100 protein-coding genes, 1 tRNA gene, 1 pseudogene and 1 riboswitch are annotated in these 97609 nt (G+C 58.2%); of the genes and pseudogenes, 56 read left to right on the top strand and 46 right to left on the bottom strand.

Annotated features, from left to right (window positions below):
• The 5 genes from ACYQ3S_RS10095 to ACYQ3S_RS10075 form a co-directional block, all read left to right on the top strand.
• Positions 1 to 643: hypothetical protein (locus ACYQ3S_RS10095; protein WP_459688879.1), on the top strand; the 643-nt coding region annotated here is incomplete at its 5' end.
• A gap of 16 nt (positions 644 to 659) precedes the next feature.
• Entirely contained in the window at positions 660 to 830 is a 171-nt protein-coding gene (locus ACYQ3S_RS10090) for a hypothetical protein (RefSeq protein ID WP_459688877.1), read from the top strand.
• A 264-nt stretch (positions 831 to 1094) separates the two neighbouring features.
• Positions 1095 to 3623: a hypothetical protein gene (locus ACYQ3S_RS10085; RefSeq protein WP_459688875.1), complete on the top strand. Its 2529-nt coding sequence runs from the start codon at positions 1095 to 1097 to the stop codon at positions 3621 to 3623.
• A 97-nt stretch (positions 3624 to 3720) separates the two neighbouring features.
• The gene (locus tag ACYQ3S_RS10080) at positions 3721 to 4089 is read left to right on the top strand and encodes a hypothetical protein (protein WP_459688873.1); all 369 of its coding nucleotides are present in this window, start codon (positions 3721 to 3723) and stop codon (positions 4087 to 4089) included.
• Positions 4090 to 4195: 106 nt separating this feature from the next.
• Entirely contained in the window at positions 4196 to 4987 is a 792-nt protein-coding gene (locus ACYQ3S_RS10075) for a hypothetical protein (RefSeq protein ID WP_459688872.1), read from the top strand.
• A gap of 706 nt (positions 4988 to 5693) precedes the next feature.
• On the opposite strand, the gene ACYQ3S_RS10070 is transcribed toward ACYQ3S_RS10075, so the two are convergent.
• Positions 5694 to 6992 (bottom strand): tyrosine-type recombinase/integrase, encoded by a 1299-nt coding sequence (locus ACYQ3S_RS10070; protein WP_002586625.1) that lies wholly within the window; start codon positions 6990 to 6992, stop codon positions 5694 to 5696.
• Positions 6993 to 7099: 107 nt separating this feature from the next.
• The gene (locus tag ACYQ3S_RS10065) at positions 7100 to 7774 is read right to left on the bottom strand and encodes a helix-turn-helix domain-containing protein (protein WP_225363674.1); all 675 of its coding nucleotides are present in this window, start codon (positions 7772 to 7774) and stop codon (positions 7100 to 7102) included.
• A 172-nt stretch (positions 7775 to 7946) separates the two neighbouring features.
• Here ACYQ3S_RS10065 and ACYQ3S_RS10060 point away from each other — a divergent pair, with 172 nt between their 5' ends.
• The 3 genes and pseudogenes from ACYQ3S_RS10060 (at position 7947) to ACYQ3S_RS10050 (ending at position 9833) form a co-directional block, all read left to right on the top strand.
• Positions 7947 to 8162: a helix-turn-helix domain-containing protein gene (locus tag ACYQ3S_RS10060; RefSeq protein ID WP_002586623.1), complete on the top strand. Its 216-nt coding sequence runs from the start codon at positions 7947 to 7949 to the stop codon at positions 8160 to 8162.
• A gap of 234 nt (positions 8163 to 8396) precedes the next feature.
• Positions 8397 to 8981, top strand: a pseudogene (locus ACYQ3S_RS10055) (MobA/MobL family protein); the annotation flags it as partial.
• 3 nt (positions 8982 to 8984) lie between these two features.
• On the top strand, positions 8985 to 9833 hold the full coding sequence (locus ACYQ3S_RS10050; RefSeq protein ID WP_459688880.1) for a hypothetical protein: 849 nt from the start codon (positions 8985 to 8987) through the stop codon (positions 9831 to 9833).
• 53 nt (positions 9834 to 9886) lie between these two features.
• On the opposite strand, the gene ACYQ3S_RS10045 is transcribed toward ACYQ3S_RS10050, so the two are convergent.
• The 6 genes from ACYQ3S_RS10045 to ACYQ3S_RS10020 form a co-directional block, all read right to left on the bottom strand.
• Positions 9887 to 10054, bottom strand: a complete 168-nt coding sequence (locus tag ACYQ3S_RS10045; RefSeq protein WP_074141147.1) for a cysteine-rich KTR domain-containing protein — start codon at positions 10052 to 10054, stop codon at positions 9887 to 9889.
• Between the two features lies 1 nt (position 10055).
• Positions 10056 to 10448, bottom strand: a complete 393-nt coding sequence (locus tag ACYQ3S_RS10040) for an arsenate reductase ArsC (RefSeq protein WP_002586621.1) — start codon at positions 10446 to 10448, stop codon at positions 10056 to 10058.
• Positions 10449 to 10450: 2 nt separating this feature from the next.
• Positions 10451 to 10828, bottom strand: a complete 378-nt coding sequence (locus ACYQ3S_RS10035) for a thioredoxin family protein (protein WP_002586620.1) — start codon at positions 10826 to 10828, stop codon at positions 10451 to 10453.
• Positions 10829 to 10846: 18 nt separating this feature from the next.
• Positions 10847 to 11860 carry a permease gene (locus tag ACYQ3S_RS10030; RefSeq protein WP_072851497.1) on the bottom strand — a complete coding sequence of 338 codons (1014 nt, stop codon included), beginning with the start codon at positions 11858 to 11860 and terminating at the stop codon, positions 10847 to 10849.
• An 88-nt stretch (positions 11861 to 11948) separates the two neighbouring features.
• Positions 11949 to 12257, bottom strand: coding sequence for an ArsR/SmtB family transcription factor (locus ACYQ3S_RS10025; protein ID WP_002586618.1), 309 nt, complete (start codon positions 12255 to 12257; stop codon positions 11949 to 11951).
• Positions 12258 to 12384: 127 nt separating this feature from the next.
• Positions 12385 to 12762 carry a TnpV protein gene (locus ACYQ3S_RS10020; protein ID WP_002586617.1) on the bottom strand — a complete coding sequence of 126 codons (378 nt, stop codon included), beginning with the start codon at positions 12760 to 12762 and terminating at the stop codon, positions 12385 to 12387.
• A 285-nt stretch (positions 12763 to 13047) separates the two neighbouring features.
• On the opposite strand from ACYQ3S_RS10020, the gene ACYQ3S_RS10015 reads away from it, so the two are divergent.
• The 5 genes from ACYQ3S_RS10015 to rbr all read left to right on the top strand — a co-directional run bounded on the left by ACYQ3S_RS10015 (position 13048) and on the right by rbr (position 16262).
• Positions 13048 to 13326 carry a hypothetical protein gene (locus ACYQ3S_RS10015; protein ID WP_459688868.1) on the top strand — a complete coding sequence of 93 codons (279 nt, stop codon included), beginning with the start codon at positions 13048 to 13050 and terminating at the stop codon, positions 13324 to 13326.
• A gap of 310 nt (positions 13327 to 13636) precedes the next feature.
• A complete protein-coding gene (trhA, locus tag ACYQ3S_RS10010; RefSeq protein WP_459688866.1) occupies positions 13637 to 14290 on the top strand; it encodes a PAQR family membrane homeostasis protein TrhA in 654 nt (217 codons plus the stop codon).
• A gap of 254 nt (positions 14291 to 14544) precedes the next feature.
• A complete protein-coding gene (locus ACYQ3S_RS10005; RefSeq protein WP_459688865.1) occupies positions 14545 to 15126 on the top strand; it encodes a hypothetical protein in 582 nt (193 codons plus the stop codon).
• A 135-nt stretch (positions 15127 to 15261) separates the two neighbouring features.
• Positions 15262 to 15648: a Fur family transcriptional regulator gene (locus tag ACYQ3S_RS10000; protein WP_459688863.1), complete on the top strand. Its 387-nt coding sequence runs from the start codon at positions 15262 to 15264 to the stop codon at positions 15646 to 15648.
• A gap of 74 nt (positions 15649 to 15722) precedes the next feature.
• On the top strand, positions 15723 to 16262 hold the full coding sequence (gene rbr, locus ACYQ3S_RS09995; RefSeq protein WP_459688862.1) for a rubrerythrin: 540 nt from the start codon (positions 15723 to 15725) through the stop codon (positions 16260 to 16262).
• An 83-nt stretch (positions 16263 to 16345) separates the two neighbouring features.
• Here rbr and cysK read toward each other — a convergent pair whose 3' ends face one another.
• A complete protein-coding gene (gene cysK, locus ACYQ3S_RS09990) occupies positions 16346 to 17278 on the bottom strand; it encodes a cysteine synthase A (RefSeq protein WP_459688861.1) in 933 nt (310 codons plus the stop codon).
• 135 nt (positions 17279 to 17413) lie between these two features.
• Here cysK and ACYQ3S_RS09985 point away from each other — a divergent pair, with 135 nt between their 5' ends.
• A complete protein-coding gene (locus ACYQ3S_RS09985; RefSeq protein ID WP_459688860.1) occupies positions 17414 to 18136 on the top strand; it encodes a peptidoglycan recognition protein family protein in 723 nt (240 codons plus the stop codon).
• A gap of 42 nt (positions 18137 to 18178) precedes the next feature.
• Here ACYQ3S_RS09985 and ACYQ3S_RS09980 read toward each other — a convergent pair whose 3' ends face one another.
• On the bottom strand, positions 18179 to 18433 hold the full coding sequence (locus ACYQ3S_RS09980) for a hypothetical protein (RefSeq protein WP_459688858.1): 255 nt from the start codon (positions 18431 to 18433) through the stop codon (positions 18179 to 18181).
• Positions 18434 to 18516: 83 nt separating this feature from the next.
• Between ACYQ3S_RS09980 and ACYQ3S_RS09975 the strand changes: the two genes are divergently transcribed.
• A complete protein-coding gene (locus ACYQ3S_RS09975; RefSeq protein ID WP_307718887.1) occupies positions 18517 to 18783 on the top strand; it encodes a helix-turn-helix domain-containing protein in 267 nt (88 codons plus the stop codon).
• 42 nt (positions 18784 to 18825) lie between these two features.
• Here ACYQ3S_RS09975 and ACYQ3S_RS09970 read toward each other — a convergent pair whose 3' ends face one another.
• The gene (locus ACYQ3S_RS09970; RefSeq protein ID WP_459688856.1) at positions 18826 to 19917 is read right to left on the bottom strand and encodes a dipeptide epimerase; all 1092 of its coding nucleotides are present in this window, start codon (positions 19915 to 19917) and stop codon (positions 18826 to 18828) included.
• A 40-nt stretch (positions 19918 to 19957) separates the two neighbouring features.
• Positions 19958 to 21322 (bottom strand): dipeptidase PepV, encoded by a 1365-nt coding sequence (gene pepV, locus ACYQ3S_RS09965; RefSeq protein WP_459688854.1) that lies wholly within the window; start codon positions 21320 to 21322, stop codon positions 19958 to 19960.
• Between the two features lie 218 nt (positions 21323 to 21540).
• Here pepV and ACYQ3S_RS09960 point away from each other — a divergent pair, with 218 nt between their 5' ends.
• Positions 21541 to 22704 carry a DUF819 family protein gene (locus ACYQ3S_RS09960; protein ID WP_459688853.1) on the top strand — a complete coding sequence of 388 codons (1164 nt, stop codon included), beginning with the start codon at positions 21541 to 21543 and terminating at the stop codon, positions 22702 to 22704.
• Positions 22705 to 22754: 50 nt separating this feature from the next.
• Here the strand turns inward: ACYQ3S_RS09960 and ACYQ3S_RS09955 are convergent, their stop codons facing one another.
• Entirely contained in the window at positions 22755 to 23414 is a 660-nt protein-coding gene (locus ACYQ3S_RS09955; protein WP_459688852.1) for a Crp/Fnr family transcriptional regulator, read from the bottom strand.
• Positions 23415 to 23542: 128 nt separating this feature from the next.
• On the opposite strand from ACYQ3S_RS09955, the gene ACYQ3S_RS09950 reads away from it, so the two are divergent.
• The 4 genes from ACYQ3S_RS09950 to ACYQ3S_RS09935 all read left to right on the top strand — a co-directional run bounded on the left by ACYQ3S_RS09950 (position 23543) and on the right by ACYQ3S_RS09935 (position 25707).
• Complete coding sequence (locus tag ACYQ3S_RS09950) at positions 23543 to 24250, top strand: ATP-binding protein (RefSeq protein WP_459688851.1); 708 nt, start codon at positions 23543 to 23545, stop codon at positions 24248 to 24250.
• A 75-nt stretch (positions 24251 to 24325) separates the two neighbouring features.
• Positions 24326 to 24874 carry a class I SAM-dependent methyltransferase gene (locus ACYQ3S_RS09945; RefSeq protein ID WP_459688849.1) on the top strand — a complete coding sequence of 183 codons (549 nt, stop codon included), beginning with the start codon at positions 24326 to 24328 and terminating at the stop codon, positions 24872 to 24874.
• A gap of 39 nt (positions 24875 to 24913) precedes the next feature.
• On the top strand, positions 24914 to 25447 hold the full coding sequence (locus tag ACYQ3S_RS09940) for a putative signal transducing protein (RefSeq protein WP_459688848.1): 534 nt from the start codon (positions 24914 to 24916) through the stop codon (positions 25445 to 25447).
• A 14-nt stretch (positions 25448 to 25461) separates the two neighbouring features.
• Positions 25462 to 25707: a hypothetical protein gene (locus tag ACYQ3S_RS09935; protein ID WP_459688847.1), complete on the top strand. Its 246-nt coding sequence runs from the start codon at positions 25462 to 25464 to the stop codon at positions 25705 to 25707.
• A 42-nt stretch (positions 25708 to 25749) separates the two neighbouring features.
• Here the strand turns inward: ACYQ3S_RS09935 and ACYQ3S_RS09930 are convergent, their stop codons facing one another.
• From ACYQ3S_RS09930 to proB, 8 genes are all read right to left on the bottom strand, one after another.
• Positions 25750 to 27015: a diaminopimelate decarboxylase gene (locus tag ACYQ3S_RS09930; protein ID WP_459688846.1), complete on the bottom strand. Its 1266-nt coding sequence runs from the start codon at positions 27013 to 27015 to the stop codon at positions 25750 to 25752.
• A gap of 29 nt (positions 27016 to 27044) precedes the next feature.
• Positions 27045 to 27278 (bottom strand): DUF3006 domain-containing protein, encoded by a 234-nt coding sequence (locus ACYQ3S_RS09925; protein WP_054326829.1) that lies wholly within the window; start codon positions 27276 to 27278, stop codon positions 27045 to 27047.
• Positions 27275 to 28147, bottom strand: coding sequence for a ComEC/Rec2 family competence protein (locus ACYQ3S_RS09920; RefSeq protein ID WP_459688844.1), 873 nt, complete (start codon positions 28145 to 28147; stop codon positions 27275 to 27277). The genes ACYQ3S_RS09925 and ACYQ3S_RS09920 overlap by 4 nt, the downstream gene beginning before the upstream one ends.
• A complete protein-coding gene (gene putP / locus ACYQ3S_RS09915; RefSeq protein ID WP_459688843.1) occupies positions 28147 to 29643 on the bottom strand; it encodes a sodium/proline symporter PutP in 1497 nt (498 codons plus the stop codon). The genes ACYQ3S_RS09920 and putP overlap by 1 nt, the downstream gene beginning before the upstream one ends.
• Before the next feature lie 162 nt (positions 29644 to 29805).
• The gene (locus ACYQ3S_RS09910; RefSeq protein WP_459688841.1) at positions 29806 to 30399 is read right to left on the bottom strand and encodes a CYTH domain-containing protein; all 594 of its coding nucleotides are present in this window, start codon (positions 30397 to 30399) and stop codon (positions 29806 to 29808) included.
• Entirely contained in the window at positions 30399 to 31646 is a 1248-nt protein-coding gene (locus ACYQ3S_RS09905; RefSeq protein WP_459688839.1) for a glutamate-5-semialdehyde dehydrogenase, read from the bottom strand. The genes ACYQ3S_RS09910 and ACYQ3S_RS09905 overlap by 1 nt, the downstream gene beginning before the upstream one ends.
• Positions 31647 to 31669: 23 nt before the next feature.
• Positions 31670 to 31855: a hypothetical protein gene (locus ACYQ3S_RS09900; protein ID WP_459688838.1), complete on the bottom strand. Its 186-nt coding sequence runs from the start codon at positions 31853 to 31855 to the stop codon at positions 31670 to 31672.
• A 163-nt stretch (positions 31856 to 32018) separates the two neighbouring features.
• On the bottom strand, positions 32019 to 32828 hold the full coding sequence (proB, locus tag ACYQ3S_RS09895) for a glutamate 5-kinase (RefSeq protein WP_054326834.1): 810 nt from the start codon (positions 32826 to 32828) through the stop codon (positions 32019 to 32021).
• Positions 32829 to 33098: 270 nt separating this feature from the next.
• Between proB and ACYQ3S_RS09890 the strand changes: the two genes are divergently transcribed.
• The 13 genes from ACYQ3S_RS09890 (at position 33099) to ACYQ3S_RS09830 (ending at position 47256) form a co-directional block, all read left to right on the top strand.
• Positions 33099 to 33410 (top strand): cell division protein ZapA, encoded by a 312-nt coding sequence (locus ACYQ3S_RS09890; protein WP_054326835.1) that lies wholly within the window; start codon positions 33099 to 33101, stop codon positions 33408 to 33410.
• Positions 33407 to 35437, top strand: coding sequence for a U32 family peptidase (locus ACYQ3S_RS09885; protein WP_459688837.1), 2031 nt, complete (start codon positions 33407 to 33409; stop codon positions 35435 to 35437). Before ACYQ3S_RS09890 ends, ACYQ3S_RS09885 begins: the two co-directional genes overlap by 4 nt.
• Positions 35437 to 36009, top strand: a complete 573-nt coding sequence (locus ACYQ3S_RS09880) for a Maf family protein (RefSeq protein ID WP_459688835.1) — start codon at positions 35437 to 35439, stop codon at positions 36007 to 36009. The genes ACYQ3S_RS09885 and ACYQ3S_RS09880 overlap by 1 nt, the downstream gene beginning before the upstream one ends.
• A gap of 135 nt (positions 36010 to 36144) precedes the next feature.
• On the top strand, positions 36145 to 36990 hold the full coding sequence (gene mreC, locus ACYQ3S_RS09875; RefSeq protein ID WP_459688834.1) for a rod shape-determining protein MreC: 846 nt from the start codon (positions 36145 to 36147) through the stop codon (positions 36988 to 36990).
• A 4-nt stretch (positions 36991 to 36994) separates the two neighbouring features.
• Positions 36995 to 37504 carry a rod shape-determining protein MreD gene (mreD, locus tag ACYQ3S_RS09870; protein WP_459688832.1) on the top strand — a complete coding sequence of 170 codons (510 nt, stop codon included), beginning with the start codon at positions 36995 to 36997 and terminating at the stop codon, positions 37502 to 37504.
• Positions 37505 to 37528: 24 nt separating this feature from the next.
• Complete coding sequence (locus tag ACYQ3S_RS09865; RefSeq protein ID WP_459688831.1) at positions 37529 to 39811, top strand: peptidoglycan D,D-transpeptidase FtsI family protein; 2283 nt, start codon at positions 37529 to 37531, stop codon at positions 39809 to 39811.
• 114 nt (positions 39812 to 39925) lie between these two features.
• On the top strand, positions 39926 to 40666 hold the full coding sequence (locus ACYQ3S_RS09860; RefSeq protein ID WP_459688829.1) for a nucleotide-binding protein: 741 nt from the start codon (positions 39926 to 39928) through the stop codon (positions 40664 to 40666).
• Positions 40667 to 40711: 45 nt separating this feature from the next.
• Complete coding sequence (locus ACYQ3S_RS09855) at positions 40712 to 41128, top strand: methylglyoxal synthase (RefSeq protein ID WP_459688827.1); 417 nt, start codon at positions 40712 to 40714, stop codon at positions 41126 to 41128.
• 76 nt (positions 41129 to 41204) lie between these two features.
• Positions 41205 to 42566, top strand: coding sequence for a histidine--tRNA ligase (hisS, locus tag ACYQ3S_RS09850; protein WP_459688826.1), 1362 nt, complete (start codon positions 41205 to 41207; stop codon positions 42564 to 42566).
• Between the two features lie 3 nt (positions 42567 to 42569).
• Positions 42570 to 42743, top strand: a complete 174-nt coding sequence (locus ACYQ3S_RS09845; RefSeq protein ID WP_459688825.1) for a hypothetical protein — start codon at positions 42570 to 42572, stop codon at positions 42741 to 42743.
• Positions 42744 to 42862: 119 nt separating this feature from the next.
• Positions 42863 to 44674 (top strand): aspartate--tRNA ligase, encoded by a 1812-nt coding sequence (gene aspS / locus ACYQ3S_RS09840; protein ID WP_459688823.1) that lies wholly within the window; start codon positions 42863 to 42865, stop codon positions 44672 to 44674.
• Between the two features lie 77 nt (positions 44675 to 44751).
• Positions 44752 to 46704 carry an LTA synthase family protein gene (locus ACYQ3S_RS09835; protein WP_459688822.1) on the top strand — a complete coding sequence of 651 codons (1953 nt, stop codon included), beginning with the start codon at positions 44752 to 44754 and terminating at the stop codon, positions 46702 to 46704.
• Between the two features lie 159 nt (positions 46705 to 46863).
• Positions 46864 to 47256, top strand: a complete 393-nt coding sequence (locus tag ACYQ3S_RS09830; RefSeq protein WP_459688820.1) for a VOC family protein — start codon at positions 46864 to 46866, stop codon at positions 47254 to 47256.
• A gap of 39 nt (positions 47257 to 47295) precedes the next feature.
• On the opposite strand, the gene purF is transcribed toward ACYQ3S_RS09830, so the two are convergent.
• The 8 genes from purF to ACYQ3S_RS09790 form a co-directional block, all read right to left on the bottom strand.
• A complete protein-coding gene (gene purF, locus ACYQ3S_RS09825; RefSeq protein WP_459688818.1) occupies positions 47296 to 48660 on the bottom strand; it encodes an amidophosphoribosyltransferase in 1365 nt (454 codons plus the stop codon).
• 52 nt (positions 48661 to 48712) lie between these two features.
• Entirely contained in the window at positions 48713 to 49285 is a 573-nt protein-coding gene (locus ACYQ3S_RS09820; RefSeq protein WP_459688817.1) for an ANTAR domain-containing response regulator, read from the bottom strand.
• Between the two features lie 51 nt (positions 49286 to 49336).
• The gene (locus ACYQ3S_RS09815) at positions 49337 to 50656 is read right to left on the bottom strand and encodes a glutamine synthetase family protein (RefSeq protein WP_459688816.1); all 1320 of its coding nucleotides are present in this window, start codon (positions 50654 to 50656) and stop codon (positions 49337 to 49339) included.
• 46 nt (positions 50657 to 50702) lie between these two features.
• Positions 50703 to 51431 carry a GltB/FmdC/FwdC-like GXGXG domain-containing protein gene (locus ACYQ3S_RS09810; protein WP_459688815.1) on the bottom strand — a complete coding sequence of 243 codons (729 nt, stop codon included), beginning with the start codon at positions 51429 to 51431 and terminating at the stop codon, positions 50703 to 50705.
• Positions 51428 to 52669, bottom strand: coding sequence for an NAD(P)/FAD-dependent oxidoreductase (locus ACYQ3S_RS09805; RefSeq protein WP_459688813.1), 1242 nt, complete (start codon positions 52667 to 52669; stop codon positions 51428 to 51430). Before ACYQ3S_RS09805 ends, ACYQ3S_RS09810 begins: the two co-directional genes overlap by 4 nt.
• A gap of 5 nt (positions 52670 to 52674) precedes the next feature.
• Positions 52675 to 53103, bottom strand: a complete 429-nt coding sequence (locus tag ACYQ3S_RS09800; protein ID WP_459688811.1) for a 4Fe-4S dicluster domain-containing protein — start codon at positions 53101 to 53103, stop codon at positions 52675 to 52677.
• Between the two features lie 78 nt (positions 53104 to 53181).
• Positions 53182 to 54687: a glutamate synthase-related protein gene (locus ACYQ3S_RS09795; protein ID WP_459688809.1), complete on the bottom strand. Its 1506-nt coding sequence runs from the start codon at positions 54685 to 54687 to the stop codon at positions 53182 to 53184.
• Entirely contained in the window at positions 54687 to 55784 is a 1098-nt protein-coding gene (locus ACYQ3S_RS09790; RefSeq protein WP_459688808.1) for a class II glutamine amidotransferase, read from the bottom strand. Before ACYQ3S_RS09790 ends, ACYQ3S_RS09795 begins: the two co-directional genes overlap by 1 nt.
• A gap of 393 nt (positions 55785 to 56177) precedes the next feature.
• Between ACYQ3S_RS09790 and ACYQ3S_RS09785 the strand changes: the two genes are divergently transcribed.
• The 6 genes from ACYQ3S_RS09785 (at position 56178) to ribH (ending at position 64009) form a co-directional block, all read left to right on the top strand.
• Complete coding sequence (locus ACYQ3S_RS09785) at positions 56178 to 58265, top strand: glutamine synthetase III family protein (protein ID WP_459688807.1); 2088 nt, start codon at positions 56178 to 56180, stop codon at positions 58263 to 58265.
• 138 nt (positions 58266 to 58403) lie between these two features.
• Positions 58404 to 60137, top strand: a complete 1734-nt coding sequence (locus ACYQ3S_RS09780; protein WP_459688805.1) for an ammonium transporter — start codon at positions 58404 to 58406, stop codon at positions 60135 to 60137.
• A 154-nt stretch (positions 60138 to 60291) separates the two neighbouring features.
• A riboswitch (FMN riboswitch) is annotated at positions 60292 to 60419 on the top strand.
• Between the two features lie 155 nt (positions 60420 to 60574).
• Complete coding sequence (gene ribD, locus ACYQ3S_RS09775; RefSeq protein ID WP_459688803.1) at positions 60575 to 61672, top strand: bifunctional diaminohydroxyphosphoribosylaminopyrimidine deaminase/5-amino-6-(5-phosphoribosylamino)uracil reductase RibD; 1098 nt, start codon at positions 60575 to 60577, stop codon at positions 61670 to 61672.
• Entirely contained in the window at positions 61654 to 62295 is a 642-nt protein-coding gene (locus tag ACYQ3S_RS09770; protein ID WP_459688801.1) for a riboflavin synthase, read from the top strand. The genes ribD and ACYQ3S_RS09770 overlap by 19 nt, the downstream gene beginning before the upstream one ends.
• Positions 62296 to 62316: 21 nt before the next feature.
• Positions 62317 to 63525, top strand: coding sequence for a bifunctional 3,4-dihydroxy-2-butanone-4-phosphate synthase/GTP cyclohydrolase II (locus ACYQ3S_RS09765; RefSeq protein WP_459688800.1), 1209 nt, complete (start codon positions 62317 to 62319; stop codon positions 63523 to 63525).
• A gap of 19 nt (positions 63526 to 63544) precedes the next feature.
• Entirely contained in the window at positions 63545 to 64009 is a 465-nt protein-coding gene (ribH, locus tag ACYQ3S_RS09760; protein ID WP_459688798.1) for a 6,7-dimethyl-8-ribityllumazine synthase, read from the top strand.
• Between the two features lie 44 nt (positions 64010 to 64053).
• On the opposite strand, the gene ACYQ3S_RS09755 is transcribed toward ribH, so the two are convergent.
• Positions 64054 to 64644 carry a dipicolinate synthase subunit B gene (locus ACYQ3S_RS09755; protein WP_459688797.1) on the bottom strand — a complete coding sequence of 197 codons (591 nt, stop codon included), beginning with the start codon at positions 64642 to 64644 and terminating at the stop codon, positions 64054 to 64056.
• Positions 64641 to 65093, bottom strand: a complete 453-nt coding sequence (locus ACYQ3S_RS09750; protein ID WP_459688796.1) for an NAD(P)-dependent oxidoreductase — start codon at positions 65091 to 65093, stop codon at positions 64641 to 64643. The genes ACYQ3S_RS09755 and ACYQ3S_RS09750 overlap by 4 nt, the downstream gene beginning before the upstream one ends.
• 109 nt (positions 65094 to 65202) lie before the next feature.
• On the opposite strand from ACYQ3S_RS09750, the gene ACYQ3S_RS09745 reads away from it, so the two are divergent.
• The 4 genes from ACYQ3S_RS09745 to ACYQ3S_RS09730 all read left to right on the top strand — a co-directional run bounded on the left by ACYQ3S_RS09745 (position 65203) and on the right by ACYQ3S_RS09730 (position 68950).
• Positions 65203 to 65343 (top strand): hypothetical protein, encoded by a 141-nt coding sequence (locus ACYQ3S_RS09745; protein ID WP_459688794.1) that lies wholly within the window; start codon positions 65203 to 65205, stop codon positions 65341 to 65343.
• Positions 65340 to 66950: a recombinase family protein gene (locus tag ACYQ3S_RS09740; RefSeq protein WP_459688792.1), complete on the top strand. Its 1611-nt coding sequence runs from the start codon at positions 65340 to 65342 to the stop codon at positions 66948 to 66950. The genes ACYQ3S_RS09745 and ACYQ3S_RS09740 overlap by 4 nt, the downstream gene beginning before the upstream one ends.
• A 225-nt stretch (positions 66951 to 67175) precedes the next feature.
• Positions 67176 to 67934: a sporulation initiation factor Spo0A C-terminal domain-containing protein gene (locus ACYQ3S_RS09735; protein ID WP_459688791.1), complete on the top strand. Its 759-nt coding sequence runs from the start codon at positions 67176 to 67178 to the stop codon at positions 67932 to 67934.
• A gap of 113 nt (positions 67935 to 68047) precedes the next feature.
• Positions 68048 to 68950 carry a YitT family protein gene (locus tag ACYQ3S_RS09730; protein ID WP_459688789.1) on the top strand — a complete coding sequence of 301 codons (903 nt, stop codon included), beginning with the start codon at positions 68048 to 68050 and terminating at the stop codon, positions 68948 to 68950.
• Here ACYQ3S_RS09730 and ACYQ3S_RS09725 read toward each other — a convergent pair.
• From ACYQ3S_RS09725 to ACYQ3S_RS09715, 3 genes are all read right to left on the bottom strand, one after another.
• Positions 68947 to 69432 (bottom strand): dipicolinate synthase subunit A N-terminal domain-containing protein, encoded by a 486-nt coding sequence (locus ACYQ3S_RS09725; RefSeq protein ID WP_459688788.1) that lies wholly within the window; start codon positions 69430 to 69432, stop codon positions 68947 to 68949. The two genes, ACYQ3S_RS09730 and ACYQ3S_RS09725, sit on opposite strands and share 4 nt — an antisense overlap.
• Positions 69433 to 69533: 101 nt before the next feature.
• Positions 69534 to 70403, bottom strand: coding sequence for a DegV family protein (locus ACYQ3S_RS09720; protein WP_459688787.1), 870 nt, complete (start codon positions 70401 to 70403; stop codon positions 69534 to 69536).
• A 27-nt stretch (positions 70404 to 70430) separates the two neighbouring features.
• Positions 70431 to 71630 carry a M24 family metallopeptidase gene (locus ACYQ3S_RS09715; RefSeq protein ID WP_459688786.1) on the bottom strand — a complete coding sequence of 400 codons (1200 nt, stop codon included), beginning with the start codon at positions 71628 to 71630 and terminating at the stop codon, positions 70431 to 70433.
• A 314-nt stretch (positions 71631 to 71944) separates the two neighbouring features.
• Here ACYQ3S_RS09715 and cls point away from each other — a divergent pair, with 314 nt between their 5' ends.
• From cls to ACYQ3S_RS09700, 3 genes are read left to right on the top strand one after another with little or no spacing between them, the layout of a single operon-like run.
• Positions 71945 to 73471: a cardiolipin synthase gene (gene cls, locus ACYQ3S_RS09710; protein WP_459688785.1), complete on the top strand. Its 1527-nt coding sequence runs from the start codon at positions 71945 to 71947 to the stop codon at positions 73469 to 73471.
• A gap of 29 nt (positions 73472 to 73500) precedes the next feature.
• Positions 73501 to 74262: a threonine/serine exporter family protein gene (locus ACYQ3S_RS09705; RefSeq protein WP_459688784.1), complete on the top strand. Its 762-nt coding sequence runs from the start codon at positions 73501 to 73503 to the stop codon at positions 74260 to 74262.
• A complete protein-coding gene (locus ACYQ3S_RS09700) occupies positions 74259 to 74717 on the top strand; it encodes a threonine/serine exporter family protein (RefSeq protein ID WP_459688783.1) in 459 nt (152 codons plus the stop codon). The genes ACYQ3S_RS09705 and ACYQ3S_RS09700 overlap by 4 nt, the downstream gene beginning before the upstream one ends.
• Positions 74718 to 74754: 37 nt before the next feature.
• Here the strand turns inward: ACYQ3S_RS09700 and ACYQ3S_RS09695 are convergent, their stop codons facing one another.
• Positions 74755 to 75078 (bottom strand): permease prefix domain 1-containing protein, encoded by a 324-nt coding sequence (locus tag ACYQ3S_RS09695; protein ID WP_459688782.1) that lies wholly within the window; start codon positions 75076 to 75078, stop codon positions 74755 to 74757.
• Positions 75065 to 75415, bottom strand: a complete 351-nt coding sequence (locus ACYQ3S_RS09690) for a PadR family transcriptional regulator (RefSeq protein ID WP_459688780.1) — start codon at positions 75413 to 75415, stop codon at positions 75065 to 75067. The genes ACYQ3S_RS09695 and ACYQ3S_RS09690 overlap by 14 nt, the downstream gene beginning before the upstream one ends.
• Before the next feature lie 156 nt (positions 75416 to 75571).
• On the opposite strand from ACYQ3S_RS09690, the gene ACYQ3S_RS09685 reads away from it, so the two are divergent.
• Complete coding sequence (locus tag ACYQ3S_RS09685; RefSeq protein WP_054326866.1) at positions 75572 to 76066, top strand: COG2426 family protein; 495 nt, start codon at positions 75572 to 75574, stop codon at positions 76064 to 76066.
• Positions 76067 to 76116: 50 nt separating this feature from the next.
• Here ACYQ3S_RS09685 and ACYQ3S_RS09680 read toward each other — a convergent pair whose 3' ends face one another.
• Positions 76117 to 77559, bottom strand: a complete 1443-nt coding sequence (locus tag ACYQ3S_RS09680; RefSeq protein WP_459688778.1) for a nicotinate phosphoribosyltransferase — start codon at positions 77557 to 77559, stop codon at positions 76117 to 76119.
• A gap of 251 nt (positions 77560 to 77810) precedes the next feature.
• On the opposite strand from ACYQ3S_RS09680, the gene ACYQ3S_RS09675 reads away from it, so the two are divergent.
• The 8 genes from ACYQ3S_RS09675 to argF all read left to right on the top strand — a co-directional run bounded on the left by ACYQ3S_RS09675 (position 77811) and on the right by argF (position 86229).
• Entirely contained in the window at positions 77811 to 79064 is a 1254-nt protein-coding gene (locus tag ACYQ3S_RS09675; protein ID WP_459688776.1) for an argininosuccinate synthase, read from the top strand.
• Positions 79065 to 79131: 67 nt separating this feature from the next.
• A complete protein-coding gene (gene argH, locus ACYQ3S_RS09670) occupies positions 79132 to 80523 on the top strand; it encodes an argininosuccinate lyase (RefSeq protein WP_459688775.1) in 1392 nt (463 codons plus the stop codon).
• Between the two features lie 17 nt (positions 80524 to 80540).
• Positions 80541 to 81014, top strand: coding sequence for a YbjN domain-containing protein (locus tag ACYQ3S_RS09665; protein WP_459688773.1), 474 nt, complete (start codon positions 80541 to 80543; stop codon positions 81012 to 81014).
• Positions 81015 to 81030: 16 nt separating this feature from the next.
• Positions 81031 to 81951, top strand: a complete 921-nt coding sequence (gene argC / locus ACYQ3S_RS09660; protein WP_459688771.1) for an N-acetyl-gamma-glutamyl-phosphate reductase — start codon at positions 81031 to 81033, stop codon at positions 81949 to 81951.
• Positions 81952 to 82010: 59 nt separating this feature from the next.
• Entirely contained in the window at positions 82011 to 83219 is a 1209-nt protein-coding gene (gene argJ / locus ACYQ3S_RS09655) for a bifunctional glutamate N-acetyltransferase/amino-acid acetyltransferase ArgJ (protein ID WP_459688769.1), read from the top strand.
• Between the two features lie 27 nt (positions 83220 to 83246).
• Complete coding sequence (gene argB / locus ACYQ3S_RS09650) at positions 83247 to 84119, top strand: acetylglutamate kinase (RefSeq protein ID WP_054326871.1); 873 nt, start codon at positions 83247 to 83249, stop codon at positions 84117 to 84119.
• Positions 84120 to 84135: 16 nt separating this feature from the next.
• Complete coding sequence (locus tag ACYQ3S_RS09645) at positions 84136 to 85317, top strand: aspartate aminotransferase family protein (RefSeq protein ID WP_459688767.1); 1182 nt, start codon at positions 84136 to 84138, stop codon at positions 85315 to 85317.
• Positions 85318 to 86229 carry an ornithine carbamoyltransferase gene (gene argF / locus ACYQ3S_RS09640; protein ID WP_054326873.1) on the top strand — a complete coding sequence of 304 codons (912 nt, stop codon included), beginning with the start codon at positions 85318 to 85320 and terminating at the stop codon, positions 86227 to 86229.
• Between the two features lie 45 nt (positions 86230 to 86274).
• Here the strand turns inward: argF and ACYQ3S_RS09635 are convergent, their stop codons facing one another.
• Both ACYQ3S_RS09635 and ACYQ3S_RS09630 read right to left on the bottom strand, forming a co-directional pair.
• Positions 86275 to 88029, bottom strand: coding sequence for a [FeFe] hydrogenase, group A (locus ACYQ3S_RS09635; protein ID WP_459688765.1), 1755 nt, complete (start codon positions 88027 to 88029; stop codon positions 86275 to 86277).
• Positions 88023 to 89855, bottom strand: a complete 1833-nt coding sequence (locus ACYQ3S_RS09630) for an NAD(P)-binding protein (RefSeq protein WP_459688764.1) — start codon at positions 89853 to 89855, stop codon at positions 88023 to 88025. The genes ACYQ3S_RS09635 and ACYQ3S_RS09630 overlap by 7 nt, the downstream gene beginning before the upstream one ends.
• A 273-nt stretch (positions 89856 to 90128) precedes the next feature.
• Between ACYQ3S_RS09630 and ACYQ3S_RS09625 the strand changes: the two genes are divergently transcribed.
• A tRNA-Pro gene (locus ACYQ3S_RS09625) sits at positions 90129 to 90204 on the top strand.
• 50 nt (positions 90205 to 90254) lie between these two features.
• Here the strand turns inward: ACYQ3S_RS09625 and ACYQ3S_RS09620 are convergent.
• The 7 genes from ACYQ3S_RS09620 to ACYQ3S_RS09590 form a co-directional block, all read right to left on the bottom strand.
• Positions 90255 to 90617 (bottom strand): recombinase family protein, encoded by a 363-nt coding sequence (locus ACYQ3S_RS09620; protein ID WP_459688762.1) that lies wholly within the window; start codon positions 90615 to 90617, stop codon positions 90255 to 90257.
• Positions 90618 to 90621: 4 nt separating this feature from the next.
• Complete coding sequence (locus ACYQ3S_RS09615; protein WP_459688761.1) at positions 90622 to 92331, bottom strand: recombinase family protein; 1710 nt, start codon at positions 92329 to 92331, stop codon at positions 90622 to 90624.
• A 763-nt stretch (positions 92332 to 93094) separates the two neighbouring features.
• Positions 93095 to 93571, bottom strand: coding sequence for a sigma factor-like helix-turn-helix DNA-binding protein (locus ACYQ3S_RS09610; RefSeq protein WP_459688759.1), 477 nt, complete (start codon positions 93569 to 93571; stop codon positions 93095 to 93097).
• A 201-nt stretch (positions 93572 to 93772) separates the two neighbouring features.
• On the bottom strand, positions 93773 to 94441 hold the full coding sequence (locus tag ACYQ3S_RS09605; RefSeq protein WP_459688758.1) for a hypothetical protein: 669 nt from the start codon (positions 94439 to 94441) through the stop codon (positions 93773 to 93775).
• Positions 94442 to 94570: 129 nt separating this feature from the next.
• Positions 94571 to 95758 (bottom strand): SpoIID/LytB domain-containing protein, encoded by a 1188-nt coding sequence (locus tag ACYQ3S_RS09600; RefSeq protein WP_459688757.1) that lies wholly within the window; start codon positions 95756 to 95758, stop codon positions 94571 to 94573.
• A 51-nt stretch (positions 95759 to 95809) separates the two neighbouring features.
• Complete coding sequence (locus ACYQ3S_RS09595) at positions 95810 to 96274, bottom strand: hypothetical protein (protein WP_459688756.1); 465 nt, start codon at positions 96272 to 96274, stop codon at positions 95810 to 95812.
• A 124-nt stretch (positions 96275 to 96398) separates the two neighbouring features.
• Positions 96399 to 97609 (bottom strand): amidase domain-containing protein (locus tag ACYQ3S_RS09590; protein WP_459688755.1); only part of this gene is annotated, 1211 nt, incomplete at its 5' end.

Below are 97609 nucleotides of genomic sequence, written 5' to 3'. Positions count from 1 at the left end.
AGCAAGAGGACCCATAGAAACACAACCTTTCGTGACAACCATTATAACATACCACACGATATGTCAAAATAGGGTAAGAACAATTTCTATTTGTTATCTGAAAATATACACGAAATGTCGCAAGCCCAAAATATTTCCGGTTTTATTGGCTGTGTGGCCCTACACGTTGTTTCTTGGGAAATGGATACAAGGAACAGCTGTAGAAGTTTACTTGCTGGCTACAGTTTTGGTAGTAGCAGCAAATCTGGCTCATGTTGTTTATTTAAAGCGCAAAGGGGACTCACATGAACTGGCCTTTTGGTGTAGAGCGCTTAAATTGGCCCATATTCCGTATTTTTTACTGCTTGGCCTAACACTTTTTGCGCTCCTGTTTATCATTATTGTGCCAACCTTTGTTTTTCTTGTGCCAATATTAGCAGGAATTTTGTTATCAATTTCCTATGCACTGCTGTTGGTAACTTCGGCCTATGGCTTGGCTGCGATCCATCAAGAAAGAAGACGGAACATATTATCCAAACTATATACAGTGGGCATCACGGTTTTACATTTGATATTTGTAGCTGATGTAATCGGCGCGTGTCTGATTTATGGAAAATTGAAACAAGATCAGCGGAATGAAATAGAAGAAATATCGGTAAATTGAATTAAAAAAGGAGGTAATGTTTCCAGCGAGACGGCCGGCGCATGAGTTGATGTGGGGCATGGATATGAGCGGCGGCAGAAAGAGAAGAAAACGCAGTGTTTTTCATGTTGGCATTATGGCAGGTTTGACAGGACTGTACTCTATGTTCGTTCGTGCGGGTATTCTGCTGGCGGGCGAGATGGTTTGAGGGAATGTCGGACTTGAGTAGAGTTCTTGTACTGACGTTGATGGTGGATATATTTTTAGGCAAGGTATCAGAGATCATGTTTACAATGGAGTGCTATTCTGTTCAAACGCGGAAAGGGCAAAATTTTGTTAACGGTGTGCTTCAGTGCTCCTCTGTAGCCTGCCATATGATGGAGCATATGCTGCATTTTTAATAAATATTGTATTTTTGTCTAGTGCAAAAACATGCCGACATGAGATGTACGAATGGAAAAGGAGCTTTCAAATGGTAGAGATAGAAGAATTGTACCACTATTTTCAGGAGAAGAACAACTGCTCCGTCACCTATGAGGACGGACTTTTGACGATTACCCTTTCAAGTAGGGGCGAAGCCCGCATTTGTGGGCAGCGAACCCAGCTGTTGATTCGCGGCAAAGTATACGATGAGTTCGACTGGGACGAAGAGGATGACATAGACGATCTGGTGTTGATCGTGGAGAATTTTGCGGCCCATTTAGAGCGTATGGGCCGCGATGGAAATGCAACTTACCGAGCCGCAAGTGAGTCCGCTTCCTCTCGAAGCATATGGGGATTTATATTCATGCTTTTGGGGGGGCTGATCTGCATGGTGATGATGGGAAGAACAGGAGATGCCCGATGGCTGGCAACGCTTTTTATATGGCCCCTTGTGGCGATAACGTTGCTGGTGATGATACTCCGAAGCACGTTTTCCCGATATTGGGTGTGTCCACAGTGCGCCAAGCCGCTACCGTTAATTCGGAGAAAACTGCTTCCGCGGATGGAATATACCGCCCGCTGCCCTAAGTGTGGGTATGATTTGGAGCAGATCGTTTCAGTAGAACAACTGCGGGACGAGGAGTTGTGCGCCGCATCAGCGCCCTCTGTATCTGTAAGTTTGTGGCCCGCACGGATCTGCGGCTGGGTGGGGGTGGCATTTGCGGCATTCATGGCACTACTGGTAGTGGTGGATTGGGAGGCCGGTAACGATATTGGAGTTGCCTTGGGATTAGTAGTACTGATATTATGCCTGGTGGTCAATCTGCAGCTGCTTCTCCGTCGCGCTCCCAGTTTGACAGAGTCCCTGCAACCCATGGTGGTGGTGCGGGAAAGCCGCCCAGTGGTCTGGGTCGGCATCTTCCTGTGGCTGATAGGAATTGCACTTGTTTTTGGCGGGACTGCGGTTGCGTTAGCGACACCCCAGGAAGCCGAATATGTGGTGTTTATGGGGGGCACGGGGCTGGTATCGCAGTTCACCGGCGTCTGGATGCTCCTGGCCTGCTGCAACCGGGTTTTGTACATTTGGGACGAGCCTTCCCTTGCCTGTGTGGTATATATCAGCAGTTGGGGTCGCCTGCGCCGCTTTGAAACAAGGCGAATCGCTTCTACCCTGCTGACCTTTAACAGTGCCATTCATTTGCTGGATGAAAACGGGAAAAAACTGGCCTCTGTGGAGACCAACATGTACGGCGTAGGCCGCTTGCTGGATTGGTTGGAGATGCGGGATCTGCTTCCTACAATGTCCGAAGCAATGCAGAAGCAGGCTGAACAAAAAGGGGTTGCTGAACCGAAGACCGTTGCCTGGCGGGAAGAGTACCGCACCCGCTGGCACAGCCATCTGAAAGCCATTCGAGCAGGGATGTGGGCCGCCATAATCTTGTTGGGGATTGGCGGCGTCCTGCCGGCCGTCCTGTATCTGAAGGGCGTGCTCAAATTCACCGCTATGATTCGGCTGCTGACGCTTGCGCCACTATTGTTTTTGTTGTTCTGCTTTATTTTTTCTCCGGTACTGCTGTTTGGGAGCCGTCCCAAAGGCGCTACGGAAGAGTGGAATGCGATGCATATCAAGGTACCCGTTGGATGGCTGTTTCTGTGTGCGCTGATATATTGGGAGCAGATTGATAATCTTTGGTCGCGCTGGATATTGCAGATAGCCGAAGATGGCTGGAACTGGGTTGGCCAGGCTATGCTTCTGGTGGTTGTATTGACCGTTCTGTTCGCACTGGCGACGCCCCGCCGCCTGCGGCGGGATTCCACCCTGATCATGGGATTTCTACTGCTTTCGTTCTCTTTTCCTATCGTCTATGGAGTCAATCTGATGCTTAGCGGCCCGGCTCTTCACTCCCCATTAGTGATCCTGGACAGCCATGCCGCAGACCCAGAGGTTAAGGGGGACGAGCACACCCTGACCGTACGGCTGAAGGATGGCTGCGAGACAGAGATGTATGTGTTTGACTTCGACTATGATGCGGCAATGTCCGGTGAAGAACTGGTGCTTTGCTCGAAAGAGAGTCCGCTGGGGATTACCTTTGTGGATATTCATAGGCCAGAAACGGAATACAGAGAAGAAAACGCTATGACAATCTCTGATTTTACAAAAGAAGTAGAAGAAAATGAAACAGAAATGCTGATGGGTGGAAAATTGGTGAATCTAAATTTGGAACCTGTCCTTGCTTACGGTAGAATGCGCGCCTTGTTTGGGGAACCGAACTACGAAAGTCAGAATTTTGAAATGGCTTATACCTATATCCTGTCGTGCCAGCCAGGGTCTTCTCAAAAAGTATATCTGCATGTTTATGAGGGAAGCGGCGGACCCGCCATTGGCGGACAGTATGATGAGAGAAGTCAGCAGGCTGCCGAAGCGCTGAAGAAACTGTTGGAATCTTCCGATGAGGTTGTAGATTATCAGTACGAGGGATATTACCCGGACGCCGGAGTAAAAATCTGGATGGGTATTGAAAACGGCGTCCCCTATTTTCGTGAAGAAAGGTGCGATGAAATTCCGGATATCCTTTGAGATGAGGCAACAAGAAAACATGAAGAATCCATAATTTTTTAATGGAAGAAGTTATTAGAAAAAAGATTGTAAAAACACAAAATCAAGGAGGAATTCAGTGACATTTTATGAGCAAATGGTTCCTGCGCTTTCTGCGCTTTTGAAAACGGGAGAAATTTTGGAAACACCGATTTATGGCACCCTGATTCGAAAAGGGGATCACGCCTTTGGGTACTTTGGACTGACCAATGCTGCCATTCTGGTTGCGCTTCTACAAGGAAGCTCGAAAAAATTGGGCTTAAGCGGACGAATCCCCTTAAACAGCATTCAGCGTACAAATGTAAGAAAAAGGCTGTTTCTGCCTGTGTACATTCTGCGTTTAGAGCTTGCAGAGGGAATCGTTATTAAGATCCAGGCATCCAAGAAAGTAATTGGGTTTGATGCACAGGAGAAAAATTTGGATACTTTTTTATCATGTTTCCAATAATAGTTCCCAAGTCTGCTTGTATCTACTATATAATTGCGAAGAGGCATGTACTGAATCCCAGAATTCCTATGGGATAAGAAAAAACGATAAAAAGAAGTGATATGATATGAAAGTATGGATGACTGAGCAAGTGAAGCAAAATAAAAAATATGCGTTCAGAGAACTTGCTATCCTTGTGGCAGAGTTGGGTGGCAGCATAGCCGTGTTCGCGGGAGTTTCTGCGTTTCTGAATATAAAGAAATGGGATGATGATAGCCGCATTTCAGTAATTGTAATGGCGATGGTAACCATTGCTTTATTCCTCTTTGCATGGATTAGCTCAAGGCGTAGTAATAATACGCTAATTTTTTGTAGAGATAATGAGTGGCGGTTGTTTGCCTTGGATCTGGAAAGGCTTGAAAAGCATTGCCAGACACTTGGAGGTACGGCGATTCAGAAAGTAGTGATCGGACAAAAACTGAAGCGGCTAAAAAATAGCAATACGCTGGAAAAAGTAATGGAAACGCCAAACAGCCTGAAACCCCTTGCCCCAGAGATTTTAGAGGTATTAAGGATTCGCCAGCGAGGGAATTGTTGGAAACTATTTTGCAAGGTTCGTACGTTGGAAGGAAAAATAGAAGTATATCCATATACGATCTGGCATGGATATGAAGATGAAGAGTCGTTATTGAATGAATTGGAGAGACATCAGACTTTGCGGGCAGACGGGACCGCAAAATCCTATATGGGATACTGGTTTGGTCTCATTTTGAGCTTTCTTGCTCTGATTTTAGAATGGGTGCTTTTGTTCTTGAGTATGCCTGCTGTCGCAATACTTCCAGATTGGCTATTTTTATTTTGTATTGGTACATATATCATTCCGTTGATTGCAGCCGTATATTTTTGGAGAAACTGGTAAAATGCATCAAAGAGATAGGTCTCCAAATCTAGGACTGAACGCTTGTTTTTAAGTTAAGCACCGAATCGGGCAGAGTATGAGCATATGCAAAGTACTCAACATGGGCAAAGAGTAGGTGAGGTTTTGGAGTGGTCAAAAGGACGGGTAGAGGTATGTCGCCTACAATTGAATATATCAGAGCAAACCCTTAATGCAAAAAGGAACGGTCACACATTGGTTACATTTTTTTTAATTTGTTATCCAATATCACAGAAAGAAAAATTATTGCAGGTGACGAATGTATCCTTAAAAATATTTGTGGAAAATTTATTTGATATATCAATGAACCTTTACATAATGAATGGATTGCGGCGCATGAAAAAGACGCGAAGCGATCCAAACACGCCAGACAGACCGCAGAGATTCACTACACCGATATGGAGGCTACAGGCTCCCTGAACGCTGCGAAAAGTGCATAGGAAAAGGTGGATATTGCGGCCTTAAATCTAGTCCCAATTCGACTTTGTGTTCCCAGCTTATGACGAGATGTAGATTTGTTCACAAGTTTGTGTTATTTTTTTCTCAGTGAAACAGAGCGATAAATTAGAATTTAACTATCTAATCCTCAAAAACCATTGATTTTTCAAGGCTTCACGCCTGTTTTTCATTCAAACCTTATCTGTTTGCCCTTGTTTTTGCCCTTACGAGCCGAAACAAGGGCAACTTTTTATTCCCCGCCGACCACCTTATCCAGCAGCCTTGCGGAAGTGCGCTTCGCTTCCCTTGTAGAGTGAGCGTAGATGTTCATTGTGGTACTGACATCGGAGTGTCCGAGAAGTTCCTGCACATCTTTCGGCTTTGCGCCGCCGGAAAGCAGATTGCTTGTGTAGGTGTGACGGAGCGTGTGGAAATGGAAATCTTCAAGCCCTTTCACTTTCTTCTTTGCCGCCCTGCACATAATCCCTACCGTACTCGGCGCTTCATACGCCCCGTCTGCTCTCAGGCAGACAAAGGAGATTTCCTTGTAATCCTCCGGGACTTCCTCTGTCCTTTGCAGGCTGTAAACCTCATAATAGGTGCGCCCTTTTTCCTTTACTTCTTTGTAGTAGTTCAGGTGATAAAACTCCCCGTAGCGGAAACGGTTTTTGCGCTGTTCTGTTCTCGCCGCCCGCAGGATTGCCGCCAGCGTGTCGCAGAAATCAACGGTGCGGACTTTGCTCCGTTTTGTCGTTCCCACTTCGGTTGTGTGCCTTGTTCCGTTATAGCGCATGCTTCGGCGTACCGTGAGATATTGTTCCTCAAGGTTAATATCCTGCCAAGTCAAGCCGCATACTTCCCCGATACGAAGCCCCGTGTAGTACGCTATCTGCACAGGCAGCAAGGCGGGATTATCTTTTGCCTTGAGAAATTCCTCCAGCTTTTGGAACTGTTCATGGGTGATAGTAGGAATACTGGAAGTATCTTCCTCACTGTCCGAGAAAATATCCGTTTCCTGCTTCCTGCCCCTCAGCTTCACATACTGCATAGGGTTAAAGGTAATCAGTTTTTTCGGGAAAACCGCAAAGCGGAAGGAATTTTGCAACACCGCCGAGAACAGGAGCATATATCCTTTGCTCATGGGCTTTGAAGTTGTCCCGTCCGGGTTTGTCCCACCGTAGCTCAGAAAATCAATGAACGCCTGCAAATGGTCGGCGGTCACGGTTTTCAGCTTGCGTTTGCCAATGGGATATTGCTTGATACGGTTGACCGTTCCCTGATAGGACATGACCGTCCCGTTGCTTAAGTTGCCGGGTTTCAGTTCTTCCTCTACCCACATATCCAGCATATCGCCTACCGTGATGTTTTCCGCTTTCCCGACAAACTGCTTTTCCTCATAGTCCGCTATCGCTTTGCGGAGCATGGCTTCTGTTTCCGCCTTGCTCTCTGTGCCTGCAAACTCTTTCTGCACTTTTCTGCCGCTTTCATCTTCAATATAAAAGCGTCCGTACCACTTTTTGCCTTTCTTTCTTACAGAACCTTTTGCCATAGATAAAAAACTCCTTTCTATCCGTGGCAATCGGGACTGTGACATATGGTGTGCGTAAAGTAATTGTGTCACTTCCGCCAGTGAAAGTCAACTGGCGTCTTTACTTGTCAAGGTGCCACGGAATTTTCTTTTTCGGAAAGCCTTTCTTCGGCTTCCTCCACTATCCCGAAAAGTGCGCCCATCGACATTCTTGTGCGCCCCTCATCGTGGATATGTAAAATCCCGTCTAAAAACCGTTTCATATCCTCAATCGGTACTTCCATCTTCTTGCGGTATACCTGTTCCATGATTGCCCCGGACTCTATGGCGTACCGTCCAAGAGACTCTTTCAGCCCTTTGTCCTCCGCCACACGGTCAACTTCCTCCATAGCATCAGCAAAGTAGCAGGTCATAACCGTATACAGGTCAACCATCTTGCCGAGAAATGTCGTGAGAAGCTGCTGGTGCGGCTCGCCCTTTACTGTATAGGAAACTGTGTCCAGATATTTCCTGATGTGTTCCTCAATATCCCGCTGGCAAAGAGTATAGGTGTCATATTCCTTATCATCGGAAAGACCTGTCAGCCATTCGGGAGTTGTGAGCAACGCTTCCGCAAGACCGTTGATAACCATTGTGCGCTTCGGATCAACTCCGTCCGCTTCATACCGCTGAATGGTGGATTTGTTCACGCCTACACGCCTGCCAAGTTCCGGCATGGTAATGTTTAACTCTGTGCGGCGTTCCTTAATCCTCCTACCGACCTGTTTTGCGGTGAATGTGGTTTCTTTTTTCAAGGTGTTCACCTCCTGACTGGTATCAGTATAACACGCCGATACTTATTTTGCAACCTTTATCTCAATGAAAGTTGTAAATAAACTATGAATGGTTGCAAAATAGGTTGACAAGAGATGGCAGAATAAGTATAATGATAAAACAGTAGTTGCAAAATGAGTATTCTAAAAGGAGGTTGATAGAATGAGCGCAGTCAAAATGGGACTTACCATAGAGGAAGCCGCAGAATGTACGGGTATCGGCAGGAACACCATGCGGAAGCTGGTGGAATGGGGAAAGCTGCCCGTCCTCAAAGTGGGGCGCAAGACCATTATCCGCAGGGACACGCTGGAACGGTTTCTGACGGTCAATCAGGGAAGAAATCTTCTGAAGCCCGATGATGTCCGCAGAGTGGAATGACCATCCATTCTCTTTTCGGAAAGTAACCCTAAGCCCTCGGCGTTTGAGAGCGAAATACACCCCTCGCACAAATCTTCGATTTGTACTCCGGGTATTTCGCCCTTGCAGGGGGCTTCCGTATCAACCGCCTGCGGCGTATGATACGGGGCTGTCACCGCTGCCGCAGCGACAGCCACAACCGTAAACGGTTGCAAAAAAAGGACGCACCTTGACAACAGAAAACGGAGATGATGTATGCCGAGACACAGTTTTATCCAGATGTCAAAACTGCCCAATGTCAAAGGGCGAATATCGTATATTACAAGCCATGCAAGGCAGGAAAATCTCTATGCCACCTACCGCACCGCCGACAGCACCTTTTGGAGCAACCTTGCAAGGGAAAGCCAGCAGGAGTTTCAGCGCAGCGGCACAGAGGGCAAATGTATCGAAGCAAGGGAACTGATTATCGCCTTGCCCGAAATCTATACGCAATACGAGCCGCAGCAGGTACTCACGGACTTTACAGAGGAGTTCCGCAGGCGGTACGGTGTGGAGTGCGTGTCCGCCCTCCACCACAACAAGCGCAAGACAAATTATCATATCCATCTGATTTTCAGCGAGAGGAGGTTGCTCCCCGAACCTGATGTAAAGGTTGCTTCCCGCAGCGTGTTCTTTGACGAGACTGGAAAGCGTGTCCGCACCAAAAAGGAAATCACGGGGGAGGACGGGCAGATACGGAAAGGCTGTACCGTCATCAAAAAAGGCGAGGTATACGAAAGCCATCTGTTTACTACCAAAGATACACGCTTTAAGGGAGAGCCTTTTCTCCGAGAGATAAAGGAAGTGTATACAGAACTTATTAACTGCCATATCTCCGATCCTGAGCAGCACTTAAAGGTATTTGATAAAAACAGCGTCTATCTTCCGGCCAAGAAAATCGGCAAAAATAATCCCAAAGAGGACGAAATCAAAGCCGATAATGCCGCAAGGCAGGAATGGAACAGGACAGCGGATATGGCGTTATTATCAGGTATCTCCGAAGCAAAGATTTTAGAAGTCAAGCAGACAGAGATACACGAAAAGGCGAGCCAGTCTATCAAAAGCAAGGGCTGGCTGCCGGGTCTGTTCCGCAGTATCGTAAACAAGGCTAAGGACTTCCTGCAAAACTTAATCCGTGAACACGATATGCCGCCGAAGCCTGTCCTTGAAATAGATATGGCAGAGTTCCGTACCATGCAAAAGCTGATGATAAAGGCGCAGGATAAGGCGAAAGAAATCCGGCATTTGCAGGATACGGTACTTCCGAAGCTGAAACAACAGCTTGCCGATACAAAAGGGATTTTCAAGGGTAAGGAGCGCAAGGCGCTCACAGAGCAGATACAGCGGACAGAAAAGGAAATCGCTGAAAAGCTGGATAAACTGCCCGATGTTCTGAAAGAGGACGGTTATCCCGATGTGCAGGCGTACATGGCAACCTACCGTAAGGCGGAGGCTGTTGTGGAGCAGTTCAATCGTGACCTTGCCGCATGGGAGCAACAGGTCAGGGAAAAACAGAAACCCGCCAAAAAAGAGCAGGCAAAGCCGCCTGAACGAGAGAGCGTGCTGAAACGCCTGCGTCAGCTTCAGGCGGAGGGTAAGCAGAGAAACCAGCCGAGACAGAGAAAGAAATCCTTTGACAGAGACAGCCGATAGGCACGAAAAACCGCCGCTATGGTATCACCCATGCGGCGGCATACATAAAAATCTTATTTGTGTTCTGCAAGCGTGACTTTCATATCCTGAGCATTGATGCTTGTTTCCTTTTTGCACTTCGGACAGTAGAGAGGGAAGTTTCTTAATTCTGTATCTTCCCGTATCATTGTGCGAGTTTTATTGCCGCAGATAGGGCAATATATCCATTCTGTGGCTTTCATGTTACTTTTCTAATTTCAAGTCTTTTATTTTTTGAGATATTCTCTCAATGACCTGTATAAAACATTCATCACTTTTGCCCGTCGGATCGGGAAGTCCCCAATTATCATCAAACGCTCTACCGATATAGGGACAACCGACATCACACCCCATTGAAATCGCAATATCGGGCGTAGGGATTTTATCAATCGTCTTGCTATACTGGCTTTGCTCCATATCTATCCCATAAAGCTGTTTCATAAGCCGCACAGCGTCCTGATTGATTTGTGATTTTGTTTCTGTTCCGGCAGAATAGAAATCAAACTTATCTCCCGCCAAATGTTTTCCAAGTGCTTCTGCAATCTGACTGCGGCAGGAGTTATGCACACAAATAAAGGCTACCTTTTTCTTATCCATCGTTAAAACCCCAGCTTGTGCAGCAGAGCAACCACATCAGCAGCTTTCAAAACCTTACCCATAGCAACAACCTTTTCGTTGACAACAAGGGCAGGCATACTCATAACACCGTATTCCATTACTTTCTGCATATCGGTAATGTATTCGACCTCTACGGAAAGTCCCATATCCTTTACTGCCTGCTTTGTGTATTCAAATTGTTCGTGACAGGATTTACAACCTGCCAACACTTTGATACAGCAGATTTCTCCCTCTTTCAAATCAGGACAGCAATCGTTTGTAATGCTTTCTGCTTCGCTGGCAGCACAACCGCAGCTACAAGCGCAAGCAGGTGTTTTCTTTTCTTCTTCCTTTTTCTTTCCAAAGTTAAATAATGCCATAATAATAACCTCCTAAAATTAAACAATTAAATATTGTATTGCGTTGAAAAGATAGCCTACAATAATAATACCAGCAGCACATATTCCAATGAAAATACCAAGCAGTTTCGGTTTGACCGCCTTGCGAAGCATAATCATTGAAGGGAGCGAAAGCGTAGTAACGCCCATCATAAAGGAAAGGACAACGCCGAGCAAAGCACCTTTTGCAAGCAGGGCTTCTGCAATCGGAATTGTACCGAAAATATCCGCATACATCGGAATACCGACTATCGTAGCAAGAATTACGCCAAACGGATTATTTTCGCCAAGTGCTTTGACAATAAATTCTTCAGGAATCCAGTTGTGAATGAAAGCACCAATGCCCACGCCGATCAGAACATAAGGAGCAACCTTTTTAGCGGTTTCAACAACCTGTTCCCACGCAAATTTCATACGGTCTTTGAAATGCAGTTCCTCCTGCGGAACATCAATCGAGTGACCGTTTCGGATATATTCTTCCACTTGATTATCGAGGTGCAACTTTTCAATTAGCGTTCCGCCAGCCACAGCGATTACCAAACCGAATATTACATATAAAACAGCAACTTTCCAGCCGAAAATACTCATCAGTAAGACAAGGCTTCCGAGGTCAACCATCGGCGAAGAAATCAAAAAGGAGAATGTAACGCCAAGCGGCAAACCTGCGCTTGTAAACCCGATAAACAACGGAATGGAAGAACACGAGCAAAACGGTGTTACCGTACCGAGCAGAGCGGCGATGATATTCGCCCATATTCCGTGAAATCTGCCGAGTATCTTTTTAGCTCTTTCGGGCGGGAAATAACTTTGAATATACGAGATAATCAAAATCAAAACGCCGAGCAGTACCATAATTTTTACAGTATCATAGATGAAAAACTGAACACTTCCTCCTATTTTGCCCGTGGTATCTAAACCGCAAGCGTTCAAAAATGTTTCAATGAGGCGATTCAGCCAGTTCATACCAAGGACTTCATTTTGAAAAAAGTCCCAAATTGTTTTTAGTGTCTCCATAAAAAGCCCCTTTCATATAGTTATATTGAAATATGTCGATTTATCGTCCCGAATATAAGCCGTGCGGAAAAGCAATCAATAAACTTCCTCACTTTTCACAGCACGACTTGTTTTCGCTTTCAACATCAAGTGTTGTCAACTGCCGCAAACATTCTTTTGCCTGCTCCACACCTTTTTCTGAAATAGAATAGTGTGTCCATTTTCCCTCTTTGCGCCCGACAACTATTTCAGCGTCACAAAGAATTTTCATATGGTGGGAAAGCGTAGGCTGCGTGACATTGATTTCTTCTAGCAACTTGCAAGCACATTTTTCACCTGAACGCAGCAGTTTTATAATCCTAATGCGGTTTTCATCACAAAACGCTTTGAAAATTGCCGCAATTCTTTTTTCATCCATCTCTCTCAATCACCTCCTATAGATAAATGTCTATGTGTTATTATATGCAACACATAGAAAAATGTCAATATATTTTTTTGATTTAAGTGAAACAGCGGTAGGAAAACTAAATCCTACCGCTGTCTTCTTATGCAAAGATGATTTCTTTTTCCACAATCTCCTTTGCACACGCCCGTATGTTATTCATTCTCTGTGTCCATTCCAAAGCGTTTTCCGCCTTTAACTGCTCCGTAATACCCTGCACCCGTTTCATCTGCTCTGTGAGCCTTTCCATGCGTTCCTGCGCCTGCCTGTCGATGTCAGCAAGGTAATTGTTCAGTCTGCCGCTTGTGAACAAGGTTATGTAGGTGGCTCGGCGGTATTCTTTCAGATACCGCAAGTGCCGCTGTCCCCACAAACCAATAGGCTGTTCTTTTTCGGCTGGTAAGATAAGACATGGGATATAATAATCTCCTTGCAGTTCATACCACAGACCATTTTTATCATCGTAAATGTACTTGTCCATTGAAAAATCCTCCGTTATAATATATTCGCACATACATCACAGTTCTCCGATTGCCACACTTTGTTATATCTTGTTATGAGATTTTCTTGCCCTTGTATTTGCCCTTATGAGCAATGAGGGAAAGAGTAAACTTGTGTGTAACCGTATAAAGAGATAAGGCAGACACATTGCGATAAATCCTTTATTTTCAAGGCTTTTGGAGGATTTTATTAAAACACTGTAACCTCTGTTGAGAGGTCATAATTTACTGATATTCAAATTGATATTTGTGAGGGAGGATAATATATGGAATTTCCTTTTTATGATGCACCAAACACAGCAACCATAATCTGTTGTCATGTAATGAATGGGGAAGAACCTATTTTATTTGTATCACATGATGAGGATGACGGTATGTGGCAATTCTTATGTGGAAAAACACATGAAACAGATGCCGCAAGATTAGTTTCTTTGAAGTTCGTTTTTGAGTTAGACAATTCCATTGGTACTTTAGCAGATATGCCTTGCGGTTATTATGCAACAAGAGAAAAGCAAGGGGGAATTTGGGTGATTAGAAAGTATTAAATTCCAGTTTATAAAGCAGTATTACAATAAAACTAAAAAAACCACCCACAAGGGGCAACCAAAAAAATCGGTTGTCCCTTTTCTATGCGGCAGACAGAAGAAGCGACCAGCTATATGCTCGTCCGGGGCTAACGATAGCTCCAGGAACACAAAAGGGAATTGGGAGTAAATCAATACCTCTGATCGGGTGTATTTTTTGCTTGCAGGGGAAAAATGTTTACAAAACAGTGCTTGCATTTTTTGAAAAATATAGTATCATAGAATATATAAAATAGTTTTACAGACTATATTAAATCAAGGAGGAAACAATATGCCCCGCGTATTCCAGAAAGCCAGGGAGCCGTTTTCCAGTTATTCGCATTTTGTCGGCGCGGTGCTCAGCGGGCTTGGCTTGCTGATCGTACTGGTACGGCTGCTGTTCGGCAGTGCGGTATCGGGTTCGCTGGCTGCTGCGGCCGTTATCTTCTGCCTTTCCCTGATCGCGCTGTATTCCGCAAGCAGCGTGTACCACTTTTCCGAGAAGGGAGAAGCCGTGGTGCGGCGCCTGAAAAAGCTGGATCACAGCATGATCTATGTGCTGATCGCGGGAAGCTATACCCCGATCCTTCTGCGCTATATGCCGGCGCCGCGCAGCTTTGTGTTTCTCGGTGCGGTCTGGCTGGTTGCGCTGGCCGGTATCGCGGTCAAGCTGCTCTGGATCGATGCGCCGCGATTGATCGGTACTGCGTTGTATTTAGTGCTTGGCTGGGCGATTGCCTTTGACTTTGGCGCGGTGCTGTCCATGCCCGTACCGGCGATCGTCTTGCTGGCGGCGGGCGGTCTATCCTATACCGTGGGCGGTATTATTTATATGGCGAAGAAACCAAATCTCGGACCGCTGATCGGCTTCCACGAACTGTTCCACCTGTTCGTGATCGTGGGAAGTCTGTGTCACTACGCGATGGTTTTTTGGTATGTGCTGTGATACCGCCTTTGAGCGGAATATACAAACCTGCCAGTAAAAAACGCGAAAACTGCACAGCGCAGGGGGAAGCGGGACCGCTTTTCCCTGTCATAAATGCACACAAAAAGAAAAAGATTGTAAATTTTGTATAAAAACAAAATGGCGATTTGTACAAAACCACTCAATTGCTGTTGCAGGCAAACAAAAAAGCATGGTAAAATATTTGTCAAGAAATGAGAAATTTGGTAATTTTACTTGGCAAAAGGATGAAATCAATGAAGCAGATGCAGATAAACAGGCAGGATGCCCGTCAGTCGGTATGCACCGAAATAAAGGGCGGCTGGAGCCTCCTGCGCACGACCGACTGTGCGGAGGAGCGCGAATATGCGCTGCGGGCGCACCGGAAAACCGACCGGACCCTGCGTATACTCGAGCAGACCCTGTATGCCATGCTGGAAGGCCTGTCTGTTGCGGTGCTGGTGGAAGACGATGCCGGCCGGATTGCGCATATGGCCATGCAGGCGGTAAAGGAGCAGGCGCCGGATTGCCGGCTGCTGGCGCGTGCCGGCGGGACCGCGTTTGTCGCGCTGCCGGAGCCGGACGACTGCCGGACTGTGGTGGAGAAGCTGGCAGAATTGTCGCATGGCCGTGACGACGTCCGGATCCGGATCGCCGGCTATATGGGCGCGTGCCTGCCGGAAGTCCGTTTCGCGGGCCTGCTCAAGGGCGGCGCGGACGTGGAGCTGCTTTACACAGGCGGAGCGCGTCCGGAACTGCGGTTCCGCACGCGGCGGGAGCATATGACCGCGGATGCGGTATGGATGCGCCTGTACCCCTGCTGGCAGGCTGCGGCATAAAAGGGAAACCGTTTTTCCATGCACGATATGGGAAAACGGTTTTTTTATTTTATTTTCGGGAATACTTGACAAGAGCAGAAAAGAGGAGTAAAATATTAATTAATATAAGATATTAATTAGAAAGAGGGTGACATTATGCAGACCAGAAATACTGTACAGCGTCAGATCGTCCTGCAGGCGGTATTGCGCATGCACGACCATCCAACGGCGGATACTGTATATGCGGCGGTTGCGGCGGAGCACCCGTCGATCAGCAAGGCCACAGTATACCGCAATTTGAACCAGCTGGCCAATCAGGGAGAGATTCGCCGTGTTCCTGTTCCAAACGGGGCGGACCGCTTTGATTTCAATACCGAGGAGCATTACCATGTCCGCTGCAGCGGCTGCGGCGCGGTGTTCGATGTGTATATGCCACATATCGATAACCTGATCGAGCGCATCGACGATGCCTCCGGCGTTTCGGTGCAGCGGTATGATATTCTGTTCGAGGGCCTTTGCCCGCAATGCGGCGGCAAGGCGTAAGCGGTGTTATTTTGGCGGCGGAAACGCCGTTCACAAATAAAAATCCTGTAAAAAACGAGAGGAGAAATGTTATTATGGCAAATTTAAAGGGCAGCAAGACGGAAGCAAACCTCCAGACCGCTTTTGCGGGCGAGTCCATGGCGCGCAATAAATACACCTATTTTGCATCCAAGGCGAAGAAGGACGGCTACGTCCAGATTGCGAAGATTTTTGAGGAAACCGCGAATAACGAGAAGGAGCATGCGAAGATCTGGTTCAAGCTGCTCAACGGCGGCATCGACGATACCGCGGCCAACCTGAAAGCGGCGGCCGAGGGTGAGAACTACGAGTGGACCGACATGTACGCGACCTTTGCCAAGGAAGCGCGTGAGGAAGGCTTCGACGATATCGCGTTCCTGTTTGAAAAGGTCGGTGAGATCGAGAAGGAGCATGAGGCCCGTTACCTCAAGCTGCTCTCCAACGTGGAGAACAAGGTGGTATTCTCCCGCGACGGCGACTGCATCTGGCAGTGCTCGAACTGCGGCCACATTGTTGTCGGCAAGCAGGCGCCCGAGGTATGTCCGGTTTGCGCGCATCCGCAGGCTTACTTTGAGATCAAGGCGGACAACTATTAAGATATAAGACGCTGCGCATCTGTTCCGAACGCGCAGGATGAAATAAGAAACACCGCGGAATTTTGATTCCGCGGTGTTTTTTTTCAGTTTTCGGCGAACAACGGGGTGGAGAAATACCGCTCTGCGGTATCCGGCAGGACGGTAACGACCGTTTTGCCGGTGCCGAGCTTTTTGGCAAGCTGGATGGCGGCCGCGACGTTCGTGCCGCTCGAAATGCCGCACATCAGCCCCTCGAGCCGCGCAAGGTCCTTGGCGGTGCGGAGCGCCTCCTCATCCGTAACGATGTAGAGGTGGTCGTAGATTTTGGTGTTCAGGTTTTTGGGGATGATGCCGTCGCCAATCCCCATTTGCAGGTGGGTGCCGATTGAACCGCCCGACAGGATGGCGGCGTTCTCCGGCTCGACCGCCCAGATTTCGAGCTGGGGGTTCTGCGCCTTGAGCACCTCGCCGATGCCGCTGATCGTGCCGCCTGTGCCGAAGCCGGAGCAGAACCCATCAATCGGGGCGCCGACCTGCTCCAGAATCTCGGTTGCGGTATGGTGCCGGTGGACCGCGGGATTTGCGGGGTTGTCAAATTGGCCAGGAACAAAGACCTTCGGGTCATTTTTGGCCATTTCGTCCGCGATTCGCTGGCATTCCGCGATACAGTCGCCGATATTGCCCGCGTCATGTACCAGAATGACTTCGGCGCCATAGTGCTGCACCAGCTTGCGGCGCTCCTCGGAAACCGAATCCGGCATGATGATTTTGACCGCGTAGCCCTTGACCGCGCCGCACAGCGCCAGGCCGATGCCCTGGTTGCCGCTGGTCGGCTCGATGATGACCGTATCCGGCTGGAGCAGCCCGCGGCGCTCGGCGTCCTCCACCATATTGAGCGCGGTCCGCGTTTTGATCGAGCCGCCGACATTAAGCCCCTCGAATTTGACGAGTACCTCCGCGCAGCCCGCCGGAACCATACGGTTCAGGCGAACCATGGGCGTATGGCCGACTGCCTCGAGGATGTTACTATATACCATCGAAAAATCTTCCTCTCAAACGTGTCTACCCCACATTATAGCACAACTTTTTGCATAAGCATAGAACAGATTGACCAAATTGTGTCAATCCGCACGGCTTTTTTTGGAGTTTATGCAGGGAGGAGGTGAAATGTGATGGAGATACATTTTAAGCAGGCGAACAGCGGCAACTATCTGCCCGCGTCGCGCGGCAAGGGGGATATTCAATACATAGTGATCCATTTTACAGCCAACGACGGGGATACCGCGCAAAACAACGCCGATTATTTCGCGCGGGAGGATATCTCGACCTCGGCCCACTATTTTGTGGACGAAAACGAGGTCTGGCAGAGCGTTGCCGACCATGATATCGCCTGGCACTGCGGCACGAAAGGGACCTATTACCATCCCTACTGCCGCAATGCCAACAGCATCGGCATTGAGATGTGCAGCCGGCTGCAGGATGGAAAATACTACTTCCGGCAAGGCACAATCGAAAACGCGGAGGCGCTGGCGCGCATGCTGATGGAGAAATACGGCATCGGGGCCGATCATGTGGTGCGCCATTACGATGTGACGCACAAGACCTGCCCCGCGCCGTATGTAGAGAGCGCGGCGGCATGGAACGCATTCAAAACCGGATTGACAGGGAAGGAGGAGGACGATATGACGGCGGACGAGGTAAAGCGGCTGATCGAGCAGAGCAGAACGGTTTACGGGACAGTGGACGCGGTGCCTGACTGGGGACGCGCGACGGTGGAAAAGCTGGTGCGCAACGGCTGGCTCAAGGGCGAGGGGGACGACAAGGGCCTGAACCTGTCCGAGGACCTGCTGCGCACGCTGGTTATAAATGACCGAGCGGGCATTTATGGGGAATAAAGTGGAAAAAGCGGCGGAAATGCAGGATTTCCGCCGCTTTTGTCAGGTTGAGGTATGCATGGCCTGTTGCCGCACCGCCTGCTGCTGCACGTTCCACCAGCACAGCCCGCAGAGGAACGCGGCGCGCACCGCCTCATTGACATAGTCGTTGGCGAGCGTTTCCAGCTCGAAAGCGGCCGGCTGCTGGTCGAGCAGTTTGTAGAACGCGCTGGACTCGGCTTCGATCTCGTTTTGGAGGCGTTTGTAAAGCGGAGATTCCAGCCAAAGCTCATACTGCCCATGTAGATAATTGTACATTTGTTATTCACCTCACCTTGTATTGTACTAAAGATAGTACAATATAGCAATGGTAAATATGTACTAAAAAATGAACATATATTGTGCAATTTTATGTGTGGTGCTATAATGATAAAAAAGGTGGTGAGTGTTTGCCAATTTGTTATAATAAGCTGTTCGCTACGATCAAGCAGCGGGGAAAAACAGAATATTACCTCCGAAAAAATGGTATTAGTCCGTCTATCTTGAGCAAATTGAAGAATGGGACAGGCGGTATTGATGCGCGAACAATAGAAAAGCTCTGTAAGCTGCTGGATTGTCAACCAGGAGATTTGATGGAATATAAAGAAAGCCCTCAGTCATCCGACTGAGGGCTTTTTGTCAGCGGCTTCCGGTGCCGCGGGCTTATGTAATCAGTCCAGATAGGTGATTTTTTCAATCCCCTTGATGCCCAGCCCCGGCTCGTCGGAAACCGTGATGTCCTTTTCATGGAACACCGCGCCGCCGAGGATGGGGTCCTCGGTGCAAAGCACCGGACCGTCCAGGTCGATTTTGGTGATGACCTGCTTGGCACAGGCCAGATGGATGGCCGCGTTGACGCTGACCTTGGCCTCCAGCATACAGCCGAGCATGCACTCCACGCCGTATACCTCAGCCGCGGACGCGATCTTGAGCGCGTTGTACAGGCCGCCGGCCTTCATCAGCTTGATGTTGACCAGGTCGGCCGCGCGCATCTGCATGATGGTCAGCGCGTCGGCCGGCCCCTGCACGCTTTCGTCCGCCATGACCGGAATGGAAACGTTGTCGGTCACATACTTCAGGCCGGTCAGGTCGTGCTGCGCGACCGGCTGCTCGACAAATTCAATATCCAGACCGGCGTCCTCCATCTGGCCGAGGATGCGCACGGCCTCCTTGGGCTTCCAGCCCTGGTTGGCGTCGATGCGGAGCTTGACGCCCTGGCCGACCTCGGCGCGGATGGCCTGCAGGCGGCGCAGGTCGAGCGGCGCGTCCTTGCCGACCTTGCACTTGAGGCAGTCGTACCCGCGGTCCACGGCGTTGCGCGCGTCGCGCGCCATTTCCTCCGGATCGTTGACGCTGATGGTGATATCGGTCACGATTTGGCTGCGGCTGCCGCCGAGCATCTTGTATACCGGTATGTGGTAAAGCTGGCCGTACAGGTCCCAGAGCGCCATATCGACCGCGGCCTTGGCGCTTGTGTTTTTCAGGATGCAGCCCTGCAGGGCGAACATCAGGTTTTCAAAATCGTCCACCTCGCGGCCGAGCAGGGTGGGGGCGATGTGGTCGCGGATCGCGCCGATGATCGCGCCCGCGGTATCGCCCGTGACCGCGCCGGTCGGGGGCGCCTCACCGTAACCGACCGCGCCGGTGTCCGTGTGTATCTCAACGATCACGTCCTCGACGGAGGAGACCGAGCGCACCGCGGTCTTGAACGGCACGCGCAGCGGGACAGAAATGCGCCCCAGGCGGATATTGGTGATCTTCATACTGGTTCAGCTCCTTTTGGCATAGTCGTGTGTGGACGGGTCAGCGGGCCAGCTCGTACATTGCCGCCGCGATGATCTCCGCGTTCTGGATGAGGCGCTCGACCTCCATATATTCATCCGGCTTGTGCTCGCGTATCTCGTCGCCGGGGAAGATCGGGCCGAACGCGACCAGATTGGGGATGGATTTGGCGTAGGTGCCGCCGCCGATGGATTTCAGGACCGCCTTTTCGCCGGTCTGCTCCTCGTAAACCTGGGACAGCTTGCGGATCAGCTCGCTTTCCGGCGGCATATAGATCGCGGCCTTGTGCTTCATTTTTGTCTCGTGGAAGCCGCCGAGCGCGAAGGCGCGCTCCATGCGGGGATGCGCGTCGTCATAGGTTTTGGTGACCGGATAGCGCACGGAAAGCGTGAGCGACAGCGTTTCCTCCGCAAAGGCCGCCACGCCGAGGTTGACCGTCAGGTCGCCCGAAAGGTCGTCGCGCATGGCAAGGCCGAGGGATTCGCCGTGCGTTTCCATGCCGATGCGTCCGGCGAGGAACGCCATGCAGTCGGCCAGCTCGCCCTCGAGCGGGAGCTGGGTAAGCGCCAGCGCCAGACGGCCGATGGCGTTTTCACCCTGCTCGGGCGTGGAGCCGTGTGCGGATACGCCCTGCGCCTCCACGCGGATGCCGCCCTCGATCGGCGTCACCGTGACCTTGCTGGCCTGGATGCGCGCCGCCGCGTCGGCCGGACAGGCCAGCTCGGCCATCGCATAGGCAGGGGAGACGTTGGCGGCTGTGCCGCCCTCGAACCGGAGCAGGCGGCAGGGGCCGGTCTGCTCCAGCCTGCGGGCGTAGGCGCAGTTCATGATGCCCTTTTCCCCGTTGATGATCGGGTACTCGCCGTCCGGCGTGAAGCCCATGACCGGCGTTTCGCCGCCATGCGCCAGATACCACGCCATATCGTCGCAGCCGGTCTCCTCGTTCGTGCCGAACAGAATGCGGATGCGGCGGGAGGGGACGAAGCCCGCGTCCTTGAGCGCCGCCAGTGCGTACAGCGCGGCCACGGTCGGTCCCTTGTCGTCCATCGTGCCGCGGCCGTAGATGCGCCCGTCCTTGACCTCGCCGGAGAACGGCGCGGCGGCGCTCCAGCCGTCGCCGGCCGGCACAACGTCCAAATGGCCGAGCACGGCGATCATTTCCTCGCCCTCGCCGTATTCGCACCAGCCGACGCGATCGTCCATATTCACGGTGGGGAAGCCCAGGCGCTCGCACAGCGCGAGCGTTTCGTGCAGGCAGCGCGCGACCTCGCGGCCGTAGGGCGCGCCCGCCTCGGGCGTTCCCTCAACGCTGGGGATGCGGATGAGGGCGGCCAGGCTTTGCAGCAGCTCATCCGTATGCGCGCGGATATAGGGCTTAAAGTCCATATTTATATTCCTCCTTTGGTTATTAACGGCTTATTAACGGTTCCATATCATATTGTACAGGATAAAACGAGAATTTGCAAACCCATCTGTGCAGTTTGCTTGTAATTATCTTGCAAAAAGCCGCGGGATACGGTATACTATTACTGTCATCTGTCAAGGCGTGCGGAGCCGGCGCAGGTGGGAAAAGAGAATGAAAAAGAAATGAGGGAGGAAACCTAATGATAACAAACGGTTTTACTTACTTTGCGGTGCTGGCATTTCTGGCCGCAGTGCTGGTGGGTGCGGAAAAGCTGACCAAATGGAAGTTTTTCAAGTTTATCCCGCCGGTCGTGCTGCTGTATTTGCTGACGATGCTGCTGTGTACCGCGGGGGCGTGGGATATGGAGGCGACCTCGGCGGCATACGGCGCGCTGAAAAATAATATCCTGTACGCCATGCTGGTGCTGATGCTGCTGCGCTGCGATATCCGCAAGGTGCTCAAGCTCGGCCCCCGCATGCTGGGCGGCTTTTTCGCGGCGAGCCTCTCGATCGCGATCGGCTTTGTTCTGACCTACGCGATCATGCATGGCCAGCTCGGTTCGGAAGCATGGAAGCCCCTGGGCGCGCTTTGCGGAAGCTGGATGGGCGGTTCGGGCAACATGATCGCGGTGCAGGCCGCGCTGAACATACCCGAAGCGGATATGGCGTATGCGCTCGTGATCGACTCGATCGATTACTCGGTGTGGGTCATGTTCCTGCTGTGGGCGATCTCGTTCGCGCCGCAGTTCAACAAGTGGACCAAAGCCTCCACCGCAACGCTGGACGAGGTTTGCGCCCGTCTGGAAGCAGAGCAGAAGGAGGAGGACAAGCATATCACCTTTGCCGGCCTGCTGTTCCTGATCGGCGGCGCGCTGCTGGTTTCCGCAATCGGGCAGAACGTTGGCACGGCGATCAACGGCGTCGCGCCCTGGCTGGATAAGGCGACCTGGACGGTGCTGGTGGTCACGGTGATCGCGCTGGTTGCGGCGGTCACGCCGATCGGCAAGATCGCGGGCGCGGCCGAGCTGTCCAACGTGCTGCTGTACATGGTCATCGCGCTGCTGGCGTCCCGCGCAAGCCTGCTGGAGCTGACGGAAGCGCCGGTGTGGATTATTTCCGGCTTTATGATTCTCGGAATACACGGGATTATTCTGGTTGCCCTGGCGAAAATCTTCAAGCTGGATATGTTCACCTGCGGCGTGGCTTCGCTGGCCAATATCGGCGGCACGGCCTCCGCGCCTATCTTGGCCGGCTCGTATTCCGGCGCACTGGTGCCGGTCGGCGTCCTGATGGCGCTGATGGGCTATGTCATCGGAACGGGCGGCGGTATTCTGACCGCGAATATCATGAAATTTTTTGCATAACGATCTCTTTTCCAAATGGAAAGCGGCTGTCCGGTTCGGACAGCCGCTTTTTATTTTCGGTGCAGAACAAAGTGGTTTTTACGGAAGGAGAGCAGCCCGTCCCGCCGTATTTTGCTCAGTTCGTTCGACAGGGCGCTGCGGTCCGCGCCGAGATAATCGGCAAGCTGCTGGCGGTCGAACGGGATATCGAACGTATCGCAGCCGTTCTGCACGGCCTGCGCGGACAGATAGGACAACAGCCTGCCGCGCAGGGATTTCGGCGTTGTGTGGAAGATCTTTCGCGTTAAGGTCAGGTTTTTCCGCGCGGTCACGTCGAGCAGGTTGCGGAGCAGGATGCCGCGCCCGCTGTCCTTCCGACCGGCGGGCGCGAGCAGGCGGTCCATGGGCAGGAACAAAACCTCGGACGGTTCGGCGGCGACCGCGCTGACCATCATAGGCGTGCCGGGGACGCAGGCGTAGGTTTCCGCAAACACGGCGCCCGGGCCGATATGGTCCAGAATGGTTTTGTTGCCCCAGGCGTCGTCGCGCTCAATGGTCACGCCGCCGGACAGCAGGATGCAGAGCGCGTGGGCCGTATCCCCGACCCGATAGACCGGACGGCCTTTTTCGTAGGAGCGGCGGTAGGCGTGCAGCTGTTCCAGCAGCGGCGGCAGCTTTGCTTCCGGCAGCCCCTGGAACAGACGGCAGCGCATAAAAACGGATGCTTCCATATTTCCTCCTGTTTTGTTGTTACAACAACATACGGTGTGCTACCAGTATAGTAAGATAGGAGCATAAAGTCAAGTATGCGCCGGTTTGTCCGGACGCGGAACAGGTTACCCATCAGGAGGAAACGGATATGGTACGGAAAATTATTGAAATCAATGAAGAAAAGTGCAACGGCTGCGGCTTGTGCGCCAATGCCTGCCACGAGGGCGCGATTGGCATGGTGAACGGAAAGGCGAAGCTGCTGCGGGACGATTATTGCGACGGCCTGGGCAACTGCCTGCCGGTCTGTCCGACAGGGGCGATCACGTTTGTCGAGCGCGAGGCCGCTGCCTATGACGAAGCGGCGGTGCAGGAGAACCTGCGCGCGAAAGCCGAGGCGCAGCAGCCGCTTGCCTGCGGCTGCCCGGGCAGCCATGCGCGCGCGATCGACCGTCCCGCCGCACCGCAGGCAGGCGGCGCGGTTCCGGCGGTTTCCCAGCTCCGCCAGTGGCCGGTGCAGATCAAGCTGGCGCCCGTCAACGCGCCGTATTTCCAGGGTGCGCACCTGTTGGTAGCAGCGGACTGCACCGCCTACGCATATGCAAATTTCCACCAGGACTTTATCCGGAACAGGATCACGCTGATCGGCTGCCCCAAGCTGGACGAGGGTGATTACAGTGAAAAGCTGACCGAGATCATCCGGCAGAACGATATCAAAAGCGTAACGGTGGTGCGCATGGAGGTGCCGTGCTGCGGCGGTATCGAGCATGCGGTGCGCACCGCCCTGCAAAACAGCGGCAAGTTTATGCCGTGGCAGGTGGTCGTGGTATCGACCGCGGGCGAGATACTGGACCGGTAAGGCGTTTGCAAATCTGCTCCGCTGTGGTACAATAGCTCATGAGAACGGGGCGCCGGACCGCGGAGGGATAAAAGTATGAATACATTGGACGTGGTGCATGATTTTCTGCGGCGGCAGGTGAAGCCGGGCGCGGTCTGTATCGACGCCACGGCGGGCAAGGGGCGCGACACCGCGCTCCTTTGCCGTCTTGCGGGAAAAAACGGGCGGGTGATCGCGTTTGACATCCAGGAGGCCGCGGTCGAGCAGACGCGCGCGCTGCTGGCGGAGCAGGGCTTGAGCGCAGAGGTCGTGCAGGACAGTCACGCGCATATGGCGCGCTATGCGGCGCCGGGGACGGTGGACTGCATTGTGTTCAACCTTGGCCGGCTGCCGGGCGGGGATGCCAGAATATTCACCACAGCCGCTTCCTCGCTTCCGGCGATCGACGCGGGGCTGACGCTGCTGCGGCCGGGCGGCGTGATGGCGCTTGCGCTGTATTATGGGAAAGAAAACGGATATGAGGAGAAAAATGCGATTTTATCGCATTTAAAGTCGATAAATGACCGATTGTTCACTGTTCTGGCATGCGATTGGCTCAACCGGCGGAACGACCCGCCGCTGCCGATTTTCATATGGAAAGAGTGAGCGGCCTGTGTTACAATAAAGGAAAAGGAGGGGTATGATATGCCTTGGTGTCCCAAATGCAAAGCGGAATACAGAGAGGGATTTACGGAGTGCAGCACCTGTCGGGTGCCGCTGGTGGATACGCTGCCCGAAGAAAATAAGGAGCCGGAGCGGGAGGAATTCGTCCTGCCGGACGGCATGGAGAAACCGATTGCGGTTTACACAGCCAAAAACCGGCTGGAAGCGGAAATGGTCTGCGACATGCTGCGCGAAAATGATATCGTTGTACTCCACCGGCCGGCGGCGTTCCGTCAGATACAGGCTTACAGCGGCACTGATGCGCGCTTCGGGGTAGAGATTGTGGTCGATGCGAGCCAGACCGCCCGCGCGCGTGCGCTGATCGACGAAATGAATCACAGCTTTGCGGAGGCGCCGGTTGACGAGGAAGAGCTGGCCCGCCTTGCCGAGGAGCAGGCGATGCAGACGCCGGAGCAGCCTATGGAGGATAACGCTTCGTTCAAGCTGCTGCCCGTGGTGGCGGGCGTGATCGCGGTGGCGCTGCTGCTGCTGTATCTGGTTTCCAACCGTATGTAAAGGGGAGAGCGCCTATGCCGTGGTGTCCGAAGTGTAAAGCGGAGTTCCGCGAGGGCTTCAGCGTGTGCAATACCTGCCATGTGCCGCTGATCGACCATATACCGGATGGGACGGAAACGATCGTGGAGCCGCCGCAGCCCGACGAGGCCTGGCTGCGCGAGGATGGGAAACGGACAAGGGTGCTCCGGCTGCTGCGGACGCTGATTATCCTGTTCCTGGCGCTGGCGGTCGTGCTGCTGCTCGCGGATAAGGGGATATAAAAAGGGAGTGCGTATCACGCACTCCCTTTTTATATGCTGTTGTTACCGGATATCGTCGAACAGGCCGGTGAAGTCCAGTGTTGCAAAATAATCCTTCGGCGTTTCCGCGCGGCGGATCAGCTCAACCGAGCCATCCTCGCGCAGGAGCAGCTCGGCGGAACGCAGCTTGCCGTTGTAGTTATAGCCCATCGAGAAGCCGTGAGCGCCCGTATCGTGGATATACACATAATCGCCAATATCGATACGGGGCAGGTTGCGGTCGATGGCGAACTTGTCGTTGTTCTCGCACAGGCCGCCGGTCACATCATAGGTGCGGTCGTGCAGCGCGTCCTCCTTGCCAAGGACGGTGATGTGGTGGTAGGCGCCGTACATCGCCGGACGCATCAGATTGGCCGCGCAGGCGTCAAGACCGGCGTATTCCTTGTAGGTGTGCTTGTGGTGGATGCAGCGGGCCACCAGCGCGCCGTAAGGCCCGAGAATAAAGCGGCCCATCTCGGTATAGATCGCGATGTCGTCCATGCCCGCCGGTGCGAGCACCTCTTCATAAGCGCGGCGTACGCCCTCGCCAATGGCCATGATATCGTTCGGCTCCTGCCACGGCTTGTAGGGGATGCCCACGCCGCCGGACAGGTTGATGAACGCGATATGCACGCCGGTCTCCTTGCGGACCTCGACCGCCAGCTTGAACAGGATGCGGGCCAGTGCGGGATAGTATTCGTTCGCCACCGTGTTGGAGGCCAGGAACGCATGGATGCCGAAATGCTTGACGCCCTTGGCCTTCATATACTTGAACGCCTCGATCAGCTGCTCGCGGGTCATGCCGTACTTGGCCTCCTGCGGGGTATCCATGATCTCGTTTTCAAGCACAAAATCGCCGCCCGGATTGAAACGGCAGGACATGGTTTCCTTCCACTGGCCGACCTTATCGTAATAGTCCAGGTGGGTGATATCGTCAAAGTTGATGATCGCGTCCAGGTCGCTGGCGAGCTTAAAATCCTCGTCCGGCGTCACATTGGAGGAGAACATGATATCGTGGCCGGTGATGCCGCAGGCGCGGCTCAACTGCAGCTCGGTATAGCTGGAGCAGTCGCAGCCGAAGCCCTCTTCATGGAGGAGCTGGACCAGGCGGGGGTTCGGGGTCGCCTTAACGGCAAAATATTCCTTGAAGCCGGGGTTCCATGCGAACGCGGCCTTGACCTTGCGGGCATTTTCACGGATGGCCTTTTCGTCGTAGATGTGGAACGGGGTGGGATGGGTCTTTACGATCTCCTGCACCTGCTCAAGGGTCAAAAAGGGTTTCTTTTCCATTGGTTTTCGCCTTTCCTTAGTTTCTGGGGTTATTCGTCGGTCTGTTTGCCGAGGATGCGCTCGAAGCGGCGGCGCATATCGTCCTCGATGCGCTGGGTTTCGATCTGGTCGACGCCGATGATACGGCCGTCCTGCACGATAACGACCATGCCCTCTGCGAGCATGGCGGGCGTCTCTGCGCGGGGGAAATTGACCATTTTGTCGTTGATTTCCACAACAACGAAATCGCCTTCAAAGCGGTCGACGATACCGGTCTGTTTCATGCAGCATTCTCCTTGCTTGATGGTAGTGGGTCGAGCGGGAGGACGACCGTGCCGCTTTCCGCTGTGATGCGGACGTCGTCAACACCCGCGAGGGACAGGTTTTCCAGCGTCTGCGGGCTGGGATGGCCGTAATCGTTGTTCACGCCGCACGAAATCACCGCGGTCGAGGGCCGCACCGCGCGCAGGAATTCCTCGGAGGAGGAAGTGCTTGCGCCGTGATGCCCGACCTTGAGGATCTCGCACGACAAAAGTGGATAATGGTTCAACAGGGAGCGTTCCGCCGCGGCCTCGGCGTCTCCCATCAGGAGAACGCTGCGGCCGCCTGCCTGGAACAGCGTGACCAGGGAGCGGTTGTTCAGGTCGCTGTCCGATACATCGTCGTCCGGCCCGAGGAACGTGAGCGACGCGCCGGAATCAAACGGCAGGACGTCGCCCGGCTGCGGGACGGTCGGACGGAGGCCGCGCGCCTCCAGCGCGTCGAGCATGTTGCCGTAGGTGGCGGTGTTGGCAGTCTCCCGTCCCATAAAGAAGTGTCCGATCGGGAATGCTTCGATCACCCGCGCCATGCCGCCGATATGGTCGGCGTGCGGATGGGTGGCGACCACGGCGTACAGCTCCTGTACGCCAAGCTCCTCTAAATAGCGGACGATGGTATCGCCGCTTTCCGCTGTGCCGGCGTCCACCAGCACGGCCTGGCCGCCTGACAGGAGCAGGATGGAATCGCCCTGGCCAACGTCGATAAAATGGACTTCGGTTTCGCCGGTGAGCTCCTGCGGGCCGGATAAAAACCCGGGCAGGTAAAGCCAGGCGTCAAGCGCCAGCACAAGTGCCGCGCCAATAAACAGGATACGCCGGAGGATTCGCTTCATTATTCTTCACAGGTGCGGTAGGAATCGAATTTGTCCGTGATCTCTTTGGACGGGGCGGGCGTCGCCAGGCTGACGATAATGATGGCGAGCAGGCCGCAGACAAAGCCGGGTACGATCTCGTACAGCTCGAAAATGCCGCCGGACATCTGCGCCCAGAACAGGTCGACCAGGCCGCCGACGATGATGCCCGCATACGCGCCGTATTTGTTGGCGCGCCGCCAGAACAGGGAGCAGAGCACGAGCGGGCCGAACGCCGAGCCAAAGCCGGCCCACGCGTATTCGACCAGACCGAGCACCGTGCTGTTCTGGTTGGTCGCGATCAGCACGGCAATCAACGCAACCGCCATCACGCAGCCGCGGGAAACCCACATCAGCTCCTTGGTGGAGGCGTTGGGGCGTATTTTGTTGTGGTAAAAGTCCTCGGTGATGGCAGAGGCGGTAACGAGGAGCTGGCTGTCCGCGGTGGACATGATCGCCGCAAGAATGGCGGACAGGAAGATGCCCGCGATGAACACGGGGAAGATGCGGGTGACCATGTTGATGTAGATGGTCTCCTCATTGCCCGCGGTGACGAGCAGGCCGTCGCCCAGGAACATGCGGCCGGAAACGCCGATCAGTACGGCGGCGGTCAGCGAGATCAGGACCCAGACGGTCGCGATGCGGCGGGACTTCTTGATCGCTTTCGGGGACTCGATGCCCATGAAGCGGACCAGAATATGCGGCTGGCCGAAGTAGCCCAGCCCCCACGCGATCAGCGAAATGATGCCGATGGCCGTGTAAGGCGTATTGGTCGCGCCGTCCACGAACAGGTTCAGGAAATTCGGGTTAAACGATTCGACCTGCGCAAAAAAGTCGGCCGGCCCGCCCAGCGAGCCGATAGCGATCGAGGGTACCGCGATGACGCAGAAGAACATCAGCAGGCCCTGGAAAAAGTCGGTCCAGCACACGGCGAAAAAGCCGCCGGCAAAGGTGTACGAAATAACGACGACCGCGCCGATCAGCAGCGACACCAGATAGGGCATGCCGAACACGGATGAAAACAGCTTGGCGCAGGATACAAAGCCCGAAGCGGTATAGAACAGGAAAAACACCAGGATGAATATTGCGGCGATCACCGAGATCATGCCGCTTTCATCCTTAAAGCGGTTCTTGAAAAACTGCGGCAGCGTGATCGCGTCGTCCGCCACCTTGGTGTACTGGCGCAGCGGCTTGGCGACAAGCAGCCAGTTGAGATAGGTGCCGATGGCAAGGCCGATGGCGATCCAGCCGGCCGAAATGCCGGACAGATAGGCCGCGCCCGGCAGGCCCATCAGCAGCCAGCCCGACATGTCGGAGGCCTGCGCGCTCATCGAAGTGACCCAGGAGCCAAGTTTTCGGCCGCCGAGGAAATACTCGCTGGTCGTGCGGTTTTTCCCCATAAAGTACATGCCGATGCAGATCATAAAGATCAGATACACGCCGAACGCGGCGAGTGTGATGATGCTGCCAATATTCATGTATAATTACCCTCCCAAAATTCATGTTTTATTATACATGGATTCGCTTTTTTTTGCAAGAATGAGGGTGGGAAATTGCGGTTTTCACAAAAAATAGACAATATAGATAAAAACGAGCCGCAAAACAAGAGGAAGGTTGTTGCGAATGACGGATAGGCCGGCTCACAGCTTCATGGCCCGCGCAAGCTTGCTTTCCGGCTCCGGCGTCAGGGAGAGGTAATCGGCAAGGTCAGCGGCAAGCGCGTGGAAAACCGCCTCGCTGCCCGCGATCCATTCCAGCTCGATCTCGCACAGGGGGGCGGAGCGCCCGTTATGGTGCAGCATGCCCTCGTCCAGCGCAAGCTCGCAGACTGTGTCCTCCTGCTGGAGCAGGATGGCGCAGCGCCGGAAGTCGACCGTGCAGATCGTTTCCAGGCGCGCGGCGAGCGCCTGCTCGCACAGCGCGCGCGGCGCGCCTTTGCCGGGCAGCGCGGCGAGGCCCTCCTCGACCGTCTGCGCGTCGCACTCGTATTCCTCATGCGCGCGCATGCCGGCGGGGGTGTTGCTGTTGCGCCGCTTCATGCAGCATACGCTGCGGTCGTTTTCGCGGCGCAGGCGGAGTGCGGCGTCGTTGCGGCGCAACAGACCGTCCGCCGTATCGAAATACTGCGATTTCATATGGATGGTGCGGCTTTGGCTGCCGATACGGGAGGAGGCCCAGAGCAACGCCTGCCCCAATACCCATTCGTCCGCCCGCCATTTGTATTCCTTTTCCATTACCGTATCTGTCCGTTTCCGTAAATGATAAATTTGGTGGTGGTCAGCGCGGTCAGCCCCATGGGGCCGCGCGCGTGCAGCTTTTGTGTGGAAATGCCGATCTCCGCACCGAAGCCGAACTCAAACCCGTCGGTAAAGCGGGTGGAGGCGTTGACATAGACCGCCGCCGCGTCGACCTCCTCCAGAAAACGCTGGGAAGCCTCGTAGTCGCGGGTGACGATGCACTCCGAGTGGCCGGTGTTGTAGCGGTTGATATGCGCGATCGCCTCGTCGAGCGAATCGACGACCTTGCAGGAGATCTCATATCCCAGATATTCGCGCCCGTAGTCCTCCTCTGTGGCGGGGAGGACGGCGTCGCCCAGGATCTCCCTGGTGCGGGTGCAGCCGTGGATGGAGACGCCGCTCGGCGCGAGGCCGGCCGCCGCCATGGGCAGGAACCGCACCGCCGCGTCCTTGTGGACGAGCAGGCTTTCGGCCGCGTTGCATACGCTCGGGCGCTGGCACTTGGCGTTGACCAGGATGCACTGCGCCATCTCCAGATCGGCGGAGGCGTCCACATAGACGTGGCAGTTGCCGGTGCCGGTCTCAATGACCGGAACGGTCGCGTTCCGGACGACCGACTGGATCAGGCCCGCCCCGCCGCGCGGGATCAGCACGTCGAGCCAGCCGTTCAGCTTCATCATCTGCGTGGCGCTGTCGCGCGAGGTGTCCTCGACCAGGTTGATGGCGTCCTCCGGCAGGCCCTCGCCGGCAAGCGCCGCGCGCATGAGGCGGGTCAGGCACATGGAGGAGTGGAACGCCTCCTTGCCGCCGCGCAGGATGCACGCCGAGCCGGCCTTGAAGCACAGCGCGGCCGCGTCCACCGTGACATTGGGGCGCGCCTCGTAAATAATGCCGATCACGCCCATGGGTACGCGCTTCTGCCCGATGTTCAGGCCGTTCGGCGTTTTGCGCATCCACAGCACCTCGCCGATGGGGTCGGGCAGGGCCGCGACCTGGCGGCAGCCCTCCGCGATGCCGGCGATGCGTTTTTCGTCCAGCATCAGGCGGTCGATCAGCCCTTCCGCAAGGCCGTTTGCACGGCCGTTTTCGATATCGATGCGGTTGGCGTCGATAATTTCGCGGGTATTCGCAAGCAGCGCGTCCGCTATGGCGAGCAGGCCGCGGTTTTTATCGTTTGTGCCGAGTCTGGCGACCGCGTATTTGGCGCGGCGCGCATCTGCGGCAATGTCCATCAGTTGTCGCATGGGTTACACCTCGTTTTATCGTGTTATTTCTTTTTGAAAGGGGCGGCCGCCATAACAAGCATCGCGATCAAGTATAGGCCGTACAGGATGTAGGTGACGGCGTTGCTCCATGGGAAAGCGGCTTCGGGATGACGCAGCGCATAGATGACAAAAGCGGCGGCAGCCATCAGCATAACCAGCGCGATGATGCGTGATTTTTTCTTTGTCATAACGGACTTCCTCCCTCGTTGTATCCGCTGGGGGATTCAGGGGAAAGGGGGGCGGCGGCTCCGTGTCAGCACGGCCAGCCGTGCAGATAGGCCTGCAGGCCGAAAAACGAACCGACCGCGATGCCGATCAGCGAAGCGATCAGATACCGGATGCGTGCCTTGGTCATAGTCCTGCAACCTCCCGTGCGAAAAGCGTGCCGACCGGCTTGCCGTCGACGATATCGTATAATATGCCCTGCTTATCCCCGTTGGCGACCAGCATGGGAATGCCCGCGTCCATGCACAGCTCGGCGGCGGTGATCTTGGTGGCCATGCCGCCCGTGCCGTGCGCCGAGCCGGCGCCGCCCGCCATGCGGCGTATTTTCGCGTCGATCCTGGAAACGTGGCGGATCAGCTTGGCCTGCGGGTTTTTGCGCGGGTCGGAATCATACAGCCCGTCGATATCCGAAAAAATAACGAGCAGGTCGGCCTCGCACATGCGTGCGACGACCGCGGAAAGCGTGTCGTTGTCGCCGAAGTTTTCAATGTGCTTCAGCTCGGCTGTGGCGACCGTATCGTTCTCGTTGACGATCGGCACCACGCCGGTGCGCATGAGGGCGGTAAAGGTGTTATGGATGTTTTCGCGCTGGTCGTCGTCCACAATGTTTTCGCGCGTGAGCAGGATCTGCGCCACGTTGATGCCGTATTCCAGAAACATTTTGTCGTAAATGTGCATCAGCTCGCACTGGCCGACCGCGGCGGCGGCCTGCTTCATGGCCAGCTCGGTGGGGCGCTCGCTCAGGCCGAGCTTGGCGGCGCCGACGCCGACCGCGCCGGACGACACAAGCACCATTTCAAACCCCTGGTTCTGCAGGTCGCTGATGGTGCGGACGAGCCGCTCGATGCGGCGGATGTTGAGCTTGCCGTTTTCATATGTCAGCGTCGAGGTGCCGACCTTGACGACGATGCGCCGGACCTCGTTGATATTAAGCATAAAAGACCTCCGGTTTCCGGCAGGGCGGACAGGGCCGCGCCGCCGGCTTCCTATTTAATATACATGTTTATTGTAGCACAGCGGGCGGCTTCACACAAGGCAAACAAAAATCTTTTACAAATTGCCGGAAAAACCGGTTCGTAGAAAAATATGCCCGCCGGACGGCTATCTTTGCGCATATTTTTTGTTCCAAAAGGTCAATTGTTGTGGTATACTATATTTTATCAAATTATGCCTTTTGAACGATTTTGCGAAAGGAAGGGATCAGTCATGGCAAACCGCGTGACCATCCAGATCGCAGGGCAGCATTATACCATGCTGGCCAACGAGACCGTGGAATATATGAACGAGGTCGCGGAACTGGCGCAGCAGACCATCGCGGAGTGCGGCGGCTCGGCGTCGTTCGCGTCCACACGCGCGCTTGCGCTGGCGACCGTCAACCTCGCGGATGAATATATCAAGGCCAAGACCGCGGCGGAAGCGGCCGAGGCCAAGTGCCGCGCGCTGGAAGCGGAAAACACCGCGCTGCGGCAGCAGGTGAGCCGCAACAGCGCGAACCATCCCGGAAACCGCCGCAAATGAACCGGATAGAGCTTTTGGCTCCCGCCGGCTCGCCGGAGGGGGTGCGCGCCGCGGTCCAGTCGGGCGCGGGCGCGGTATACATGGGTTTCGGCACGTTCAACGCGCGCCGGGGCGCGAAGGGCTTTTCGCAGGATGAAATGGCGCAGGCGATCGCCTATTGCCGCGCGCGGGGCGTCAAGACCAATATCACCCTGAATATCCTTGCCGGCGACCGCGAGCTGGACGCGGCGCTGCAGGACGCAAGGTTCCTCTATGAAGCGGGCGCGGACGCGCTGATTGTGCAGGACCTTGGCCTTGCGCGCCTGATTCACGCGTACGCGCCGGATTTCGCGCTGCACGCCTCCACGCAGATGACCGTTCACACGCTGGACGGCGCGCGGGAGGCGCGCGATATCGGCTTTTCGCGCGTGGTGCTCAGCCGCGAATGCACGCGGGACGAGGTGCGCCTGATCACCGAACAGGCAGGGGTGGAAACCGAGGTGTTCGTCCACGGCGCGCTGTGCATGTGCTATTCCGGCCAGTGCTACCTGTCCGCGGTGATCGGCCAGCGGTCGGGCAACCGCGGCCTGTGCGCCCAGCCCTGCCGACTGCCGTACGGCGGCGGCTATCCGCTGTCGCTCAAGGACCTGGCGCTGGCCGGCCATGTGGCCGAGCTGGCGGAGATGGGCGTGTCCTCGCTCAAGATCGAGGGGCGCATGAAGCGGCCGGAGTACACGGCGATCGTCACCGGAATCTATGCCGGCCTGCTGCGCGAGCGGCGCGGCCCCACGCCCGAGGAACGGGATATCCTACGGCGGGTGTTTTCGCGCGACGGCTTTACAGACGGGTACTATACCGGCAAAAAGGGCGACGGGATGTTCGGCACTAAGACCGACGTGCCGCTGCAGGAGGTCCAGGCCCTGTACGACGAGGCGGCGCGCCGCTTTGCAGAGGGGAAGGAGGCGCCGCTCGTTCCGGTGTCGCTTTGCTTTACCGCGCGGGCGGATACCGGCGCGGTGCTGAGCGCGGACGGGGTTTCCGCCGCGGCGCCGGCCGAGCGGGCGGTCAACCGTCCGACCACGCCGGAGATGGTGGAAAAGTCCCTGCGGAAAACCGGCGGGACGCCGTTTTATGTCAAAAACCTGCGCATCGAGCTGGAGGACGGGCTGGCCGTGCCGGCGTCCGTGATGAACGGGATGCGGCGCGACGCGCTTGCGCTGCTGCTTGCCAAGCGCGGTACGCCGCCCGCCCGCGACTGGCTGGAAGGGCCTCTGCTGCGGCGGGACGAGGAATGCGCGGCGCGCGAAGGCTTCCGCGGCTTTACCGCGTCCGTGCGCACCAGGGAGCAGGCGGAGGCGCTCCGCGGCCTCGGCCTGGAAACCGTTTACGCGCCGGTCGGCGTGGCGGCCGAGACCGGCCTGCCCGCCGTGCTGCCGCGCGTGTTTTCGGACGCAGAGCAGCCCGAGCTGGAGATGCTGCTCGGCGAGGCGATGAGCCGCGGCACCCGCACGGTGCTGGTGGGCAACATCGGGCAGGTCGCGCTTGCGCGGCGCATGGGGTTCGCGATACACGGCGATTTCGGCCTGAACGCCTATAACAGCAAAACGCTGCACGCGCTCGCGGAAATGGGCGTGACGCGGCAGACGCTTTCGTTTGAGGCGCGCCTGGCGCAGGCGCGCGATATGAAAGGGCCGCTCGAAACCGAGCTGATCGTTTATGGATATCTGCCGCTGATGATCTTCGAAAACTGCGCGATCCGCCGGCAGCACGGCGGCCGCTGCGCCTGTCGGGAGGGAACGACCTACCTGACCGACCGGAGAAAGGCGCGCTTTGCGCTGCTGCCCGAATACGGCTGCCGCAACACGCTGCTCAACAGCCGCCCGCTGTATCTGCGCGCGGCGTATGAGTGCCTGGGCGTGCAGACTGCGCGGCTGCTGTTCACAACGGAGCCGCCGGAGGAATGCGCGCGCATCGCGCGGGCGTTCCTGGACGGGACGCCGCTGGACGGGGACTTCACCAACGGCCTGTATAAAAGAGGAGTCGAATAATGCGGATTATACTGGCGTCCGCCTCGCCGCGCAGGCGGGAGCTGCTGGCGCTGATTACGGAGGAATTTACCGTCTGTCCGGTGGATGCGGACGAGACGCTGCGCCCGGGCGCGCCGCTCGACGCGGAGGTCGTGCGCCTGTCCCGCCTCAAGGCGGAGGCGGCGCAGCGCCTGCATCCGGACGCGGTGTGCATCGGGTCGGATACGATGGTGACCATTGACGGCCTGCCGCTCGGCAAGCCGGCGGACGCGCGGCAGGCGGCCGATATGCTGCGCCGCCTGCGCGGGCGCACGCACGAGGTGCTGACCGGCCTTGCAGTGCTGCCGCCGGACGGCACGGCGCGCACGCTCTGCACCCGCACGCGCGTCACTTTCCGCGATTTTGCGGAGGACGAGCTGGCTGCCTACCTCGCCACGGGCGAGCCGCTGGACAAGGCGGGCGCCTACGGTATCCAGGGCCGCGGCGCGCTGCTGGTGGCGGGGATCGAGGGCGATTATTACAGCGTTATGGGGCTGCCGGTCGCGCCGCTTTACGAGGTGCTGCGCGGCTTGGGCGCGCTCCGCGCCGGATAGGGACGCGCGTCCGGAAAAGCGGGCGCGCAAACAGGGTTTGCGCAGTTGGGGGCTTTGTCCGCGCGGTACGCGGCACGGCCCTTTCGTTTGGAACAGGGGTTCCGGACGGGAGATATCAGAAAGGAAGTTTGATTTTTGCGAAGAAGAAACAGACTGGGCTCGCGTTTTTTCATCGGCATCGCCGTGGTGATCGTGCTGTGCATCCTTTCCGCACTGTACAGCGGCGTGACCGGAAATCCGTCGCCCGTGACGACCGCGGTGGGGATCGTCGCCACACCGATCCAGAAGCTTGCGACCGGTGTGAGCGGCTTTTTCGGCAAAGGGCTGAGCTATTTTACCGAATTCGACGCGCTCAAGGCGGAGAATGAGGAGCTGCACCGCCAGATCCGTGAGATGGAGCAGACCGTGCGCGACGCGCAGCTTGCAATAGAGGAAAACAACCGCCTGCGCGCGCAGGCGGGCCAGCCCGAACGCGCGCGCGAGCTGACCACGCTCAACGCGGAGGTCATCGCCCGCAACCCGGGCGACTGGGCGACCGTGCTGACGCTTGACAAGGGCTCGTCGCACGGGGTAGAGGTCAATGACGCGGTCATCACCGAGGATGGGCTGGTCGGCTATGTCAGCGCGGTCGCGCCCAACTACAGCACGATCACGACCGTCGTCGATATCGAGATGCAGTGCGGCGCGCTGATTACCCGCACGCGCGACAGTGCGATCGCGGAAGGAAGCTATGACCTGATGGCGGAGGGCAGCCTGCGCCTGTCCTACCTGACAGAGGACGCCAGCATCGTGATCGGCGATACGGTGGAGACCTCGGGCGCGGGCGGCGTGTTCCCCAAGGGCGTGATGATCGGCACGGTCGAGAGCGTCCTGCCGGAGGAGAACGGCATCTCGTATTACGCGGTCCTCAAGCCGTTCGTCGATGTGGAAACGGTGACGAACGTGTCTGTCGTGACCGCCTTTACGGATACTACGGAGTGAGCCTATGCAGAGAGAACAGTTATCCATCCCGAAGATGATCCTGTACATTTTGTTCGCGCTGGTGTTTTATGCGCTGCAGTCCAGCCTGTTCGGAGCGTGGTCGATCCGAGGCTACCACCTCGATCTGCTGCCCGCGTTCGTCGCGGCTGCCGCGCTGTTGGACGGGCCGGTGGAGGGCGTCATCATGGGCGTTGTGGTCGGGTTGCTGTACGACCTGGGCTTTACCGGCATCGACGGGCTGTACCCCATCTTTTTCATGCTGTTCGGCATGGTTGCGGGCGCGATGAGCCGGCTGACGCTCAGCCGGAACTATGTGTCCATGCTGATGCTCAACGCGGTCGAGATGGTCGTGATCGACCTGCTGCGGTATTTCTGCTACCTTCTGCCGCAGAAGGGCGCGCCGTTCGGGCTTGTGCTGCAGCAGACAGTCGGCGGCACGCTGCTCGCCAGCCTGCTGTGCTTTGCGGTATACGCCCCGATGGCCAAGATAAGCCGGAAATTCTCCGCGCGCTGACCCCTGCCAGAAAAGAGGAATCCCATGGTGAACAAAAATCAACTGCTGCGCCGGCTGGCGGCGCTGGCCTGTCTGCTGCTGCTCTGTGCAGGGCTGGCCGGCGGGCAGCTTGTGCAGCTGCAGCTTGTAAACGGCGAGGATTACATCCGCCAGTCGGCGTACTGGCTGACGACCACCTCGACGGTTTCCGCCGCGCGCGGCGAGATACTCGACCGGTACGGCCGGCCGATGGTGACGAATAAAACCGAGTTTTCGCTGGTGCTGGTCTATTCGGCCTGGCAGCAGGAGGGGCAGGCGGCGCGCCTGCTCGATCTGGCGGCGCGGGTCAAGGCGGACGCGGCGGCCGCCGCGGCAAACACGGCGCAGAACGGGGACGGGAGCGATACAGACACGGAGGACGGCGCCGCCGCTGCGGCAGAGAGCACGGCTGAGCTGAACGATATCCTGCCCATCAGCGATACCGCCCCGTACACCTATACCACGGATGCGGCGACCAGCGATGGCGCCAAGCTTTCCAAATATATCAAGGACAGCGCGGACACGCTCGGCTTGACCGCGGTCCAGCAGGCGATCGCGGACGCAAAGGCGCGTCAGGAGCAGAGCCCGCGCACGGATGCGGAGACCGGCGAGGTGATCGACGAGGTGAACGCGCTGGATGCGACTACGCTGGTTTCCGCCGCGGACTTCCTCAGCGCGATGCGGGACTATCTGGACCGCAACTGGGGGCTTCCGGAAACGATGACGGACGCGGATACCCGCACGCTGGTCGGCCTGTATTATACCATGCGGCAGAACGGCTTTGACAACCGCACGAATTTCACATTTGCAACCGGCATATCGATCGACCTGATCGCGTATATCAAGGAGCACCATCAGGATTATGCCGGCGTTGAGGTGGAAAGCCAGGCCGTGCGGCAGTATGATACGGAATACGCCGCGCACCTGCTCGGCCGCGCGGACATCATGTATCGGGAGGAATGGAGCGGCGATGCATACGGCGGTCCGTATCAGGGCAAGGCCGGCTATAAGATGAGCGATATCACCGGAAAAACCGGCCTGGAACTGGCGTTCGAGCCGTACCTGCACGGCACGGCAGGCTCCAGCACGGTGCAGACCGATCTGGGCGGCCAGGCGGTCAACGAGCAGGCAAGCTCCTATGCCGCGCCGCAGCCGGGCGATAGCGTGATTACGACGATTGACCTTGACCTGCAGGCCACGGCCGAGGAGTCTCTTGCGGAAAACCTTGCACAGTATGGGCGGGGCGGGGCGGCGGTCGCGATCGACCCCAATTCGGGCCAGGTGCTTGCGATGGCCTCCTATCCGACCTACAGCCTGGAAAACTATGTGGAGGAGGCGGAGGAGCGAAACGAGGACGCCCGCTCGCCGGAATTCAACCGCGCGACCACGGGCGTATACGAGCCCGGCTCCACCTTTAAGGTGCTCAGCGCGATCGCGGCGCTGGAAGAGGGCATCATTGACGCGAACACCACGATCACCTGCACGGGCGAGTTCGAATACGGCGGGCAGACGTTCCACTGCAACAACCATTCCCAGCCCATGACGCTCGACGTGACGCAGGCGATCAAATATTCCTGCAACACCTTCTTCTATACCGTGGGACGGGAGCTGACCGGCAAGCGGCTCGAACAGTGGGACGCCAAGTTCGGCCTGGGCATGCTGACCGGAATCGAGGTGGACGAGGCGGCGGGCCGCGCGGCCGGACCGACCTACCGTGAGCAGATGGTCGCGGCCGACCCGACGCTGCAGGACTGGCTCGGCGGCGACGACGTGCAGGCCGCGATCGGCCAGTCGGACAACGGCTTCACGCCGCTGCAGCTTGCCAATTATATCGCGGCCGTGGTCAACGGCGGCACGCTGTACCGGCCCACCCTGGTCAAAAGCGTCAAGAGCTACGATTACTCCGAGGTGGTCGAGAGCGAAACTGCGGAAGTCAAAAATACAATCGAGATGTCCGATACAACGGTTGATTTGGTCATGACCGGCATGAGCGAGGTAACCGACGAGGGCGGCACCGCGGGCAGCGTGTTTGCGGACTACCCGATCAAGGTCGGCGGCAAGACCGGCACGGCCGAGGCCATTGAAAACGGGATAAAATTCGACAACGGCCTGTTTATCGCCTTCGCCCCGTTCGACGATCCCGAAATCGTGATCTGCGTCGTGGGTGAGGGCGCGGAGCACGGCTCCTCGGTAACGCCGATCGTGCGCGATATGCTGGATACCTACTTCCAGACGGGCGATGCGGACACGGTGAAATCCGTGCAGCAGGAAAATGTGATCGTAGCTTGATAAAATCCTGTATAAAAAAGCGGAAGCGTGACAAAAAATTTGCATAAGCGCTTGTAAATCCGACACTTGTGGTTTATAATGTCAATATAGTTTTATCATTTCGGAGGCGGTAGATTGAAGGTCATTCTGGTTGCGTCCGGCAAGGGCGGCACGGGAAAAACCTCCTTTACGGCAGGTGTGGGCGCGGCGCTGTCGCAGCGCGGCCACCGCGTGCTCCTGATCGACGGCGACTGCGGCCTCCGCAATCTGGATATCGTGCTTGGCATGTCAGACAGGGTGGTGTATTCCTTTGCCGATGTGGCGGGCGGCGCGGTGCCGCTGGAAACCGCGATGGCGCGGCATCCGGACTATGAAGCGCTATACTTACTGACCGCGCCCGTGGCGCTGCCCGCGCTCAGTGAGCGCGGCATGGAGCAGCTCGCCGTGCAGGCGGAGGAGGCGGGGATCGAGTACCTCCTCATCGACGGGCCGGCGGGACTGCCCGCCGAGCTGTCGTGGCTGGCGCACATCTCTACGCAGGCGGTCGTCGTAACCTCGACCGACCGCGCCTGCATCCGCGGCGCGGAGCGGTGCGCGCGCAAGCTGGAGGAAGAATACTGCATCGCGCGGATCCGGATGGTCCTTAACCGCATCCGTCCGCAGTTGATCTGTCGCGGCAAGGCGGGCAACATCGACGACGCGATGGACGAAGCGGGCTTACCGCTGCTGGGGGTCGTTCCGGAGGACGAGGACCTGATCGCCTGCGGCAATAGTGGAAAAAGCATTTTTGCGGTCAAGCACACCGGCGCGGCGCGCGCCTTCCAAAACATCGCGCGGCGGCTGGACGGAGAACGCGTTCCACTGATAAAAATTTGAACCGAGTGGAAGAGTGGCTTAGGAAGGAAAGGGGATGTCCTTGAAATGAATATTGCACTAATCGCGCACGACCGCAAAAAGGAATTGATGGTACAGTTCTGCATGGCGTATTGCGGCATCCTGGCAAAGCATAATATCTGCGCAACCGGCACGACGGGAAAATTCGTCGAAGAAGCGACCGGACTGAAAATAGACAAGTGCCTTGCGGGCATGCAGGGCGGCGAGGAACAGATTTCCGCGCGCGTCGCTTACAATGAGATCGACCTTGTCCTGTTCTTCCGCGATCCGATGTCCAATTCGCAGTACGAGCCGGACCTCCATGCGATCGCGCGGCTGTGCGATATGCATAATATCCCGATCGCGACCAATTCGGCAACGGCTGAAATGCTCATCCTCGGCCTGGACCGCGGCGATCTGGACTGGCGCAATATTGTAAACCCGAAAAACAGTTCGAGAAAATAACAATAGGACACAACTGCACCGGATGGGCCTGCGCCCGTTCGGTGCATCCGTCTGTCTTGAGGAGAATCAAAACGCTATGGAAAAAGTGAAACCGAGAACCCTGTCCGGCTTTATGGAGCTGCTGCCCGCGCCGCAGGTGCAGATGGAGCGCATCATGCAGGTGCTGCGCGAAACCTATGCGCTGTATGGCTTTTACCCGCTGGACACCCCGCTGATCGAGTCCTCCGAGGTGCTGCTCGCCAAGGGCGGCGGCGAAACCGAAAAGCAGATCTACCGCTTCACCAAGGGCGACAGCGACCTGTCCCTGCGCTTCGACCTGACCGTGCCGCTGGCGAAATACGTCGCCCAGCATTACGGCGAGCTGACGTTCCCGTTCCGCCGCTTCCAGATCGGCAAGGTTTACCGCGGCGAGCGCGCGCAGCGCGGCCGCTTCCGCGAGTTCTATCAGGCGGATATCGACGTGATCGGCGACGGCAAGCTGGATATCATCAACGAGGCCGAGGTGCCGAGCATCATTTACAAGACCTTTACCGCGCTGGGACTCGAGCGCTTCAAAATCCGCATCAACAACCGCAAGGTATTGAACGGCTTTTTCGCCATCCTCGGCCTGACCGACAAGGCGGGCGACGTGATGCGCACGATCGACAAGCTGGAAAAGATCGGCGCGGAAAAGGTGAAGGCCATCCTGGTGGACGACTTCGGCGTGGCCGCCGGAACCGCGGACGAGCTGCTGGCGTTCATCGCCACCCCGGGCGGCACGGCGGGCATCCTCGCGGCGCTCGAGGGCTATCAGGGCAGGAATGAAGTGTTCGACCAGGGCGCGGACGAGCTGAAAACCGTCGCGCGGTACATGCAGGCTTTCGGCGTGCCGGACGACCACTTTGAGATCGACCTGACCATTGCGCGCGGGCTGGACTACTACACCGGCACGGTGTACGAAACCGCGATGCTCGACCATCCGGAGATCGGCTCGATCTGCTCGGGCGGCCGGTACGACAACCTCGCGGAATACTACACGGATAAGCAGCTGCCCGGCGTGGGCATCTCGATCGGCCTGACGCGGCTGTTCTATGTGCTGGGCGAGCAGGGCTACCTGAACGACAGCATGAACCGCGCGCCGGCGGACGTGCTTATCCTGCCCATGACCGACGACATGGGCGCGGCGATCGCGCTGGCGACGTCCTTGCGCGGCGCGGGTATCCGCACCCAGCTTTACAGCGAACAGAAAAAGTTCAAGCACAAGATCGGCTACGCGGACAAGCTCGGCATCCCGTACGTCATCTTCCTCGGCGAGGACGAGATCAGGGAGGGCGTTGTCGCGGTCAAGGATATGGAGACCGGCGAGCAGGTCAAGGTTTCGCTGGAGGAGGCGGTCGGCCGCATTCAGGCGGGACTGGCCGCGAAAAACCAGGGCAAAGTCATTTGTGACAGGGTATAAATCATGCGGCCGGCCTATACGCTGATCGCCTGCATCACGGGGATGGCGCTTGCCTTTGTGGAAGGTCAATGGGTCGTGTTCGTGCCGCTGCTGCTGGTGGGCTTGGGACAGGCGGTGTCGCTGGTGCGGCAGGTCCGTGCGCAGGACGAGCGGGAGGAACAGGAGGACGACCGGTAAGTCCGGCCCTCCTGTGAGCGCCGTGCTTACGCAATTTAACCGGATTTTCCTGTTTTGCATGTGCGGCCAGCGCTGCGTTGTAAAAAAGAGAACAAATAACAGAGTTGAGGATGATAAACATGAATGAAACTTCGATTCACGGCATGAAGCGCACGCACATGTGCGGCGAGCTGCGTCTGTCCGACGCGGGGCGGGAAGTAACGGTTAACGGCTGGGTCGACCGCGTGCGCGACAACGGCGGCGTGCTGTTCCTGCTCGTGCGCGACCGCGCGGGCATCGTGCAGTGTACGTTCGACAAGTCGGTCAACGCCGGCCTGTTTGATATCGCTTTTACCTGCCGCACCGAGTTCGTGGTAGCCGTGCGCGGCAAGCTGGTTGCGCGCGACGAAGCGGCGATCAACAGGAAGATGCCGACCGGTGAGGTCGAGATCGTCGCGGAGGAGCTCCGCATCCTGTCCCGCGCGGAAACCACCCCGTTCGAGATCGACGACAGCAAGGAGGTCGGCGATCAGGTGCGGCTCAAGTACCGCTACCTCGATCTGCGCCGCCCCTCCATGCAGCGCAATATGATGCTGCGCCATCGCGTTACCCAGGTGGCCCGCAACTACTTTGACGAGCAGGGCTTTATCGAGATTGAGACACCCATGCTCACCAAGTCCACGCCCGAGGGCGCGCGCGACTACCTTGTGCCTTCCCGCGTGCATCCGGGCAAGTTCTACGCCCTGCCGCAGTCCCCGCAGCAGTACAAGCAGCTTTTGATGCTCGCGGGCATGGACCGCTATATCCAGATCACCCGCTGCTTCCGCGACGAGGACCTGCGCGCCGACCGCCAGCCCGAGTTCACCCAGATCGACCTCGAGATGAGCTTTGTCGAGCAGGACGACGTGATCGCGGTCAACGAGGGCTTCCTCCAGCGCGTTTTCAAGGAAGTGCTGGACGTGGACATCCAGCTCCCGCTGCCGCGCCTGACCTGGCGCGAGGCGATGGACCGCTTCGGCTCGGACAAGCCGGACACCCGCTTCGGCTTTGAGATCCGCGATATTTCGGATATCGCCGCGAATTGCGGCTTCGGCGTGTTCAAGGGCGCGGTCGAGGCCGGCGGCACGGTTCGTCTCATCAACATCAACGGCTACGCGGATAAGTTCCCGCGCAAGGAGATCGACAAGCTGGCCGACTTCGTCAAGACCTACCGCGCCAAGGGTCTGGCGTGGATGAAGGTCGCGGCGGACGGCTCGATGACCTCCTCCTTTGCCAAGTTCCTCACCGAAGAGGAGATCGCGGCCATCCGTGAGCGCGCGGACATGCACGAAAACGACGTGCTGTTCGTTGTCGCGGACGCTTCCGAGGAAACCGCGCTGGTTTCGCTCGGCGCGCTGCGCTGCGAGCTGGCGAAGCGCCTCGGCCTTGCCAAAAAGGACGATTACAAGCTGCTGTGGGTCACCGAGTTCCCGCAGTTCGAGTACAGCGAGGAGGAGGATCGCCTGGTCGCCAAGCACCACCCGTTCACCGCGCCGATGGACGAGGATATCCCGCTGCTGGACACCGATCCGGCTAAGGTGCGCGCCAAGGCGTACGATATCATCCTCAACGGCTGTGAGCTGGGCGGCGGCTCGATCCGTATCCACGATCCCGCGCTGCAGACCAAAATGTTCGAGGCGCTCGGCTTCACCGAGGAGCGCGCGAAAGAGCAGTTCGGCCATCTGATCACGGCGTTCTCCTACGGCGCGCCCCCGCACGGCGGCCTGGCCTACGGCCTGGACCGCCTGTGCATGCTGCTCGCGGGGCTGGATTCCATCCGCGATGTGATCGCCTTCCCCAAGGTGCAGAACGCGTCCGACCTGATGATGTCCTGTCCGGACGTGGTGGACGCAAAGCAGCTTGACGATCTTTCCATCGCGGTCACCCGCGAGGAAAAGGACGCGGAAGCGTAACGGGCCTTGCCCGTAAAAGCCGTTGCGGCGGACGCTGCAGCGGCTTTCCTGTATCGCGGAAAAAGGAGAAAGCAAACGTGTGTCCCGAATGTAAAAAACGAGAAAAGATTGGGAAAATAATCGGTTATATCGTGGATATCGCCCTGGCGGCGGCGGTATTTTATGCCGCAGTGTATCTGCTGCGCAAGGGCTCGATCCATTACCGGCCGGAGAGCCAGTGGCCGCTCGGCATCCTGACCGGCCTGCCGCTTGTGCTGCGGCCCCGAAAAAGAGCGACCGCGCCCGAGCTGCTGATACACGATGTACTGGTGCTGCTCTCCGCATCGTCGTTCGCCCTGCTGCTGACCGAGTATGTGGTCAAGGGCGGCATCCTGATCGGCAACGTGCAGATCTGGCAGGGCTATGTCTACCATGCGGCGATTTTCGGCATCGTCTATTGGATTGTCTGCAATATACGGCTCACGGCGTGCATCGGCATGGGCATCACGATGGTATATGCGTTGATCGACCATTATGTGACCGTGTTCCGCGGCACGCCGGTGCTGCTGAGCGATTTGTTCGCTGTCGGCACGGCCAAAAATGTAGCGGCGAGCTACTCGGTGCCGGTCGAGCTTTCGGTCCTGCAGACCGTGGCGATCGCGGTGCTGTTCTGCGCCGCGGTTTGGCGGGTGCGGCGTCCGGCGTCCGCGCCGCGGCGCTGGCAGTTCGCGGCCTGCTCCCTGCTGATGGGGTGCTGGCTCTATGGGCTGGGTCTTGCCGGAAGCAGCTTCGGCTTCTGGCAGGGCAATCTGGAATACAGCGAGTGGTATTACTTCTGCCGCACGGCGGAGAACGCGGTTGTGAAAAAGCCCGCGGGCTACTCGGGGGCGGTGCTGGAACAGGCGGCGCAGGCGTATGCCGGCCGGTCCGGAACGGTGCAGCCCAATATTATCATGATAATGAACGAATCCTTTGCCGACCTCAAAAGCATCGGCGATTTTGAGACGAATGAGGATTATATGCCCTTTATTCACTCCCTGGCGGAAGCGGAGAATACGATCAGCGGCGATCTGCTGGTATCCACGTTCGGCGGCGGCACGGCAACGACCGAGTTCGAGGTGCTGACGGGGGATACCATGGCCTTCCTGCCGTTCGGCTGCTCGCCCTATCAAATGTATGTCAAGAGTGAAACGCCGGGGCTGGTATCCGGCCTGGAGGCGCAGGGCTACCAGACGGTTTCCATCCATCCCTATCTGGCGACCTCCTGGAACCGCCAGCAGGTCTATGAGCGCCTGGGTTTTGACCGCCAGTTGTACGAAACGGATTTTTCGGACGATGCCGCACGGCTGCGCGGTTATATCAGCGACAGCGCAGATTACCGGAAGATCATTGAGCTGTACGAGGCAAAGCCGGCGGGCGAGCCGCTGTTTGTGTTCAACGTCACGATGCAGAACCACGGGGGCTATGAGCCGTCTGACGATCCGGCGTTTGAGGAACGTATCCGTCTCACCGGCGCATATGAGGGGAAATACCCGCAGGTGGACCAATACCTGTCGCTGGTGCGGTACAGCGATGAAGCGGTCGAGCAGCTGGTCGCGTATTTTTCCCAGGTGGACGAGCCGACGGCCATCGTCTTTTTTGGGGACCACCAGCCGAATGTGACCAGCACCTTTTACGACGACCTGTTCGGTAATACGGAGGCAGCGCGCACCCGAGAGGAAAAGCAGGCCAAGCTGACCACGCCGTTCTTCATCTGGGCGAACTATGATATCGAGGAACAGGCAGGGGTGCAGATCAGCGCGAACTATCTGTCCGCCTATGCGCTGGACGCGCTGGGCTGCGCGGTGTCGGGCTATGACCAGCTGCGTCTCGCGGCGCGGGAGCAGGTGCCGTGCATCAACAGCTACGGCTATTACCTGGCGGGCGGCGCGTGGCGCGATTCCTCGGGCGCGGCGGCGGAGCCGGCCCTGTCGCTTTACCAAAACGCGCAATACGCGCAGCTATTTGACCCGAAAAGACGGATCGACGCCTGGTACGAGCCGCTGGCGTAGTTTTTTGGGTGACAAGCCGCTGAGGGGCTTCCCGCCCACACAGCTTTATGGTATAATAGCCGCAAAGCGACTATTATATATTTATTTCACATGATTATGCCACAGCGGCCCTTAGAGGCCGCTGTGGCATAATGGGATCACGACAGGAGGGGATTGACCATGAAAGAACTCTATAAAGGACTTGCCCATGTGGCGGTCAATACGGCGGACATGGAGGAAAGCATCGCGTTTTACGAAAAGATCGGCGGCACGGTCACCGCGCGTTCGAGCGTGGGTGAAAAGCTGTTGGCGCTGGTCGAATTCGGCGGTCTGGTGCTGGAGCTGATCCAGCCGCCGGCGGGCGAGCTGGTACCGTCGGGTGTCGGCAGCATCCCGCATTTCGCCGTGTATGTGGACGATCTGGACAAGGTGGCGGCGGCGGTCAAGGCCGCGGGCGTGTTTTCGTTCACCACGCCGGAAAAGCGTGTGCTGCCCGATACCTTCGGCGGCCTGCAGAACTGGTTTTTCACCGGACCGTCCGGCGAACAGATAGAATTGCTGCAAATGCTGTAAAGAGAAAAAAGTCATGGCGATTTTTCGCCATGACTTTTTTTACACGCTGATGGGGTATTTGCCGGTGAAGCAGCCGTCGCAGAAGCCGCAGGCGGCTTCCGGCGCGATCTGGTGCAGCGCGTCCAGGCTGAGAAAGCCCAGGCTGTCCGCGCCGATCAGCGCGCGGATTTCCTCCACCGAGTACCGGCAGGCGATCAGGTTGTCCTTGTCCGGAATGTCCGTGCCGAAATAGCAGGGGGAGACAAACGGCGGAGCCGAGGAGCGCATATGCACTTCAGCCGCGCCCGCCTCTCGCAGCAGGGATACAATCTGCCGCGAGGTCGTGCCGCGTACGATCGAGTCGTCGATCATGACCACGCGCCTGCCCTGCACGCAGCTCCGCAGCGCGCCGAGCTTGATGCGCACCGCCTGCTCGCGGCTTTGCTGGCCGGGGGTGATAAACGTGCGGCCCACATAGCGGTTTTTGACCAGGCCCGTGCCGTAAGGGATGCCGGATTCCTCGGCGTAGCCCATCGCGGCGTCCAGACCGGAATCCGGCACGCCGATCACAACGTCGGCCGCGACCGGATATTCCCGCGCGAGGAACCTGCCGGCGTTGCGGCGCGCCTCGTGGACGGACTGCCCGCAGATCACCGAGTCCGGACGGGCAAAATAGATATATTCGAAAATGCACATGTGGCTGGATGCGTTTTCACAGTTTTCGCGGATGGAGCGCACCCCGCCGTTTTCCACAACCACGATCTCGCCCGGGTCGAGCTCTCGCTCAAACGCCGCGCCCACCGCGCTCAGCGCGCAGGTTTCCGAGGCGAAAACCACAGCGTCCCCGCGCCGCCCCATGCAGAGCGGGCGGAAGCCCCAGGGATCGCGCGCGGCGATCAGCTTCTGCGGCGACATGACGATCAGGGAATACGCGCCGCGCAGGTCGCGGAGCGCCTGGCAGACCGCTTCCTCGACCGAGCGGCAGCGCAGCCGCTCCTGCGCGATGGCGTAGGCGATCAGCTCGGAATCCGTGGTGGTCTGGAAGATGGCGCCGCGGTATTCAAAGGCAGTGCGCAGCTCGGCCGTACCCGCGAGGTTGCCGTTATGCGCCACCGCAAGCGTTCCTTTCACATATTTGATGGTCAGCGGCTGCGCGTTTTCGCGGCGCGTGCCGCCAGTGGTGGAATAGCGGACATGGCCGACCGCCATGGTGCCGCCGAGCCGGTCGAGCGCATCCGCGCTGAATACCTCGCCGACCAGGCCGACGTCCTTATGGAAGGAAAGCTCGCGGTCGTTCATCGTCGCGATGCCGCAGGCCTCCTGGCCGCGGTGCTGCAGGGCGTACAGGCCATAGTACGTCGTGCGGGCGCAGTCGCCGTGCGGGTCGTAGACGCCGAACACGCCGCATTCTTCATGGATTGACACGAAAAAACTCCTCCGATTCGCTTGAGATAGCCAGCGCGGGCGCAAAAACCGCTTAAAACTGGTCCAGACCGAGGATCTCCTCCGCGACCTGCCGCTTGCTTTTGCGGCCGTTCATGGCCTGTTGCTCGATATAGGCATGCGCCTCCGGCTCGGTCATGCCGCGCAGCTCGATCAGAATACATTTTGCGCGGTCTACCAGGCGGATATCCTGGATGCGGCTTTGCAGGCGCTGGTTTTCTTTCTGCAGCCCGTCCAGACGCGCATGCACGGCGCGGACCATGCGCAGCGCCTGAAAAAACAGAGGCCGGCTGAGCGGCTTGGGCAGGACGAACACGCCGTCCGTCTCCACCAGCTCGGAAACGGCGTCCGACTGCTCGGCTTTGACAAGCAGAAGCACGCCGGCGGCTGTTTCGTGCGCGGCAGCCTGCGCCAGCTCGTGGCCGAACTCGTCGGGCAGGGGCGTATTGATAAGAACGATGTCGAATATCCCGTCCAGCAGGGCGCGCCTTGCCTCCGCGCCGGAGGCGGCGGGAACGGTCTGCGCCTGCATGCCGCAGAAGGACAGGAACTGCGCGAGCGTGGCCTGGGACTTCTGCGTGGAGGATATGAGCAGGATGCGCTCCAAGGCGGGCCTCCCCCTTTCCGTCAAATTGCGCGGGCGGCAAGCGCCCTGCGGTCAATAGCGCGCAAAATACAGCTCATGCTCGGCGGCGGGGCGGTTGCGGGCGGCGGCGATGCGGTCGTGCTCAGCCTGCTTCGCGCTGAAAAAGCCCTCCAGCGTGCGCGCCGCCAGATGCGCGCCGATAAAGCGGCTCTGCTGTGCCAGCCGGATCGCCTCGCACAGCGAAGCGGGTACCGCGTCGTAGCGGGACACGACCTCGGCTGGTGCGGTGAACAGGTTGACGTCGCAGGCGGGACCCAGCGGCAGCTTTTGCTCGATCCCGTCCAGACCGGCGTGGATGAGCAGGGCAAACACGATATACGGGTTGATGCAGCCGTCGAGCGCGCGGATCTTCATCCGGTTGGGGGTGTCGCCGTGCGCCAGCGGGATGCTGATGAGCGGGCAGCGGTTCTGGTGCGACCAGGTGATATACTTGGGCGCTTCAAACTCGCCCAGACGGGCGTAGGAATTGGTCAGCGGGTTGCCGAAAACGGTCAACTCCGCGCTGCGGCGCAGGATGCCCGCCACAAAGCTGCGCCCCTCGTCCGCCTGATCGAACCGCGGGTGGAACAGGTTGCGGCCATCCTTGCAGACCGTTATGCTCAGGTGCAGGCCGTTGCCCGGCGCGTCGGGCAGCGGCTTGGGCAGGAAGGAGGCGAACAGGCCGCTGGACGCGGCCATGGATTTGACCACCCATTTGAAGGTGACGAAATTGTCCGCCGCTTCGAGCGCGTCCGCGTAGCGGAAGTCGATTTCGTGCTGGCCCGGCCCCTGCTCATGGTGCGAGGACTCGGGCTGGATGCCCATTTCCTCGAGCGTCAGGCAGATCTGGCGGCGCACGTTTTCGCCCTTGTCGAGCGGCGCGACGTCAAAATATTCCCCGTGGTCATGCGGGAGCGAGGTCGGGGCGCCGGTCTCGTCCAGCTCGAACAGGTAAAACTCGCTCGCGGTACCCATGGTGATCGAGTAGCCCGCGCGCCGCGCGCGCTGGCAGGCGGCGCGCAGGATATTCCGCCCGTCCCCCTCGAACGGCCGCCCGTCCGGATACTTGATATCGCAGTAGAAACGCACGACGCGGCCCTGCGACGGGCGCCACGGCAGGATGGACAGGGTGGACGGGTCGGGGAAGAGCAGCAGGTCGCTGTCCTCCACGTTGAGGAAGCCGCGCAGCGCGGAGGCGTTGAAGTGGATGCCGTGCGCAAAGGCGCGCGGCAGCTCGGACGGCATGATAGCGATATTTTTCTGGTTGCCGAAAATATCGCAAAAGGCGAGCCGGATGAATTTGACATCATTTTCTGCTATAAATTGTACGACTTCGCTGACGGTGGTATCCATAAAGCCGCGCTCCTCTCTGAAAATCACAATATCCCGCGTCGGTCGTTCAGCTTTCATATGTGTAAAGCTGATGGTAGCCCGCTTCCGGATTGGGCGAAAGCACATAATATTTCTGAGCCTTGAGCGCGGCGGCGTCGCCGCCGAACAGCCGGCAGAAATCATCGATATAAGGGGCGAAGGACGCAGCCTCCTGCGGAGAAGCCTCGCTGACCAGCACCTGCCGGGGCAGGCCTGCGGGCGCCTGATCACATCTTAGCACAATTTTGCCGCCGTGCATACCGGTGCCGCAGAAATTTCCCGCCGGATACGCGCCGTCCTGCCCGATGCCGAGCACCAGGATGAGGCCGCCCGCCTGGTATTCGCCCAAAAACGAGCCGGCCCGACCGCCGATGACGACCACCGGAAAGTGGTCCTGGTAGGCCTTCATATGAATGCCGCCGCGGTAGCCGCAGTCGCCCTGAATGAAGATGCGCCCGCCGCGCATGCCGTAACCGCAGGCGTCGCCCGCGCTGCCATGGATGATGATGTCGCCGTCGTTCATGGTGTCGCCAACCGCCTCCTGCGCGTTGCCGAACACCTCGATGGTCGAGCCGTTGAGGTACTGGCCCAGGCCGTTGCCCGGCGTGCCGTGAATGGTCAGGGCCTTGCCGGACGAGCCGCAGCCCAGGTAGCGCTGCCCGACCGCGTTTTCGATGGTGATTTCGGTATCGTCAATCTGACGGAGCTGCTCGTTGAGCTGCTTATAATAGGTGAGGTTTGCCTGTACTGTGGTCATCCGTGTGCGCCTCCTAACTTTTTCGCGCGCTCGGCGCGGGAGAATGCCATCAGCTGCGGCTTCTCGCGGATTAAATCAAAGTCAATGGTGTCCAGCGGGGTCTGCTCGCGGATGAGCGAGGTGTAGATGCCCGCGCGGTCCACATCCCCGATGAGGATGAACCCGACCAGGCGGTTGTCGCGTGTGACGAGCAGCTTGTAGTGCTCCTCATCCTGCTCCAGGTAGGTCTCGCCGTCGTACGAGCCTGCGGTTATCATATGCAGCCCGAGGAAACCCGATGCATTCATCGGGATGGCCTTGTCAAAGCAGGCGCTGCCGCCCGCCATGGTCTTGCCCGCGGTCTCGCCCTGCATATAGGCGTTGGGCAGGATGGCGAGGATGCGGTCGGTTTCGGCCGCGATATCGTGCGAGACCGTGCAGTCGCCCGCGGCGTAGATGTCGGGCACGGTCGTGGCCGAATGCTCGTCAATTAAGATGCCGCGCTCGACCGCGCAGCCCGCTTCGGCGGCCAGCTCGGTGTTCGGCCGCACGCCGACCGCGACCACCAGCACGTCAAAGTCAACCGTCCCGCCGCTCTTGAGGTGGGCCGACTGCGGCTCAAACCGCGCGACCGAGTCGCCCAGCAGGAAGCGCACGCCCTTGCCCTCCAGGTGCTTCTGGATGATGGCGGCCGGCGCTTCGGTGAGCACGTTGGGCAGGATGCGCGGGGCCAGGTCGATGACGGTCAGCTCGGATACGCGCTGCTGGATGCCCTCGGCGCATTTCAGGCCGATGAGACCCGCGCCGACGATGAGCACGCGCTTGTCGTTCCCTGCGCCCAGCATGGCGTCCAGCCGCTTGGCATCGTCCAGCGTCATAAAGCTGGTCTTGTTTTCCACCGTGTCCAGCCCCTCCATGGGCGGCACAAACGGCCGCGAGCCGGTACAGATGCACAGCTTGTCATAGGGGACGGCCGCGCCGTCCTCGAGCACGACCGTTTTCGCGGCCGCGTCCACCTTGGCCGCGCGGCGGCCGAGCAGGGTGGTCACGCCGTTTTTCTCGTAAAAGTCCGCGGGACGGTACCGCAGCATTTTCTCCTCCGTGGTCTTGCCGAGCAGCAGGTAGGAGATAAGCGGCCGGCCGTATACCGGATACGGCTCGTCCGAAATGACCGTGATGGGGCCGGTTTGGTCGACCGCGCGGATGCCCTCGATCGTGCCGACCGCGGCGGTGCCGTTACCGATGATGACATAATTCATAGCGTTCACCTCTCCTCGTATACGATGGCCTTGTTCGGGCAGCCCTGCACGCACATCGGCTGGCCGAACGCATTCTTGGCGCACAGCTCGCATTTTTGGATCGCGCCCTCATTCGAGGTGGACAGCGCGCCATAGGGGCAGGACAGGATGCAGGTGTAGCAGCCGACGCACTTGTCCGAATCGATCTGCACGGCCCCGTCCACGATAGTCAGCGCGCCCGAGATGCAGCCCTTGACGCACAAAGGGTCGGTGCAGTGGCGGCAGCTCACCGCAAAGGAGATGTTGTCGCGCTCCTCGATGCGGATGCGGGGCGCGATTTTGTGGTCCTTGAGCGCCTTGACCATCGAGGACTTGCCCGAGTTGGCGAACGCGCAGTAATATTCGCATAAATGGCACCCCAGGCACCATTTTTCATTGACATAGACTCGTTTCATCTGATGAATCCAAACCTTTCTTATCCGGAAGTGGGCTGACGCAGCCCTTTCGCGCGTCAGCGCGCATCAAATCAAAGATCATTCGCCCGCGTGCTTGATGCCGAGGATAGCGAGCTCGCGGTCGCTCAGGCCGATGCCGCGCAGCATCAGGCGGTTGCCGCGCAGGGCCTCGATCGAGTTGATGCCCATGCCGCCCATCATTTCCTTGAGCTCATGGTCCCAGGCGGTGACCAGGTTGACCAGCCGCTGCGAGCCGATGTCCGGATTCAGGCGCTTGACCAGCTCGGGCCGCTGGGTCGCGATGCCCCAGTTGCACTTGCCGGTCTGGCAGGTGCGGCACAGATGGCAGCCGAGCGCGAGCAGCGCGCTGGTCGCGATGTAGCACGCGTCCGCGCCGAGCGCAATGGCCTTCAAAAGGTCGGCCGCGTTGCGGATGGAGCCGCCGACCACGACCGAAACCTGGTCGCGGATGCCCTCGTCGCGCAGACGCTGGTCAACCGCCGCGAGCGCCAGCTCAATGGGGATGCCGACGTTGTCGCGGATGCGGGTCGGGGCCGCGCCCGTGCCGCCGCGGTAGCCGTCGATGCAGATGATGTCCGCGCCCGAGCGCGCCACGCCCGAGGCGATGGCCGCCACGTTATGTACGGCCGCAATCTTGACCAGCACCGGCTTTTTGTACTCGGTTGCTTCCTTGAGCGAAAAGACCAGCTGGCGCAGGTCCTCGATGGAGTAGATGTCGTGGTGCGGAGCCGGGGAAATGGCGTCCGTGCCCTCGGGGATCATGCGGGTGCGGGAGATGTCCGGACCGACCTTGTGGCCGGGCAGATGGCCGCCGATGCCGGGCTTTGCGCCCTGCCCCATCTTGATTTCGATGGCCGCGCCCGCCTCCAGATAGTCCTTATGTACGCCGAAGCGGCCGGACGCGACCTGCACGATGGTGTGCGGGCCGTACTGGTAGAAGTCCTGGTGCAGGCCGCCCTCGCCGGTGTTGTAGTAGGTGCCGAGCTCGCAGGCCGCGCGGGCGAGCGACTCGTGCGCGTTGTAGGAGATCGAGCCGTAGCTCATGGCCGAGAACATGACCGGCACGCGCAGCTCGAGCTGGGGCGACAGGTTGGGTATCAGGTTGCCGTCCGCGTCGCGCTCGATTTTGCCCGGCTTTTTGCCGAGGAAGGTCCGCGTCTCCATGGGCTCGCGCAGCGGGTCGATGGAGGGGTTGGTGACCTGGGAGGCGTTGATGAGGATTTTATCCCAGTAGATGGGGTACGGCTCCGGATTGCCCATGGAGGAGAGCAGCACGCCGCCCGTGCCGGCCTGACGGTAGACCTCGGAGATGGCCTTGCCCGTCCAGTTGGCGTTTTCCTTAAAGGTATGGTCGGTCTTGACAATCTTCAGCGCGCGCGTCGGGCAGAGGGAGACGCAGCGGTGGCAGGCGACGCACTTGGACTCGTCGACCATCATCTTCTGGAATTCAGGGTCGTAGAAATGCACCTCGTTGGCGCACTGCCGCTCGCACGCGCGGCAGGCGATGCAGCGGTCGTAATTGCGCACGACCTCATACTGCGGATACAAAAAGTCGATAGCCATTATTGCTTTCCTCCATCATGCAGATTGACGATCACGGGCTCGCCGCCGCGCGGCGCCCAGATGCGGTCGAGCGTGGGCTCGATGGCGCGGATAGCGCATTCCTCGGACGCGATGTACACCGTGTCGCCCTTTTCGCCCACGACCATCGAGCGCAGCTTCAGCCGGTCGTTGAGGGCCATCAGGCCGCCCGTGTAGCCGACCAGGATGGAAAACGGTCCGGTCACCAGCAGGGAGGCAAAGGCGTTGCGCAGGTAGGTCAGGCGCTCGCGCTCGGCCGGCTCCTGCTTCTCAATGGTGGACCAGAAGGGCGCGGCGATGACGTTTGCAATCTCGCGGTAGGTCAGGCCGAGCTTGCGGCCCAGGTAGTCGACAATATAAGTAATGACCTCGGTGTCGGTCAGCAGGTCGCACGAGTAGCCGAACATCTCAATAAAACGGCGGTTGGCGTCGTACGAAGAGATTTCGCCGTTGTGGACCACGGTCGTGTCCAGCAGGGCGAAGGGGTGCGCGCCGCCCCACCAGCCGGGGGTGTTGGTCGGATAGCGGCCGTGGCAGGTCCAGGAGTAAGCCTCGTAATTCTCCAGCATATAGTATTCGCCCACGTCCTCCGGAAAGCCGCTGGCCTTGAACACGCCCATGTTTTTGCCCGAGGAGAAAATATACGCGCCCTCCAGCGTGTGATTGATGCGGATGACAAAACGGGAGGTGAATTCGCGTTCGTCCAGCTGGCTGGAGGTGAGCTTGGTGTGCAGCGGGGTGACAAAGTAGCGCCAGATCATGGGTTCGTCCGTGATGCGCGGGTGGCGGCGCGTGGGGATTTTGGACAGGTCGACGATGTCGAAATGGTGTTCGATTTCCTTTTCGCAGGCGGCCTTGGCCTCCGGTGTGTCATAAAATACATGGAACGCATAGTAGTCCGCGTACTCGGGGTAAATGCCGTAGCCCGCGAAGCCGCCGCCCAGTCCGTTCGAGCGGTCGTGCATGGGGCGGATGGAGGCGATGATGCGCTCCCCGTTTTCCCGCGTCCCGTCCTTGTGGAAGATACCGGAGATCGCGCACCCGGCCGGGATGCGGACCTGACCTTCTTTTTGCAGCATTGGTGTTTCCTCCTTATGTTGCCCGGCGCGCCGGGTTCGCTTTCCAGAAAGGGATAAAAAGAAAAGCGCCCGCCGCAAACGAGCAGAATTGCTCCTTTGCAGCGGACGCCGTTGTCCGTTCTTTTATTGTAGAACAGGCGCGCGCAAACGTCAAGCGGGTTTGAAGGAAAATGCGGATTTTTTGCACTTTGCCCAGAATGGGAGGGGATGGACGGGACTAAACCGGCAGATTGCAACAAAAACAGGCGGACGAGCAAAAAATCCGGCCGAAGGGGGTTGACAAACCGCGGCGGGGCGCGTATACTGCGCTTGTAAGCAGCAAAGGCGCTGTGGGAATGACACCCACGGCGCTTTTTTTGTTGCCATTTGACAGACGGTAAGGAGCGAATCGATATGAATACGGCGAAAAATGTGCCGGAGCTGTTCGGCAGCATGGTCTTTAACGAGACTGTGATGCGGGAGCGTCTTCCCAAGGACGTATACAAAAAGCTGAAGCAGACCATGCGCGAGGGTACGGCGATCGATGCGGAGGTCGCGCCGGTCGTGGCGACCGCGATGAAGGACTGGGCGCTCTCCAAGGGCGCAACGCATTATACGCACTGGTTCCAGCCGCTGACCGGTATCACGGCTGAAAAGCACGACTCGTTCATTTCCCCGACGGACGACGGCGGGGTCGTGATGGAGTTTTCCGGCAAGGAGCTCATCCGCGGCGAACCGGACGCGTCCTCGTTCCCCTCCGGCGGCCTGCGCGCGACCTTCGAGGCGCGTGGCTACACGGCCTGGGACCCGACCAGCTACGCCTTCGTCAAGGACGGCACCCTGTACATCCCCACCGCGTTCTGCTCCTATACGGGCGAAATCCTGGACAAAAAGACCCCGCTGCTGCGCTCGATGGACGCGCTCAGCACGCAGGCCTGCCGCGTGCTCAAACTGTTCGGCAAGGACGTCAAGCGCGTGACCACCACGGTCGGGCCGGAGCAGGAATACTTCCTGATCGACAAGGCGGACTATGCCAAGCGCAAGGACCTGATCTTCACCGGCCGCACGCTGTTCGGCGCCATGCCGCCCAAGGGACAGGAGATGGAGGATCACTACTTCGGCTCCATCCGTCCGCGCGTGGCGGCGTTCATGCAGGAACTGGACGAGGAGCTGTGGAAGCTTGGTATTTTTGCCAAGACCAAGCACAACGAGGTCGCACCCTGCCAGCATGAGATGGCGCCGGTGTTCACCACGACCAACATCGCCACCGACCACAACCAGCTCACCATGGAGGTCATGCGGCGCGTAGCGGAAAGGCACGGCTTCGTCTGCCTGCTCAACGAAAAGCCGTTCGAGGGCGTCAACGGCTCGGGCAAGCACAACAACTGGTCGATCTCGACCGACACGGGTGAGAACCTGCTCGAACCCGGCAAGGCGCCAAGCGGCAATCTGCAGTTTTTGCTTTTCCTGACCGCGGTTATCAAGGCCGTGGACGAATATCAGGACCTGCTGCGCATCTCGGTCGCCTCCGCGGGCAACGACCACCGTCTGGGCGCGAACGAGGCCCCGCCGGCGATCATCTCCATGTTTATCGGCGACGAGCTGCAGGCGATTCTGGACGCGGTCGAGGCCGGACGGGATTACACGGATATGGCCAAGACCAAGATGGATCTGGGCGTGTCCGCGCTGCCGGACATCCAGAAGGACACGACCGACCGCAACCGCACCTCGCCCTTTGCTTTCACAGGCAACAAGTTCGAGTTCCGCATGCTGGGCTCCTCGCTCAACATCGCCTGCCCGAACATCATGCTCAACACCGCGGTCGCGGAGGAGCTGCGCCAGTTCGCGGATGAGCTGGACGGCGCGGCGGACTTCCAGGCGGCGCTCACCGCGCTGCTGCGGCGCGAGATCAAGGCGCACAAGCGCATCATCTTCAACGGCAACGGCTACGACGAAAGCTGGGTCGCGGAAGCGGAAAAGCGCGGTCTGCTCAACCTCAAGTCCACGGATGCGGCGCTGCCGCACTACACGGATGAAAAGAACATCCGTCTGTTTGAGACGCACGGCGTGTACACCAAGCTGGAAATGGAGTCCCGCGAGGAGGCCGTGATCGAGGAGTATTACAAGACCCTGCACATCGAGGCGCTCACCATGCGCGACATGGCGCGCCGCGAGATCCTGCCCGCCTGCCTGTCGTTCGAACGCACGGTGGCGGACGGCGCACTGGCCAAGAAGCAGCTCGGCCTTGCGGGCGGCGCGGAAACCCGCCTGCTGACGCAGGTATCCGCCCTGAACGACGCGCTCGAGCGCGCGGTATCCACGCTGGAGGAGGCTGTGGAGGCCGCGCCGAAGGCGGACGCGGAAACGCTCGCGCATTACTACCACGATGAGGTGATCCCGTGCATGGACGCCGTGCGCAAGCCGGCCGACGCGCTGGAACGGATGGTGGGAAAGGAGTACTGGCCGTTCCCGACCTACGCGGATATCCTGTTTTATACCTGAATGACGCGGCCCGACAGCCTTGGGGCAAAGGGCGCGGCAAAGCAATTTTCGTGTGTAAAAAATTATCATACACAACGGCGTGTATTTCCGGCCTTGCGGCCGGAGATACACGCCAAATTTTTTAGGAGGGATTTTCTCATGCAAGACCTTGTAAACCTTGCCGCCTCGATGGATACTGGATGGACGCTGGTCGGCGCCGCGCTGGTGTTCTTCATGCAGGCGGGCTTCGCGATGGTGGAGACCGGCTTTACCCGGGCCAAGAACGCGGGCAACATCATCATGAAAAACCTGATGGACTTTTCACTCGGCACGCCGATCTTCTGGCTGGTCGGCTTCGGCATCATGTTCGGTTCGATGAACGGTGTGTTCGGCGGCTTTGACTTCTTGGCGGACGGCGTGGTCGGCGAGGGCTACGACTGGACGACGCTGATCTTCCAGACCGTGTTCTGTGCCACCGCCGCGACCATCGTGTCCGGCTCCATGGCCGAGCGCACCAAGTTCTCAGCCTACTGCATCTATTCCATGGTCATCTCGGCGGTGATCTACCCGATCTCCGGCCACTGGATCTGGGGCGGCGGCTGGCTCGCCGAGCTTGGCTTCCATGACTTCGCCGGCTCGACCGCGGTACACATGGTCGGCGGCGTAGCGGCGTTTGTTGGCGCGGCCATCCTCGGCCCGCGTATCGGCAAGTACACCAAGGACGGCAAGGCGCGCGCGATCCCCGGCCACTCGCTGACCCTGGGCGCGCTGGGCGTGTTCATCCTGTGGTTCTGCTGGTTCGGCTTCAACGGCGGCTCGACCGTCGCGCTGTCGAACGGCGCGGCCGAAACCGCGGCGCGCGTGTTCGTCACCACCAACATGGCGGCGGCGGTTGCGACGGTCACGGTTATGTGCGTGACCTGGGTGCGCTACAAGAAGCCGGACGTATCCATGACGCTCAACGGCTCGCTGGCCGGCCTGGTGGCCATTACGGCGGGCTGCGACACGGTAACGCCCTTCGGCGCAGCCATCATCGGCATCATCGCGGGCTTTGTGGTGGTGTTCGGCATTGAATTCATCGACCAGAAGCTCAAGGTGGACGATCCGGTCGGCGCGGTCGGCGTACATGGCCTGTGCGGCGCGACCGGCACGCTGATGGTCGGCCTGTTCGGCTACTACGCCTACGGCACGAACGACGTGGCGCCGGTTGGCCTGTTCTACGGCGGCGGCTGGCACGCGCTGGGTATCCAGGCACTCGGCATGGTCGTGGTGATCGCGTGGGTCGCGGTCACGATGACCGTGGTGTTCCAGATCATCAAGCACACGGTCGGCCTGCGCGTTTCCGAGGCCGAGGAGATCATGGGCCTTGACAAGCCCGAGCACGGCCTGCCCTCCGCCTATGCGGACTTTATGCCGGTGATCCCGTCTGTGCTGGGTACCAAGGCGGCGCAGGCCGCCGCAGGGGAAGCGGCCGCGGCCGCGCCCGCCCAGGCGGTGCCGGTCACTAAGATCACGTCCGAAGCGTCCAGCGGCGGACACAAGCTGAGCAAGGTGGTCATCCTTGCCAAGCAGTCCAAATTCGAGGTGCTGAAAAACGCGATGAACGAGATCGGTATTGCGGGCATGACCGTGACCAACGTGGTCGGCTGCGGCACGCAGAAGGGCGCGCCCGAGTACTACCGCGGCGCGGAGGTAGACGTGACGCTGCTGCCCAAGATCAAGATGGAGATTGTAGTGTCCAAGGTGCCGGTCGAGACCGTGATCGAAACGGCCAAGAAGGTGCTGTACACCGGCCACATCGGCGACGGCAAAATCTTTGTGTACGATGTGGAAAACGCGGTCAAGGTGCGCACGGGCGCAGAGGGTTACGACGCGCTGCAGTACGACGACTGACCGAGGAAAACAAGCCGGAACAGCGGGACAGGGCGGCAGCCCTGTCCCGCTTTCTGCAGAAAGCGGAGGCCGGACGAAAATTTATGCTTGCATTTTGCGGGGAAGGGTGTATACTGAAAGAGCAGAAAGCTTTCTGCAGGAAAACCGAATAAACAGATTTCTTCAGGGCAGGGTGCAATTCCCTACCGGCGGTACAGCCCGCGAGCGGACGCCTTTCCGGCGGAAGCATGACTCGGTGGAACTCCGAGGCCGACAGTATAGTCTGGATGAAAGAAGAAAAGTGTGAAAGCAAAAGGGGACGCCCCCTTTGTTTGATTCGCTTGTTTGCTGTCCTGAAACGCCGCGCGGCGTTTCAGGATTTTTTGTTTGGCGGCGCGCTATATATGTCCCGGAAGTCTGCGGCTTTCGGGACATTTTTTATTGGGAGATGATGCCGTTTGCAAGAGGAACTGCTGATGCGCAGGGCGCTCGAGCTGGCGCGGCGCGGCGCGGGACGGGTCAGCCCGAATCCGATGGTGGGCTGTGTGATCGCCCGCGGCGGGCGCGTGATCGGCGAGGGCTGGCATGAGGCGTGCGGCGGGCCGCATGCGGAACGCAACGCGCTGGCCGCCTGCACGGAGGACCCCGCGGGCGCGACGCTGTACGTTACGCTGGAGCCTTGCTGCCACTGGGGCCGCACGCCGCCCTGCACGGACGCGATTTTGGAGCGGGGCATCGCCCGCGTGGTGGTCGGATGCACGGACCCCAATCCGCTCGTCGGCGGGAAAGGGGTGCGCCTGCTGCGCGAGGCGGGCGTGGAGGTCGAGACCGGCGTGCTGGAACAGGAGTGCCGGCGGCTGAATGAGGTGTTTTTCCACTTTATCCAGCACCGGACGCCGTTTGTCGTGTATAAATACGCGATGACGCTGGACGGCAAGATCGCGTCCGCTTCGGGCGACAGCCGTTGGGTGAGCGGGGAGGCCGCGCGGCGCAGGGTGCATGAGGCGCGCGGGCAGCTTTCCGCAATCATGGTGGGCGTGGACACGGTGCTGGCGGACGATCCGCTGCTCACCTGCCGCATACCCGGCGGGCGTGATCCGCTGCGCATTGTGTGCGACAGTCGGGCGCGCACACCGCTGGACAGCCGCCTGATCCAAAGCGCGGGCGAGGTGCCGACCATAATCGCGGCAGCCGGCTGGAATGAGCGGGCCGCGGCGCTCGAAAAGGCGGGCGCGCAGATCCTGCTCTGCGGGGAGCGGGATGGACGGGTCGATCTGCGTGAGCTGATGCGGAAGCTCGGCGCGCGCGGCGTGGACAGCATCCTGCTGGAGGGCGGCCCGACGCTGGCGTTCGCCGCGTTGGAAGCTGGCATCGTCCGCAAGGTGCAGGCGTATATTGCGCCCAAGCTGCTCGGCGGCAGCGCGGCCAGGACGCCGGCCGGCGGGCAGGGGCTTGCGCGGATGGCCGATGCGTGGCGTCTGACCGATCTGACCGCCGAGCCGGTCGGAGAGGACTTTTTGTTGGAGGGATATCTGCCATGTTCACAGGACTTGTAGAGGAGGTCGGGCGCGTCGAACGCATCGCGCACGGCGCGCAGGGCGCGCGGCTGACGATTGCGGCCGACGCCGTGCTCGCGGGGACGCGGTGCGGCGACAGCATCGCGGTAAACGGCGTGTGCCTGACGGCCGCGGAGCTGGATGGGCGGACGTTTACCGCGGACGTAATGGCCGAAACCCTGCGCCGCTCCGGCCTGGGGGAGCTGCGCGCGGGCGCGCCGGTCAATCTGGAGCGCGCGATGCCCGCGGACGGGCGGTTCGGCGGACACATCGTGTCCGGACATATCGACGGCACGGGTACGGTCGCGTCGCTCCGGCGCGAGGATAACGCGGTCTGGCTGTCGGTCAAAACGCCCGCGGCCCTGCTGCGGTACATTGTGGAAAAAGGCTCGATTGCGATCGACGGCGTCAGCCTGACGGTCGCGCAGGTGGATGGACAGGGCTTTGCCGTGTCCATCATACCGCATACCGGCGCACAGACCATCCTGCTCGGCAAGCGGCCGGGCGAACGGGTGAATCTGGAATGCGATGTGATCGGCAAGTATGTGGAAAAGCTGCTTGCCCCGCATACCGCCCGGCAGACGGGCGTCACCATGGAATTTCTTAGTCAACACGGCTTTTAACAGAAAGAGGGAACCAGAATCATGCAGCAAAACTTTGCAACCATCGAACAGGCGCTTGACGAGCTGCGCGCCGGCCGGCTGATCATGGCGATCGACGATCCGGACCGCGAGAACGAGGGCGACCTGATCTGCGCGGCGGAATTTGCGACCACGGAGAACGTCAACTTTATGGCGACCCATGCCAAAGGGCTGATCTGCACGCCGATGAGCGCGGAAATCGCGGCGCGGCTCGGCTTTGAGCAGATGGTCAAGGTCAATACAGACAACCACCATACCGCGTTTACCGTTTCGGTCGATCATGTGGATACGTCGACCGGCATCTCCGCCGAGGAGCGCGGCCTGACCTGCCGCGCGTGTGCGGATACGGCCGCAGGGCCGGCGGATTTCCGGCGGCCGGGCCATGTATTCCCGCTGACCGCGCGCCGGGGCGGCGTGCTGACCCGCAACGGACACACCGAGGCAACGGTCGACCTGTGCCGCCTGGCGGGGCTGCAGGAGTGCGGCCTGTGCTGTGAAATCATGCGCGACGACGGCACCATGATGCGCACGACCGAGCTGCTCGAAAAGGCGCGCGAGTGGGGCGTTGCGGTCATTGCCATCCGCGACCTGCAGGATTACTGCCGCCGGCATGACAAGCATGTGGTGCGCGAGGCCAGTGCCAAGCTGCCGACACGCTTTGGGGAATTCCAGATCTACGGCTATGTCAACGACCTGACCGGCGAGCACCATGTTGCGCTCGTCAAAGGGGAGATCGGGGACGGGAAGAACCTGCTCTGCCGCGTCCATTCGGAATGCCTGACCGGCGACGTGTTCGGCTCGCGGCGGTGCGACTGCGGGCAGCAGCTTGCGGCCGCCATGCAGCAGATCGAAAAGGAGGGCCGCGGCGTGCTGCTTTATATGCGGCAGGAGGGCCGCGGCATCGGCCTGATTAACAAGCTCAAGGCCTATGAGCTGCAGGAGGCGGGCTGGGATACGGTGGAGGCCAACGTTAAGCTCGGCTTTGCGCCCGACCTGCGCGAATACTGGATCGGCGCGCAGATCCTGCAGGATCTCGGCGCGCGGGAGCTGCGCCTGCTGACCAACAATCCGGAAAAAATCTACGGGCTGGACGGGTTCGGCGTGGAGATCGTCGAGCGCGTGCCGATCGAGATTGCGCCGCAGGAGGACGACGCGTTTTACCTGCACACCAAAAAGATCAAGATGGGACATCTGTTCCAGAAAACCATATAAAAACAGGAGGAAAACCGAAATGAATGTACTGGAAGGCAAGCTTGTCGCGGGGAAAGGGAAATTTGCAATCGTCGCGGCGCGGTTCAATGAATTTATCGTCTCCAAGCTGATCGCGGGCGCGGAGGATACGCTGGTGCGGCATGGCGTGGATACGGACAATATCACGCTCGCCTGGGTGCCGGGCGCGTTTGAGATACCGCTCGCGGCGCAAAAGCTCGCGCAGAGCGGACAGTACTGCGCGGTCATCTGCCTGGGCGCGGTTATACGCGGCTCGACCACGCACTATGATTATGTGTGCAACGAGGTTTCCAAGGGCATCGCGCAGGTGGGCCTGCAGACCGGCGTACCCGTGCTGTTCGGCGTGGTTACGACCGAGAACATCGAGCAGGCCATCGAGCGTGCGGGGACCAAAGCGGGCAACAAGGGCGCGGACGCGGCGCTGGCGGCGCTGGAGCTTGCGGACCTGCTTCCGCAGCTGCGCTGACCCGCAGACAAGGAAAAGACCATCCGTTTCGGATGGTCTTTTCTTTACGCGTTTGCCGGACTGAGCAGCAGGGGCTGGAGCTGGCGTCCCTGCAGCGCGGCCTGGACGGTATCCGGAATACGCTCCATATCCGCCACAAGCGAGCGGGGTTTGGCGTCGGGCGCATCCTGACGGAAGGGGACAAAGTAATAATGGCGGCGGTTGAGCAGCGCGCCGATATTGGCGGCGCTGCCGGAAAGACCGTCGTTGGTGGATACCGCGAGCACAACCGGTTTGTCGCCGCGCAGATGGCTTTTCACCGCCATGACGACCGGCGTGTCGGTCACGCTGTGTGCAAGTTTGGCAAGCGTGTTGCCCGTGCAGGGCGCCACGACCAGTACGTCGAACAGGCCTTTGGGGCCGATCGGCTCCGCGCCCTGGATGGTATCGATCGGCTGGCGGCCGGTCAGGGCAAAGAGCCTGCCGCGCCACATGGCGGCGTCGCCGAAGCGGGTGTCGAGCTGGGCGGCGTGGAAGGACAGGATCGGCGTGACCTCGCAGCCCTGCCGCACAAGCGTCTGGATGACATCCATCACGCGCGCAAAGGTGCAGAACGAGCCGGTCAGGGCAAAGCCGATGCGGATCGGAGCGGTCATAATATGGATTCCTCCTGCAAAATGGTGAGTACCGTATCGTGGATGGCGCGCGCCGCGGACAGCGGCGCGACCCGTCCCGGGAGGGAAAGCGCGTGCAGCAGCCGGCAGCCGGCCGGCAGCTTCGCGTCCGCGGAGATGCCGCCGGGCAGGGAAGCCAGATCGATGACCAGGCAGCCGGCGGAAAGGCTGGACAGCTCCGCCGCGCCGAGCACCGGCGCGGGGACGGTGTTGAAAATAAGCTGGAACGCACCGAGCCGTCCGGCAAGGCTGCGGGTGTCGAGCGCGCGCATGCCATCGGCCTCGATCCTGGCGAAATCCCGCGGGGAACGGGCGGAAACCGTGACGGCGGCGTCCAGCGCGTGCAGCTTATGGGCGAGCAGCGCGCCGATACGCCCATACCCGATGACCAGGCAGGACGCGCCCTGCAGGGTATGCTCGGTCTGTTCCATAGCCAGCTGCAGGGCGCCTTCGCAGGTAGGTACATCGTTAGCGGTATAGGCTTTCGCAGGAATGACGGGGGATGCGGCGGCATATGCTGGCAGGGAGGAGGGAAACGGTATGCGGATGGAGGAAAAGGAGCGGGAGAACCTGTGCAGGGCGGTCAAGACGGGCCTGCTGAAAAAGCTGCGTGAAGCGGGACAGATCAGCGAGGCGCAGCTGGACCGCGCGCTGGATAAGCTGCGCGCAGGCGGACGGTGACCGGCGCAAAGCTTCGGGTCGCCGCGTACTGCCGCGTATCGACATCACAGGACGACCAGCGGAACTCCCTGGAAAACCAGCGCCGCTATTTCGCGGAGTATATCGGCAGCCAGCCGGACTGGGTGCTGGCGCGGGTGTATGCGGACGAAGGTCTGTCCGGCACCGCCGCGCGCAACCGGCCGGCCTTTCAGCAGATGCTGTCCGCCGCGGAGGCGGGGGAGATCGACCTGATCCTGACCAAGGAGGTGTCCCGCTTCGCCCGCAACACGGTGGATGCGCTGGCCTGCACGCGGCGGCTCCGGCGGTACGGGGTGGGCGTGGTGTTCATCAATGACGGGATCGATACCCGTCAGAACGACGGCGAGTTCCGTCTGACGATCATGGCGAGCGTGGCGCAGGAGGAAAGCCGCAAGACCTCGGAGCGGGTCAAATGGGGGCAAAGGCGCTCCATGGAGAAAGGCGTGGTGTTCGGGTGCAACAATATCTACGGCTTTTCCCTGCTCCACGGCAGGCTGGCGGTGAAAGAGGACGAGGCGGAGGTGATCCGGCTGGTGTACCGCAAATTTCTGAACGAGGGGAAAGGAACCTTTGTGATCGCGCGGGAGCTGTCCGAGTCGGGCGTCGAGCCGCCCCGCGCCAAAGGGAAGCCGTGGTCCTCCACGATGGTGCTGCGTCTGCTGCGGAATGAAAAATACTGCGGCGACCTGCTGCAGAAAAAGTCGTATACGCCGGATTTTCTGGATCACAAAAAGCAGGTCAATCGGGGGGAGGAGGAGCAGGTATACCTGCGCGACCACCACGCGCCGATCGTTCCGCGTGCGGTTTTCGAGCAGACGCAGCAGGAGCTTGCGCGCCGCGCACCGGCCGGCGCGCAGGGGCGGCGCTGCGCCCGCCGGTACTGGTGCTCGGGAAAGCTCATTTGCGCGGCCTGCGGCCGCCGCTTCGTTCCGCGCCGGCGGCGGCGCGCGGGGGGTGAGATATACCGGTATTGGGTGTGCGCCGCACGGGGAAGGCACGGCCCGCGGCATACCGATGGGCGGGAGAATCCTGCCGGCTGCGATATGCGGATGATGCCCCACCAGGCGCTTTGTACCTGCATGGACGTGGTGGTGGAGCGGCTGGAGCTGGACGCCGGACGGCTGATCCGCGAGACGGCCGAACTGGTGGAACAGGCGGAGGACAGCGGCGTGCCTGCGGCGCTGGAACGCCTGCGGGAGCGCAGGCAGCGCGTGCTGCAGCGGCGGGGGGACGCGCTGGACGCATGGCTGGGACACAGCATCACAAAAGAGGAGCTGGACAGCCTGCGTGCGCGTTATGACGCCGCGCTCGCGCGTCTGGACGGGCAGGAGCGGACGTTGGAGGCACAGCGGCAGGCGGCGCGCACAGGGGACGGCCGGACGGCGCTTCGGGCGTTCCTGGAAACCGAGTCGCTCCGGTGTGAAGCGGTGTACGGCGAACTTTTGGAGCAGATGCGCATTGGAGAGGGGGAAATTCTGGTGCGACTGCGGGGGCTGGCGGCGACGTTCCGGCTGCAATGTGCGCCGCCCAGGCGCGGAGCCGGCCTGCGGCCGGAGGACATACGCTGCACGCTGCTACCGGATACCTAATGCAAAAAAATAAGAGCGGGTTTCCGCCTTGCGGAGACCCGCTCTTTCTGTCCGCGCCGCCCTGCCGCGGACGGAAGTCAGGGAATAGTTTTGTCGATTTGTGTCGATATTTTGAGAAAAATAAATCTTTTTGGCACTTGAACCAATGGAAGAGATATGTAAAAATATAGAACAGAGAAATATAAGGCCGAAAAACAGGGAAGCGGCCATAGGAGAAGATCAAAGATGGCGGATGAAAAACAAAAGCTCCGCGTTTTGCTGGCCTGTGCGGACAGCGAGCTTTCCCGATATGTCGCGCGCCGTTTGCAGGAGAACGGGAAGCTCGAACTGGCCGGATGGACCGAGGATGGGTCGCGGGCGCTGGAGCTGTATCGCGATACGCGGCCCGGGCTGGTTGTGCTGGATACCGACCTGTTCCATGTGGATGGGCTGACAGTGGCTTCCCGCATTCGGGAGCAGGGCGGGAAAGAGACGATTCTTCTGCTCAGCGCGTTCCAAGGGGCGCAGGTGCTTGCCGAATGCAGCGTGCTGTCCATCGATTATATGATGCGCAAGCCGCTGAAGGAGGACGCGCTGTACGACCATATCCGGCTGTGGGCGGCAGGCATGGAGGAGCGGGAAAAGGAGTTATCCGAGGAAACCCGCTTCCGGAAGCGGGTGGACCAGGTGTTTGAGGCCTTTGACCTGCGCACCGAATCCAAGGGCTACGCCTATACGGTCGACGCGGTCTGCGCCTGCCGGCGGAAGAACAGCGGCCTGACCAAGGAGATCTATCCGGCGATCGCGCGCAAACGCGACACAACGCCGGCAAATGTGGAGCGGGACATCCGGTATACGGTCAAAAAGATCTGGAAAGACTGCGAGGCGTCCGTGCTGGAACGGTATTTTGGCGAGATGGCAGTCAGGATGCGGGGCAGGATCAGCAACGGACGCTTTATTAAGGCAATCCTGGACTATCTGAGCCGGCAGGACGAAGAGGGGTAACGCAAAAACAGACCGGTCCGGACGCACCTTTGCTTAACTTCCAGCGGCCGTTGTGGTATACTATACCTGCAGCGGGCCTGCTGCGCATTTTTTCAGTTAAGGTGGGGGCGCAAATGTCTGGAACGGAACAACAGGGAAAGCAGGGATTTTCGGAACGGGAGCAGTCCTGGGGGGAGCAGCTCAGGCGGCTGCTGCTGATTGTGGCGGCGTCCGTGGTGATGGCGGCCAACATAAAAAGCTTTGTGGACGCGGGCGGCCTGTTCCCCGGCGGCTTCAACGGGCTGACGCTGCTCATCCAGCGCAGCGCGCAGCAGTTTGCCGGTGTTTCTCTGCCGTTTACCGCGATCAACCTGTTGCTCAACGCGGTTCCGGCGGTGGTCAGCTTCCGGCTGATCGGGAAGCGCTTTACGCTGTATTCCTGCCTGATGATCGCGTTGACAAGCGTGCTGACCGACCTGATCCCTTCCATGCCGCTGACCAACGATGTGCTGCTGGTCTGCATTTTCGGCGGCATCGTCAACGGCCTGGCGATCAGCCTGTGCCTGTTGGGGCGCGCGACCAGCGGTGGGACGGACTTCATCTCCGTGGCGCTGAGCGAGCGGCTCGGTGTGGACGCGTGGAATTACATCTTTTTTGCCAACTGCGGGATGCTGGCCGTGGCCGGCCTGCTGTTCGGCTGGGATAAGGCGCTGTATTCGATCATTTTCCAGTTTGCCTCCACGCAGGTTGTGCATATGCTCGACCCGCGCTTTAAGCGGACCACGCTGTTCATCATTTCCGACAGGGCGCAGGAGGTATACGAACAGATCAAGGATACGACGCACCACGGGGCGACGCTGTTTCGCGGGACCGGCCTGTATAACGGCGAGGAGCGGGACATGCTGTATTCGGTCATCGCGGGCGACCAGGTCAAGCAGATCACCCGCGCTGTGCGCGATATCGATCCCCATGCGTTTATCAATATCCTGAAGACCGACCAGGTGGCGGGCAATTTTTACCGCAGGCCGCACGATTAAAACGGAAAAGCAGCCCCGGGCGCATCGCTGCGCCTGGGGCTGCTTTGCTGTTCACGGCGGCGAACCGGCCTATACCCAAAGGAAACAGGTACCGCGTTGCGTATCGCAAGCTCGTCGCGGGATAAGTAGTCCAGCAGACGCAGGTCGTTCTGCACGGCGCGGGCGTGTACCCAGAACGGGACCGAGCCGGCAAGGGCAAGCGTACCCGCCGGAATCGCGTCCAGGATATCCGTGAGCGGGTGCGGGGCGTTGGAGAGCGGAGCGTTGAGCTGGGCGTCGCCATGCTGGATGGGAAGCGGCAGGATCACCGCCTGTACGTCCGCAAAGCCGGCGCGGGGGTCGCTGACAGCGGCGCAGCCCTCGACGGGGCGCCGTTCAAGCGCATAGGTGCGCACCGTGTGGCCGTCGGCGCGCAGCAGGGAGGCCAGATAAGCCTGCCGTACGTCGCCGCCGACGACCGCAAGGGTCGCCGATTGATTCATAAGAAAAACCTCCTTCAGGGCAGTCTATGCCGGCGGGGGAGGCGTTGTTATCCCGCGCGGGGCAGGAAAAACGGCCTGTCCCGTGGGACAGGCCGCAGCGCTTATTCCGGTTTTCTGTCGCCGCCAAAGAAAAATACGGTCAGCACGCCCGGGCCGGTATGCGAGCCGATGACCGTGCCGATGTAGCGGATGTCCGAGCGGACGCCGTGCGCGTCGAGCAGCGCGGCAAGCTGGCGGGCGTCTTCCAGACAGTCGCCGTGGCAGATGCGCACAACCTGGTTCCGGTCGGTCATTTCGCGCAGCGTCCGTTCCGCAAGGTAGGCAATGGATTTCTGCCGGCCGCGGACCTTGCAGCCGACACCGAGCTTACCCGCATTGTCAACCCAGATGACCGGCTTGATGCCGAGCAGCCCGCCGACCACGGCCGAGGTCTTGCTCAGCCGCCCGCCGCGGTGCAGGTGGCCCAGGTCGTTGACCGTGATCAGATGGATCACATGCAGCCGCATCTGCTCCACCGCGGCGGCGGTCACCTCGATGGTGCATCCGCTGTCGCGCATTTCACGGGCTTTATCAACCAGCAGGTATTCGCCGCCGGTCGCGGAGAGGGAGTCGATGCAGATGATTTTGCGCGCGGGGAAAAGCGGGGCAAGCTCGTCGCGCGCCATGCAGCCCGCGTGGAACGTACCCGAAAGGCCGGAGGAAAAGCCGATATACAGCACGTCCTGCCCGGCTTCCAGCGCGGTGCGGAAAAGGGTCAGAAACGTTTCCAGCTTTGCCTGCGAGGTGACGGGCAGCTTCCCCTCCCGCAGCAGGTCGTAAAACTGGTGGAATGAAACGGTCTGCCCGCAGTCCTCCTCGATGGTGCGCCCGTCGATCGTAAAAGCGAGCGGCGCGCAGCCGATGTCGTTCTGTGAAAAGTAGGCGGCGGTCTCATCGATGGTCGAATCGGTGACAAGAGCGAATGGATACATAGCAGAACTCCTTGTTTTGCGGCCGGATCAGCCGTTGATTTCAAAGGGGGTGTCGCACGCGCCGGTCAGCGAGCGGGCGGGACCGTCGGAGACGACCTCGTAGGTGTTTTCGCAGCCGACCAGACCGATTCCCTCCAGGGCAATTTTGGGTTCGACCGCGAACGTCATGCCGGCGCGGATCGGCTCCTCGAAGCCCCTGGCGAGGACGGGCGACTCGTCCATGGTCAGGCCGATCGAGTGGCCCAGGAACTTGCAGCCGTTCATAAAGCCCGCGCGGAACGCGGGATCGACACAGGCGCACAGCTTACCATATACCTCGGCCGGCACCGCGCCCGGGCGCAGCATGGCGGCAGCCTCATGCTCAAGGAACACGCACTGTTCGCGCGCGGCGCGGATCCGGCCGCCCTGCGGATGCCTGGCGAGCGAGCCATAGAAAAACGAGATGCTTTTATCCGTATGGTAGCCGCGGAAACCGCTGGGAATGTCGAGCAGCACGACGTCGCCCTCGCGCAGACGCCGCTCGGAGGAGCCGATGGATTTCATGGCGATGCAGGTGCCGGCCGTGCCGGTGGGGCTGTCCAGGCCGCAGCCGGTCAGGCTGTTTTCGCTGAAGCTCGCCACGCCGAGCACATCGTCTGCAGCCGCCTGGTTGAAGCGGGAAATACCCATAGCGCCCCGTTCGAGCAGGACGGTGCCGACCTCGCTGCACAGCCGCGCTTCGCTGATGCCATCCCGCAGCAGGACGGGGGCGATCTCCTCCAGCGCGAAGCGGTGCAGGACGCCGGACTGGCGCATGCAGTCCAGCTCGTAGGCGCTTTTGACGGCCCGCAGGCCCGCAAGGACGCCGTCCACCGGCTGCGGCTGCGTAAAGGGCAGGTACTTCTGCAGCAGGGAGAGCTTCTGCAGCGTCATGGTGCGCGCGGCGACATAGACCCGATCGGGGATGGTGGGGAACGCCTCCGCAACCGCGCGGAAGCTGCCCAGCGGACGGATATCCGCAAAAGCGGATTCGCGTTTGGCACATTCGAACGAACGGCGGACGAACAGCACCGCCTGGTCGGGCGTGACGATGAGCGCGCCATCCTGCATGGTGCCGGTGAAGTAATAAAGATCGATCTTGTTGTCCAGAATGGTCATGGACCACGCGGGATCGTGCTGCGCCAATGCGGCGCGCAGTCGGGAAAGGCGGGCGTTCAGCTCGCCGGCAGGCACGGGAGTATGTGGCATTTGCGTTCCTTCCTTTGCTTATGTCGGTTCTGGGGGCGGGCCAGTGGCATGCCCTGCGGCGGCGCAGATACACGCATGGAAAAAGGCGGCTCGGCCGCTTTGCGGCGCTATTATGCCACAGCGGCCGGCGCTTTTTCGCCTGAAGCAGCCGCAAAGCGCCGCTGGTGGTATAATAATTAAAATCAATGTATAATAGCCGCTTTGCGGCTATTATACCATAGTTTTTCCGGCTGGGCAATGCGTGTGCATTGACTTTTGCGGAATGGTGCGATATGATGCTATACAGGAAAGTTTGTGGAGAAAGGAGTCGGGTTATGCGCAGAATTTTGGGACGGATCCTGGCGGACCGGCGCGTGGTCGGCGGACTGCTGCTGGTTGCGCAGCTGGTGATCGTCATGTACAGCGTGGGCTGGATGAGCGGGCGCTGGCTGTGGGCGCCGCGGATATTGACCGTGCTGAGCGTCATCATCGTGATCTGGCTTGTCCGTAAATATGATAACCCGACCTATAAGATCAGCTGGATCATCGTTATCCTGCTGCTGCCGCTGTTCGGCGGGCTGTTTTACCTGCTGTGGGGCAACACGCCGTTCAACCGCGCGCGCACCCAGCATAAGTACGAGCCGCAGCCGCCGGATTTCACTGAATACCGCCTGATGCCGGCGACCGAGGCGCTCGCACAGGAGGACCCGCGCCACGCGGCGCGCGCCCGCTATATCACTGCGCTGGACGGCATGCCGGCCTGGACCAACACCGAGGCGCATTATTTCCGCGTGGGCGAGGATATGTTCGCCTCCATGTGCGAGGAGCTGTGGCAGGCGCATAAATTCATTTTTCTGGAGTATTTTATCATTGAGGAAGGCATCATGTGGAATACCATCCTCGATATTCTGCAGGAAAAGGTGCGCGAGGGCGTGGATGTGCGTATTCTGTACGACGACGTGGGCTCGATCGCCACGCTGCCGCAGAACTACGACCGCTTCCTGGCTTCGCTCGGCATCCGCGCGGTGCGCTTTAACCGCTTTATCCCCACGCTCAACACCTACCTCAATTACCGCAACCACCGCAAAATGATGATAATAGACGGGAATGTGGGGTATATGGGCGGCATCAACCTGGCGGATGAATATATCAATGAGAAGGTGCGCTTCGGCCACTGGAAGGATACCGGCATCATGCTGCGGGGCGAAGGGACGGTCAACATGACCTCGCTGTTCCTGCAGATGTGGGAATATGTGACCGGCGAGCCGGTGCCGCCGCTCAACGCCTACCTGCCGACGATGAAAATGCCGGAGGACGGCTATGTCCAGCCGTTCGCGGATTCGCCGCTTGACGATTTGAACGTCGGTGAATCGACCTACCTGCAGATCATCCACAACGCGCGCAATTACGTCTATATCACGACCCCGTATCTGGTGCTGGATAACGAGATGATCACGGCGCTGACCATCGCGGCGCAGTCCGGCGTGGATGTGCGGATCCTGACGCCGGGGATTCCGGATAAAAAGCTGGTCTATATGATTACGCGGTCCTATTACCAGCAACTGCACCGCGCGGGCGTCAAGATCTATGAATACCGCCCGGGCTTCCTGCACGCGAAGTGCATCGTATCGGACGATGATACGGCGGTCGTCGGAACAATCAATATGGACTTCCGTTCCTTTTTCCTGCATTTTGAGTGCGCGACCTGCTTTTACAACAGCTCGGTCGTGCATGCGGTCAAGCAGGATATTCTGGAAACGATCAATGTGAGCCGGCGCATCGACGACGCCTGGCTGCATAAGGTACCCTGGCTGCGGTCGATCGCGGCCAGCGTGCTGCGGCTGTTTGCGCCGCTGTTGTGACCGGATGCCGGCAGAGTGAAGGGGATGAAATGGAACAACGGGAACAGGTTTTGTGCGCAATCCTTGACGCGGGCGAGTTGTTGCTGACTGCGGGGGCCGAGGTGGCGCGCGTGGAGGACACGATCCGCCGCATGGCACAGGCATATGGCTTCGGCAGGGTGGATGTGCTGACCATCACGGCCAGCATGATCGTCACGGCGCAGGCGGAGGACGGCGCGGTGCTGACGCAGACCCGCCGCATCCTGCGGCGGGAAACCGATATGCGGCGCATCGAGGCGGTGAACGCGCTTTCGCGCGCGGTCTGCGGCGCGCCGCTGCCGCTGGAGGAGCTGTGCGCGCGGGTGGAAGCGATCCGGACCATGCGGGACGATATGCCGTGGCGCATCCCGCTGGCGTATCTGGTCATTTCCGGCTCGTTCGCCGTGTTTTTCGGCGGTTCGGTGCGGGATGGTCTGGCGGCGATGCTGTGCAGCATGGTGCTGTACGCGATCGGGCGCATGGGGGCGCGTATTGCGTTACAGCCGCTGGTGCTGACCGTGTTGAGCGCGGCCGCGATGTGTCTGGCCGCGGTGATAACCGTGCAAGCCGGACTGGGGCAGGCATTGGATAAGATTATTATTGGCAACATTATGCTGCTGATACCGGGGATCGCGCTGGTCAATTCGCTGCGCGACATGATCGCGGGCGATACGATCAGCGGCCTGCTGGGGGCGTGCGAAGCGCTGCTGCGCGCAATTGCGATTGCGGCGGGCTGTGCGCTGGTGCTGCTGCAGCTGGGAGGTGCGGTATGACCGGGGAAATGGTGGTGCAGGTCGGCATGGCGGCCGTGGGTGCGCTGGGCTTCGGCCTGCTGTTCCATATTTCAGGAAGCCGGCTGGTGACTATCCTGCTCGGCGGCGCGGCAAACTGGGGGTTTTACCTGCTCGCCCTGTGGGCCTATGAGGACCGCGTCGCCGCGTTTTTTGCCGCCGCGCTCGCGACAGCCGCCCTGGCGGAGGTATTGGCGCGCCTGCTCAAAACGCCGGTCCTGACGCTGCTGGTGCCGATGCTCGTGCCGCTCGTCCCGGGCGGCGACCTGTATTATACCACGCTGGCGCTTGTCCAGGGGGATATGGCGGCGTTTGCGCAGTATGGCAGCCTGGTGCTGAAGGAGTCCGGCGCGATCTCGTTCGGGGTGATCCTGATCGCCTGTGCGGTGCAGACGCTGCTCAAGCTGCTCGCTCTGGCGCGGGAGAGAAGAATATGAAAAAAGCGTTCTGCACCGGCCGGTCGCAGAACGCTTTTCAAATTTGGAGCTGCAGCAGAAGATAGACCGCACAGGCGGCGATCGCCGCCCAAACCAGACCCGTGGCGATCAGGCAGCACAGGTAACGCGGCGGAAAGCGGGCGTGCCGCAGGCTGCGCCCGAGCGCGTCCGGATCGCCGAGCATGCGCACCGCCAGTTCGACCGCCTCCGCCTCGCTGAAGCCGCGGTCGTTTTGCAGGTATTCCACGCGCGTCAGCAGATGGTCGGTCAGCTCGCGCCGCACTCGTGCGCGGTAAGGCGGCCAAAGAAGATGGGCGCATACGCGGTCCAGGAACAGGCTGATGCGCTCATTTGGTGACACACGCCTCACCCCCGACCACCTTGCCGAAGCTTTTACAGAATTTTTCCCACTCGCGCCGGCACCGCGCGAGCGTTTTGACGCCCTGGCGGGTGAGCTGATAATACCGGCGCAGCCGCCCCGCCGTGGACTCCCGTTCGTAGGAGCGCACTTCGCCGCGCTCCTCCAGGCTGTGCAGGATGGGGTACAGGGTCCCCTCGTTCATGGAGAAGGTCTGGTCGGAACGGCATTCCAGCTCGCGGATGATCTGGTAGCCGTATTTGTCCGCGTCCTCCAGCATGGCGAGGACGAGCAGCGTATTGCTGCCGGGGAAAGGAGAGTCGCTTTTTCTGCGGGGCATGGAAACCGCCTCCCAATACCTTTTTTATCGATGTATCCACAGTATACATCCGGCGGCAGGGGCTGTCAAATGTAAAATTTTTTTAAGGTATTGCGCTTTTTCGGTTTTTAGGGTATCATAAGCAATAGTTTGCAGGCTTTGGAGGATGGAAAACCGATGTTTGATAGTTTGTTTCAATGGCTGCTCGGCGCCGGCCGCGAGCTGGCTGTTGTTATCATCTCCATGGTTCCGCTGGTGGAATTGCGCGGCGCGGTGCCTCTGGGCGTTATGGCGGCGGGCATGCCGTGGTACGAGGTGCTGCCGCTGGCCTATCTGGGCAACCTGCTCCCGATTCCGTTCGCGCTGTTTTTCGGGGAAAAGGTATTGGACTGGGTGGGGACGCTCAGGCCGTTTACCGGCTTCGTCACCCGCTACAAGGCGAAGCTGGAAAGCAAAAAGGATCAGGTTACCAAGTATGCGAGGATCGGCCTGTTCCTGTTCGTCGCGGTGCCGCTGCCCGGGACGGGCGCATGGTCGGGCGCGCTGATTGCGACGCTGCTCGAAATGCCAAAGGGGAAAGCGCTGCTCTCCATTGCGGGCGGCGTTGTGGCGGCAGGGCTTATCATGCTGGTTGCCTCCAATGGCGTGCTGGGCGTGGCGAGCCTGTTTTGAAAAAGAAAGCAAAGAGCCTCCCGTGAGGGAGGCTCTTTTTGCATTTCGGGTTAAATACGGCAGGATTCCAGCAGCTCGTGCTTGCAATCCCAAAGCCTGCGGGACAGATCGACGAAATAGGTCTGCGGGTTCTCAAAGCGCTTGATCTCTTCCCAGAGCGTGTCCAGCTCGGCAAGGCAGTAACTGCGGATGTCGCTGATCGCCGGATTCTGGTAAACGCATTTGCCGGCCTGGAACAGCTGTACGCGCAGCGGGCGCACGGTATAATCGGACACCACGCGCTGCTTCCAGGTATGGATGGGGTCGAACAGCACATAGGGGAGGGCGGCGTCGATGACCTCGTCATGGATCGTGATAACATCGCCCAGCGCCTTGCCGGTCGCTTTGTCAAACAGGCGGTATACCTGCTTGAAGTGCGGGGTCGTGATCTTTTCCACGTTTTCAGAAACCTTGATCTTGGGGACGATCTCTCCCTGCCCGTTTTCCACGGCCGCGAGCTTGTACACGCCGCCGAACACCGGCTCGGATTTGGAGGTAATCAGCCGCTCGCCAATGCCGAAGGAGTCGATCCGTGCGCCCTGCACCAGAAGGTCGCGCACCAGGTATTCGTCCAGCGAGTTGGAGGCCATGATCTGCATATCCGGAAAACCCGCCGCATCCAGCATTTTGCGCGCCTCAATCGAAAGGTAGGCGATGTCGCCCGAATCCAGACGGATGCCGCGCGGGCGGATCCCGTGCTCACTGACCATTTCCCGCGCCACACGGATCGCGTTCGGAACGCCGGATTTGAGGACGTTATAGGTATCGACCAGAAAGACGCAGTTGTCCGGATAAATGTCCGCATAGGCCTTGAACGCCTCGTATTCGTTGTCGAACATCTGCACCCAGGAATGCGCCATTGTGCCGCCCGCGGGGATCTTGTAATCCCGATCGGCCAGCACGCACGCCGTCCCCTGACAGCCGCCGATATAAGCGGCGCGCGCGCCATAGATCGCGCCGTCGTAGCCCTGCGCGCGGCGGGAGCCGAATTCGAGCACAGTGCGTCCCTGCGCGGCGCGGGTGATGCGGCTGGCCTTGGTAGCGATCAGCGTCTGATGGTTGATGGTGAGCAGGACCATGGTTTCCACGAACTGCGCCTGGATCATGGGACCGGCCACGGTGACAAGCGGCTCGCCGGGGAAAACCGGCGTACCCTCCGGCACGGCCCATACGTCGCACGCGAATTCGAATTCGCGCAGGTAATTGAGAAAGGATTCCGAGAAGCAGCCGCGGCGGCGCAGGTAGGCGATATCCTCCTCGGTGAAATGCAGGTTTTTGAAATAGTCGATCAGTTGTTCCACGCCCGCCATGATGGCGTAGCCGCCGCCGTCCGGCACGCGGCGGAAGAACATGTCGAAATACGCGCGGCGGTCGGCGATGCCTTTTTCAAAGTACCCGTTCGCCATTGTGAACTCGTAAAAGTCGGTCAGCATGGTCAGATTTTTTTCGGTCATTGCGAAAACGCCCCTTTGCGCATGGGTGTCATGCGCTTTTATTCAATCCGTGCATCTGTCTTGACACAGTGCATTTATAGTTATAATAGTACGTTTTTGCGCAAAGTGCAAGACTTTCTTTCGGAATATCGATTCATGATATGAATAAATATTCATTATATAAAATAATTATAAATTTTCCTTGCCAAATGCAGGGATAGGGGGTATAATGGAAAAGTCAAAAAAACGACGGATTACGGAGGTAAGCAGACATGGAAAAGAAATATAACAAGGTTGTACTGGCCTATTCGGGCGGTTTGGATACTTCGGTGCTGATTCCGTGGCTCAAGGAGCATTACGGCTGCGAGGTCATCGCGGTTTCCGGCAACGTGGGCCAGGGTACCGAGCTGGACGGGCTGGAGGAAAAGGCGCTCAAGACCGGCGCGTCCAAGCTGTACATCGAGGACCTGACCAAGGAATTCGTGGACGACTACATCATCCCCACCATGAAGGCGGGCGCGACCTATGAGCAGTACCTGCTCGGCACCTCGTTCGCGCGTCCGATCATCGCCAAGCGCATCGTTGAGATTGCGCTGCAGGAGGGCGCGGACGCAATCTGCCACGGCTGCACGGGCAAGGGCAACGACCAGGTGCGTTTCGAGCTGGCGATTCACGCGTTCGCCCCGCAGATGGACATTATCGCGCCGTGGCGCTTCTGGGAACTGAACAGCCGCGAGAAGGAGATCGCCTACGCGGAGGCGCATAACATCCCGCTCAAGATCAACAAGGAAACCAACTATTCCAAGGATAAGAACCTGTGGCACCTGAGCCATGAGGGCCTTGACCTTGAGCTGCCCTCCAACGAGGCGCCGATCAATAAGCCGGGCTTCCTCGAATTGGGCGTTTCTCCGGAGATGGCGCCCGATAAGCCGACCTACGTTACCATCCACTTTGAAAAGGGCGTACCCACCGCGGTGGACGGCGAGGAGCTGGATTCGGTCGCGATCATCGAAAAGCTCAACAAGCTCGGCGGCGAGAACGGCGTGGGCATCCTGGACATTGTGGAAAACCGTCTGGTCGGCATGAAGAGCCGCGGCGTATACGAGACGCCGGGCGGCGCGGTGCTGTACGCAGCGCACCAGAAGCTGGAGGAGATCACGCTCGACAAGGAGACCGCGCACTACAAGGCGCAGGTTGCGATGAAGTTCGGCGACCTGGTCTACAACGGCCAGTGGTACACCCCGCTGCGCAAGGCGCTTTCGGCGTTCGTCGATTCCACGCAGGAGACCGTCACCGGCGACGTCAAGCTCAAGCTGTACAAGGGCAATATCATTCCGGCGTCCGTCACCTCGCCGTACAGCCTGTACTCCGAGGATATGGCCACCTTTAATGAGGACGACTGCTACGACCAGGCGGATTCGGCCGGCTTCATCAACCTGTTCGGCCTGCCGCTTAAGGTGCGCGCGCTCAACGACCAAATGCTGTACAAAAAGACCGGCGAGCACTTCCCGTCGGTTGAAAAGTAAGAAAGGATATCGTGGGGCGGCATGTCCGAACGTGCCGCCCTGCGGGTGTTTTGTGAGGTAACGCGATATGGCAAAATTATGGGCAGGACGGTTTCAAAAGGAAACCGATCTGGTGGTAAACGACTTCAACTCGTCCATCCTGTTTGACTGCCGTTTATATAAGGAAGACATCACCGGCTCGATCGCGCATGCGACCATGCTGGGCAGGCAGGGCATCATCGAGCCGCACGAGGCGGAAAAGATCGTCGAAGGGCTGAAGGGCATCCTCAAGGATATCGAGGAGGGGAATGTGGAGTTTTCCCTCGATTATGAGGATATCCACATGAATGTCGAGCAGCTTTTGACCGAGCGCATCGGCGACACCGGCAAGCGGCTGCATACCGGCCGTTCGCGCAACGACCAGGTCGCGCTCGATATGCGCCTGTACGTCAAGAGCGAAATCCGCGAGATCATCACCATGATCTGTACGTTCATGAAAGCGCTCGCCAAAAAGAGCCGCGAGAATCTGGACGCGGTCATGCCGGGCTACACGCACCTGCAGCGCGCGCAGCCGACCACGTTCGCGCACTACATGATGGCCTATGCCAACATGCTGAAGCGCGATATTACCCGCCTGCAGGACTGCTACGAGCGCATGGATGAAATGCCGCTCGGCTCGGGCGCGCTGGCGTCCACCACCTATCCGATCGACCGCGAGTTCGTCCGGCAGCAGCTCGGCTTCGAGCGGCTGACCGATAACTCGCTCGACGGCGTATCCGACCGCGATTACTGCGTGGAGCTGCTCTCCGCGCTGTCCATTCTGATGATGCACCTGTCCCGCCTGTCCGAAGAGATCATCTCCTGGTGTTCGTGGGAGTTCAAGTTCGTCGAGCTGGACGACGCGTATTCCACCGGCTCGTCCATCATGCCGCAGAAAAAGAATCCGGACGTGTGCGAGCTGATCCGCGGCAAGACCGGCCGTGTGTACGGCAGCCTGACCACCATGCTGACCGTGCTCAAGGGCCTGCCGCTGGCATACAATAAGGATATGCAGGAGGACAAGGAGGCTGTGTTCGGCGCGATCGACACGGTAAAGCAGTGCCTGGAGGTGTTCACCCCCATGTTCTCCACCATGACGCTGCGCCGCGACAACATGCGCAAGGCGGCTTCCGCGGGCTTCATCAACGCAACCGACTGCGCGGACTACCTGACCAAGAAGGGCATGCCTTTCCGCGATGCGTATAAAACGGTCGGCCGGCTGGTCAACCAGTGCATCAAGGCGGATGAAACGCTGGAAACCATGACCATGCGCGATTTTGCCGCGATCTCCAATAAATTTGGGGACGACGTCTACGACGCGCTCGATCTGCGCACCTGCGTGGCCGAACGCAAGGTGATCGGCGGTCCGGCGCCGCAGGAGGTTACCCGCCAGATTGACAAGATCGAAAAGTTTATCGCCGATGTGGAAGACGAAACCTAAACAGATGAGGATTTTGTATGTATATTGAGGATATCGCACAGGTATATGAAGAAGAGGAACTGAACTTCGCCACCGACGAGGAGGAGCAGCGCATCCGCTTCAAAATGAACACCAAGGTTTCGCAAGATGTGGCGTTCAACGCTCGCATTGTCAACGAAACGACCGCGCTGTTTACCACGATCCTGCCGATGAATATTCCGGAAGCCAAGCGGGACGCGGTCGCTCTGTACCTGAATCGGGCGAACTGGGGGCTGCTGCTGGGCAATTTTGAGATGGACCCGAACGACGGGGAGCTTTGCTATCGGGTGGCGGGCTGCTTTGAGGAAAACGAGCCGCTGGCGGACGAGATAGTCCGGCGCATGACCTATGTGGGCTTCAACATGTTTGATAAATATGTGCCTGGCGTATTCGCCATCGTATACGGCAATAAGGGGCCTGTGGAAGCGTACGAGGAGATCGAAGCCGCGGAGCGCGAGGCGCAGGCGGAATGAAAACGGGGAAAGACGGATGAAACCAAAGGTTTATATCGACGGCAGGGAGGGTACCACCGGCCTGCAGATCTATGAACGGCTGGGCGGTCGGGACGACCTCGAACTGCTGCTGATCGACGAGGACAAACGCAAGGACACCGAGGAGCGCCGCAGGTTCCTCAACGCGGCCGACATCGTGTTCCTCTGCCTGCCGGACGCGGCGGCGCGGGAAGCGGTCAGCCTGATCGAGAACGAAACGACCCGCGTGATCGATGCTTCGACTGCGCACCGTACCGAGTCGGACTGGGATTACGGCTTTGCCGAGCTGTCCAAGGTGCACAGGGCTGCGGTCGCGGCCTCCAAACGGGTGGCGAATCCGGGCTGCCACGCGAGCGGGTTTATCTCCTCGGTGTACCCGCTGGTCGCGCGGGAGGTGGTACCCGCGGATTTTGCGTTCACCTGCTCGTCGCTGACCGGCTACTCGGGCGGCGGGAAGAAAATGATCGCAGAATACGAGGATGAAAACCGCGACCCGCGGCATGCCTCCGAGCGGATTTACGGCCTGAACCTGCAGCATAAGCATCTGCCGGAAATGGAATATGTCTGCGGCCTGACCCAGCCGCCAGTATTTGTGCCGGTTGTGGGCGATTTTTACAAGGGTATGGCGACGACGGTCATGTTGCCCTGCGTGGACGCCCGCCGCGTGCAGGAAGCGCTGGAAGCGCACTACGAGGGGCAGCGGCTGGTCACGGTCGCGCCGTTCGGCGGGGAAGAGCCGGTCATATACGCCAATACGCTCGCGGGAAAGGACAGCCTGCGGCTAATCGTATGCGGCCACGCGCGGCAGGCGATCGTGACCGCCCTGTTCGACAATCTCGGCAAGGGCGCGTCGGGCGCGGCGGTGCAGAACATGAATATCATGCTGGGGCTGGACGAAGCCACGGGATTGACGGTATAATAAAAACAGCGTATCCTATCTATTTCGCGCCGCTTCGGGCGGTAAGGAGAAATGCAGCTATGAAAATTATTGACGGCGGCGTGTGCGCCGCAAAGGGCTTTACTGCGGGCAGCATCCGCAGCGGCATCAAGGACAGCCGCGCGGACGACGATACCGCGATTATCTTCAGCGCGTGCGAGTGTACGGCCGCGGCGACCTATACGATGAACCGCGTCAAGGCCGCGCCCCTGTATGTGACGATGGAGCATTTGGAAAACGGCGTGGCGCGCGCGATCGTCGCCAACGCGGGCAACGCCAACGCCTGCGCGCCGGACGGGATGGAAAACGCCCGCCGCATGGCCAAGGCCGCGGCGAAGGTGCTCGGCGTGGATGAGGACGACGTGGTCGTCGCCTCGACCGGCGTGATCGGCCAGCGCCTGCCGGTCGAGTGCATCGAGCAGCACCTGCCCGAAATTGTGCTGGACGGAAACGGCTCGGAAAAGGCCAACCGCGCCATCATGACGACCGATACCAAAACCAAGACCGCGGCGGTCGAGTTCACCATCGGCGGCAGGACCTGCCGCATCGGCGGTATCTGCAAGGGCAGCGGCATGATCCACCCCAATATGGGGACCATGCTGTCTTTCCTGACGACCGACTGCGCGATCACACACGAAATGCTGGCCGAGGCGCTGCAGGAGAACGTGCGCAAGACCTATAACCGCGTCACGGTGGACGGGGACACCTCCACCAACGACATGTGCGTGGTGCTGGCCAACGGACAGGCGGGCAACGAGCTGATCGAGTGGCAGGACGAGGAGTACCAGGCGTTCTGCAAGGCGCTGAACGAGGTCAACACCCGTCTGGCGCGCCAGATCGCGGCGGACGGCGAGGGCGCGACCAAGCTCGTGACCTGCACGGTCAAAAATTCCCGCTCCGAGGAGGCGGCCGAGCGGCTGGCCAAGGCGGTCGTGGGTTCCAACCTGGTCAAGGCGGCGATGTTCGGCGCGGACGCCAACTGGGGCCGCGTGTTGTGCGCGATGGGCTACTCCAAGGCGCCGTTCCGGCCGGAATATGTGTCCGTGGCGTTCGAGTCCGCGGCGGGCTGCGTGGCTGTGTGCGAAAAGGGCGCGGCGCTCGATTTTGACGAGGCGCTCGCCAAGCAGGTGCTCTCGGAAAGCGAGATTACCATTCAGGTGGACGTGGGCGAGGGGACGGACTGCGCGACCGCGTGGGGCTGCGACCTGACCTATGATTATGTAAAGATCAACGGCGATTACCGGACCTGATTAATAAACGAAGAGGAACGAGACAAGATGGATACACAACTGGATGCAGAGCTGCGGGCCAAAATACTGGTTGAAGCGCTGCCGTTTATTCAAAAATATTACGGGCAGACGGTTGTCGTCAAATACGGCGGCAACGCCATGATTAATGAGGAGCTGAAAGACGCGGTCATTCATGACTTGGTGCTGCTCAACCTGGTCGGCGTCAAGGTGGTCGTGGTACACGGCGGCGGGCCGGAGATCTCGGATATGCTGAAAAAGATCGGCAAGGAGTCCCGCTTTGTTAACGGCCTGCGCTACACCGACCGCGAGACCATGGATATCGTGCAGATGGTGCTGTGCGGCAAGGTCAACAAGGATCTGGTGACGCTGCTGGAAAAAGCGGGCGGCCGCGGCGTCGGCCTGGGCGGCATGGACGGCGGCATGTTCCAGGCAAAGCGCCTGACCGACCGCACCGGTACGGATTACGGCTATGTAGGCGACATCGTCGAGGTCAATCCGGCGCCGGTGATCGATATGCTGGAAAAGGGCTATATTCCGGTCGTCTCGACCGTCGCGCAGGGAATCGACGACGAAACCAATTACAACATCAACGCGGATACCGCGGCCTGCAAGCTGGCGGTCGCGCTGGGCGCGAAAAAGCTCATCCTGTTGACCGACGTGCGTGGGCTGATGCTCGATCCGGAGGACGAATCGACGCTGCTGCGCTTCCTCAAGGTTTCCGAGGTACCCAAGCTCATGCGCGACGGCGTTATCAAGGGCGGCATGATCCCCAAGGTGGACTGCTGCGTCGAGGCGGTGCGCAAGGGCGTGGAAGCGGCCAATATCCAGGACGGGCGCGTCAAGCACTCCATCCTGATCGAATTATTATCCAAAGTGGGCGTCGGTACGATGTTCCAGTGAGAAAGAAGCGAGGAAAATGACCTACCAAGAACTCAAGGCCGAGGAAAGCAAATATGTGATGAACACCTACGGCCGTTTCCCGATCGCGCTCGACCGCGGTGAGGGCGCGACGGTATGGGACGTCGAGGGCAGGAAGTATATCGACCTGGCCTCGGGCATCGGCGTCAACTGCATGGGCTACAACAACCAGACCATCATTGACGCGATCACCGCGCAGGCGCACAAGCTGATGCATGTTTCCAACCTGTTCACGACCGAGCCTATGGTATGGGCGGCGAAAAAACTGGTGGAGAAAACGCATCTGAACGGCAAGGTGTTTTTTGCCAATTCGGGCGCGGAGGCGAACGAGGGCGCGATCAAGCTGGCGCGCAAATATTCGTTCGACAAGTACGGCGAGGGGCGCTACAAGATCGTCACGCTCGTCAATTCCTTTCATGGCCGCACGGTGACCACGCTCAAGGCCACCGGCCAGGACCGTTTCCATAATTATTTTTTCCCGTTTACCGAGGGCTTTGATTACGCGGAGGCAAACGACTTTGATTCGGTCCGCCGCAAAGCGGACGATATGGCGTGCGCGGTCATGCTCGAGCTGGTGCAGGGCGAGGGCGGCGTGCTGCCGCTCGAACCGGCATTTGTAAAGCAGGTCGAGGCGCTCTGCCGCGAAAAGGACCTGCTGCTCATCATCGACGAGGTGCAGACCGGCGTCGGCCGCACGGGCAGCCTGTTCTGCTTCCAGCAGTACGGCATCCGTCCGGATGTCGTCACGATGGCCAAGGGGCTGGGCGGCGGCATGCCGGTCGGCGCAGTGCTGGCCGCGGAAAGCTGCGCGGGTGTGCTGACCCCCGGTACGCATGCGACGACCTTCGGCGGTACGCCCATCGTGTGCGCCGCGGTGAACGCGGTTCTCGATACCGTGGGGGAGGGGCAGTTCCTCGCTGCGGTCAGGGAAAAGGGCGAGTACCTGAAAAACGGCATCCTGTCCATCGGCTCCCCCAGCATCCATGGCGTGCGCGGCATGGGGCTGATGCTGGGCATCATTGTGGACGAGGGTAGGCACACGGCCTTTGCCAATAAACTGATTGAAAAAGGCGTGCTTGCGATCACGGCGGGCAAAAACGCGGTGCGCCTGCTGCCGCCGCTGACCATATCCAAGGAAGAAATGGATGAGGCGCTGACCATTATGAAAGAGGTGTTTTAATTGAAGCATTTGCTCAAGCTGCTCGACTGCTCGACCGAGGAGATCATCGGTCTGCTCGACCTGGCCGACCAGCTTAAATATGAAAAGAAGCACAATATCTCCCACCGCCATCTGGAGGGCAAAAGCCTGGGCATGATCTTCCAGAAGTCCTCCACCCGCACCCGCGTCTCATTCGAGACCGGTATGTATCAGCTCGGCGGCCAGGCGCTGTTCCTGTCCAACCGCGACCTGCAAATCGGCCGCGGCGAGCCGGTGCAGGATACAGCGCGCGTGCTGTCCCGTTATCTGGACGGCATCATGATCCGCACCTATGAACAAAAAGAGGTCGAGGACCTTGCGGGCTACGGCACCATCCCGATCATCAACGGTTTGACCGATTTCTGCCATCCCTGCCAGGTGTTGGCCGACCTGATGACCATTCGCGAGAAGTTCGCGGTGCTCGAAGGGCTGAAGATGTGCTACATCGGCGATGGCAACAACATGGCCAACTCCCTGATCGTCGGCGGCCTCAAGACCGGCATGAAGGTATCGGTCGCCACGCCCGAGGGCTACCGTCCCCATCCGGAGGTTATGGCGTTTGCCGGCGCCAATCCGGATTTCTCCATCACGGACGACCCGATGAAAGCCGCGGAGAACGCGGATGTGGTTATCACGGACACCTGGGCCTCCATGGGCATGGAGGCCGAAAAGGAAGTGCGCATGCAGGCGTTCCAGGGCTATCAGGTGAACGACGAGCTGCTCGCCGCCGCCAAGCCGGGCTGCATGGTGCAGCACTGCCTGCCCGCCTACCGCGAGCAGGAGATCACGACCAAGGTGTTTGAGGAGCATGCGGACGAGATCTTTGAAGAGGCGGAAAACCGTCTGCACGCGCAAAAGGCGGTCATGGTCACGCTTATGGGCAGTCGGGAATAAATAAAAAAGAATGCGCGCCGCTTTTTAGCGGCGCGCATTCTTTTTTTATCGGTTTTGCGGCATCTGCCAGGCAAAATGGTTGCAGTGGAGCAGGTGTTCGGCCTTTTCCGAACAGGGTTCGCCTAATTCTTCCTGATACAAAGCCTGCACCGCGGGGTTTTCATGTGAGAAACGCAGGTCAGCGTGCCGGTCGAGGTCGTACAGCACATTTCCGCGCCAGACCGCCTTTTCGCGGTCGGTTCCGTCGATCGGTTGGCCGCCGCCGCCCGCGCAGCCGCCCGGGCAGGCCATGATCTCAACAAATTCATACTTCACCTCGCCGCGCTTGAGCGCGTGCAGCAGGTGGCGCGCGTTGGCCAGACCGCTCGCGACCGCGCAGCGCAGCGGGGTGCCGGCGAGGTCAAAGGTCGCTTCGCGCCAGCCGCCGCGGGTAATATTGCCGCGCACATCGTGGAACGCGTCGGCCGGCGGATTCTCGCCGGTGGCAAGGAAATAGGCGGAACGCAGGGCAGCCTCCATCACGCCGCCCGTTGCGCCAAAGATCACGCCGGCGCCGGTACCATCGCCCAGCGGCGAATCAAACGGGGATTCGGCGAGCACGGGTACGTCGATATGCTCGGCGCGCACCATGCGCGCAAACTCGCGCGTGGTCAGCACCAGGTCGACGTCCGGACCGGCGGCGGTGGACTGCATGCCAGGCAGCTCGCACTCCGCTTTTTTCGCCACGCAGGGCATGATGGAAACGCTGAAGATCTTTTCCGGCGCGAGGCCGAGGCGTTTTGCCAGCCAGGTTTTGCTGACCGCGCCGAACATCTGCTGCGGGGATTTTGCCGTGGACAGGCGTCCGGTCAGCTCGGGGTATTGGGACTTGAGGAACCGCACCCAGCCGGGGCAGCAGGAGGTGAACATCGGCATGTCGGAAAGGTCGCCGTCCCGCAGGCGGTGCAGCAGCTCGGTACCCTCCTCCATGATGGTCAGATCAGCGGAGAACGTTGTGTCATAGACGTATTCCGCGCCCATTTTGCGCAGGGCGGTAACCAACTGGCCGATGGTCGCCGTGCCGGTGTCCATGCCGAACGCCTCGCCCCAGGCCGCGCGGACAGCGGGCGCAATCTGGACGACTGTGACCTGGTCCGGATTGGCGAGCGCGGAAAATGCCTTGGCGGTGTCGTCCCGTTCGCGCAGCGCGCCGGTCGGGCAGTGGGTGATGCACTGGCCGCACAGCGAGCAGTCCGCTTCCTTGATGAAACGGTTGCCGGAGACGTCAATGGTCGTGCGGGCGCCCGAGCCGCTGACATCCCAGACGGAAAGCGACTGCACCTTGTCGCAGACCTGCACGCAGCGCATACATTTGATGCACTTGTTGACATCGCGGAACAGGGGAAACGTGGTGGTCCATCCCAGCTTTTTCCCGCGCGCAAGATCAGCGGGGTAGGGGATGTTCAGAACGCCCAGGTCGGTCGCAACCTTCTGCAGCTGGCAGGTACCGGAACGCACGCAGGTCGCGCATTTATTGTCGTGCTGAGACAGAATCAGTTCGACGTTGGTGCGGCGCGCCTGGCGGACCCGCGGCGAGTTGGTATGGATGACCATACCATCGCGCACCACGTTGTTGCAGGAGGGGACGAGCTTGCCCTCGCCCTCGACCTCGACGCAGCAGACGCGGCAGGCGGAGATCTCGTTCAGGTCTTTGAGATAGCACAGGCTGGGGATTTCGATATCGACGCTGGCCGCGGCGTCCAGGATTGTCGTTCCGGCGGGAACCGAAACCGGAATATCATTGATCGTAAGGTTTACCATTTGGACGTCCGCCCTCCTTTGAAGATGCCATAGCCGAAATGGTCGCAGCGCAGGCAGCGCGAGGTCTCCTGCTGGGCTTCCTCTTCGGTCATGCCGCATTTGACAAGTTCAAAATTATCGATGCACTCCGCGAGCGGGCGGTTCTTCAATTCCACGCGGCCGCAGGCGGGGGAGTTGGTCAAATGGGCGGGCGGGATGTCCACATCGACCGTGATGACATGGTGGTATCCGAGGTGCTGGTCGATATTGGCGGCCGCGACCTTGCCGGCCGCAACCGCGCGGATAACGGTCGCGGGACCGGTGACCGCGTCGCCGCCCGCAAACACATGGGGCGTGTTGGGTACGAAAGCATCGGACTCCGCCTGGATCTTGCCGCGGACAACAGGGGTGACCTGCTCGAACGGCTTTGCGTCAATCGCCTGGCCGATGGCGACGATAACGATATCGCAGGGGATGCGGAACAGCGGTTCCCGCGCGTTTTTCGGGCGCGGACGCCCATCCGAGCCATACTCGCTGATGATCTGCGGACGGGTCCAAAGCGCGGTAACATGGCCGTTTTCATCCGCTTCGATGTGATCGGGCGCCTGCAGGGGAAGAATCTGGCAGCCCTCGCCCTGCGCGTCCTCGATCTCCTCCGCGAGCGCGGTCATATCGGCGACGCGGCGGCGGTAAACACAGGTGACGGATTCCGCGCCCAGCCGGATGGCGGTGCGGGTGGCATCCATCGAGACGTTGCCGCCGCCGATCACGCAGACGCGCTTGCCCTTGAAATCCGGCGCGCGGCCCTCGCCGATATCACGCAGGAGCTGGACGGCGGCGTATACGCCATGGCTGTCCTCCCCCTCGATACCAAGCTTTTTGTCGTTATGCGCGCCGATGGCGATATATACCGCGTCGAACTGTTCCTCAATATCGGAGAACGCGATGTCGCGGCCGATGGCGGTATCCGTATGTACCTCGATGCCGGTGGAGAGGATAAAGGAGATGTCCGCGTCCAGCTTCTCCTGCGGCAGGCGGTAGTCGGGGATGCCGTAGCGCAGCATGCCGCCGAGCTGCGGCCGCTGGTCGTATACCACCACCTGATGCCCCATCAGGGAAAGGAAATAGGCGGCGGAAAGCCCGCCTGGGCCGCCGCCGATCACGGCGATGCGCTTGCCGGTGGACGGAGCGCAGGGGGGCGGCGTTTTGCCGGTCGCGTGGTCGCAGGCAAAGCGTTTGATACCGCAAATATTGACCGCGTCGTCCACCATGCGGCGGCGGCAGCGCGCCTCGCAGGGATGCTCGCAGACATAGCCGCAGACCGTGGGGAACGGGTTGTCCTTGCGAATCAGGCGCACCGCGTCGTCATACCGGTGCGCGCGGACCAGGGCGATGTAGCCGGGGATATCCACGCCCGCAGGGCAGAGCGCCACACAGGGGACCGGCTGGTTCAGGCCGAACAGGCAGCGGCCATGCTCCACATGCGAAAGATAGTCCTCGCGGAAGCCCTGCACGCCCTGCAAAACCATGCGCGCGGCTTCGTAACCGATCGCACAGTCTGCGGTATCCTGGATAACGCGGGCGGTTTTTTCGATCAGGTCAATGGTTTCGACTGTGGCGGTGGAGTCAAGCACACTTTCGAGAAGCGAGGTGAGCTGGCCGAGCCCAATGCGGCACGGAACGCATTTGCCGCAGGTCTGCGCATGGCACAGGCGAAGGAACGAGAGCGCCATATCGACCGGACAGAGGCCCGGGGGGCTTGCGCTCAGACGACGCTCAACATCGCGGTACAGGCTTTCGACAACTGTCTGCGCGCGGCCAGGCGTCTCGATGGATAATCTGCTCAATTTACATCCTCCCTCGATGAATATTTTATACATACATACAATTGAATCATAGACCAATTGCAGAGAAAAGTCAACTGCGAAACCGATACCGCGCAAAAAATTGGAAATACCGGACCTCTGGATCAGGGTGGGAAAGGGGGATGGATTGCCGCAAAATCGAGGATAGGAGAGGGAAGAAGCGCGTTTTTGCGCAAAGCGAAAGCTCTTGACAGGGAAGACCGGTATTTGGTATACTTTTTATCAGAACATCTTAGCATAACAAAATTTCATTATCCGGGTGTAGCGCAGCTGGTAGCGCGCCTGCTTTGGGAGCAGGATGCCGCAGGTTCGAATCCTGTCACTCGGACCAATGCGAATGGTGATACAGTATTTGAAAATGCTGTATCACCATTCGCTTTTTTATTGCTGCAAGCAAATGGTGGATGCGGTCAGCATGACTTGATCCTTTATGGAGACCACGCCGACACCGAGCTCTTGCAGACGCTTCATATACATATAAGCGTCCGGGCTGCTGCGGCATAGCCGGGTCATACTCTTTACGACCACAGTATCCATCCGTCCTTCTGCGGCGGCCTGTGTGACCTCCCGCAGTCCGGGGCGGTCCGGGAAAACACCGCTTCGGATTTCGCGGGTTTCGCCGGTAATCACCCATCCCTGCTCTTTGGCCCAGCAGCGCAGATACTCCATCTGGCAGTCCAGCACTTGGCTTGTGCCGCCCCGGTCGATCCGTCCGTAAAGCCAGACACGCTTTGGTGTTGCCATGTGCTCACCCCGCTTTCTCGGCAGGGACGTAGCTGACATAGACGCCCTTGCGTGTGTTCATGGTGATGTCCGGCATGGGGAGCGGCAGGGCCTGCGGGATGGAGACGACGCCGACACAGTGATAGTGAATGGAGAGCTTCTGCTGCCACACGCCGTCCACCTTTTCCGCCTGATGAACCTCGATTTTTTCAATCAGCTCATTGAGCATCCTCGGGGTCAGCTTCCTGGCCCGCGTATATTTGCGGACGGCGGAGATGAACATATCCGCCGTGACGGTCTTGCTTTTGGTACGCTCCACAGCGTCCTGCAAGGCTTTTATTTTATCCCGCAGCTCCTTTTGCTCCGCCTCATACTTGGACGACATCCGAGCAAACCTCTCGTCGGTGATCTTGCCCGCTACATTGTCCTCATAGAGACGTTCAAACAGGCTGTCCAGCTCCTTGTCACGGTAGATGGTGGCGTCCAGCTCCCGGAGTGTGGTGCGCACCTCGTCCGCAGCGGCTTTCTGAGAGAAGCCCATCATCAGCTTGGCGAACTCTTTTTCATAGTGACTGACGAACTTCGTCAAGCGCCGGATTTCCGCCAGAATGACCTGTTCCAGAAAGTCAGCCCGGATGTAGTGGGTTGAGGTGCAGGTTCCACGGTTGCCCTTGTAGTTGGAGCAGTTGAAGTAGGTGATTTCTGGATTTCCCTGGTTGAAGTGGAAATGCAGATTGCTTCCGCAGTCGGCGCAGACCAGCAGGCCGGAAAACATATTTTTCTCACCCTCATGGGTCCGGCGCTTGCGGATTTTTCCTCGCTTCTCTTGAATCTTCTCCCACGCGGATCTCTGGATGATTGGCTCATGCACATCCAGGAAGATGGCCCAGTTCTCACGGTCATTCTCCAGCCGCCGCTTATTTTTGTAGGACTTGGAGTAGGTCTTGAAGTTGAGCACGTCCCCGCAATATTCTTGAAGCGTCAGGATTCGGGTGATGGTGGAGCTGTTCCAGTGGCAAGGGTCATATTTGGGAGCCTTGCCGGGCCGGTGGATGCCCTTTTGCTGCCAGTAAAAGCGCGGCGTCAGGATGCCATCCTTAGAGAGCGCGTCCGCAATTTGCTCCACACCGCAGCCGTCCAGGCTCATGCGGTAGATGCGACGGACCACAGCGGCAGCTTCCTCGTCAATAATCCAACGCTTGGGATCATCCGGGTCTTTCTGGTACCCATAGGGGGGCTGGCCCATCGGTTCCCCCGCGTTGCCCTTGATTTTATTGCTGATGCGGCGCTTCTTGCTGATGTCACGGCTGTACCATTCGTTAAATAAGTTTTTGATCGGAGCAAGCTCATTTTCACCCTCGTCCGTGTCGATGTTGTCAGAGACGGAGACAAAGCGGATGTCATGCTCCGGGAAAAAATCCTCCATCAACTTGCCGACCTCAATGTAATTCCGTCCCAGGCGGGAAAGATCCTTCACAAACACGGCGGAAGCCTTGCCCTGCTCGATTTCTGCCAGCATCGCTTGGAAGCCGGGACGTTCCATCGTAACTCCGGAGATGCCGTCGTCATAGAAGTGAAGCAGGTGGGTATAACCTTTTTCTTTGGCAACTTTCGCCAGCAGCTTCTTCTGGTTCTGTATGCTGTAACTATCGCCTTCAAGATTGTCGTCACGGGAGAGACGTTCGTATAAAATCGCTGTGTTCTCTCGGGTGATTCTGCTTTTTGACTGTTTCATAAAGCCTCCTTTCCGGCAGTCAAACAAGCAGTATTTACAAAATGGTTATACCACAGCAGACTGCCGCTGTCACGGATGCGGCGGACTATTCAGTGCAAGCCTCGGCCCGCAACAGGTTGAGCAGAAGAGAAGTGAGCGTTTCCGCCCCCTCCTCTTGAAAGACAGGCTCTACAAGAAACGTCCGGCCCTGGATATGGTAGGTGGCGGACGCAGCAAGTTCCTTACTTTTGGGGGCAGGCGGATGTTTGTCCCGCCCCCGTATAGATTTGAGGGGATATGCCATGATCTACCTCCCAAATAGAGAAGCAGCTGCGCCGGAAAGGGATGTGTCTGCATAAGCATAAAGCAGCAGCTCTCCGGCGCGGCTGCGTTTAGTGCGTTTAGTTTTTGGGGGACATTTCCGCCGTATTTGCCACGCACCCCCGGCGATGGGAATGTTGCAGGCCGCCCCTGGCAGGGCTGTCATAGCTCCACAGCGTCGCTCGAAACGTGCGCCGCAGGGCTCCCCCTCTGACGTGGGAGGTCGTTACGAAAGTCTCATTATGTCCCCGCGCTGTCGTCGCGCCCGGTATGCCATGCCGGGTCTAAGGACTGCGTTGATCGCTCGGCCAGCTTGTCCATCACCTCCTGAAGCTGGCTGTCGTGGCGGCGCTCCTTATGCCGCTGTTCACGCGGGGTTGTGCCTGCAATACTGTTTATTCAGTTGTACTAGAAGGGACTAAAAAATATGTCCTTCACTAAGCACGAAAAATGGGCCTGTTTGTTAAGTAGTTTTGAATGTCTTTTTGAGTTTTTTTCTTGCAGTATGAAGCGTGAGGGATATTCCGGCCTTCGATACCCCCTCCAATTCCGCAATCTCAGTTACACTTTTCCCCTCGGCGTAGCGCATCCACATGCGGCGGAATTGTGTCGTGCTCAGGCAGCTCCTGATCTTTTGCATGAGCATAGTGCGATCCGCATCCCTGGCCGCCAGCTCGATGGCTCCAAGCATCAGCTCCTCTAGGGATGGCTCGGCGGCATCCAGCCGCTCATCCAACGGCAGGACATGATCGTAGAAACCACGACCGGCCTTCTCTGCGGCATGATAGTCGTGGTCGGACCATTCCTTCCATTTTTGAAATTCTTCCTCATTGGCGAAGTCGGCGCGTGTTAGCCGGATGTGTACATCAGTAACGCTCCTGCAAACAATGGCATTCCGATCATACTTATTTAGGGTGTAATCGCTTCTACGGTCATACATTATAAAACTTCCTTTCAGTTTTATTATGGTATTAAAACTGAAAGGTGGGGGGGAGCGACACTTAGCTGTCCTTCTGTAAAATATATAATATATTGTAAGATGTAAAATGCGGTACCCTCTCTAAAAAGGGCACCGCATTTTATTTAGTAGGGGCTAGATTCCTCGAGAACTAACATATTTTACACTACTAGCTTCTGGTATTTATCTTTTGAGAACCTCGATTTCTCCAGATATATATTCTGTTTTATCGCCATTGTTTTTAATCGATACTCGATAGGTACCAGGAACTTCGAGTGTATCAATGAAAGCAATCTTTCCTCCATGATCTTTAGTAATTGTGATGGGTGCCGAGAAATCAGTTGTACCTACAAAGCCGACATCGAAATGACGTTCATGATCTTCCACATCGATAGTTAAAAGAATATACTCATCTTCAGCAACGTCAAAGTCGTCCCCATTGCCCTGGTAATAATGTTTTGTCTGTCCAGCTTCTAGACGGCTACTTCTTATGCTCCAAGATCCAGTAGTTCGACTTCCAATCGTTGGTTGAGTACCGACCGTAGAATTATATTCGTCCTCAGAAACTTGACGTATGCCATCTTGACTGGCAATAAAATACATAAATTCGCTTGAGTCGGTCGCTTCCGTCGTTTCATCAATCGTGGCAGTATCATTACGTGATGTGTGGCCAGTATATTCGGACTCTGTGACCTGAATTCCATCAACAAAATAGAGATATGACCCACCATCGGAAGCTGCCTTTACTTCATCTCCAATTTGAGGGACTTCAGATGCAAAGGCAACCGTACATAAGGTTACAACCGCTAGAGCAAGGGTTCCAATATAGGCCAGATATTTGCGCTTTTTCATAATACATACTCCTCTCGTTTAATAGGCTTACTATATACATCTAGATATTCTAAACCATATTGGTGCCCCCTCCTCGGTTGATTTAAAAATACATACTCAATAGTAAGAATATGTATTTTTATATTACTGTCAAAAAGCGTATTGAGAGTTCATATCATATTCAAACTTCTCAATATCACCATCCGATTTATCGGAATTAGAATAGAAGTAATCACAAATGTCGAACCAGTCATAACCGCTGTACTCAGCCAAGTCACCTGCGTAATTCTGCCCAATCATTCCAGACCCTCTGCCTGTTGAGTCTCTATTATACTGTGTTTCGAACATTGAGCCATCGCTGTTAACAATACCTACTCCGCCGACAGCGTTGATTGCGTCAGTGCTTCTTGGGTATTCAGAATCTTTTACATAGTGCTGATCTCTGGTATCATCGTAGACATCAAATCCCTCGCCCCAATATTTGTAATAGTAGCAATGAAACCATCCATACATTTTTACTGCCATAGCTCCAGCCTTAAGAGACTCATATGGCGAAGTAGAAGCAACCCATTCATTTGGCAAGACATTTTTTACATAATAGTAGAATTCCATTGTATCAATCTCTCCGACGACGCCATTTTGCCTCTCGGAAATCATAACACGAATCGTCGAAGGGATAGGGCAATCGTTCGGATCGTATGATGCATACGTCTCGAAATTCTGCAACAGGGCCTCTTCGCCACTCAGAGTTGTTCCGTTAAGACGAGCGTGCTGAATAATAGTTTGCTGCTCTTCAGAACCATCATCAAATGCAATGCCCTTTCTCTGCATCTCATCAATATTTGCCTCAGACCATTGAAGAAGCTTATATTCATTATTGTTGTCACGTCCAAAAATGAAGATAAAGAAGTTAGTTCCCGTGAACATTTCGCGGTTGTCTTCCTTGGCATCGAGATCCATCGATACATAATAGGTAACTAAATCAGAAAAATCGCTATATGTGCCATAATCAACAAAGGCGATTGTTCCATCTGCTGATGGAATTTCTTTGTATTGGAGTAGATTTAGAGATTCAACATTCCAAAATCCAATATTGTCTTTTGCATTTTGCGTACTTGCTGGGCCGAAGAATAAGTTTTCTAAGCTTTCGTTTAAATTTCCGGCAGTTAGAGAAATAAATGCATCATAATCTGCATTCGAGATAGAGGTTGTGACATCTTGCATAATATTCACAATTTCTGCATCTGTGGAATCTTGGGATGCTTCCGCTGCAAGCGCATGAACAGGATACGTTAATACGAGACATAAAATTAAGCATGCTGAAATTACGCGTTTCATATGGCCCTCCCATTTCTAAATATAAGTGATTCTATTTTCAATAAACTATCTTTACGCTTCTTCGCCTTCGGTTGTAATAGTCAGAGACTCGCTCTGTGCGCCGCTCCAAACGGTTACTGTTGCCTGTGCACGATACTCGTATCCAGAGGTGATATTGACTGACCTACTAAGGCTTAGCATCTCGTCATATTCAGAGAGAGACCAGTTGCCGACCGTCTCCCATCCTGTCCCGTCATTTTCTTGAATTTTAAGTATGATCTGACATCTGGTAGTTGAATCCATATAGCCGCTTACATATGCAGTGGCAGTGGCGTTCCCTCCTCGTACACTGATAATGCAATAGCAATTGCTAATCAATGTCATCCTCTGTAGATTTGAAAGCTGACTCGTTGAGGGTACAGGCGCTTCTGATGACGCGGCATGTGCAGAGATGGATGTAGATGCTACTATCATCATGCATAAAAAGATTGCTACACCTGGAATGAACTTTTTGCGCAAAATTGTTTTTGTAAACATCGGAAACCACTCCTTTTAGCTGTTTGCATATTATAACGATCACATAATGTAAATGGGGACTCACCAAATGACAAAATTTAAAGGGTGGGTTCTTGGGACGATACCTAAGAGCCCACCCTTGTTTTTACTCTATGGGAGCCTTATCCATTTCATATCCGTAAAGATAAAACCCTCGATCATAGCAATATTCAAGCGAATAAGGATCACCATTTGCTAATTCACGGAATCTGTCGCTAGTATGTTGTGCAAGCTCTTTCCCCGAATCTCCAGTTCCTCTATTTTGTACAATAATTGCGGTATGGTTAATATCTCCGTCTTGTTCGAAATCCATAGATACGGCATCACCAATTGTTAGGTCGGCCGAGGAAGAAGCCACACCAGCTCTCTTTCTCCAGTGCTCATAAAAATTGGAGGCAGCTCCCCAAGAGTTAGAAGGTTTTGAATCGGTATAATACCAATTTTTATTATCCATATGCGGCAAGAGAATTCCGCTCTTACGTGTACCCATACCACCAGCGACTAAACATTGAGAAACAAAATTCGTACAATCTTGCCATCCTCTTCTTGTAGCAGACTGCCCTGGAACACCATCCTCTAAGTCATTATAATCGTTTGTTGTAGTCGAATAGCCATTATATTCTGCATAGTATGGGTAATCGTCGTTATTAGTTTGATCCCACCAAGTAGACGCATATGTCCTTGCCGCTGACGAACTATAACCATTTGCGTAGGTCTCGATTCGGTCCAACAATTTCAGTTCTTCTAGTTCTACTAATGAAGGAATATTTCCACTACTCTCTGTGCCGCTATCGGAAATTGGCATCAAGGATTCTAGCTCAGCGTTAGAAGCACTTCTGCTACTAACTGTAGCAAGAATATTTTCATTCTTGCTAATATTCTCATACAAATCCATGAATCCAGCAAAGTCTTGAATTTCTTTTGTTAAACCACGATCAGTACCCTCGTATAGAGCAAAACTAATTGCATATTCCTGAAAATCTGAAGAATCTGGCGATGTACTTATACCAATTTCTTGAGCTCTTTCGGAAATATAGTTATAAGCATTCGGATACTTTTCAATCGCTTCATTTGCGTCAAGCAGAGGTTCTTTATAAAGCCTTACTTCGAATCCTTCATAGGAGAATGGAGTATATTCGACGGCATCTGATGTAATAGTTGAGTTTTCTAATGCCATTTGCCTAGCGGTATTTATCCCGTCCGAGTCGCTTGCAGCAAATGCTGTAATTACACAAGGAGATAGGATAGATAGAGTAGTTACGCATGCAATAATCTTTTTTACTTTCATAGCAACAGTTGATGATCTATTAAGGAGGC

The organism is Agathobaculum sp. TL06 (assembly GCF_054658635.1).
Note: the sequence above shows the minus strand (reverse complement) of the source record. Positions and strands in the feature narration are given on the sequence as shown.

Coding starts and splice junctions, on each gene's coding strand:
- ACYQ3S_RS09680 (WP_459688778.1), bottom strand. CDS start 77,559: ATGACCGAAAAAAATCTGACCATGCTGACCGACTTTTACGAGTTCACA.
- ACYQ3S_RS09805 (WP_459688813.1), bottom strand. CDS start 52,669: ATGAATTATGTCATCATCGGTAACGGCACCGCCGCGGTCGGCACGATC.
- ACYQ3S_RS09720 (WP_459688787.1), bottom strand. CDS start 70,403: ATGTATCCATTCGCTCTTGTCACCGATTCGACCATCGATGAGACCGCC.
- ACYQ3S_RS09950 (WP_459688851.1), top strand. CDS start 23,543: ATGGTACGGAAAATTATTGAAATCAATGAAGAAAAGTGCAACGGCTGC.
- ACYQ3S_RS09735 (WP_459688791.1), top strand. CDS start 67,176: ATGGCGGATGAAAAACAAAAGCTCCGCGTTTTGCTGGCCTGTGCGGAC.
- ACYQ3S_RS09665 (WP_459688773.1), top strand. CDS start 80,541: ATGTATATTGAGGATATCGCACAGGTATATGAAGAAGAGGAACTGAAC.
- ACYQ3S_RS09810 (WP_459688815.1), bottom strand. CDS start 51,431: ATGACCACAGTACAGGCAAACCTCACCTATTATAAGCAGCTCAACGAG.
- ACYQ3S_RS09620 (WP_459688762.1), bottom strand. CDS start 90,617: ATGGCAACACCAAAGCGTGTCTGGCTTTACGGACGGATCGACCGGGGC.
- mreD (WP_459688832.1), top strand. CDS start 36,995: ATGCAGAGAGAACAGTTATCCATCCCGAAGATGATCCTGTACATTTTG.
- ACYQ3S_RS09770 (WP_459688801.1), top strand. CDS start 61,654: ATGTTCACAGGACTTGTAGAGGAGGTCGGGCGCGTCGAACGCATCGCG.
- ACYQ3S_RS09690 (WP_459688780.1), bottom strand. CDS start 75,415: ATGCCCCGCAGAAAAAGCGACTCTCCTTTCCCCGGCAGCAATACGCTG.
- ACYQ3S_RS09940 (WP_459688848.1), top strand. CDS start 24,914: ATGCCTTGGTGTCCCAAATGCAAAGCGGAATACAGAGAGGGATTTACG.
- ACYQ3S_RS09930 (WP_459688846.1), bottom strand. CDS start 27,015: ATGGAAAAGAAACCCTTTTTGACCCTTGAGCAGGTGCAGGAGATCGTA.
- ACYQ3S_RS10040 (WP_002586621.1), bottom strand. CDS start 10,448: ATGGATAAGAAAAAGGTAGCCTTTATTTGTGTGCATAACTCCTGCCGC.
- ACYQ3S_RS09920 (WP_459688844.1), bottom strand. CDS start 28,147: ATGAAGCGAATCCTCCGGCGTATCCTGTTTATTGGCGCGGCACTTGTG.
- ACYQ3S_RS10020 (WP_002586617.1), bottom strand. CDS start 12,762: ATGGACAAGTACATTTACGATGATAAAAATGGTCTGTGGTATGAACTG.
- argJ (WP_459688769.1), top strand. CDS start 82,011: ATGAAAATTATTGACGGCGGCGTGTGCGCCGCAAAGGGCTTTACTGCG.
- proB (WP_054326834.1), bottom strand. CDS start 32,828: ATGCTTAATATCAACGAGGTCCGGCGCATCGTCGTCAAGGTCGGCACC.
- ACYQ3S_RS10030 (WP_072851497.1), bottom strand. CDS start 11,860: ATGGAGACACTAAAAACAATTTGGGACTTTTTTCAAAATGAAGTCCTT.
- ACYQ3S_RS09855 (WP_459688827.1), top strand. CDS start 40,712: ATGAATATTGCACTAATCGCGCACGACCGCAAAAAGGAATTGATGGTA.
- pepV (WP_459688854.1), bottom strand. CDS start 21,322: ATGGACTTTAAGCCCTATATCCGCGCGCATACGGATGAGCTGCTGCAA.
- ACYQ3S_RS09960 (WP_459688853.1), top strand. CDS start 21,541: ATGATAACAAACGGTTTTACTTACTTTGCGGTGCTGGCATTTCTGGCC.
- ACYQ3S_RS09645 (WP_459688767.1), top strand. CDS start 84,136: ATGACCTACCAAGAACTCAAGGCCGAGGAAAGCAAATATGTGATGAAC.
- ACYQ3S_RS09865 (WP_459688831.1), top strand. CDS start 37,529: ATGGTGAACAAAAATCAACTGCTGCGCCGGCTGGCGGCGCTGGCCTGT.
- ACYQ3S_RS09595 (WP_459688756.1), bottom strand. CDS start 96,274: ATGTTTACAAAAACAATTTTGCGCAAAAAGTTCATTCCAGGTGTAGCA.
- aspS (WP_459688823.1), top strand. CDS start 42,863: ATGAATGAAACTTCGATTCACGGCATGAAGCGCACGCACATGTGCGGC.
- ACYQ3S_RS10090 (WP_459688877.1), top strand. CDS start 660: ATGTTTCCAGCGAGACGGCCGGCGCATGAGTTGATGTGGGGCATGGAT.
- ACYQ3S_RS09885 (WP_459688837.1), top strand. CDS start 33,407: ATGAACCGGATAGAGCTTTTGGCTCCCGCCGGCTCGCCGGAGGGGGTG.
- ACYQ3S_RS10045 (WP_074141147.1), bottom strand. CDS start 10,054: ATGAAAGCCACAGAATGGATATATTGCCCTATCTGCGGCAATAAAACT.
- rbr (WP_459688862.1), top strand. CDS start 15,723: ATGGCAAATTTAAAGGGCAGCAAGACGGAAGCAAACCTCCAGACCGCT.
- ACYQ3S_RS10000 (WP_459688863.1), top strand. CDS start 15,262: ATGCAGACCAGAAATACTGTACAGCGTCAGATCGTCCTGCAGGCGGTA.
- ACYQ3S_RS09715 (WP_459688786.1), bottom strand. CDS start 71,630: ATGCCACATACTCCCGTGCCTGCCGGCGAGCTGAACGCCCGCCTTTCC.
- ACYQ3S_RS10005 (WP_459688865.1), top strand. CDS start 14,545: ATGAAGCAGATGCAGATAAACAGGCAGGATGCCCGTCAGTCGGTATGC.
- argC (WP_459688771.1), top strand. CDS start 81,031: ATGAAACCAAAGGTTTATATCGACGGCAGGGAGGGTACCACCGGCCTG.
- ACYQ3S_RS10035 (WP_002586620.1), bottom strand. CDS start 10,828: ATGGCATTATTTAACTTTGGAAAGAAAAAGGAAGAAGAAAAGAAAACA.
- ACYQ3S_RS09890 (WP_054326835.1), top strand. CDS start 33,099: ATGGCAAACCGCGTGACCATCCAGATCGCAGGGCAGCATTATACCATG.
- ACYQ3S_RS09905 (WP_459688839.1), bottom strand. CDS start 31,646: ATGCGACAACTGATGGACATTGCCGCAGATGCGCGCCGCGCCAAATAC.
- ACYQ3S_RS09800 (WP_459688811.1), bottom strand. CDS start 53,103: ATGAAACGAGTCTATGTCAATGAAAAATGGTGCCTGGGGTGCCATTTA.
- ACYQ3S_RS09790 (WP_459688808.1), bottom strand. CDS start 55,784: ATGCTGCAAAAAGAAGGTCAGGTCCGCATCCCGGCCGGGTGCGCGATC.
- ACYQ3S_RS09750 (WP_459688796.1), bottom strand. CDS start 65,093: ATGGAACAGACCGAGCATACCCTGCAGGGCGCGTCCTGCCTGGTCATC.
- ACYQ3S_RS09745 (WP_459688794.1), top strand. CDS start 65,203: ATGCGGATGGAGGAAAAGGAGCGGGAGAACCTGTGCAGGGCGGTCAAG.
- ACYQ3S_RS09955 (WP_459688852.1), bottom strand. CDS start 23,414: ATGGAAGCATCCGTTTTTATGCGCTGCCGTCTGTTCCAGGGGCTGCCG.
- ACYQ3S_RS09910 (WP_459688841.1), bottom strand. CDS start 30,399: ATGGAAAAGGAATACAAATGGCGGGCGGACGAATGGGTATTGGGGCAG.
- ACYQ3S_RS09705 (WP_459688784.1), top strand. CDS start 73,501: ATGGAACAACGGGAACAGGTTTTGTGCGCAATCCTTGACGCGGGCGAG.
- ACYQ3S_RS09970 (WP_459688856.1), bottom strand. CDS start 19,917: ATGAAGATCACCAATATCCGCCTGGGGCGCATTTCTGTCCCGCTGCGC.
- ACYQ3S_RS09785 (WP_459688807.1), top strand. CDS start 56,178: ATGAATACGGCGAAAAATGTGCCGGAGCTGTTCGGCAGCATGGTCTTT.
- trhA (WP_459688866.1), top strand. CDS start 13,637: ATGCCCCGCGTATTCCAGAAAGCCAGGGAGCCGTTTTCCAGTTATTCG.
- ACYQ3S_RS09880 (WP_459688835.1), top strand. CDS start 35,437: ATGCGGATTATACTGGCGTCCGCCTCGCCGCGCAGGCGGGAGCTGCTG.
- ACYQ3S_RS09610 (WP_459688759.1), bottom strand. CDS start 93,571: ATGTATGACCGTAGAAGCGATTACACCCTAAATAAGTATGATCGGAAT.
- ribH (WP_459688798.1), top strand. CDS start 63,545: ATGAATGTACTGGAAGGCAAGCTTGTCGCGGGGAAAGGGAAATTTGCA.
- ACYQ3S_RS09755 (WP_459688797.1), bottom strand. CDS start 64,644: ATGACCGCTCCGATCCGCATCGGCTTTGCCCTGACCGGCTCGTTCTGC.
- ACYQ3S_RS09685 (WP_054326866.1), top strand. CDS start 75,572: ATGTTTGATAGTTTGTTTCAATGGCTGCTCGGCGCCGGCCGCGAGCTG.
- ACYQ3S_RS09935 (WP_459688847.1), top strand. CDS start 25,462: ATGCCGTGGTGTCCGAAGTGTAAAGCGGAGTTCCGCGAGGGCTTCAGC.
- cls (WP_459688785.1), top strand. CDS start 71,945: ATGCGCAGAATTTTGGGACGGATCCTGGCGGACCGGCGCGTGGTCGGC.
- ACYQ3S_RS09635 (WP_459688765.1), bottom strand. CDS start 88,029: ATGGTAAACCTTACGATCAATGATATTCCGGTTTCGGTTCCCGCCGGA.
- ACYQ3S_RS10085 (WP_459688875.1), top strand. CDS start 1,095: ATGGTAGAGATAGAAGAATTGTACCACTATTTTCAGGAGAAGAACAAC.
- ACYQ3S_RS10015 (WP_459688868.1), top strand. CDS start 13,048: ATGGAATTTCCTTTTTATGATGCACCAAACACAGCAACCATAATCTGT.
- ACYQ3S_RS09600 (WP_459688757.1), bottom strand. CDS start 95,758: ATGAAACGCGTAATTTCAGCATGCTTAATTTTATGTCTCGTATTAACG.
- cysK (WP_459688861.1), bottom strand. CDS start 17,278: ATGGTATATAGTAACATCCTCGAGGCAGTCGGCCATACGCCCATGGTT.
- ACYQ3S_RS09675 (WP_459688776.1), top strand. CDS start 77,811: ATGGAAAAGAAATATAACAAGGTTGTACTGGCCTATTCGGGCGGTTTG.
- ACYQ3S_RS09725 (WP_459688788.1), bottom strand. CDS start 69,432: ATGAATCAATCGGCGACCCTTGCGGTCGTCGGCGGCGACGTACGGCAG.
- ACYQ3S_RS09780 (WP_459688805.1), top strand. CDS start 58,404: ATGCAAGACCTTGTAAACCTTGCCGCCTCGATGGATACTGGATGGACG.
- ACYQ3S_RS09830 (WP_459688820.1), top strand. CDS start 46,864: ATGAAAGAACTCTATAAAGGACTTGCCCATGTGGCGGTCAATACGGCG.
- ACYQ3S_RS09900 (WP_459688838.1), bottom strand. CDS start 31,855: ATGACAAAGAAAAAATCACGCATCATCGCGCTGGTTATGCTGATGGCT.
- ACYQ3S_RS09945 (WP_459688849.1), top strand. CDS start 24,326: ATGAATACATTGGACGTGGTGCATGATTTTCTGCGGCGGCAGGTGAAG.
- ACYQ3S_RS09985 (WP_459688860.1), top strand. CDS start 17,414: ATGGAGATACATTTTAAGCAGGCGAACAGCGGCAACTATCTGCCCGCG.
- ACYQ3S_RS10070 (WP_002586625.1), bottom strand. CDS start 6,992: ATGGCAAAAGGTTCTGTAAGAAAGAAAGGCAAAAAGTGGTACGGACGC.
- argB (WP_054326871.1), top strand. CDS start 83,247: ATGGATACACAACTGGATGCAGAGCTGCGGGCCAAAATACTGGTTGAA.
- ACYQ3S_RS09765 (WP_459688800.1), top strand. CDS start 62,317: ATGCAGCAAAACTTTGCAACCATCGAACAGGCGCTTGACGAGCTGCGC.
- argH (WP_459688775.1), top strand. CDS start 79,132: ATGGCAAAATTATGGGCAGGACGGTTTCAAAAGGAAACCGATCTGGTG.
- ACYQ3S_RS09615 (WP_459688761.1), bottom strand. CDS start 92,331: ATGAAACAGTCAAAAAGCAGAATCACCCGAGAGAACACAGCGATTTTA.
- ACYQ3S_RS09795 (WP_459688809.1), bottom strand. CDS start 54,687: ATGGCTATCGACTTTTTGTATCCGCAGTATGAGGTCGTGCGCAATTAC.
- ACYQ3S_RS10060 (WP_002586623.1), top strand. CDS start 7,947: ATGAGCGCAGTCAAAATGGGACTTACCATAGAGGAAGCCGCAGAATGT.
- ACYQ3S_RS09700 (WP_459688783.1), top strand. CDS start 74,259: ATGACCGGGGAAATGGTGGTGCAGGTCGGCATGGCGGCCGTGGGTGCG.
- ACYQ3S_RS09730 (WP_459688789.1), top strand. CDS start 68,048: ATGTCTGGAACGGAACAACAGGGAAAGCAGGGATTTTCGGAACGGGAG.
- putP (WP_459688843.1), bottom strand. CDS start 29,643: ATGAATATTGGCAGCATCATCACACTCGCCGCGTTCGGCGTGTATCTG.
- ACYQ3S_RS10025 (WP_002586618.1), bottom strand. CDS start 12,257: ATGGATGAAAAAAGAATTGCGGCAATTTTCAAAGCGTTTTGTGATGAA.
- ACYQ3S_RS09980 (WP_459688858.1), bottom strand. CDS start 18,433: ATGTACAATTATCTACATGGGCAGTATGAGCTTTGGCTGGAATCTCCG.
- ACYQ3S_RS09925 (WP_054326829.1), bottom strand. CDS start 27,278: ATGAAACAGACCGGTATCGTCGACCGCTTTGAAGGCGATTTCGTTGTT.
- ACYQ3S_RS09815 (WP_459688816.1), bottom strand. CDS start 50,656: ATGGATACCACCGTCAGCGAAGTCGTACAATTTATAGCAGAAAATGAT.
- ACYQ3S_RS10075 (WP_459688872.1), top strand. CDS start 4,196: ATGAAAGTATGGATGACTGAGCAAGTGAAGCAAAATAAAAAATATGCG.
- ACYQ3S_RS09605 (WP_459688758.1), bottom strand. CDS start 94,441: ATGAAAAAGCGCAAATATCTGGCCTATATTGGAACCCTTGCTCTAGCG.
- hisS (WP_459688826.1), top strand. CDS start 41,205: ATGGAAAAAGTGAAACCGAGAACCCTGTCCGGCTTTATGGAGCTGCTG.
- ACYQ3S_RS09845 (WP_459688825.1), top strand. CDS start 42,570: ATGCGGCCGGCCTATACGCTGATCGCCTGCATCACGGGGATGGCGCTT.